Genomic DNA, 113,670 nt, shown 5'->3' on the forward strand with positions numbered 1-113,670 from the left:
TTGCGGTCGAGCACTTGTTCCTCCTGATTGCCGTTGAATCAGGCCTTAGGGTACTCAAGCGTTCGCCAGTCATCCACGGAATTCAGCGATGAACCTTTTTTTGTGACTGCTCGCCGCCCAGCTCTGGGCTAAGATGCATCGATCCAACAACCAGGAGACATAGCGATGCAAATCGCCAACAAGGTATTTATCGTCACAGGCGGCGCTTCGGGCCTGGGAGAAGGCTCGGCACGCATGCTGACCCGCGAGGGCGCGACCGTCGTCATCGCCGATATGCAGGCAGAAAAAGGCAAGGCACTGGCCCAGGAACTGGGCGGCGCCTTTGTGCAATGCGATGTGTCCAATGCAGAACAGGCCCAGGCCGTGGTCGCCAAGGCGGTATCGCTGGGCAAGCTGTTTGGCCTGGTCAACTGCGCCGGCATCGCACCGGCTGAAAAGACCGTGGGCAAAAAAGGCGCCCACTCGCTGGAGGTGTTCAGCAAGACCATCACGGTCAACCTGATCGGCAGCTTCAACATGATCCGCCTCTGCGCCGAAGCCATGGGCCAGAACGAGCCCGAAGCCACTGGCGAGCGCGGCGTGCTGATCTCGACGGCCAGCGTTGCCGCCTACGACGGCCAGATCGGCCAGGCCGCCTATGCAGCCTCCAAGGGCGGCGTGGTCGGCATGACCTTGCCCATCGCCCGCGATCTGGCGCGCAGCGGCATCCGCAACATGACGATTGCTCCCGGCATTTTCGGCACCCCCATGCTGTTTGGCATGCCCCAGGAGGTGCAGGATGCCCTCGCCGCCGGCGTGCCCTTCCCCAGCCGCCTGGGCACCCCTGAGGACTATGCCAAGCTGGTCAAACACATTGTCGAGAACGACATGCTCAATGGCGAAGTGATTCGCCTCGACGGCGCCATCCGACTGGCACCGAAGTAAGACTGCAGGCCTGCGGGCCTTGCCAAGCAAAAAAGCCGATCTGCAGGGGCCACCCGGCGATCGGCTTTTTCTTGGGCGCTGCACGCCGGCAGCGGCCATGAAAAAAGCCTTCTTGCCGCATGACAAGAAGGCTTTTGGAATCTGGCGGAGTGGACGGGACTCGAACCCGCGACCCCCGGCGTGACAGGCCGGTATTCTAACCAACTGAACTACCACTCCTGGCAGAAAGCTTTGCTAGCCGTGACGGCTACAAGTGCTTCAAACTTGGCGACCCTACGGGGATTCGAACCCCGGTACTCACCGTGAAAGGGTGATGTCCTAGGCCTCTAGACGATAGGGTCAATCCTAGAACTTTGTCTGCGCTGCATTGCTGGTGCAATGCCTCAGACAAGTTTTAATTGGTGGAGGTAAACGGGATCGAACCGATGACCTCTTGCATGCCATGCAAGCGCTCTCCCAGCTGAGCTATACCCCCCAATTTGCTGATATCAAGCCATGACTTTGTCGGTCTCACTCGCTGTACCTTAGTACAGCTTCGCGAGCCCTTCGCGTCCTGACATGATCTCAACAAATTTCTAAACTGTGGCGGAGTGGACGGGACTCGAACCCGCGACCCCCGGCGTGACAGGCCGGTATTCTAACCAACTGAACTACCACTCCTGGCAGAAAGCTTTGCTAGCTATTATATAGCATCAAGTGCTTCAAACTTGGCGACCCTACGGGGATTCGAACCCCGGTACTCACCGTGAAAGGGTGATGTCCTAGGCCTCTAGACGATAGGGTCAATCCTAGAACTTTGTCTGCGCTGCATTGCTGGTGCAATGCCTCAGACAAGTTTAATTGGTGGAGGTAAACGGGATCGAACCGATGACCTCTTGCATGCCATGCAAGCGCTCTCCCAGCTGAGCTATACCCCCCAATATTTTTATATCAACCCAATACTTTGTCGGAGTCACTCGCTGTACCTGAGTACAGCTTCGCGGCTCCTTCGCGCCTTGGCTCGATCTAAAAACATTTAACAACTGTGGCGGAGTGGACGGGACTCGAACCCGCGACCCCCGGCGTGACAGGCCGGTATTCTAACCAACTGAACTACCACTCCTGGCAGGAAGCTTTGCTAGCTATTATATAGCATCAAGTGCTTCAAACTTGGCGACCCTACGGGGATTCGAACCCCGGTACTCACCGTGAAAGGGTGATGTCCTAGGCCTCTAGACGATAGGGTCAAAACCTGGACTTGCCTTGCGGCTGTCGATTAAAAAAGCGCCCTCTTACTCAAAGGCGCTTCTCATCGAGCGACTAACCAAACTGGCGGAGTGGACGGGACTCGAACCCGCGACCCCCGGCGTGACAGGCCGGTATTCTAACCAACTGAACTACCACTCCTGGCAGGAAGCTTTGCTAGCTATTATATAGCATCAAGCGCTTCAAACTTGGCGACCCTACGGGGATTCGAACCCCGGTACTCACCGTGAAAGGGTGATGTCCTAGGCCTCTAGACGATAGGGTCAAAACCTAAGAACCGATTTCTCGTTTCCGATAATCTTTGGTGGAGGTAAACGGGATCGAACCGATGACCTCTTGCATGCCATGCAAGCGCTCTCCCAGCTGAGCTATACCCCCGTATCGGCAAGTTTTACAATTTACTTGTTGCTGCTCACCGAAGACTCGAATTATAGGGTGTATTTCAGCGCTTTTGCAGTCTTTCGATAATTTTTTCACGACCGAGTAATGCAAGCACTGCGTCTACCGAAGGCGTATGGGCTGTACCCACGGCCAAAACACGCACCGGCATCGCCAGTTGCGGCATCTTCATGCCGTGTGCCTTGAGCACTTGCTTGAAGCCAGCGCTGATCGCTTCCTTGCTCCAATCACCCTCTTGCAGCACCTGCAGCAGCTCGTCGATCACCGGAATGATCTCGGGCGTTACATGGGTGCTCAGGTCTTCTGCGCTGGGCTGCACGTCCTTGTAGAACACCTGGGCCCATTGCGCCAGATCCACCAGGGTATCGCAGCGGTCTTTGAACAGCGCACAGATGCGTGGCAGGCGGCCATCGCCCACGGTGATGCTGTCCAGGCCCAGGTTCTTCAGGAACGGGGTCAGCATGGCGGCCAGTTCGTCATCGGGCGTCAGCTTCATGTGCTGGGCATTGACCCAGCGCAGCTTGGCCTCGTCGAACTGGCCCGCGCTGCGGCCCAGGTGGTCCAGGTTGAACCACTCCAGGAACTGCTGGCGCGAGAAGATTTCGTCATCGCCGTGGCTCCAGCCCAGGCGTGCCAGGTAGTTCACCATGGCATCGGCCAGGTAGCCTTCGTCGCGGTATTGGGTCACGGCCTTGGCGCCATTGCGCTTGCTCATCTTCTCGCCCTGCTCGTTGAGCACGGTGGGCAGGTGGGCAAACACGGGCACATCGGCACCCAGCGCTTCAAAAATGTGGATCTGGCGCGGCGTGTTGTTCACATGGTCGTCACCACGGATCACGTGGGTGATGGCCATGTCCATGTCATCGACGCAGACGCAGAAGTTGTAGGTCGGCGTGCCATCAGGGCGGGCAATGACCAGGTCATCCAGTTCCGAATTCTGGAACTCGATGCGGCCCTTGCACTTGTCTTCCCAGGCCACCACGCCGGTCAGCGGCGTCTTGAAACGCAGCACGGGCTTGACGCCTTCGGGCACAGGCGGCAGCACCTTGCCTTCTTCGGGGCGCCAAGTGCCGTCATAGCGTGGCTTTTCCTTGTTGGCCATCTGCTTTTCACGCAGCGCGTCCAGCTCTTCCATGCTCATGTAGCAGGGGTAGACAGCACCCTTTTCTTGCAGCGTGGCCAGCACTTCCTTGTATCGGTCCATGCGCTGCATCTGGTAGAACGGGCCCTCATTGGGGTCCAGTTGCAGCCAGGCCATGCCTTCCAGAATCACATCGACGGAGGCCTGGTTGGAGCGCTCCAGATCGGTGTCTTCGATGCGCAGGATGAAATCGCCCTGGTTGGCGCGTGCAAAGGCCCAGGGGTAGAGGGCCGAGCGGATGTTGCCCAGGTGGATAAAGCCGGTAGGCGATGGGGCAAAACGGGTACGTACTTTGGTGCTCATGTCAGGGTATCCAGGCCGCGCAACAGGTCGGCTTTCAAATCATCCAGGTGTTCCAGGCCGACGGAAATGCGGATCAGGCCCTGGCCCACGCCAGCGGACTGGCGCTGCTCTTCGGTCAGGCGGCCATGCGAGGTACTGGCCGGGTGGGTGATCGTGGTCTTCACATCACCCAGGTTGGCCGTGATCGAGCACAGCAAGGTGCTGTCGACCACATGGAAGGCATTGGCGCGCAGCTGTTCCGCGCCCTCACCCACCACATCAAAGGCCAGCACGGCGCCGCCCATGCCATTTTGCTGGCGCATCGCCAGCGCATGCTGCGGGTGGCTTTCCAGACCAGGGTAGTACACCCGTGCCACCTTGGGATGCGCCTCCAGCCAGCGTGCCAGCTCCAGCGCCGCAGCGCTTTCGGCCTTCACACGCAGGGACAGGGTCTCCATACCCTTCATCACCACCCAGGCGTTAAAAGGCGAGAGGTTCAGACCCCCACTGCGCAGGAAGGTACCCATGACCTTGTCGACCAGCGCGACGGTGCCGCAGACGGCGCCGGCCATCACACGGCCCTGGCCATCGAGGAACTTGGTGCCCGAATGCACCACCAGATCAGCGCCCAGCTTGGCCGGTTGCTGCAGCACGGGGGTGGCAAAGCTGTTGTCCACCGCCAGCAGGGCGCCATGCGCATGGGCGATGTCGGCCAGCGCGGCAATGTCGCACAGATCGGTCAGCGGGTTGGTCGGCGTCTCGGCAAACAGCATGCGCGTGTTGGGCCGGATGGCGGCCTTCCAGGCTTCCACATCGGTTTGCGACACAAAGCTGGTTTCCACGCCAAAGCGGGCCATCTCGGTGCCCAGCAGCTTGATCGTCGAGCCGAACATGGACTGCGAGCAGATCACATGGTCACCGGTCTTCAGCACGGTCAGGGCCACCAGCAAGATGGCGGACATGCCGGTCGAGGTGGCGATGGCGCACTCGGTGCCTTCCATCGCGGCCAGGCGGCGCTCAAAGCTGGTCACCGTGGGGTTGCCAGTGCGGGTGTAGGTGTAGCCCTCTTCCAGCGCGGCAAAGCGGCGCGCGGCCGTCTCGGCATTGGGTTGCACAAAGCTGCTGGCCAGGTACAGGGCTTCGCTGTGCTCGCCCCATTGGCTGCGCTCCACCGCCTCACGGACCGCCAAGGTATCGGGATGCAGGCCCGGCGGCAATTTCTTATCAGTCATTCTTCTTCCCAAACAGTACGCAGACCGCTATCAAGCCGCATCCGTCACATCTGCATTGCGCAGCGACAGACGCGAGGTATCGAGATCATCCTCTTCGATGGACACGCGGCCTTCGTTGACCTGCGAGATGCCCTCGGGCGTGATGCCGGTGACATAGACGCCGTCAAAGCAAGAAGCCTCGAAACCATGCACGCCCGTGTTGAGCTTGCCCACGGCATTCTTCATGCCATCGACATCCTGGTAGATCAGCGCATCGCAGCCGATGTACTGGCGAATCTCTTCCAGGCTGCGGCCATGGGCCACCAGTTCCTTGGCGGTGGGCATGTCGATACCGTAGACATTGGGGAAACGCACCGGTGGCGCAGCGCTGGCCAGGTAAACCTTGTTGGCGCCGGCGTCGCGGGCCATCTGCACGATTTCCTTGGAGGTGGTGCCGCGCACGATGGAGTCATCGACCAGCAGCACATTGCGGCCCTGGAACTCGCTGCCAATGGCGTTGAGCTTCTGGCGCACCGACTTCTTGCGCGCGCCTTGGCCCGGCATGATGAAGGTACGGCCCACATAGCGGTTCTTGACGAAGCCTTCGCGGTAGGGCTTGCCCAGCAGTTGGGCCAGTTGCATCGCGCTGGGGCGGCTCGATTCGGGGATCGGGATCACCGCATCGATCTCGTTGGGCGGCACCATCGAGATCACGCGCTTGGCCAGGGTCTCGCCCAGGTTCAGACGTGCCTGGTAGACCGACATGCCATCGAGCACAGAATCCGGACGTGCCAGGTAGACAAACTCGAAAATGCAGGGGTGCAGGCTGGGGTTCTCCGCGCATTGCTCGAAGGTCAGCGAGCCATCGTCGCCGATGAACACGGCTTCGCCCGGGGCAATATCGCGCTCCAGCTGCTGCATCGTGCCTTCCAGCGCCACCGATTCGCTGGCCACCATCACGGTGCCATCGGCGCCACGGCCAATGCACAGCGGGCGGATGCCGTTGGGATCGCGGAAAGCGACCACACCGTGGCCGGCGATCAGCGCGATCACCGCGTAGGAGCCCTGCACGCGCTTGTGCACCGCGCGGATGGCGTTGAACACATCCTGCTTTTGCAGCGGGATGCCATGGGTGGCGCGCTCCAGCTCATGGGCGAACACGTTGAGCAGCACTTCCGAATCGCTCTCGGTGTTGGTGTGGCGGTGGTCGGTGGAGAACAGCTCCTTGCGCAGCTCAACCGCATTGGTCAGGTTGCCGTTGTGCACCAGCACAATGCCGAAGGGCGCATTCACGTAGAAAGGCTGGGCTTCCTCTTCGCTGTAGGCATTGCCTGCCGTGGGGTAGCGCACCTGGCCCAGGCCCACATTGCCGGGCAAGGCCCGCATATTGCGGGTACGGAAGACATCCTTGACCATGCCCTTGGCCTTGTGCATGAAGAATTTGCGACCCTGCTGGGTTGCAATGCCTGCCGCATCCTGTCCACGGTGTTGCAGCAGCAACAGCGCGTCATAGATCAATTGATTGACCGGCGTGCTACTGACGACTCCGACGATTCCACACATATTGAGCGTTCCAAAAACGTTAACGCGGCTCTGCCGCGATGCGTGAACCAGCTTCGGTGAGCTGATCCACCAGCGAAGACCAATGTCTTCCCAATTCTTGCGGCATCCATGGCCGCAACACTGACACTGCCGACACCAGATGCGGTGCGAAGACTGAAGTGTTCCAGATTTGCGATTCCCGCATCGATGTCAGCATAAAAACCAGAGCGATCAACACAAGTAGTAACACCCCACGCAGGGCGCCAAACAGCGCGCCCAGCGTGCGGTCAAAGGGCCGCAAACCCACGATCTGAACCAGCTTGCCGATGATGCGAATCACCAGGCCCAAAGCAAAGATGGCGACAACAAAGACGATCACAAGGCCTGCGGCGATCCGCACGCCCTCGTCCATCTCCTGCATCGGCAACCACAGGCCGACCTGTGCGCCCCACAGGCGAGCGGCAAAAAAGGCCAGCACCCAGCTGATCAGCGACAGCACCTCGAACACCAGACCGCGCAGGGCGCCGATTAGCACCGATCCCAGCAGGATCAAGATAAATACCCAGTCCAGTGCCGACATGTCAATGCTCCGTCCACAAGGACCAGGGAGCGCCTGCCAGGGCCCGCACCCGGCATGGGGTGCATGGCAATGACGAGGCGCGGTAGAAAGGTGTCACAACAACAGGTGGTGGGGTCGGCAGTGGGCAGCGGCGCCAGTCTTACATCGGCAGCAGCGCAGCGGGCAGGCCCTGGGCGCGCACCTTGGCTGCGGCGCTGTCAGCCTCTTCCTTGCTGTTGAACGGCCCGACCCGCACACGGATGCGGTTGCCCGATGCCGTCTTGACCGACTGCGTATACGCAGGCACACCGGCCATCTGCAGCTTGGCGCGCACTTCGGCGGCCTTGCTCTCTTCGGCAAAGGCACCCACCTGGATCGCATAGCGGCTGGCTGCCGCCGCCGGCTTGGCAGCGGGCGCAGCAGCTGGTGCTGCCGCAGGCGCGCTGGCCGTGCGGCCTTCCATCATCGCGCGGACCCGGTCGGCTTCGTCATCGCGCTTGGGCTTGGCGGGTTCTGCCGGCTTGGGCTTGGGCTCTTCCTTGGGCTTGGCCTCAGGTTTGGGCTCGGGCTTGGGTTCGGGTTTAGGTGCCGGCTTGGGCTCAGGTTTGGGTTCTGGCTTGGCAGCAGGCTCTGGTTTGGCCGCTGGCTCGGGCTTGCTGGTCGTGGTGGCCGGCTTGTCGGCGGGTTTGCTGGTGGCAGCCGTTGCTGCGGCGGCGGTCGCGGCGGCTGCGGCAGTGGCGCCAGCCGCTGCAGAGGCCGCGGGGGCCGTAGCAGCAGGGCTGGCCGCATTGTTTCTCGCGCCGACGATCTCTTCGCCCGCATCCAGGCCATTGTCATTGCCCGAATGGCTGCCGTGCGGCGCTGCGGCATTGGACGATGGCGGCACGGCCAGGGCGGCCACGCGCTCGCGGTCCGGGATCTCGATCGAGGCATTGACCGGCACGGGGCGTGGCTGGGTGTCGAACAGCATCGGAAAGCCGATGATAGCCGCCAGCACCAGCACCGTGGCACCGATCAGGCGGTGGCGCGCACGGCGGCGCATGGCATCCACACTTTCGGCGGGATTGCTGCGCGGCGCGCGAATCACGCGCGGGCTCTCCGCTTCCTGTTGCTTTTTACCGGGCCATCGAAGATTGAAAATTGCCATGGACGATTGGAGGTGGAGCTTGAAAACAGGTCGCTGGACAAGCCCTATGGAGGGCTGCTTTTAGTTCAGATGCTTGGCATCGAGCCGTGGCACGCCATGCTTCAACACCCCGCCCACCGTAAAGAACGAGCCGAAAACGACGATTCTATCAGCGGGCCCCGCCGCTTCGACGGCCGCCTGGAATGCGGCCATCGGGTCTGGGTAACAAGCTGTAGCCACATCACGGCGCTGGTCGGACAGCAGGTGCACCGCATTCCATTTGGACTGCAGGTCCGCCGCCTTCTCGGCGCGCTCGGTCGGCAGGTCGCAGAAATACCAGCGATCCACCAGGGGGCCGACCTTGCGCAGCATCGGCGTCAGGTCCTTGTCATGCATGGCGCCAAAGATCGCGTGGGTGACGGGGAAGTAGCCCATCGCATCCAGGTTGGCCGTCAAGGCCGCAATGGCGTGCGGGTTGTGCGCCACATCCAGCACCAGGGCCGGCTGGCCGGGCACGATCTGGAAGCGGCCTGGCAGCTCGACCATGGCCAGGCCATTGCGCACAGCCTGGGCCGTGACGGGCAGCACCTGGCGCAGCGCCTCGTAAGCGGCCAGCACGCCGGAGGCATTGACCAGCTGGTTGGCACCGCGCAGCGCCGGGTAGGCCATGCCGGCATAGCGGCGGCCGCGCCCTGCCCAGCTCCACTGCTGCTTGTCGCCCTCATAGTTGAAATCGCGGCCGAAGCGCCACAGGTCGGCGCCAATGCTTTGCGCGTAGTCAATCACGCTTTGCGGCGGCACCGGGTCGCTGACGATGGCCGGTTTGCCCGGGCGCATGATGCCGGCCTTCTCGCGGCCGATCGATTCGCGGTCGGGGCCCAGCAGGTCCATATGGTCCAGATCGATGCTGGTGATGATGGCGCAGTCCGTGTCGATCATATTGGTGGCATCGAGCCGGCCGCCCAGGCCCACTTCCAGAATCGCCACATCCAGCTTGGCCTGGCTCAGCAGGCGCAGGATCGCCAGGGTGGTGAACTCGAAATAGCTCAGCGATATCTCGGGCGCCTGCAGGCGAGCCGCTTCCACCGCTTCGAAATGCGGCAGCAGATCGGCGGCCGAGACGATCTCGCCGTGCACGCGGCAGCGCTCTTCAAAATGCACCAGGTGGGGCGAGGTGAACACCCCGGGGCGGTAGCCGGCTTCCAGCGCCACGGCCTCCAGCATGGCGCAGGTCGAACCCTTGCCATTGGTGCCCGCCACCGTGATCACCGGGCAGGGAAAGCGCAGCGCCAGGCGCTCGGCCACGGCCTTGACGCGGGTCAGCCCCATGTCAATGGTTTTGGGATGAATCTGCTCGCAGTGGCTCAGCCACTGGTCCAAGGTATCGAAACGGGTTTGCATGGGGCCAGATTGTCGCGTAATTGCGGCTGTGTCATCATTGTTCCCCATGAGTAACCACACCATCGCCGTCTACGGCATCCCCAACTGCAGCACCGTCAAAAAAGCCCGTACCTGGCTCGATGCGCAGGGCGTTCAGCACCAGTTCCACGATTTCAAGAAAGCCGGCGTGCCCGCCAGCCATCTGCCCGACTGGATCGCCAAGGCGAGCTGGGAAAAACTGGTCAACCGCCAAGGCACTACCTGGCGCAAGCTGGATCCCGCCGTGCAGCAGGCCGTGGCCGATGCAGAAAGCGCCAGCGCGCTGATGATTGCCAACCCCAGCGTCATCAAGCGTCCGGTGGTGGAATGGGCCGATGGCTCCGTCACCGTGGGCTTTGATGAGGCGCTCTGGAGCAGCAAGATCGCCTGAGCCGATACGGCTGGTCCGTGTTGACCGGCGCTTTACGCGGCGACATGGCACAGATACATGCCAGGAGCAGCATGTGTGCATGCTGAACTTAATGCCTGCAGCCCAGTCTTAGATATTTGTGCAGGCGGTGTAAAGCGTGTCGCCCAGACTGGGTACTGGCGCGTTGAGCACCCAGCAACTTATCGCTTTTTTGGAGGCATTCATGCCACATCTGCTCTCAGCCCGCCTGATCGTGTTGGCTGCGCTGTCCACCTTGGCGGCAGCCAGCCCCTCGGTCTGGGCCCAAAATTACTCGCCCTCGTCTGATCCCTTCTTGCCACAGCAGGCGCCTGGCGCGCAGCCACCGCTACCAGCGGGCGAGCAGCCTTATGGCCGCGTGCTGTCGGTCACGCCAGCCTACCGCCAGGTCAACACCCCGCAAACCGTCTGCAATGACCAGCAGGTCTATACCGGCCAGCGCACCTCCGGCGTGGGCGCCATTACCGGCGCCGTGGTTGGCGGCCTGCTGGGCAATGGCATTGGCCATGGTTTTGGCCGGGCTGCGGCCACCGGCGCGGGCGTGATCGCCGGCTCGGCGATTGGCAACCAGCTTGAAGGCGGTACGCCCAGCTACCAAACGGTACGGCAATGTGCCAACCAGTACACCACGCAAAACCAGCCCGATGGCTACAACGTGGAGTATGAATACGCAGGCCGCCGCTACAGCACGCGCACGGCCACCGCCCCCGGCGAATGGCTGCCGCTGAGCGTGCAGCCTGCCGCAGCGGCCTACGACAACCCGCCGCCCCAGGACTATGCCAACACGGCACCCGAGCCCGGCGTTGTCGTCAGCAGCCAGCCGGTCTACCAGCAGCCGGTGTACATGGCACCGCCCCCCGTCTATGTCGCGCCGGCGCCTGTGTACTATGCGCCGCCGCCCGTCATGCTGCAGCCCTCGGTGCAGATTGGAGTGGGCGGTTACTGGGGCGGCCATCGCGGCCACTGGCGTTAAATCGGAGCGCCAGCACCTCCCCATGCCACGCATCCTGGCATGACAACCCGCAGCAGTGCAGACGCACTGCTGCTTTTTTATGCCTGCCATGCCGCTCAACTGCCCCACCATGTTCCAGAGACGGGCAAAGGCCTCGCCTACAATGGCGGTTTTCCTCCATTTACCTGTTGTCTTCCATGATCACTGAGAGCATCGACGGCGTACGCCTCACCACCAAGGCCAATGTTTATTTTGATGGCAAGTGCGTCAGCCACAGCTACCAGCTGGCGGACGGCACCAAGCAATCGGTTGGTGTGGTGCTTGCAGCCACCTTGACCTTTGGCACGGCCGCCGCCGAGATCATGGAGTGCGTTGCCGGCGCTTGCGAGTACAAGCTCGACGGCAGCGACGAATGGAAAAAGTCCGGCCCTGGCGACAAGTTCAGCGTACCGGCCAACAGCAAGTTCGATATCCGCGTGGCTGAGGCCTACCACTACATCTGCCACTACGCCTGATTTTTGGGGTCTGCGCCGGGCTAGCTGGCGCATACCTCCCGCTGCACAACGCTGCTCGGGCCCATCGCTGAACCAGCCCGCACCCGACAGCACCGCAGCAGCGCCTGTTTTTTGAGAAAAGCCACACCATGGAAACCATCCTGCAACATGTTCCCGTCGGCCAGAAGGTCGGCATCGCCTTCTCCGGCGGCCTCGACACCAGCGCAGCCCTGCGTTGGATGAAGAACAAGGGCGCCCTGCCCTACGCCTACACGGCCAACCTGGGCCAGCCCGATGAGTCCGACTACGACGAGATCCCGCGCAAGGCCATGGAATACGGTGCCGAGAAGGCCCGCCTGATCGACTGCCGCAGCCAGCTGGCCAACGAAGGTATCGCTGCCATCCAGGCCGGCGCCTTCCACATCTCCACCGGTGGCATCACCTACTTCAACACCACGCCGCTGGGCCGCGCCGTGACCGGCACCATGCTGGTGGCCGCGATGAAGGAAGACGACGTCAACATCTGGGGCGATGGCTCGACCTTCAAGGGCAATGACATCGAGCGCTTCTACCGCTACGGCCTGCTCACCAACCCTGCGCTGAAGATCTACAAGCCCTGGCTGGACCAGACCTTTATCGACGAGCTGGGCGGTCGCGCCGAGATGTCGGCCTTCATGACCAAGGAAGGTTTTGGCTACAAGATGAGCGCGGAGAAGGCCTACTCGACCGACTCCAACATGCTGGGCGCCACCCACGAAGCCAAGGACCTGGAGTTCTTGAACAGCGGCATCCGCATCGTCAACCCCATCATGGGCGTGGCGTTCTGGAAGCCCGAGGTCGAAGTCAAGGCCGAGGAAGTCTCCGTCACCTTCGAAGAAGGCCGCCCTGTGGCCCTGAACGGCCAGCGCATCGAAGACCCTGTGGCCTTCTTCCTGGAAGCCAACCGCATCGGTGGCCGCCACGGCCTGGGCATGAGCGACCAGATCGAGAACCGCATCATCGAAGCCAAGAGCCGCGGCATTTATGAAGCCCCCGGCATGGCCCTGCTGCACATCGCCTACGAGCGCCTGGTGACCGGCATCCACAACGAAGACACCATCGAGCAGTACCGCATCAACGGCCTGCGCCTGGGCCGTCTGCTGTACCAAGGCCGCTGGTTCGACCCACAGGCCATCATGCTGCGCGAAACCGCCCAGCGCTGGGTGGCCCGCGCCATCACCGGCACCGTGACCCTGGAGCTGCGCCGTGGCAATGACTACTCGCTGCTGAACACCGAATCATCCAACCTGACCTACAAGCCCGAGCGCCTGTCGATGGAAAAGGTGGAAGACGCGCCATTCAGCCCTGCCGACCGCATTGGCCAGCTGACCATGCGCAATCTGGACCTGATGGACACCCGCGACAAGCTGGCCATCTACACCCAGACCGGTCTGTTGACCGCCAGCGGCAGCCACGCGCTGCCCCAGTTGGGCAACGACAAGAAGTAATTCCGCCAGCGGAATCCCTTTACTCAGCAAAACCGCTGTGTGCCTGCCAAGGCCACGGCGGTTTTTTTATCGTCTGGATGCGCTGGGGAAGAACGGTGCTCAGGCCTCAGCTACCAGGTAGACCTTCTTCACAAAGCTGTCCACTTCCCAGTGGCCGGTCCAGCCCTCGGGCATGATGAAATGGTCGCCCACGCCAAAGCGGTGCACAGTGCCATCAGGGTCGACCAGGCGGCAGTCGCCTTCGACAATCACGCAAAACTCGATATAGCCCTGCACATTGGAGCTGAAGTGGCCGGCGCTGGACTGCCAGGTGCCCGAGCTCACCTTGCCGCCCAGGCCCTCGAACACATTCATGGTCTGGTACTCGGTATCGCCGCTGATCGGGCGGCTGGGCTTGCCGATGACAGGATTGACCAGGGTCTTGGCGGGCCAATGGATGATGGAGATCTTGGAATCGGCGGAGCTGGGATGGGACATGGCGGGGATCAAGGAGCTTGTGCAAATGCGCAAGCAGGCATTATCTGACAGCGCTGCTGCGCGGCGCCTGGCCCCTTTGCGAAAAGCCCAAGAAAAGGCGGCTCCGATGGAGCCGCCTGTTTGCATCTGCCACGCCTGCTGGCGTAGCAGCTTGAAGATCAGTGGAACTGCTCTTCTTCGGTCGAGCCGGTCAGCGCCTTGACGCTGGACGAGCCGCCCTGGATCACCGTGGTCACATCGTCGAAGTAGCCTGCGCCCACTTCCTGCTGGTGCGACACAAAGGTGTAGCCTTGCTCACGGGCAGCGAATTCGGGCTCCTGGATCATTTCCACATAGTGCTTCATGCCTTCGCCACGGGCATAGGCGTGGGCAAACTTGAAGGTGTTGTACCAGTTGCTGTGGATGCCAGCCAAGGTGATGAACTGGTACTTGTAGCCCAGCGCAGCCAGCTCGTCCTGGAATTTGGCAATCGTGGCATCGTCGAGGTTCTTCTTCCAGTTGAAGGACGGCGAGCAGTTGTAGCTCAGCAGCTTGCCAGGGCTGGTGGCATGCACCGCCTGGGCGAACTCACGGGCAAAGCCCAGGTCCGGCGTGCCGGTCTCGCACCACACCAGATCGGCATAGGGTGCGTAGGCCACGCCACGGCTGATCGCCTGCTCCAGACCGTTCTTGACACGGTAGAAGCCTTCTTGCGTACGCTCGCCCACCAGGAAGGGCTTGTCATTGGCATCATGGTCGCTGGTGATCAGGTTGGCCGCTTCGGCATCGGTGCGGGCCAGCACGATGGTGGGCACGCCCATCACATCGGCGGCAAAGCGCGCAGCGATCAGCTTCTCGCAGGCTTCATGCGTGGGCACCAGCACCTTGCCACCCATGTGGCCGCACTTCTTGACGGCCGCCAGCTGGTCTTCAAAGTGCACGCCGGCAGCGCCCGAGGCAATCATGTTCTTCATCAGCTCGAAGGCATTGAGCACGCCGCCAAATCCCGCTTCTGCATCGGCCACGATGGGCAGGAAGTAGTCGATGAACTCCTTGTCGCCCGGGTTCACGCCCTTGGCCCATTGGATCTCGTCAGCGCGCTTGAAGGTGTTGTTGATGCGGCGCACCATGGTGGGCACCGAGTCATAGGCGTAGAGCGACTGGTCGGGGTACATGGTCTCCGAGGTGTTGCCGTCCGCCGCCACCTGCCAGCCCGACAGGTAAACCGCTTCCAGACCCGCCTTGGCCTGCTGCATGGCCTGGCCGGCAGTGATCGCACCGAAGGCATTCACATAGCCTTTCTTGGCGCCGCCATTGATCTTGTCCCACAGCACCTGGGCACCGCGCTGGGCCAGGGTGTACTCAGGCTGCACGCTGCCACGCAGACGCACCACATCGGCGGCCGAGTAACCGCGCTTGACGCCCTTCCAACGGGGGTTTTGTGCCCAATCCAATTCAAGGGCGGCAATTTGCTGTTCGCGGCTGAGTTGCTGGTTCAGTTTCTGAGACATGGGGGACTCCTGTGGTCAAGTTGGATGAACTAACGGATCGAAAACCGGTGGACAGATACCGTCTGTCCATGGCTTTAACTGTACGCCTGCCCCACCGAATATTTTTGTCTTATGTCTTATATAAGACTAATTTTTAATCATTCAAAATCAACAAACTACTAACTATATTTCGCATTAAGAAATGCCATTTCTCGTATTGAGAAATATTGACGCACTGCAATATCGGCATATTTCACAATATGAGAATCCGTTTTCAGAACCGCTGCTGTCCAGGCTGCAGTAGCGCTGCCTGCCCGAGGCTGGCCAATTGCGGCATGATGCGGATGGCCCATTGTGCAAAGCGGATGTGACAGGTTTCTTGCGCTGGCGCCCTCTGCCCTGATCGCCTTGCACTCCCTTACCGTCTTTGCACCCATGCGCATCCATAGCAAGCCCCTGGCTTATTTCTACCTGGCACTCAGCATGTCGCTGGTGGGCGCCTATGTGGCGCTCTCCAAGCCGCTGGCCGCCACCTTTCCAGTCCTGTTACTGGCTTGGCTGCGTTTTGGCATTGGCGGGGTCGCCATGCTGGGTTGGCTCAAACGCCCGGTCACCGAGGCGCCCTTGCCCGCCAAGGCCAAGGGGCTGCTGTTCCTGGAATCCTTTTTCGGCAACTTTCTCTTCACGCTGTGCATGATCACCGGCGTGTCGATGACCAGCGCCGTCACCGCCAGTGTCACGATGGCGACCATCCCGGCCGCCATTGCGCTGCTCAGCTGGTTGGTGCTCAAGGAGCGCATCAGCCTGCGCGTGATGATTGCCATCAGCCTGGCCGTGCTGGGCATCGTGCTGCTGGCCTTTGCCAAGCCCAGCGCCAGTGCCCATGCGGGCGCGGTGGTGGAGACGGACACCAGCAAGCACTGGCTGGGCCAGCTGCTCTTGGTGGGCGCGGTGTTCTGCGAGGCCTGCTACGCCGTCATCGGCAAAAAGCTCACCAGCAGCCTGAGCCCCAAGCGCATTGCGGCGCTGATCAACCTCTGGGGCTTTGTGCTGACCCTGCCCTTTGGCCTGTACCTGGCCTGGCAGTTTGACTTTGGCCAGGTGGGCATGGCCACCTGGTTGCTGCTGCTGGGCTATGCCTTGGCGGCCTGCATGGTCACGGTATGGCTCTGGATGACCGGGCTGCAGGTGGTGCCCGCCTCGCAAAGCGCGGTGTTCACGGTGATGCTGCCACTGTCCACCGCGCTGGTCGGCGTGGTGTTTCTGGGCGAAACACTTAATGGCCTGCAGATGTTGGCCTTTGCGATTGCCGTCTCCAGCCTGGCACTGACCACCTTGCCAATGCCCCTACGTGGCAGAGGGCAGACAGATTTGCAACGTGAGCCGGATTGACACCGCCTTGGGAGCCAGTACCATGCTTCGAGGGGAACAGGCCCCAATCTGACCAGAATCAACGCCCTAAGCTGCTTGTTGATAGCTTTGATCCATCAACAAAGGTTAGCAAAGCTAAAACAAGCAACATTTCGAGGCAAAAAAATGCGGCGCTCCCTTGGAAAGCGGTTTTTTTGCCGTTAGCATGGCCGTAACCAGCGGAGGGAAACTCTGGCTGGCGATAGAGATATTGACACAAGGAAACCAAAACATGGCAACCGCATCCAAGACCGCAGCGCCTGCAAAGAAGCGCACCCCCAACGCAGCTTTCATGAAGCCGCTGACCCCTAGCGCCGAACTTGGCGCCGTTGTGGGCACCGCTCCGCTGCCACGCACGGAAATCATCAGCAAGCTGTGGGTCTACATCAAGGCCCACAACCTGCAAGACGCCGCCAACAAGCGCATGATCAACGCCGATGACAAGCTCAAGAAGGTGTTTGGCAAGCCCCAGGTGTCGATGTTCGAGATGGCTGGCCTGATCGGCAAGCACGTCAAGTAAGTCATAGCGACGCAGCGCAGCGCAAGCTTTGGCACTGCCTCCCAGAAACCAGCATCCACCATGCTGGTTTTTTTACGTCTGTACGCTCCAGGCAGACGCGTTGCCCAGCGCAGCGCCATAAGGGCTGCACTGTTGGTTGCGCGATGGCACGAGGCGCCCGTTTCAGCAGCCGCTCCATCCTCATTTCAGCGCTTTCTGCCCTCTTTCATTCAGCAATCAGCCACTCATTCCCGGCTTCCGAGGGCTAGCAGACCCCTCTGAAACCACCAAGTCAGCAGATTTTTTCTGAAACCAGGCTTCAAGCAAGGCATTTGACACACTATTGATTCATAACAATAAATATGATCAATCCTGTCTGAATACAGAGGCTATCGCGTACATATCCACCACAGCAGCCCTATTGCGGTCAGGAGATTATTGCGAATGCGACAAATTCTTATTTATAATTCGCTTCAGTTATTCACTAGCCAGCCACCACGCTGTTCATCTGACCATGATCGTTTGTGTATGCCGCAGAGTCTCGGACAAAGAGATCGCTCGCCACGCGCATGCGGGGATGTCGTTCGATGAGATCCAGTTCGAACTGGGTGTTGGACTGCAATGCGGCTGCTGCGAAGGTTGCGCCCGCGATGTGGTCGAACAGTGCAGCGCGTCGCGTCCGGTTGCCGCCTTGCGCAATGAGGCAGCAGTGCACCCGGTCCAGCTTGCCACCACCATCATGGAAAGCAAAGCATGGAACTCTTCGCCGCTGTCCTCGGTAGCCTGATTCTGGTCGCTGCCTCTCTCTGGTGGGTCTTTCAGAAGTAAGCCACCAACGCATTGATATGCCGTGCTGCGGCTTGAGGCTGCAGCATTTTTTATTGCCCTTATGCTTTCACCAGACCCTTACAGCCCCTCCAAAAAAATGGGGCGCAATATCGTGGTTACGGGTTCGGTGCTGGCAGCGCACGTTGCAGGTCTTTGGGCCTTGCAGGCGGGCCTGCTCAAAAGTGCAGCTGTCGAGATGCCCAAGCCAGAACCGGTCATGGTGCAGCTGATTGCGCCCGAGCCTATGCCCGTGGTTGCGCCGCCCCCTCCCCCGACTCCCAAGCCACCACCGCCCGCACCAACGCCGCCTCCCAAGCCGACGCCCAAGCCAGTCCCCAAACCTGCGCCCAAGCCCCAGGCTATCAAGGATCCGACGCCTGCGCCTAACGCAGTGACCGGCACCACCGAGGCCCAGCCACCGGCACCGCCCATCGAGGCACCGCCGCCCGCCCCGCCATCGCCACCACCGGCTCCGCCCGCACCGCCAGCACCTCCACCGCCACCGGTGATCCAGCTACCGTCGAGCAATGCCGCCTACCTGAACAATCCTGCTCCGCAGTACCCGGCCATCAGCCGCCGTATGGGCGAGACCGGGACCACGATCGTGCGTGCCTTCATCGACGAAGAAGGCAAGCCTCAGGAGTTGCAGCTCAAAAAGTCCAGCGGCTATGACCGCCTGGACCAGGCCGCCATGGATACGGTGCGCAAATGGCGCTTCAAGGCAGGCACCTCCAACGGAACTCCCCGGCCCATGTGGGTCAACGTGCCCATCAAGTGGGAACTCAATTAAATCGAACGGAAATAGGATCAGTTATGGACTCGCAATTCGGCATCGCCCACGTCTGGGCTCAGGGAGATTTCGTGACCAAGACGGTCGCAGTCATTCTGGTGGCCATGTCTCTCGCTTCCTGGATCGTGATCGTCATCAAGGCGCTCGACATCATGCGTTTCAAGAAGTACGCCCGCAGTGCCCAGGACTTCTGGCACAGCGCTGACTTCGCAGCCGGCCTGAGCAAGCTGGGCGAGCAAGGCGACAACCCCTTCCGCCAACTGGCCATCGAAGGCCGCGAAGCTACCGCCCACCACCGCAAGACCGCCGAGCACCTGCATGACTCGCTGGACGTCAGCGACTGGATCACGCGTTGCCTGCGCAATGGCATCGACGAATTCACCGCCCGTGCCCAATCCGGCCTGGCCGTGCTCGCATCGGTGGGCTCCACCGCTCCCTTCATCGGTCTGTTCGGTACCGTCTGGGGCATCTACCACGCACTGGTGGCCATCGGCATGTCGGGCCAGTCGTCCATCGACAAGGTCGCCGGCCCCATCGGTGAAGCGCTGATCATGACCGCCCTGGGTCTGGCCGTTGCGATTCCCGCCGTGCTGGGTTACAACGCCCTGGTGCGTGGCAACAAGTCGGTGCTCAACCGCCTCAACAGCTTTGCCCATGACCTGCACGCCTTCTTCGTGACCGGCACCCGTCTGAACGTGGATTCCAGCAAGCCAGGCGCCGTGGTCACGCCGCTCAAGAAAGGTGCCTGATCATGGCTTTTGGAACGCAAGACGATGCCGATGAGGTCATGAACGAGATCAACATGACGCCGCTGGTGGACGTCATGTTGGTGCTGCTCATCATCTTCATCATCACCGTGCCGGTGATGAAGCACTCGGTCAACATCGACCTGCCACGCGCCGTCAACACGCCGGAAGATGCCAAGCCGGATACCATCCAGCTGGCCATCCTGCCCGACGGCAGCTACAACTGGAATGGCAAGGCCGTGACCGACGCCGAACTGGAATCCAATATGCAGGCCGAAGCCAGCAAGGAACCCCAGCCCGAGCTGCACATCCGCGGTGCCCGCGATGTGAAGTACGAAAAAGTGGCCCAGGCCATGGCCGCTGCCCAGCGCAGCAACCTCAAGAAGATCGGTTTCATCACCGACCAGGTGGGCGAGTAAAGCGCTCCCCTCCCAGCAAGGGCTCCAGCAGGAGCCCTTTTTTCTTGCCGGCTGCAGACCAGATCAGGTTTACCCGCAGTGACGCCCAAGCGACGCCGACAGCCCGCCTGCCCTGCCTAAACTGGGCCGCAGGACAAGCGCCATGGCGACCTGTACTGGCCGAAGCAGCGGCGGGCAAACCGACCATCACCAGCGCCTCCCCCAACTATCACTAGATTGAGGAGACACCGATTGATGAAGACGTCCCGCACCCAGCCATCCCCCACCCCCTTGCGCAGGCGCCAGATGCTGCGCTTGGCTGTGGCCAGTGCCGCTGCCGCCAGTGGCCTGCCGCTGGCCACCGTCGCGCGTGCAGCCAGCGACAAGGCCAGCTTCCCCACCAAGCCTTTGCGCGTGATCGTGCCCTTCGCCCCCGGGGGCGCTACTGATGTGCTGGCGCGCGGCGTCAGTGACCGGCTAGGCCAGCAGCTGAGCCAGCCGGCCATCGTCGACAACCGCCCCGGCGCAGCGGGCCTGCTGGCCTGCGATGCAGTGGCCAAGGCCGCTGCCGATGGCCATACGCTGACTTTGGGGACGACCAGTACCATGCTGTCCAACCAGTTCATGTTCAAGAAAATGGCCTATGACCCGCAAAAGGACATTGTGCCCGTGGTGCGTATCTGCTGGTCGCCCATCGTGCTGGTCACCAACAGCCAGGTACCGGCACGCAATCTGCAGGAGCTGATTGCCTATATCGTCGCCAACAAGGGCAAGCTCTCCTACGGCAGCTACGGCATTGGCTCGCAAGGCCATCTGGTGCTGGCCAGCCTGAGCAACCTGACGAATGCCGACATGAGCCATATCGCCTACAAGGGCGAGGCACCGATGGTGCAGGATCTGGTCGGTGGCCAACTGATGATGGGCATCGGCAGCATCCTCTCGCTCAAGCAGCATATCGACACCGGCAAGCTGCGTGCCATCAGCTTCACCGGCCCCAGCCGCGTGCCCGCGCTGCCCGATGTGCCCACCTTTTCCGAGCAGGGCCACAAGGAAGATGCCTTCACCATCTCCGGCTGGCTGGGCATCGCCGCCACCGGGGGCACGCCCGCGCCCGTGGTGGAACAGCTGGGTGCCGAAGTGCGCAAGGCCCTGCAGACGCGCGAGGTGAATGCCCGGGTGCTGATGGCTGGCTTTGTGCCCTTTACCGATGACAGCCCGGCACGCTTTCAGGACGACTGGAAGCGCGATCTGCCGATCTGGAAAAAGCTGCTGGTCGATGCCGGCGTGCAGCCCACCTGAGCCCTCGCATCCCGTTTAGCGCCTCTGCCAGCGCCCCAAAAGGCAGCCAGCCACGGTCGGCCATGCCTGCACCGTGGCTTTTTGACTTTTACCAAGGCAAATTTCAAATAAACACTGGACTTCACGAATACGAATCGTTATCATTTGCTTCAGTTTTATCCCTGTGAGTACTGCCATGCAAACCATCGCCCTACCCGCCACCCCGCTTGCCGCTGCCAGCAAGAGTGCCAGCGTGTCCCAAGGCCATGCCACGCAATCGGCCGCCCTGGAAAGCAGCGAGCTGCTCCAAGGCGCCAAAGCGGTATCCATCGTGCACAACGGTGCCATCTACCGTTTGCAAACCACCAAGCTCGGCAAGCTGATCCTGACCAAGTAAGCCTGCATCGCCCGCCAATGGCTGCCGCCCTCCCCATCAGGGACTCGGCGGCAACAAACGCAGCCAGCAAAAAGCCAACTCCTTGCAGTTGGCTTTTTTATGCGCGCCTGACATGCCAGGGGCAAGGCCGGCTACACACCCAACTACACACCCAATGGCAAATCTGCATGCTTGAGGGTGCGCAGCACAAAGCTCGACTGGCTGTGCCGTATGCCCTTGATCTTGTAGAGCTTCTCGCGCAGCAGGCGCTCGTAGTCGCGGGTGTCTTTGACGACCACGCGCAGCAGGTAGTCGTATTCACCCGAGACCAGGTGCGCCTCCACCACCTCAGGGATCGTGGCCAGCAGCTCGCCAAACTTTTCCAGGGTGTTGTCGCTGTGGCTGTCGAGGGTGACCATCACCAGGACCGTATCGCCCAAGCCCAGCGCCTGCGGCGACAGCCGCACCGAATAGCCCTGGATGACACCGGCCTCTTCCATCTTCTTGATGCGGCCCCAGCAGGGCGAGGCGCTCAAGCCCACCGCCTGGCCAATCTCCTGCAGGCTGGCCCGGCTGTTGTGCTGCAGCTGGCGGAGTATTTTGCGGTCCAACGTGTCGAGAAGCATGATTTTCTGCACCAGCCTTAAATTTAGAATATTTTTCTATATTAATGCGATGCATCCAGAAAAACAAAATATTTTTTGCCAACCAAGCCGGCATACTTTCTGCATCGAAACACTTTTACCGAAGCCTCTTTCTGGCAGAGCCTGCTTACCGGCAGCCCCTCTCTCCACCAGCCCCCAGGCGGTTTCCGCTGCCATGGGGGCTGTTGCATTGCGGCGCAGCGTCTGCGCTGGTTATGTAACAAAACTATTGCATTTGCGCATCCGTTTCCCTGTGCGGCCTGCGCCTGCTCCGTGGCATAGTGGCGCCCTGGAACAACGACAACAGACCGCCCTCTATGCGTTGAAGGGTTTGGAGATCAGCGCATACGACCGGTCAATAAACAGCTATGTTTAAGCGACTCAACGAACTGTCTGAAAGCCATGGCGCCTTGCGCGCGGGCCAGGGCATGGTGGCCGGCGTCATCGCGCTGATCCTGGCGGCCCTGTGCTTCCTGGGCGTGCTGGCCTTTCACTTCCCGCAGTACCTCACCACGCCGGAGCTGCGCCGCAGCTACAACGTCGATGTGATGCGCCAGCTGCTGTTCTGGAGCATGGTGATCGCCGGAGGTCTGTCGGTAGCGCTGATCGTGCTGGGCCGCGTCCGCTGGCTGGCCGCCTCGGCCTTTGGCCTGGTGGTGCTGTCGGCGCTGCTGGGCGGCCACAAAGTGCCGGTGGGCAGCTTTGCCACCAATACGCCCTACATCGGCCTGGACTGGTTCATTCTGGATCTGATGGGCAGCGCACTGATCTTCATCTTCATCGAAAAGCTGTTTGCGCTGCGCAAGGACCAGCCGGTCTTCCGCCCCGAGTGGCAAACCGACTTCCACCACTTCCTCGTCAACCACATGGTGGTGGGCTTTGTGCTGCTGGCCACCAACCTGATGGTGCACCAGTTCTTTGGCTGGGCCGCCAATGACGGCATTCGGGGCTGGGTGGCCAACCTGAACTTCTGGGTCGCGCTGTTCCTGATCATCCTGGTGGCCGATCTGGTCCAGTACTGGACGCACCGCGCCTACCATGAGGTGCCCTTGCTCTGGCGCATCCACGCGGTGCACCACAGCGTCAAAAGCATGGATTGGCTGGCCGGCTCGCGCCAGCACATTCTGGAGCTGCTGATCACCCGCACCCTGGTGCTCGCCCCCATCTATGTGCTGGGCTTCAGCAAGGAAGTGATCGATGCCTACATCATCATCGTCGGCTTCCAGGCGGTGTTCAACCACGCCAATGTCAGCGTGCGGCTCGGCCCGCTGCGCTATATCATCGTCACGCCCAACTTCCACCACTGGCACCACAGCCAGGATGCCGAGGCGCTGGACAAGAACTACGCCGCCCATTTCGCCTTTTTGGATTACCTGTTCGGCACCGCCGTCAAGAGCGATAAAGTCTGGCCTACCGATTACGGTGTGCTCGGCGACTATGTGCCCAACGGCTTTTTCAAGCAGCTGAAGTTTCCCTTCACCTGGAAGGGCTGAGCACACACCCGCTCATCTCCATTGCTTCCACCACCAATGTCATTTCCTCCCGATTTTCGCGCCCAGGCCATGGTGCTGGCCGCCGGCCGGGGCGAGCGCATGCGCCCGCTGACCGACCACACACCCAAGCCCCTGCTCCCCGTGCAGGGCAAGCCGCTGATGCAGTACAGCATGGAGCAGCTCGCCCGCGCCGGCGTGCAGCGCCTGGTCATCAACACCGGCTGGCTGGGCCAGCAGGTGGCCGATGCCTGGCCGGCAGCGCCCGCCCTGGCCCAGTTGGGCAGCGAGCAGCTGCAGATTGCCTATTCCCGCGAGGACCTGGATTTTGGCGGTGGTATCGAGACCAGCGGCGGCATCAGCCGCGCGCTGCCGGCGCTGGACGATGCCTTCTGGCTGGTCTCGGGCGATGTCTTCATCCCCGGCTTTCCGTTTGATGAGGCCCTGCGCCAGCGCTTTGCGCAGAGCGATGACCTGGCCCATCTCTGGCTGGTGCCCAATGCCCCCCACCACCCCAAGGGCGACTTTGTGCTGACCGCCGAAGGCCGGGCCGAGAACCCCGCTGCCGACGACCCGCGCCCGCGCCTGACCTACTGCTCCGTCGCCCTGCTGAAAAAAGACTTGTTCAGCGCGCCCTACTGCGATATTTCTGCGGGCAACCCGCAAGGTACCAAGATGCCGCTGGTGCAGCAGTTGCGCGCCGCGATGCAGGCGGGCCGCTGCAGCGCCAGCCGCTATGACGGCCCCTGGGTGGATGTGGGCACTGTCGAGCGCCTGCAGGCCATTGGCGGCTGAGAGCCTGCACTAAAAACCCTGCAAACCACTGCCGCAATTGGGTAATTTGCGACGGCAGCAGCTTTGTTGCCATCGCAGCTATATGTAATTTTTATTTATATATCAGTCATTTAAATAAATAACCCAGTATCGGTGCAGAAAATCGGCAGAACGACAGCATAAAAACCCCAATACCGGATGGTTTGACCTTGCCCACAATGCAAAACGCAGGCGGGCTTCCGCAGGCGCCTATAAAACCATTCGGCACAGCCGGGGAGACACGTCATGCAGATGAAGACATTGGCCTGGGGGATTGGACTTGCAATGGGCCTGATGGCCGCAGGACCCGCATTGGCGCAGACCACGATGCGCATCAGCATCTCCGTCGCCCAGAATTCGCACCAGGGCATTGCCATTGACACCTTTGCCAAGGAAGTGGAACAACGCACCGGCGGCCGCTACAAGGTGCAGACCTTCTACAACGGCTCCCTGGGGGGCGAGCGCGAGTCGATCGAGGCCGTGCAGCTGGGCACCCAGGAGCTGGCCTTCAGCTCCAGCGGCCCGGTGCCCAATTTCGTGCCCGAGACCAAGATCCTCGATGTGCCCTTCCTGTTCCGCGACAAGGCCCATGCCCGTGCTGTGCTGGACGGCCCCATCGGCAACGAGCTGCTGGCCAAGTTCGACAGCAAGGGCTTCAAGGCCCTGGCCTGGGCGGAGAACGGCTTTCGCCACATGACCAATTCCAAGCGCGCCATCAACAGCCCGGACGACACCAAGGGCCTGAAGATCCGCACCATGGAGAACCCGGTCCACATCCAGGCCTACAAGGCCCTGGGCATCATCACCACGCCGATGGCCTTCCCCGAGGTGTTCACCGCGCTGCAGCAGGGCACGGTCGATGGCCAGGAGAACCCGCTGCCCGTCATCACCTCGGCCAAGTTTGACCAGGTGCAAAAGCACCTGAGCCTCACAGGCCATGTCTACTCGCCCTGCATTCTGGTGATGAACAAGGCCGCCTACGACAAGCTCAGCGCCGACGACAAGACCGCCTTTGTCCAAGCCGCCCAGGCCGCCACCAAGGCCAACCGCGCCCGTGTGGACCTGGACGACGCCAACGGCGTGGCCGAGCTGCGCGCCAAGGGCATGCAGGTGGTCGAGAACGTCGACAAGGCCAAGTTTGTTGCCACCTTGACGAAGACCAATGCCGACTTCGAGAAGCAGTTCGGCAAGGCCAACCTCGACCGCATCCGCAACTTCCAATAAGCCCTGCGCTGGGACAGGTGGCTGCACCTCTCCATCGCAGCGCCTCCCTTGATTCCCCCCACCGCTGCTGACGCCTGCCCGGCGCCAGCAGTTGCCGTGTCAACTCTCGCAAGGAGGATGGCGCCAGGCGGCTTTGCATGCGCCTGGCCACCCCGGTCACCATGAAAAAAGCTTTTCTCAACTTTGAGCGCTGGACATCGGGCATCGCCATGGCCGGCGCCTGCCTGATGCTGGCCATCGCATCCGTGCTGGGCATGTTCCAGATCCTCACCCGCTTTGTGCTGGAGCAGCCCGCCGAATGGACGGAGGTCCTGATCCGCTTCAGCATCATCTGGATGGTCTTCCTTGCCATTCCGATGGCCTTCCGCCAGGGAGCCATGGTCAGCGTCGATGTGCTGAAGCGCTGGGCACCACCGGCGATGCGCCGGCTGCTCAGCGGCCTGGTCTGCATCGCCACCCTGGTGCTGCTGGCCGTGCTCATCTGGTGGGGCTGGGACTATGCCCGCCGTGGCGGCGTGCAGACCATGGCCGGGCTGGAATCGCTGTCCATGTTCTGGGCCTACCTGGCCGTGCCGGTCGGCGCGCTGTTCGCTGTATTTGGCGTCATTGGCAACCTGCTCGAACCCCAAAACACCGAACTGGAGAACGCGCAATGACCGCCGTGATGCTCACCACCATGGTGCTGTGCTTTGCGCTCACCGTCTCCGTGGCCGTGTCCATCGGCCTGGCCGCTGTCCTGGGCATCCAGGTCAGCAATGCCAACATGCTCATCTCCGTCAAGGAGATGTTTGGCGCGATCAACAAATTCCCGCTCGCCGCCATCCCGTTCTTCATTCTGGCCGGCAACCTGATGGAGACCGGCGGCATCTCGCGCCGGCTGGTGGAGTTTGCCAAGAGCATTGTGGGCGGCATCCAGGGCGGCCTGCCGATGACCTGCGTGCTCACCTGCATGATCTTTGCTGCGGTCTCGGGCTCCTCGGTCGCCACCACCTTTGCGATCGGCGCCATCCTGATCCCCGCGCTGATCAAGCACGGCTACCCCAAGACCTATGCGGCCGCGCTGCAGGCCACCAGTGCCGAGCTGGGGGTGATCATCCCGCCATCGATTCCGATGATTCTCTATGGCGTCAGCGCCGAGGTGTCGATTGGCGAGCTATTCATCGCCGGCGTTGGCCCGGGCTTGTTCATCAGTGCGGTGCTGATGTTTTTCGTCTGGGCCTACTGCAAATACAAGGGCTGGGGCAAGAACGATGGCGAGGGCCGGCTGGGCTTTGGCAAGGCCGCGCTGCAGGCGGGTTGGGCGCTGTTGATGCCGGTGATCATCCTGGGCGGTATCTATGGCGGGGTCTTCACCCCCACCGAGGCCTCGGCCGTGGCCGTGTTCTATGCGCTGGTCGTCGGCATGCTGATCTACCGGGAGATCAAGATCCGCGACCTGTATGCGATCTTCCGCAAATCGGCGATCTCCTCGTCGATCATCATGTTCATCATCGCCAATGCCGGGCTGTTCGCGTTCCTGATCACCCGCGCCGGTGTGCCCGATGCGATTGGCCGCTGGCTTGAAGAGGTGCTGCAAAGCCCGGCCATGTTCCTGCTTGGCGTGAACGCAGCGCTGTTCATCATCGGCATGTTCATCGAGACCAGTGCCGCCATCATCGTGCTGGCCCCGATCCTGGCACCGGTGGCCATGCACTTTGGCATCGACCCGGTGCATTTCGGCCTGATCATGGTGGTGAACCTGGCGCTGGGCATGATCACGCCGCCGTTTGGCGTCAACCTGTTTGCCGCCTGTACGGTGGCCCGAATATCACTGGACCAGATCATGAAACACCTGCTGCCCTTTGTCGGGGTGATCTTGCTGTGCCTGATGGTGATCACCTATGTGCCGGGCATCTCGCTGGCCTTGCGCGACTTGGTCTACCGCTGATCTGGCCCACCTGCATCGCTGAGCCACCGCCCGCCGGTGGCTTTTTTGTATGTTGACCGACCCTTTTGCAGGCGCAAGCGACCAGTTGCCGCTAAAATCGCCGCAGTCAGGAGAGAGTCGCCCCCGTTGGACCCCAACGCGCAGCGCGGCCGCCGAAGGCGCAGGCTACTGCATATGCAGCTGCTGAACGCTCAGGCAAAAGGACTGGCCCCGCCGCGCAGCTTATGCCTGCCGGCGTTCCCAGCTGGAGAGAGGTGGCGCCTGGACGCCATCCACCGAAGGAGCAAGCCCCCAGGCCTCAAAGCGGCGGGTGAATCTCTCAGGTAAAGCGGACAGCAGGGCAAACAGCGTGCAACCGGCAACGGCTGCATGCCTTGATATTTGCCCTGGAGAGTCCATGTCCGCCAACGCATCCGCCCTGCTGTCCACCCCTTTGAACGCCCTGCACATCGAGCTGGGCGCCCGCATGGTGCCCTTTGCCGGCTATTCCATGCCCGTGCAGTACCCGCAAGGCCTGATCGCCGAACACAAGCACACCCGCACGGCAGCAGGCCTGTTTGATGTTTCCCACATGGGCCAGCTGCGCCTGATCGGCCCCGACGCCGCCGCTGCCTTTGAAACCCTGGTGCCCGTCGATATGGTCGACCTGGCCATTGGCAAGCAGCGCTACGGCCTGCTGCTCAATGACGAGGGCGGCATCGTCGATGACCTGATGTTCTTCCGCGTCTCGGAGCAAGAGCTGTTCGTCATCGTCAACGGCGCCTGCAAGGTGGCCGACATTGCGCTGATCCGCGAACGCATCGGCCAGCGCTGCCAGGTGCTGCCCCTGCCCGACCAGGGCCTGCTGGCCTTGCAAGGCCCCCAGGCTGCGACCGCGCTGGCGCGCCTGGCACCCGGCGTTGACCAGCTGGTGTTCATGACTGGTGGCGATTTTGATGTCGACGGCATCGCCTGCTTCATCACCCGCAGCGGCTACACCGGCGAAGACGGATTCGAGATTTCGGTGGCCGGCCATGAGGCTGAGGCACTGGCCCGCAAGCTGCTGGCCCAGCCCGAGGTGCAACCCATTGGCCTGGGCGCACGTAACTCGCTGCGCCTGGAAGCGGGTCTCTGCCTCTACGGCAGCGACCTTGATGCCACCACCACCCCACCCGAAGCCGGCCTGAACTGGGCCATCCAGAAGGTGCGCCGCACCGGCGGTGCGCGCGCAGGCGGCTTCCCCGGTGCCGACAAGGTGCTCGCGCAGATCGACACCCCCGCCAGCCTGACCCGCAAGCGCGTCGGCCTGGTGGCGCAAGAGCGCATTCCGGTGCGCGAGCAGGTCGAGATCCGCAACCTCGATGGCCAGGTCGTCGGCGTGACCACCAGCGGCCTGCTGGCCCCAACCATCGACAAGCCGATTGCCATGGCCTATGTGGAGCCCGCTTTGGCGGCCATCGGAACGCAGCTGCATGCGATGGTGCGCGGCAAAGCGGTGCCCGTCGAGGTGGTAGCCATGCCTTTTGTCCCTCCCCGCTATTTCCGCGGCTAAAGTAGCTGCTGGGTGCGGCTGTCCGCACCCGCCTGAGCACAATTCAAGCCTACAAAACTGGAGTATTCCTATGACGATCAAGTTCTCCCGCGACCACGAATGGATCAACAGCGCCGACACCAATGCCGCCATCGTCGGCATCACCGTCCATGCGCAAGACGCGCTGGGCGATGTGGTGTTTGTCGATCTGCCTGAAGTCGGCGCCTCCTTCAACCAGGGCGATGTCGCCGGCGTGGTGGAGTCCGTCAAGGCTGCCGCTGACGTCTTCATGCCCGTGACCGGCGAGATCGTCGAAGTCAACGAAGCGCTGCGCAACGACCCGTCGCTGGCCAACTCCGACCCACTGAACACCGGCTGGTTCTTCAAGGTCAAGCTGAGCGATGTGGCCCAGCTCGACGCGCTGCTGGACGAAACCGCCTACAACGACTTCGCCGCCAACGCCTGATGGCCCAGCCCTGCTGCTGGCCTGCCACTGCTGATTGAGCAGGCCGCCAGCAGGATTGACAGGCCCAGGAGGCCCCAGGCCTCCTCCCCTTTTTTCCTTTTCCTCGCTGCCAGCGCTCTTTGATACCGCGCCAGCCCAAACCATCCATTTATACCGATTCGGACCATGCTGATGCCCTCCAAAGAGCCCCTTGCCGCGCTGGAAAATGCCAGTGAATTCATCGCCCGCCACATTGGCCCGGACAACGCTGACGAAGCCAGCATGCTGGCCGCGCTGGGCCTGCCCTCGCTCGACGCGCTGATCGACAAGGTACTGCCCGCCTCCATCGTGCGCAGCAAGCCGATGGACCTGCCCGAGCCCGTGACCGAAGCGGCCGCACTGGCCGAGCTTAAGGCCCTGGCCAGCAAGAACCAGGTGCTCAAGAGCTTTATCGGCCAGGGCTACTACGGCACCCTGACGCCCGGCGTGATCCTGCGCAATATCCTGGAGAACCCCGCCTGGTACACCGCCTACACGCCCTACCAGGCCGAAATCTCGCAAGGCCGTATGGAGGCGCTGGTCAACTTCCAGACCATGGTCTGCGACCTGACCGGCATGCCCATCGCCAACGCCTCGATGCTGGACGAAGCCACCGCCGCTGCCGAGGCCATGACCCTGGCCAAGCGCTCGGTCAAGTCCAAGAGCAACCGCATTGTGCTGGCAGGCGATCTGCACCCCCAGACCATCGAAGTCATCCAGACCCGTGCCGCGCCGCTGGGCCTGGAAGTGCTGGTGGCCAACAGCAAGGATGAATGGGAGTCGGCACTGGCCGGCGAGCTGTTTGCCGCCGTCATCCAGTACCCCGCCTCCAGCGGCTGGATTGTGGACTGGAAGGCCGACGTCGACGCCATCCATGCCAAGCAGGCCGCCGCGATTGTGGCCACCGATCTGCTGGCCCTGACCCTGCTCACGCCCCCCGGCGAATGGGGTGCCGACATCGTCGTGGGCAACAGCCAGCGCTTTGGCATGCCCATGGGCGCCGGCGGCCCGCATGCCGCCTTCATGGCCTGCCGCGATGACTACAAGCGCTCCTTGCCAGGCCGTCTGGTCGGCGTCAGCGTTGATGTGCATGGCAACCCCGCCTACCGCCTGGCGCTGCAAACGCGCGAGCAACACATCCGCCGCGAAAAAGCCACCTCCAATATCTGTACCGCCCAGGTGCTGCCGGCCGTGATCGCCAGCATGTACGCGGTCTACCATGGCCCGGCCGGCCTCAAGCGCATTGCTCAGCGCGTGGCACGCCTCACTGCCATCCTGAGCCGTGGCCTGGCGGAACTGGGCTTTAGCGCCCGCCACCATGACAGTGCCTTCGACACCCTGTCGCTGCACACCAAGGACGCCACCGATGCGATCCTGGCCCGTGCGCTGGCCCAGGGCGTCAACCTGCGCAAAGCCTGGAACGAGTACCTCTGCATCAGCCTGGACGAAACCTCCAGCCGCGCCGATGTGGAACTGCTGTGGAGCATCTTCGCCCAGCCCGGCCAGTCGCTGCCCAATATCGAGGCGATGGACGAAGGCAGCACCTCGCTGATCCCCGAAGGCCTGCAGCGCAGCAGCGCCTACCTGACCCACCCGGTGTTCAACACCCACCATTCCGAAACCGCGATGCTGCGCTACATCCGCAGCCTGTCGGACAAGGACCTGGCATTGGACCGCAGCATGATCCCGCTGGGCAGCTGCACGATGAAGCTCAACGCGACCAGCGAGATGATCCCCATCACCTGGCCCGAGTTTGCCAACATGCACCCCTTTGCCCCGGCCGACCAGCTGCAGGGCTATGCGCTGCTTGATGCGCAGCTGCGCGAATGGCTGTGCCAGGCCACCGGCTACGCCGGCATCAGCCTGCAGCCCAATGCCGGCTCGCAAGGCGAATACGCCGGCCTGCTGGCCATCAAGGCCTACCACGCCTCCAAGGGCGAGTCGCACCGCAATATCTGCCTGATCCCCAGCAGCGCCCACGGCACCAACCCGGCCAGCGCGCAGATGGTGGGCCTGCAGGTGGTCGTCACCAAGTGCGATGAGAACGGCAATGTGGACATGGCCGACCTGAAGCTGGCCTGCGAAAAGCACAGCGCCAACCTGGCCTGCATCATGATCACCTACCCCAGCACGCATGGCGTGTTCGAGACCCAGGTGAAGGAGCTGTGCCAGCTGGTGCACAGCCATGGCGGCCGCGTCTATGTGGACGGCGCCAACATGAACGCCCAGGTCGGCCTGGCCGCACCGGGCGAGTTCGGCGGCGATGTCAGCCACCTGAACCTGCACAAGACCTTCTGCATCCCCCACGGCGGTGGCGGCCCGGGCGTGGGTCCCGTCTGCGTGGTCGAAGACCTGGTGCCCTTCCTGCCCGGCCATGCCACGGCAGGGGTCCCTGGCAAGGTGGGCGCCGTCAGCGCCGCGCCGCTGGGCAATGCCGCCGTGCTGCCGATCAGCTGGATGTACATCCGCATGATGGGCGAGCCCGGCCTCAAGCGCGCCACCGAGACCGCGATCCTGAACGCCAACTACATCAGCAAGCGCCTGGAAGCCCACTTCCCGACCCTGTACGCCGGTGAGCACGGCCATGTGGCCCACGAGTGCATTCTGGATCTGCGCCACTTCAAGGACAGCTGCGGCGTGATGGCCGAGGACGTGGCCAAGCGCCTGATCGACTACGGCTTCCATGCGCCAACCTTGTCGTTCCCGGTGCCCAATACCTTGATGGTGGAGCCCACCGAGAGCGAGAGCCTGTATGAGCTGGACCGCTTCATCGATGCGATGATCGCCATCCGTGGCGAGATCGCCGAGATCGAAGCAGGCCGTGCCGCGCAGGACGACAACCTGCTCAAGAACGCACCCCACACTGCCGAGACCCTGCTGGCCAGCGAGTGGAACCATGGCTACAGCCGTGAAGCCGCCGCCTACCCCGTGCCTGCGCTGCGCCGCGCCAAGTACTGGAGCCCCGTGGGCCGTGTCGACAACGTCTATGGCGACCGCAACCTGTTTTGCAGCTGCGTGCCGCTGGACAGCTACGGCACCTCGGCTTAAGTCTTAAGATAGCCTTCGGGCTTCTTCCGAAGCGACCCCAGCGGGTCGCTTTTTTACGGCCCTGCCCCATCAGCAAAAATCAGCCCGGGACTGCACCCGAGCCCGGAGACTTCTCGGCATGGACACCCTTCTCATCATCGTCATTGGCGCGGCCCTGGCCGGCTTTGTGCAGGGCCTCTCGGGCTTTGGCTACAGCATGACCGCCATGGCCCTCTGGGCCTGGACCCTGGAGCCCTCGCTGGCAGCGGTGCTGGCGGTGTTTGGTGGTTTGTGCGGGCAGATCATCCAGGCACTCAAGGTGCGGCGCGGCTTTGACTGGCGCATGCTCTGGCCCTTCTTGCTGGGCGGCCTCTGTGGCCTGCCGCTGGGCCTGCGGCTGCTGCCCATGCTCGATGCCCAGTTGTTCAAGACCGTGCTGGGCGCGCTGCTGGTCATCTTCTGCCCGCTGATGGCCTTCTCCCACCGGCTGGGTGGCATCGCATCGGGCCCGCTCGGCCAGGGCCCTGGGCGCTCGCTGGCCAATGGCCTGGCCGGGCTGGCCGGGGGCGCCATGGCGGCGCTGGGTGGCTTCTCGGGCGTCGTGCCAACCTTGTGGTGCCAGATCACCGGCATGGCGCGCGATACCCAGCGCCAGGTGATCCAGAACTTCAACCTCACGATGCTGGCCGTCACCTTTGCCAGCTATGTGGGCACGGGCCTGGTCAGCCAGCGCATGCTGCCGCAGCTGGCGGTGGCGCTGCCGGCCATGGTGCTGCCCTCGCTGTGGGGCGCGCGGCTCTATGAGCGCATCAGCGATGTGGCCTTCAAGCGCGTGGTGCTGGGCCTGCTGACCTTGGCCGGCCTGGCCATGCTGGCCTCCAACTGGGCTTAAGCTGTTGCGCATAACCGACAAGCGCCCAACAGGCGCTCCCCCTGCTGCAGCTGCGATGCTGGCCCAATCGTATAACAATTGTCAGAGCGGCTGCCTGCCGCAGAAATAGCGCCGCCTGCGCTGGATAATCCTATCGGCCTTCTTCAGCCCAGGCTGCCCGTGTCCCCGCGCATCTCGCTCTGCGCCAGCGGACCGGCCCCGCCCCAGCCAATGCCCTCACGACGCCCCCTGACCCTTTTGACCGCAGCCACCATGCCGTCCAATGGCCATGCCATGGACGGCGCAGCTGCGGGCGGGCGCAGCCTGAGCACCTACCTGGTGCTGCTGATGCTGGCGGCTGCGCTGCCCATTCTGGCCGCCGGCATCTACACGGTGCAGCATGTGGCGCAGTCCTACCGCGACAGCAGCCTCAACCGCATGCTCGACATCACCAGCAACCTGGGCCATGCGGCCGAGGCGGACCTGCTCAGCCGCGCCAGCATGCTGCAGTCCTTTGCGGCGGATGGCAACTTTTCATCGCCCCGCGCCTTGGACCGCTGGCTGCGCTTGACCGGCCTGCATGCGCCCAGCAGCTTGGTGCTGATGCGGCCCGGCCAGCCGCAGGCTGACATGGCGTCGTCCACCGCGCCCAGCCTGCTGCCCATTCAGCGCGCGCTGGCAGATCAGGCGCTGCGCAGCAATGCGCCGGCTTTCTCGCAGCTTTTCTTCCAGGATGGCCAGGCGGCGGTGGCCATGGCCGTGCGCGTGGCCCCAACATCGCCGCAGGTGCTAGTGCTGACCACGCCGCCGGCCGAGGCGCTGAGCATTGCGCCTAACCAGACCAGTGACGGCGTGCTGATTGCCATCACCGATGGCGAGGGCCGGATTCTGGCGCGCTCGGCCCAGGCAGAGCGCTTTATCGGCAGCACCGTGCCTGACTGGGCCCGGCTGCAGGCCGTGGGCGACAGCCGGGGCAGCTTTGAGGCCCTGCGTGCCGATGGCGGCCAGGTGATCTTCAGCTTCTACCAACTGCCCAAGACGCCTGGCTGGGTGGTGGTGGCCGGCGAGCCGCTGGAGGCCTTCAATGCCCGCTGGCAAACGCCCGTCACCCGCATCGTTCTCGCCAGCCTGTTGGCGCTGGCGATTGCAGGCCTGCTGTGCGCCTGGGTCTCGCGCCAGCTGCTGCGGCCGATTCGGCAGTTGACGGTCAGCGCGCGCACCGGTGCGTCCTACGTCAGCAACAGCGACGACGGCCCGGTCGTCAGGGTGCGGGAGTTCGACATGCTGCGCCAGAGCCTGGCGCAGTCACGCGCGCAACTCGAATCGACCCTGGCAGCACTGGCCGCCAGCGAGCAGCGCGCCCGCACCCTGGCGCATGCCGGCGCCTCGGTGCAATGGAGCCTGGATGCCCGGGGCCGCGCGCTGGCCATTGTGGGCTGGCAGGCACTGGGCGGCACCCCCGATGCGCAAGCGCTGCAGCTGGGCTGGCTGCGCCATGTGCACCCCGAGGATGCCGCGCAGTTGCAAACCCAGGCCCAGCAGCTTTTGGCCGAGCAGAACCACACCTTGGATGTGGAGCTGCGCCTGCGCACCCAGGACGGCAGCTGGCGCTGGATGCGCGCCCGGGGCGCTGCCATCCTGGATGCGCAGCAACGCATTGCCGAATGGCTGGGCGTGCTCGAAGACGTGGACGACCGCAAGCGCGCCCAGGCCGAGGTAGCCTACCTGGCGCTGCACGATCCCCTGACCGGCCTGCCCAACCGCAGCCTGCTGCAAAAGCCGATCTGCACCCCGGGCGGCACCGCTGGCGCCTTGCTCTACCTGGATCTGGACCGTTTCAAGCAGGTCAACGACACCCTGGGCCATGCCACCGGGGACGCCCTGCTCTGCGCAGTGGCCGAGCGCCTGCGGGAGCTGCTGCGCGACACCGACCTGGTGGTGCGCATGGGCGGCGATGAGTTCTGCATTGTGCAAAACGCCTCATCGGCGCAAGCGGCCGCCGGCCTGGCCCAGCGGGTGATCGACCGGCTCAGCGCCGACTATGAGATCGAGGGCCAGCGGGTCAGCATTGGCGTGTCGGTGGGCATTGCGCTGCTGACCCAGCCCTCCGACACGCAAGACCCGGACAGCCTGCTGCGCAAGGCCGATATGGCGCTCTACCAGGCCAAGCAGCAAGGCCGGGGGCGCTATGCCTTCTATACCGAGGCACTGGCCAACGCCAGCCCATAACGCTCCTGCCTGCTGCGCGCGCAGAAACAAAAAAAGCCAGCGCTGCGGCTGGCTTCCTTCTGCTATTCCCTCGGACTACTTGCCACGGATATAGGTGTTCACCGCGCGGTTGTGCTCGTCCAGGCTCTGGCTGAAATGGCTGCTGCCATCGCCCTTGGCCACAAAGTACAGCGCCTTGGTGTTTTCCGGCTGGATGGCGGCCATCAGCGAAGCCTTGCCCGGCATCGCAATCGGTGTGGGCGGCAGGCCGGCGCGGGTATAGGTGTTCCAGGGCGTATCGGTCTGCAGATCGCGCTTGCGCAGATTGCCGTCAAATTTCTCGCCCAGGCCGTAGATCACAGTTGGGTCGGTCTGCAGCAGCATGCCAATGCGCAGGCGGTTGATGAACACGCCCGCCACCATCGCGCGGTCCTCGGCCTTGCCGGTTTCCTTCTCGACAATGCTGGCCAGGGTCAGCAGGTCCTGGGGGGTCTTGAGCGGGCTGTCTGAGGGGTTCAGCGACCAGACCGCTTCGAGCCGCTTGTCCATTGCCAGCATCGCGCGGCGCATCAAGGCCAGATCGCTGCTGCCCTTGGAGAAGGCATAGGTGTCGGGGAAAAAGCGTCCTTCCGCCGGCACATCAGGGCGGCCCAGCGCCGCCATGATTTCTTCCGGTGTCATCGCGGCGCTGTCGTGGCGCAGATGCTCTTCCTTGGCCATGGCCGCACGCATCTGGCGCAGGTTCCAGCCCTCGACAATGGTCAGCACGCGCTGGCTGTCTTCACCGCGCACCAGGCGCGCCAGCAGACTGCGCGGCGAGGTGCCTGCGGGTATCTCGTAGTTGCCGGCGCGGATCTTGCGGTCCTGCCCTGACAAGCGGAACCACCAGTACAGCAGATCCGGGTTCACCTCGATGCCCACGGCCTGCACAGCCTGTGCCACCGCACGGGGCGAGGTGCCGGGCTCGATCTCCAGCTCCACCGTCGTGCCGCCCTTGCCCAGCACCAGCGGCTGGTTCAACCAGAAATAGCCAGCACCGGCTGCAGCCAGCATCACCACCACGATCAATTTCAATAAACGCTTCACAACCCTACCGCCTCAGTGCAATGGAGCGAGCATCATAATTCACCCCATGACTCAAGCATTCCAGGGACACCTTTCGCTCCAGCATTTGGGCGTTATCCGCGCCGAGGGCGCCGATGCGGCCAGCTTTTTGCAGGGCCAGCTCAGCCATGATGTGCAGTTGCTGCCCGTCGGCCAGGCCAGGCTGGCCGCCTTTTTGTCGGCCAAGGGCCGCATGCAGGCCAGCTTTATCGTCATCAAGCGCAGCGCAGAGGAGTTCTGGCTGCTCACCAGCCGCGATGTGCTGCCCGCCACGCTCAAGCGCCTGTCGATGTTTGTGCTGCGCGCCAAGTGCAAGCTGAGCGATGCCACCGAGGCCGTGCAACTGCTGGGCCTAGCCGGTGATGCCGTGCCCGCCGAAGCGCGCAACCTGGCGCCCTGGCAAGTAGTTGCACTGGAGGATGCCTCCGTCGTGCGCCTCTATGCCGTCGAGGGCGAAAGCCGTGCCCTGCTCGCCGCCCCTGCCGGCAGCGCGCTGCCCGCGCAGATCACGGGCAGCCCCGCGATCAGCGCTGAGGCCTGGCAGCTGTCCATGGTGCAAGCCGGTGTGCCGCTGATCACCACACCGGTGGTCGATGCCTTTGTGCCGCAGATGCTGAACTTTGAATCGGTTGATGGCGTGAGCTTCAAAAAAGGCTGCTACCCCGGCCAGGAAGTGGTGGCTCGCAGCCAGTTCCGAGGCACGCTCAAGCGCCGCATGTACCGTCTGGCCTCGGCCACCCAGCCCCAGCCCGGCCAGGAAGTCTTTGCCGCCAGCGACGACAGCCAGCCCGTGGGCACCGTGGTGCAGTCGGCCGCCAGCGCATCGGGCTTTGAAGCGCTGGTTTCGATGCAGATTGCAGCGGCCAGCGAGCCTTTGCACCTGGGAAGCAGCACTGGCGCGGCTTTGCAGCTGCTCAGCCTGCCTTATGCACTGAAGGAAGACATCTGATTTGTGATCGGCTATGACAGCAGTAACTGTCTGCTTCATCACAAATACGACAATTTCTCAGGTAAAAAGACTACCTCTGCGGCCGTTACAGAATTTTTATGGCATTTGCGCTGCAATTTGCTAAAATTGCGGGACTTTGCAAGCAGGAGCCGCCCAGGCAGCCCCTGCGGGCACGACGGAACAACTACTCAAGCGCATCTTGACCATCACACTTGCCGGGTCTGGGAAACCAGACCCGGCTTTTTATTGGCCAAGTTATCGGGCCGCTGCATAGCGCCATTGATGGCTGCTTGCGGCCCCCGTTGATCAGCGCAGGGTTTTCTGCATCGAGATGTGGGCGATGCCCGCTTCCTCATAGGGCTCGCCCACCACCGTGAAGCCGGCGCGGCGGTAGAAGTTCTCTGCCGTGCGCTGCGCATGCAGCTCCACCTGCCGCTTGCCCTGGCGTGCAGCGGCATCGACCAAGGCATCGAGCACCTGGCGGCCAAGGTTGCCGCCGCGCAGCGGCTTGGCCACGGCCATGCGGCCAATGCGCATCACATCGGCGCGGTGCTCTTCCTGCGCGCTGGGCAGCATGCGGCCGGTGGCCACGCACATGCCCAGGCCATTGAGCGCCACCGCATGCAGCGAGCTCACATCAAAGGCATCGGCCTCGATCTCGGCAGGAATGCCCTGCTCGCGCACAAAGACCTGCATGCGCAGGCGCATCGCCTCCTGGCCCAGCACATTCCAGCTGCCGGTCTTCAACGCCACCATCTCTTCGCCCGCTTCAAAGCGCTGCACCATGCTGCGGTAGGCCTCGGGCAATGGCTGGGGCTGCTGCGCGCTGTCGGCAAACACATAGACCATGGTGGCCGTGGCCAGCAAGGTGCCCGCACAGTAGATGGCCGCCTCGTACTGCACCGAGGTGTTGCCCAGCTTGGCCACGCGCAGGCCGATATCAATCACATCGTCAAGGCGCGCCGAGGCATGGAACTCCAGCTGCGAGGCGCGCAGAAACAGCTCGCCGCCCAGGCGCTGCATGCCCTCTTCATAAGGCACGGCCAGTTGGCGCCAGTACTCGGACATCGCAATATCCACATAGCTCAGGTAGTGGGCGTTGAAGACCACCTTCTGCAGATCGACCTCGGACCAGCGCACACGCTGGCGGCTGCGGCAGCGGAAATCAGCCAGGCTTTGGGCGGGGGTGGCAAACAGGGTCTGGGAGGTGCTCATGGTGTTGTCGCTGTTCTAAAAATTGGCAATCAAGAAAGGGGCTGGCTGCAGGGCCGCACTCAGTCAAACGCGGCGCGCAGCGCCTGGGCCATCTGCGCATGGCAGGCCCGCGCTTCCTTGAGCGCACGGCCCATTTTCACAAACTCATGGGCCACGCCGGCATAGGTGTGCAGCTCTACATCGATGCCGGCAGCGCGCAAGCGTTCGGCATACATGACGCCCTCGTCCACCAGCGAATCGCATTGCGCCAGGTGGATGCTGGCAGGGGCCAGGCCGCGCAGATCCCGCGCCAGCAAGGGCGCAAAACGCCAGTCTTCGCGGTCGGCCAGCGAGCGCAGGTAGTTGCTGAACATCCAGCTGATCATCGGCTTGGTGAGGATCGGGCCCTCGCTGTAGCGGGCATGCGAAGGCGTGTCCTGGTGGGCCGCGCAACCGGGGTAGATCAGCAGCTGCAGGGCCAGGTCGATACCGGCATCGCGCGCCAGGATGGCGTTGACCGCCGCCAAGGTGCCGCCGGCGCTGTCGCCACCTACAGCCACACGGCCGGTATCGGCACCGAGTGACATGCCTTCGGCCACCAGCCACTGCAAGGCATCCCAGGCATCGTTGCTGGCGGTGGGAAAGCGGTGCTCGGGCGCCAGCCGGTAGTCCACCGAGACAACCATGCATCCCGCTTGGTGGGCCAGCTCGCGGCACAGCGTGTCATGCGTGTCCACACTGCCGATCGTGAAGCCGCCGCCATGGGTGAACAGCAAGACCGGTTGCAGCGGATCCCAGCTGGCCGCATAGAGGCGTGCTGATATCTGAAAACCATCGCGCGCAGGGATGTGCAAATCCTCAACGCGCGCCAGCTCGGGCTTGGCAATCTCCAGCACCCCGGCGCCGATGCCATAGGCCTGGCGCGCCTGCTCCACCGTCATCTCCCACATGGGGGTGTGCTGGGCGCGAGCCATGCGCTCGACCACGCTGCGCATCGTGGGGGTCAGCTCGGCGATCACATCGGCAGGCATGGGCAGTTCGGCGGGGAGATGGGCTTTGGAGCGGGCTGGGACGTCAGACATAGATCGTGGCCCCGCAGGCATGCAGGGGCGCAGTTCAGGGAAAGGGCCGGCTGATTATCAGCCATTGGCCAATCACAATGGGGCGCGTCGGTCACCTAGGGATCCTCTGCAAAACTCCCTGCCGTAGTCTGAACGCAGTCTCGGGCGATCCGCTGCGTTGTCTTCCTTGTCAATAGCTCGCTATTGACTGCAAAAGACGCCTTGCGACTCATCCCGATCTGCGTCCATCCCGCTGGGCGAGGGTTTTGCAGAGCATCCCTTGTAAAAAAGGCCCTGCCGATTGGCAGAGCCCCTCATCAAAGCCTGCTGCAGGCTAGTTATTCGAAGCGCAGCTCCACCGGCTGCGCACCATCCAGTCCCTTGTAGTCCACCCGGATCTGCTGGCCTGGCTGGGGCGGCATCAGCGCCGAGTACGAGCCCAGGCTGATCCAGTCGCCCACCTTGAGCCGCTGCCCTTCGGCCTTGAGGGCCTGGGCCAGCCAGACCACGGCATTGAGCGGCTGGCCCATCAGATCACCGCCGCGCCCACCGCCCAGCCGCGCGCCGCTCTGGTCGGTGACATCGACCTGCATGCTCTGCAGCGCATTCAGGAGCGCATAGCGCTCGGCCCGGAACTGCGGCACGGCCATCGCATTGCCCATCACGCCCATGCGGGCGCCGACATTCATCGCTTCCACGGCCGCGCCATCAAGCTGCGCCGGGTTCGCCACCACCAGGTCGGGCAGCTCGACAAAGGGAACGATGCGGTCGATGTTGTTGAGCACCTGCAGCGGCGTGGTGGCGCGGTTGATCGCACTGCTGGAGACGCGCACCAGCATGTCCGCCTCAAACATGGGCCGCGCGCCAAAGGCGGCAGGCACCGTGCTGCGGTTGGGCAGCAAGGCACCTTCGTACAGCACGCCCCATACCGGCTTGTCAGTCTGAAAGCGCTTTTGCATGGCCGCGCTGGTCAGCCCGGCCTTGTAGCCAATGGGCTTCTTGCCCTGGGCCAGCCAGGCGGCATTGAGCTTGTTGCGGCTGCACTTGCCATCGGCCTCGGTCATCGCAGCGGCTGCGGGCACGGGCTGCTTGGCCTCATAGGCCTGCAGCCACTGCGCGACCTGGGCATCATCCAGGCAAGCGGCCTGGGCCAAGCCACTGCCGGCAGCCAGACCAGCGGCCAGCCAGAGCGGGGAGAGACGAAAACGCAAAGCGGGGTGCATCATCCAAAGTCTCCTGTTCCAAGAACCTGTTCTGAATGCGGTTGTGTAGACCGCCCCGGGCACCAACATACCACCCGCGCTGCAGGGCCTGACTAGGGAAAGCGCGCAGCTTGCGCGGAGCATCGACCACGGACCCCGTTTTGCTTGATGCAGGTCATGCCGCCATAGCCACAAAGCAACAGACGCTATAGTATTTGCATGATCCACCTGCAATAGGAGACCCAACATGCGCACTGTTTATGAGCCGGCCAGCGCCGTGCAAGCCCATGTTCTGCAGGACGTGCTGCGCCAGCACGGCATCAGCAGCTTTGTCAGCGGCGAGCACCTGCAAGGGGCCATTGGCGAACTGCCCGCTGGCAGCCTGGTGCGGCTGCTGGTCGACGACGCCGATTGGGCGCCGGCCCGCCGCGCGCTGGAAGAATGGGAGCGCGCGCCGCTGATCGACGATGCCGAACTGGCCCTGGCCGACCCCAGCCTGGCCGAGCAGGCGCCGGCTGAGCCCCGCCATGACCCGCGCTTTGACCTGGCCTGCGACCCGCGCGAGCGCGCCAGCGCTGATCGAGACGGCGAACAGGAAGCCTACAGCGATGCCCGGCGCTGGTACCCCTGCTGGTGGGCTGGGGCTGCGGCATTGCTGGCCTTGTGCCTGCACTATCTGCTGGGTGGCGTGCCGCAGCCGGATGCCGCTGCGAGCGCGGGTGCAGCCGAGCAGGCACAGCAGGCCTCGGATGCCGCATCAGACAACGGTGAACGCCAGCGCGCGGAACCATCCGGCAGCCGCTGAAAGACCGCCTCGTCCGGCATCAGGCCTCCAGATAAAGTATCAAATATTGATACCTACCCGGTATAAAAATCACACAAGCATTCAAATTTCAGCACCTGCCACAGCGTGCTGCAGACAATCGCCTCGTTGCAAATCGCAGCAACCCCGCACGCAGTCTGGCCCCTAAATGGCCGCCACCGCGCCGCGCCAATGCGATGATGACACCCGAGGAGAATCTGAGAGATATGAACGCCCAACTTCCAGCGCCCCTGGCCCCTGCGCTCAGCGCCCTGACCACCCTGCCGGCACTGTTTGCCTACCGTTGCACCCACACGCCAGAGCGCGAAGCCTACCGCTGGTTTGATACAGCGACGAATGCCTGGCAATCGTTCAGCTGGGCAGAGATGCAGACCCAGGTCAACCGCTGGGGCCGGGCGCTGCAGGGCCTGCAGTTGGCGCGCGGCGCACGCATTGCCACCTTGCTGACCCACAGCGTGCATGCCATCTGCATCGACCAGGCGGGCATGGCCCAGGCCTGCGCCACCGTGCCGCTGCATGCCAATGACAACCCCGGCAATATCGCCTTTATCCTGGCCGATGCGGGGGCATCGCTGCTGCTCATCAACCGCCTGGAAACCTGGGAGCAGATTGTGGCCACCGGCACAGCACTGCCCGCGCTGCGCTGTGTGGTGATCGATGACCCGCAGCAGGCGCCCATCCCGCTACTGGCCGGCAGCGAAGGCCTGCCGCGCCTGGTCCGTTTGCAGGATTGGCTGGCCGAGGCCGATGGAAGCACCCCAGCGCAAGCACACCAAGCGCCAGAAGCGCAGGACATGGCCGCCATCGTCTACACCAGCGGCACCACCGGCAAGCCCAAGGGTGTGATGCTCAGCCACCAGAATGTGCTGAGCGATGTCAAAGCCGTGCTGGGCCGGGTCGTGCCGACGCAGGACGATGTCTTTCTGTCCTTTCTGCCGGTGTCGCACACCTTTGAGCGCAGCTGCGGCTACTACCTGCCGATGGCAGTCGCCAGCACCGTGGTCTATGCCCGCTCGGTCGCCCTGCTGGCCGAGGACATGCTCAGCATCCGCCCGACCATCCTGGTGTCCGTGCCCCGCATCTACGAACGTATCTACGCCAAGATCCAGGAAAAGCTGGCCAAGTCGGCCTTCAAGCGCGCGCTGTTTGCGGCCGCCGTCTCCAAAGGCTGGGCCCGCCACTGCCAGGCCCATGGCCTGGCCAATACCGATGCACCGCAAGGCGGCTGGGCGCGCTGGCTGCCCTGGTCGCTGCTGCAAAAGAAGGTGGCCCAGCCGATTCTGGATTTGTTTGGCGGCCGGCTGCGCATTGCCGTGACAGGCGGCGCGGCCATTCCCTCGGTGGTATCGCACAGCTTCTTGGGCCTGGGCCTGAATGTGCTGCAGGGCTTTGGCATGACCGAGACCTCGCCGGTGCTGACCGCCAACTCGCTGCAGCACAACGACCCCTCCACCGTGGGCAAGCCGCTCGATGGCATGGAAGTGCGCATTGGCGAGAACAAGGAGCTGCAGGCGCGCGGCCCCAACATCATGATGGGCTACTGGGGCCGTCCGGAAGACACGCGCCTGGCCTTTACCGATGACGGCTGGCTGCGCACCGGTGACCAGGCCGAGCTGGTCGATGGCGAGGTGCGCATTGTGGGCCGCATCAAGGAGATCATCGTCACCGCCACCGGCGAGAAGGTACCGCCCTCGGACATCGAGCAGGCGCTCTGCGCCGATCCGCTGTTCGAGCAAAGCTTTGTCGTTGGCGAGCACCAGCCCTTTATCGCCTGTATGGCCGTGGTCAACCGCGAAGAATGGAAGCAACTGGCCAGCAGCCTGGGCCTGGACCCGGACAACAGCGTCAGCCTGCAGGCCAGCGCCGTGCGCAAGATCACGCTGGAGCGCATTGCCGCGCAATGCCAGGGCTTGGCCAAGTATGCGGTGCCGCGCGCGGTCTATCTGGTCAGCGAGCCCTGGACCATTGACAACGGCCTGATGACCCCGACCCTGAAACTGCGCCGCCCGCAGCTGATGCAGAAGTTCGCCAGCGAAATCGCGAACATCTACGCCAAGTAATCGCCGCACCAGCATGCAAAAACCGCCGATGCCCTCTGCAGGCATCGGCGGTTTTTTGGGGTCTCTGCTGCACAGCGGCCTGGGGTACAGGCCCGCTGGCAAGTTCCGGGGGCTTACTTCTTGGGGAAGTAGTAGTTCAGCAAGGCGGCTGCACCGTCCACACCGGCCTTGGACGACCATTCACGGGCAAACTTCTCGCCCATCAGGTCCAGCGCGCGGCGCAGTTCGTAGGACGGCTGGCTGATCTTGGTGCCATGCTCGACCAGCACCTTCTGTGCCGCATCGTCGGCATCCTTGGCCAGTTGCCAGCCGCGTGCCTCGGCCTGTTTGGCGGCGGTGTCCAGCGCGGTCTTGGCGCTGTCGGACAGGCCCGACCAGCTCTTCTCGCTCATCAGGATCAGGTTCTTCGGAATCCAGGCGCGCATGTCGATGAAGATGCCCATGGCATTCCAGGACTGGCTGTCCACACCGGTGGTACTCGATGTCAGCATGACATCGACCTTGCCTGCCTGGATGGCCTTGGCCAGGTCGTTGGCAGGCGTGTCGACCGGGGTCGCACCAGCCACTTCGGCGATGTACTTGGAGGCGATGTTGTTGACGCGGAATTTCTGGCCCTTGACGTCTTCAAGCTTGTTCACCGGCGTGCGCGAGAACAGGCCCTGGCCTGGCCATGGCGCGGTGTAGAGCAGGCGAATGCCCTGCTTCTTCAGCAGTGCTTCAATGGGCTCGCGCGTGGCGACCCAGAGGCGCTTGGCGTCGTCAAAACTGCGCACGATAAAGGGCAGCGAGTCGATGGCGAACGCGGGGTACTGGTCGCTGAAGTTCGACATGAAAATCTCGCCGATCGCCAGATCGCCCTTGCTGAGCGCAGGCATCACCTGGTTCATCGGCATCAGCTTGGCATTGGTGACCACCTCGATTTGCATGCTGCCCTGGCTCAGGCCATTGGCCTCGCGGGCAAATTGCGTCAGGTTGCGGGTGTGGAACAGCGCGTCGGTATAGGCGCCAGCGCATTTGAGCGGGGTGGCAGCCGCTCTGGCGATGTTCGGCAGCGACCAGACCAGACCCGAGCCAGCGGCCAGGCCCATGCTGGCCAGTGCCTTGCGCCGGGACGGACTGGCAAGCGTTTTGTTGGTGTTGTGATCTGCCATATGACGATTCCTTGGTATCTGAGCCAGGCATTCCCATTCCCAAGGATGCTGCAGGCCGCATGTGTACTGAAAAGCCCCACAAAGAGCAAAACGCTGCCCGCAGCGCAGGGCGAGCCATGCGATGCATTCAGCAACCGTGCCATTCGATTTATTTGGTCACTAACGTCACCACTTGTGTGAGGCGCCGACGCAATCTATCTTGGCTTGCGCAACAATGCAATCGCTATCGATCACCGCTGAGACATTGCTTGATACAAGTCAGCTGTTGCGGGCCTCAGAAGTTGGTGATGACTAGCATTTAGTCACAGCACATACTTTCTGAAACTACAAAAATAATAGCTGCTTTCCTCCCCTGTCCGGGACGAAAGCAGCCATTTTTTAGCGGATAGATGTATGCGCCCCACAGCCTTGCCAGCCGCTGGGGATCACCACATCCCGCCCCCTGGGAGCGGAGTTGGCGCCCGCTCGCTGGGCAGGCTGCGAGCGGCGCGGCTCTGCCCTCAGGCGGCCAGCGATGCGTTCAGATCCTGCGCGCGGTAGTACTGGCCAAAGCGGTTGGCCATGAAGTCGCCCAGCTGGATCGACTCTTGCGCAATAAAGCCCTTTTGCGGCAGCACGCCGCTGGCCACCAGGTCCAGCGCGCAGCAGATGCCGGCAGCGGTGGTCAGCTGGATGGCGGTGAGGGCATGGCCGGCCACTGTGGTGCCCACGATACGGGCCGAGTAGGACTCCTGCATCAGACGCTCCCCCTTGTAGCCGGTGGCGCTGGCAAAGATCACGATCACATCCTGGCGCGTGGCGGCAATGGCGTTGTCGAAAATCTCGTTGAGCAGCTCGCGCTTGTCGCGCAGCTTGAGCTCGTTGAGCAGGATCTTCAGGATCGCGCAGTGGCCGGGATAGCGGATGGACTTGTAGTCCACATTGCGCGCCTTGCCGGCCCAGGTTTCTGTCAGGGTGCCCAGGCCACCGCTGGTGTTGAAGGCTTCGTACTCGATGCCATCGAGCGCAAAGGTCTCCAGGCCTTCAAGGGCATGCACGGTCAGCGGCTGGCCATCGACCAAGGCCTCGCAGGGGTTGATGTACTCGTTGATCAGGCCCTCGGTGCTCCAGGTCAGGTTGTAGCGCAGGCTGCCTTGCGGGTAACGGGGCAGCGCACCGACGCGCATCTTCAGGTCGTGCAGGCTGTCGAAATGCTTGGCCACGTCATTGCCGACAATGCCGATAAAGCCTGGCGCCAGGCCGCACTGGGGCATCAGCACGCTGCCGGCCTTGGCGGCGATCTTGCGGATCGCATGGGTGGACTGCACGTCTTCGGTCAGGTCAAAGTAGTGCACGCCATGCGCAGCGGCAACACCAGCCACCTCGATCGCCATATGGAAGGGCAGCGCATTGAGCACCGCGAACTGGCCTTGCACCGCCGGCAGCAGATCACCGCCCTTGCCGATGTGCACTGTCTCCAGGCCCAGCGCCGCAGCCGCCTTGAGCTGTGCCTTGGACTGGTCGGCAATGCGCAGCTGGTAGCCGCCCGCAGCCTGCAGCAGCACCGCCATCGCAAAGCCGATTTTGCCGGCGCCCAGGATGGTCACTTTCTTGTCTGCGGCGATGGCCTTGGCGGAAGTGGCTGGGGCAGCTTGTGCCGACTTTTTGCTGGTTTTGTCGTTCATGGTTGGCTCTCTGATCAGGGTGAATGATGGAGAAATGTTACAGCCAGCACATGTCAAAATGAACATATTAAACCGTCATATTATTTATTTTATCTAGCCATTACGGCAATATTTAACGACATATCAACCAAAATCATGGTTAACCCGTAGATTAATGTGTCAAAAATCAGGGGCTTAGCGCTCGCGGGCACAATGGGCGGCTCGCACTTCCTCCATCCCCTTTTTCCGTTATCCGTATCCAAGCCATGGCCGACTCCGCATCCAACAAAGTTCTTCGTTTTCTGCTGGCACGCGACATCCTCAAAGGCAAGTCGCGCGAAGAGTTGTTGGCCAAGCTGGAGGCCTCGGGGTTCAGCGGCGAGCATGCCGAGCTGTTCATCGCCCAGGCGGAAAAGCGCGTGCTGGCACGCAACCGGCGTTGCGCCGTCATTTCGGCGGTGGTCGTAGCCGTGTTGCTGGGCCGCGTGATCTGGGGGCCCTATGCCAACAACCCCGACATGCAGCTGCTGCTGGGCGTGATGGCCGCCATCTTTGCCGCGGCCGGTTTTTACTTCTGGTTTGTTGCGCGCTGGCAGGCGCCGCTGCCCAAGGCCAGCGCCTCCTGATCACTGAGTCCAGGTTCCGTCGTTTACGGCATCTGCTTAACCGGCTTGCCGTCCACGACTGATCGTCCGCGACTGCCCTGCCCCGCAGCGATGACAAGCGCCTGCAGCAGCGCATCGGGTGCTGCGCGGCGGTGTTGGCGTGTGCTCGCTTGCCGCCAAAAATTGCACCCACCGTCTTCCCCGGCATTGTTCCGCGCCGATAATGCGCTGTCGCGGACATGACATAGATCAAGCCGCGCCTCTCTCCAGCCCATGCGATGGGTCTGCCGGGCTTTGCGGCCCCAGGCCCGCCATCCGCCCGCCCACGGCGATGCAGCGATTCGCATAACTTAATAGTGACAATGGATAAACATAACACGCGACCCGGCTTGGCTTCCAAGGCCTGGCTGCTTCTTCTGGGCCTGTGCCTGCTGGCCTCGGGCCTGTTCTTTGCTGTCTATGGCTACCAGCTGGTGGCGCTGCAGGGCAGTTGGTACTTTCTGATCAGCGGTATTGCGCTGGTCCTCTCCGGCCTGCTGATTGCCGCCGCGCGCCCCGGTGGCGCCTGGCTGTATGCCCTGACCTTGCTGGCAACGGCAGTCTGGGCCCTGGCCGATGTGGGCCTGGATTTCTGGCCCCTGGTCTCGCGCCTGCTGCTGCTGGCCGGCATCGGCATTCTGGTGGCGCTGTCCTTCCCGCTGCTGCGCCGTGCACGCGGCCAGGCCGCTGGCAAAAGCGGCTCCATCGCCATCGCCGGCTTGCTGCTGCTGGGTTGCCTGGCAACCGTGGGCGGCATGTTCCTGCCCCATGCCTCGGTGTCGGCCAAGTCGGATGCGACCGTGCTGCAACCGGTGGCCAAGGGCCAGGCGCCTGCTGACTGGGCGCACTATGGCAGCACGCCAGGCGGCACCCGCTTTGCGGCGCTGGACCAGATCACGCGCAGCAATGTCAAGGATCTGCAGGTGGCCTGGAGCTACCAGACCGGTGATGTGCCAGTGAGCCCTGGCGGCGGCGGTGCCGAAGACCAGCTGACCCCGCTGCAGATTGGCAACCAGGTCTTTGTCTGCACCCCCCACAACAATGTGATCGCGTTGGACGCGACCACCGGCAAGGAACTCTGGAAGACCGAGATCAATGCCAAGCAGAAAAAATGGATGCGCTGCCGTGGCCTGGCCTATTTTGATGCCGCCCAGCCGCTGAGCCAGCCCACGGTGGCCGGCGCAACGCCGGTGCAGGCCGTGAGCGTAGCGCCTGGCGCTGCCTGCCAACGCCGCATTCTGATGAACAGCGTGGCACCTGAGCTGATCGCCCTGGACGCCGACACCGGCGCCTTCTGCGAAGACTTTGGCACCCACGGCCGCGTGGACCTGCGCAACGGCATGGGCAAGGGCGCCGACAAGGGCGAGTACTACCCCACCTCCGCCCCCACCCTGGCCGGCACCACCATCGTGATTGGTGGCCGCGTGGCCGACAACGTCAGCACCGACATGCCTGGTGGCGTGGTGCGTGGCTTTGATGTGGTGAGCGGCGCGCTGCGCTGGGCCTTTGACCCGGGCAACCCCGAGGACCAGGCCGCCCCCGCTGACGGCAAGACCTATGTGCGCTCGACCCCCAACGTCTGGGCACCGATGTCCTACGACCCGCAGTCCAACACCGTGTTCATGCCTGTCGGCAGCGCGGCGGTGGATCTTTGGGGTGTGAAGCACACTGCGCTGGACCGCAAGTACGGTGCCTCGATGCTGGCCGTGGATGCCAGCACCGGTAAGGAAAAATGGGTCTACCAGACCGTGCACGATGACCTCTGGGACTTCGATGTGCCGATGCAGCCTTCGTTTGTGGACTTCCCCGGCGCTGGTGGCAAGACCACGCCTGCGCTGGTGTTCGGCACCAAGGCCGGCCAGATCTTTGTGCTGGACCGCGCGACCGGCCAGCCCCTGACCCAGGTGGAAGAGCGCCGCGTGCCTGCCGGCAAGATCGAGGGCGAGACCTACTCGCCCACCCAGCCCTTCTCGGTCGGCATGCCCAATATCGGCGCTGACGACATGCGCGAATCCGACATGTGGGGTGCAACGCCGTTTGACCAGCTGCTCTGCCGCCTGAAGTTCAAGTCCAAGCGCTACACCGGCCTGTTCACGCCGCCGGGCACCGATGCATCCTTGAACCTGCCCGGCTCGCTGGGTGGCATGAACTGGGGTGGCATCTCGGTCGACCCGACCAACAACTACCTGTTCATCAACGACATGCGCGTGGGCCTGGAAGTGCAGCTGATCAAGGCCGACCCGGCCGATGCCGGCGCCAAGTCCGATGGCAACGAAGCCGCTGCGATCACCAAGCCCGTGCCGCTGGATGGCACGCCTTATGCGATCAACGCCAAGGTGCGTTTCATGTCGCCGCTGGAGATCCCTTGCCAGAAGCCGCCTTTTGGCACACTGACCGCCGTGGACCTGAAGACCCAGCAGATCGCCTGGCAAGTGCCGGTCGGCACCGTCAAGGACACGGGCCCCTTCGGCATCAAGATGGGCCTGCCCATCCCCATTGGCATGCCCACCATTGGTGGCACGATGGCCACGCAAGGCGGCCTGGTCTTTATCGCCGCCACGCAGGATTACTACCTGCGCGCCTATGAAACCGGCACCGGCCAGGAAGTGTGGAAAGCACGTCTGCCCGTGGGCAGCCAGGGCACGCCCATCAGCTACCAGTCGCCGGTGACGGGCCAGCAGTTTGTGCTGGTCTCGGCAGGCGGTGCACGCAACTCGCCTGACCGTGGCGACTATGTGATCGCCTACGCGCTGCCACGCCGCTGATCCGCTTCGGCCTCAGCCGCCCGGTGCAAGACTTCCCGCCAGGGAAGGCCTTCACCGGGCTTTTTCATGCCTGCGCGGGATGCAGGGCATGCGGCCCGAGCGCCGACCAACCCCAAAACTGCCACAGATTTTGATTTGCTATACATTGCATAGCAACAATGCATCGCAAAATTGCATAGTAAATCAGCCAACCGCAGCAGAATCCGGTGTTATCAGCCTTCCACCATGCCACGCATCCAGTCGGGCAGATCCACCGCCTTCTGGCGCGCAAAATCCACCCACAGCACGGTAGCGCCACCGCTGGCGTAGACCTCGCCGGGCGCACCCTGCTTTTCGATGTGGTACCAGGTCTCGAAGGCCGTGCGTGCCGCATCGCTGACATACATCTTGACGACCAGCTGGGCCGGGTACTCGATCTGCCGCAGGTAGTTGCAAAAGCAGTTCACCACCACCGGGCCTTGGCCCGCGCCATGGGGCGTGTCGCGCGTCGAGCGCAACCACTCCACCCGCGCGCTTTCCATGTAGCGAAAATAGACGGTGTTGTTGACATGGCCCAGACTGTCCATATCCCCCCAGCGAACATCCATCAGCGAGTCATGAACCCAGCGTTTGTGGTCAGGCAGCAAGATTTTCATAGACTCGCATCTTACGGTGCGCCCATGAACGCCGGCGACAGCCCCTTGTCGCCGACTTTCACAGGCACAAAGCCCCTGTCTCAGAAATCAGAGCGGAGAAGCACCTAAATCTAGGGCTAACCCTAGGATCAGGGCGGTTACCGCACTGCAACATCCTCATAAAATCCATGGCACTGCATGCAACCCAGACACAGATCTGCCACATGCCTGCCAATCGCTTGAAAAGAATTTGTACGGAGCCCCGATGACCAACGAAGAAATACTGGCCCAATATGGCCCCCGCGAGTCGATGGAGTACGACGTTGTCATCGTCGGCGGCGGCCCAGGCGGGCTGGCCACGGCCATCCGTTTGAAGCAGCTGGCTGCGGAAAAAGGCAGCGATGTCTCCGTCGTCGTGCTGGAAAAAGGCTCTGAGCCCGGTGCGCACACCTTGTCCGGCGCCATCATGGATCCCCGCGCGCTGACCGAGCTGATCCCTGACTGGAAAGCCAAGGGTGCACCGCTGACCCAGCCGGTGACCGAAGACGCGATGGTCTTCCTGAGCGAAAAATCCGGTCTGCGCACCCCCAACTGGCTGCTGCCGCCCTGCTTTCACAACGAAGGCAACTACATCGTGCAGCTGGGCTTTGTCGTCAAATGGCTGGCCGAGCAGGCCGAGGCCCTGGGCGTCGAGATTTTCCCCGGCTTTGCCGCCGCTGAAGTGGTCTACAACGAAGACGGCTCCGTCAAGGGCGTGGCCACCGGCAACATGGGCGTCGGCAAGAACGGCGAGCCCACCGGCGAGTTCCAGCTGGGCATGGAACTGCATGGCAAATACACCATCTTTGCCGAAGGCTCGCGTGGCAACCTGGGCAAGCAGCTGATCGCCAAGTTCAAGCTCGACGAAGGCAAGGACCCGCAGACCTATGGCCTGGGTGTGAAGGAGTTGTGGGAGATCGATCCCCAGCGCCACCAGCCCGGCTTTGTGATGCACACCGCCGGCTGGCCGATGAACAACGACACCTACGGTGGCGCCTTCCTCTACCACCTGGACGACAACAAGGTCACCCTGGGCTTCATCACCGGTCTGGATTATTCCAACCCCTACCTGTCTCCGTTTGAGGAGATGCAGCGCTGGAAGACCCACCCCAACATCCGCTACTACCTGGAAGGCGACGAGTCCAAGGGCATCAAGCCGGCCAAGCGCATTGGCTATGGCGCCCGCGCCATTACCGCCGGCGGCCTGATGAGCCTGCCCAAGACCGTGTTCCCTGGTGGCGCGCTGGTCGGTTGCGATGCCGGTTTCCTGAACGTCAGCCGCATCAAGGGCAGCCACGCCGCCATCAAGACCGGCATGCTGGCCGCAGAAGCCGCCTTTGAAGCCATTGCCGCTGGCCGCCAGGGCGATGAGCTGAGCGCCTACCCGGCTGCGTTTGAGAAGAGCTGGCTCTACGAAGAGCTCAACAAGAGCCGCAACTTCAAGAGCTGGTTCAAGAAGGGCCTGGTCACCGCCTCCATCATGAACGGCCTGGAGCAGTTTGTGCTGCGCGGCAACATGCCCTGGACCCTGCACCGCGACAAGCCCGACCACGCCTACCTCAAGCCCGCGTCGCAATGCAAACCCATCCAGTACCCCAAGCCCGATGGCAAGCTGACCTTTGACCGCCTCTCCAGCGTCTTCATCAGCGGCACCAACCATGCCGAAGACCAGCCCGCCCACCTGACCTTGAAAGATGCCAGCGTGCCGGTGCAGATCAACCTGGCCAAGTACGCAGGCCCCGAGCAGCGCTACTGCCCGGCGGGGGTCTATGAGTTCGTGGCGGACGAAAGCCAGGGCGGCGATGCCCAGCGCCTGCAGATCAATGCGCAAAACTGCGTGCACTGCAAGACCTGCGACATCAAGGACCCGACCCAGAACATCGTCTGGGTAACGCCCGAAGGCGGTGGCGGCCCGAACTACACGGGCATGTAAGCACGGTTCCTAGAACCAACTCCTCGGGTTTCCATGGCAGGGCAAACACGGGCCGGCCCGCCATGGATTGCCGAACTTGGCCGACAAGCACGCCACAGCTGGCGTGCCGACAATGGCCCCATGTTTGTCTGGTTACGCTCCCCACGCTGTTCAGCCCGACACAGGCCCTGCCAGGCCCAGGGCCCGGTGGGGACTGTTCGGTCCCGCCCGTTACTTACAGTGGCCTCTGCACTGTTGGCCAGTCTGCTCTGGGCCCAGGCCAGCATCGCAGCCCCAGCCGCTGCCAGCACAACGCCTGCTGCGCCCAGCAAACGCGCCAAGCGTCCCCCTCCGCCTGTACCACCCAAGGCTGCAGCGCCATCCCCGCCCGCAGCAGCGCCTGCCCCTGCGCCTTTGGTATCGGCCACCGAACTGGATCTGGAGCGTTTTATGGGCCTTTGGTACAAGGCCGCCAAGGTCGAGGAGCCGCAGGATGCCCTGCGCACCCGCGAACGCTATGAGTTTTTGCAGCGCTATGACGGCGGCGTGCGGGTGATCGCCACCTCCTACGATCCGCTCTCCAACCGCTGGGACCGCCGCCAGGACTATATGGCGCCGGTCGATGCCAAGGGCGCGGCACTGAGCAGCCACTACCAGATGCCCATGCCAGTGCATTTCAGCATCAGCCGCTTCGGGCCCTTTGGCGTCAGCTACTACGTGGTGGCGCTGGATCCCAACTACCAATGGGCGATGGTGTCGGGGCCGGGGCCCAAGTCCTTTTCCATCCTGAGCCGCCGCAGCGAGCTGGAACCCGAGCTGCGCGCACCGCTGGAGCAGCTGGCCACGCGCCAGAACCTGCTGAAGGCGCCGCTGCAATGGGCCGTTCCGGACCAGGAAACCGCGCCTCGGTGAATACCCTGGGTGCGCGACAGCGGCGCCTCCAGGGCTTGCGGCAGGCAAAATTCCACGCACAGTTTTATTGCCAGAGCGCTGCATATTTCTCCACCAAACACAGTTTTATTGATCCAGGAAACTATTCCAGGAAATATTTATGCAAGCATACGCCAACTTGCGCAAGCCAGCACAGCTTTTCAGGCAGGGCTGCAACTAGGGCAATCCCATAGATCACAAATGTGTCATCCCATGGGTGGCGGGGTGTAGACTGCTGCTACCTGTTTGCCACCTGTTGTAACAGGGGGCGGATCAAGCAGCAGTGCTGCGGATGCAATTCAACAAATTTGGCGGAGATATACGCATGAAGAAATTGGCTTGGGCCCCTCTGGGCGCCGTGGCACTGGCAATCGCGGCCATCGCGCCCGCACAGGCAGCAGACCAGAAATCGGTGGCCGTGACGGCCATCGTGGAACACCCTGCGCTGGACGCAGTGCGCGACGGCGTCAAGGCGGCACTCAAGGCCGAAGGCTTTGAAGAAGGCAAGAACCTCAAGTGGCAGTACCAAAGCGCCCAGGGCAACCCTGGCACCGCTGCCCAGATCGCCCGCAAGTTTGTCGGTGACAAGCCCGATGCCATCGTCGCGATCGCCACACCATCGGCCCAAGCCGTGGTCGCCGCCACCAAGACCGTGCCCGTGGTCTTCTCCGCAGTGACCGATCCCGTGGCCGCCAAGCTGGTGCCCAGCTGGGAGCCATCGAAGAACAACGTGACCGGCGTGTCCGACCTGCTGGCCCTGGACAAGCAGATGGAACTGCTGAAGAAGGTCGTGCCCAACGCCAAGCGCGTCGGCATGGTCTACAACCCCGGCGAGGCCAACTCTGCCGTGGTGGTCAAAGAGCTGAAGGAACTGCTGCCCAAGCTGGGCATGACCCTGGTGGAAGCAGCGGCTCCCCGCTCGGTGGACGTCTCGAGCGCAGCGCGCTCGCTGGTCGGCAAGGCCGATGTGATCTACACCAACACCGACAACAATGTGGTGTCCTCCTATGAAGCCCTGGTCAAGGTTGGCCAGGATTCCAAGCTGCCGCTGGTGGCATCGGACACCGACTCGGTGGCCCGTGGCGCCGTGGCTGCCCTGGGTATCAACTACCGCGATCTGGGCGATCAGACCGGCCGCATGGTGGCACGTATCCTCAAGGGTGAAAAGCCCGGCGACATCAAGACCGAAGTCTCGACCAAGATGGAGCTGTACGTGAACCCCGGTGCCGCTGAAAAGCAAGGCATCAAGCTGTCCGACGAGCTGGTCAAGTCGGCTGCCAAAGTAATTCAGTGATGGATGCCGCCTCGCCTGTGGCTGTGCAACCCGCGCAGCCCAGGGGGTGACAAGACGCAGCCCCGCCAGAAGCGGGGCTTGTTCGTTATCCAGACCCCATCAGATAAGAAAACTCCATGACCTTATTTTCATTTTTGGGAGCCATCGAGATCGGCCTGATCTTCGCGCTGGTCGCGCTCGGTGTGTTCATCTCCTTCCGCCTGCTGCGCTTTCCTGACCTGACGGTCGATGGCAGCTTCCCCTTGGGCGCTGCTGTCTGCGCCGTGATGATCACCGGTGGCTACAGCCCGTTTCTGGCCACCATCGGTGCCACGCTGGCCGGCGCGATTGCCGGCCTGATCACCGGCTGGCTGAACGTCAAGCTCAAGATCATGGACCTGCTCGCGTCGATCCTGATGATGATCGCGCTGTACTCCATCAACCTGCGCATCATGGGTGGCCCCAATGTGCCGCTGATCAACGACCCGACCTTGTTCAACCAGCTGCAACCCGCCGGCATCGAAGACTATGTGTTCCGCCCGCTGCTGATGTGCGTGATCGTGGTTCTGGCCAAGCTGGCGATGGACTGGTTCTTCCTGACCGAGCGAGGCCTGGCCATTCGCGCCACCGGCACCAATGCCCGCATGGCGCGCGCACAGGGCGTCAACACCGGCGGCATGATCCTGCTGGGCATGGCCGTCTCCAACGGCCTGGTGGGCCTGGCGGGCGCACTGTTTGCCCAGACCCAGGGCGGCGCCGACAGCTCCATGGGCATCGGCACCATCGTGATCGGTCTGGCGGCGGTGATCGTTGGTGAGTCCATCCTGCCTTCGCGCAAGCTGATTCTGGCCACCCTGGCCGTGGTGATTGGCGCCATCGTCTACCGCTTCTTCATTGCGCTGGCGCTGAACAGCGACTTCATCGGCCTCAAGGCCCAGGATCTGAACCTGGTGACGGCCTTGCTGGTCACGATCGCGCTGGTCATCCCCCAGCTCAAACGTCGTTTTGCGAAAAAGCACTGACAAGGAGAGAGACATGCTGAGCGCAAAAGACCTCAAGATCACCTTCAACCCCGGCACCCCGATCGAAACCCGCGCGCTGCGCGGCATGGCGCTGGACATTCCAGCCGGCCAGTTCGTCACCGTCATCGGCTCCAATGGCGCGGGTAAATCGACCTTTTTGAACGCCATCTCCGGCGACCTGATGGTCGACTCGGGCAGCATCGTCATCGACGGTGAAGACATGACCCGCAAGCCCGTCTGGGACCGCGCCCACAGGGTGGCCCGCGTGTTCCAGGACCCGATGGCCGGCACCTGCGAAGACCTGTCGATCGAAGAGAACATGGCCCTGGCGCATGAGCGCGGCAACTTTCGCGGCCTGTCCAAGGCCGTCAAGCAAGCCAACCGTGCGCTCTACCGCGAAAAGCTCGCCACCCTGGGCCTGGGCCTGGAAAACCGTCTGACCGACCGCATCGGCCTGCTCTCGGGCGGCCAGCGCCAGGCCGTCAGCCTGCTGATGGCCGCACTGCAGCCTTCGCGCATTCTGCTGCTGGACGAGCACACCGCTGCGCTCGATCCGCGCACGGCCGACTTTGTGCTCAAGCTCACCGCCCGCATCGTCGATGAAGGCAAGCTGACCACGATGATGGTGACCCACAGCATGCGCCAGGCACTCGATGTGGGCGACCGCACCGTGATGCTGCACCAGGGCCAGGTGGTGCTCGATGTCAGCGGCGAAGAGCGCGCCAAGATGGACGTGCCCGATCTGCTGCAGATGTTCGAGAAGGTGCGTGGTGAAAAGCTCGCCGATGATGCCTTGTTGTTGAGCTGAGCAACACCCGCCTCCTCCCCCAAAACAGCGGAGCCACCCAGGTGGCATCCGCTGTTTTTTTATGCCTGCTGCCAGGCGACTAGCCGCGCAAAAAGCGCCGCAGCGACCAGGCTGCCAGCGCAGGGAACAGCGCAAACACCGCAAACAGCCAGAGCGCCGAGCGGCCCAGCGCTGCCGGGTCGGCCAGCGCAGTCAGCCCCAGCGCATTGGCCACCAGGCCCACCAGCGCAGCACCGACGGCCATGCCATAGAGCTGCACCGTGGTGATACCCGAGGCAGCGCTGTCGGCCTCCTGCGCACTGGCGCTGTGCATGATGGCATTGAGCACATGCGGCCAGGCCATGCCTACGCCCAGACCCAGCAGCGCCAGCGCAATGCCGCAGACCACCAAGGCCGCCATCCCCTGCCAGGGCATGGCCAGCGCCAGCGCCACCAGGCCCAAGGTGCACAGCAGCGGGCCGATCAGCATCAGCGCCCTGCCCGCCCGGCCGCTTTTGCCCGAGAACAGCACCGAGGCCACCGACCAGCCGCCGGCGAGCAAGGCCGTCACATAGCCGGCCGTCAAGGGCTGCAGGCCATGCAGATGCTGCAGCAGATAGGGTACAAACACCTCGGTCATCGTCCCCATCAGCAGCAAGGCGACGGCGGCATAGAGCATGCCCAGCGGCTGGCCCAAGGCCGTGCCACCCTGGGGCAGCAAGCGGCGGCTGGCGCGGCGCTCATGCCAGATCGCAGCAGCACCAGCCAGCAAACCGGCCGCCGCCAGCAGCCATTGCCAAAGCGGCGCCGTGACCACGCTGGCCGCCGCCACCAAGAGCACGGACAGCGCCAGCAGCGCGATCTGCAGGCCGGCAATGCCGCCATCCTGCGCGGGTGTGCTGCGCAGCAGGCGCTGCGGTGCCAGCTGGCGCTGCACCAGCAACATTTGCAGCAGCAGCAAAGGCAGCAAGGCGCCAAAGGCCAGCCGCCAATGGCCGGCCTGGGCAAACAGGCCGCCTACCGCTGGGCCGCTGAGCGTGGCCACACCCCACATGGCTGAGATCAGCCCAATCGCACGTGGCCACAGCGCGGGTGGAAACACCAGCCGGATCAAGGTATAGCTCAGCGCCCCCACCGCGCCACCGCCCAGGCCCTGCACCGCGCGGCCCAGCAGCAGCATGGGCATGGACGGCGCCGTCGCGCACAGCAGGCTGCCCAGGCTGAACACCAGCAAGCCCGCCAGCATGGCACCCCGTGCGCCCCAGCCGGCCAGCATGCGCACCGCCAGTGCGGCGCCGATGATGGAGGCCACGACAAACAAGGTGGTGCTCCAGGCATACCAGGCCAGGCCGCCAATCTCCTGCACCACCGAGGGCAGGATGGTGGTGACGATATGCACATTGATCGCATGCATGGCGACCGCGCCGGTCAGCGCCAGCGCCTTGAGGCCATGGGGCCGGCCCAGCAGCTGGGCCCAGCCAGCCGGCGCTTCGGGCACCGGCACAGCGGCCGGGTTGAGTGACGATGAAGGGGACGATGCCATGCCATTCCTTGTTGTGAAATAATGCAAGCATTGTCTTTGATAATTCCCCAGCCCCAGAAATAAAACAAGCTATTGCTTGTATTAATAAATGCCATCGCTCCCCATCGATCCCTCAGCCACCATGCGCATGCTGGAGGCGCTCAAGCGCCAGGCCCCCGCCAGCACGGCAGACTTGGCGCGCGCACTGCAGATGACGGCCGAGGCCGCCCGCCAGCAGATCAACAAGCTGGCCGACCAGGGCTTGGTGCAGGCCGATCTGCAAAAGCCAGCCGGCGCAGGCCGGCCGCGCCAGTTGTGGACCTTGACCGCTGCGGGCCAGCGTTATTTCCCCGACGCCCATGCCCAGCTCACGGTGCAGCTGATTGGCGCGATCGAAAAGCTGTTTGGCCAGCAAGGCATGGACGGCCTGATCAGCGAGCGCGAAGCGCAATCACGCAGCCGCTACCGCCAGGCCTGCACCGCCCCCGGCCTGCCCGAGCGCCTGGCCCAGCTGGCCGAGGTCCGTACCCAGGAGGGCTATATGGCCCATGTCGAGCCCCACCCGCAAGGCTGGCTGCTGGTGGAGCACCACTGCCCTATCTGTGCAGCTGCGCAAAGCTGCCGGGGCTTTTGCCGTTCGGAGCAGGCGCTGTTCCAGGAAGTGGTCGAAGGCCTGGCTACGCTGGAGCGCAGCGAATACCTGCTCGAAGGCGGCCAGCGCTGCGTTTACCTGGTGCAGCCGCTGTAGCCGCTCAGGCGCAAGCGCTACTGCTGTCGCCCACCGCCTGGGCATCGGTGAGTGGCAGCGCCTGCGGCTTGGCCATGCGCAGGCAGACCAGCCAGGCCAGCAAGGCCAGGCCCGCTGCGCCCCATTGCGCATGCTGCAAGCCCTGGGCATTGGCCTGGCGCAGGGTCTCGGCGCTGGCCCCCTCCAGGCCAGCCAACGGCGCGGCTGCCAGCATCACCAGCAAGGCCAGGCCCAGCGCCGCACCCACCTGCTGCGCAGTAGCCGCCACCCCCGATGCCACGCCTTGGCGCGCCGGCGCAATACCCTGGCCTACCATGACCCACATGCCGGTCCAACTCGCGCCCTGCCCCAGGCTCATCACCACAAAGCCCGGCACCAGCCAGGCATAGTTGCCGGCCAGCGGCAGCACGGCTGCAATCCAGACCATGCCCAGCACACCGGCCGCCCAGCCCCGCAGCAGCACGCTGCGTGTACCCTGCTGCGCCAGGCCGCGCTCGGCCAGGCGTATGCCCCAGGTGCAGACCGCCGTTGGCAGCACAAAGGCCAGGCCGGCCTGCAGCGGGCTCCAGCCCAGCACCTGCTGGAAATACAGACCCAGAAAGTAGTACTGCACGCCATAGCTGCTCATAAACAACATGGCCAGCAGCATGCTGGTCTGCAGGCTGCCCACCCGCAGCATGGCCAGCGGCATCAGGGGGGCGGCCACGCGCGCCTCGGTGCGCCAGAACAGGCCCAGCACGGCCAGCGCCAGCACCAGCAGGCTGGCCGTGCGCAGATCGCCCCAACCCCATTGCGGGCCCTGCACCAGCACGGCCACCAAGGCACTGGCACCCACGGTCACGCTGATGCAGCCCAGCAGGTCAAAACGGCGCTGCGCAGCGGGCACGGCAGGCATCGCCGGCAGGTAGCGGCCTGCGGCCATCGCGCAAGGCCAGGCAATCGGCACCAGCACCCAGAGCACCCAGTTCCAGCCCAAGGTCTGGGTCAGCAAGCCCCCCAGCAAGGCCCCGGCCGCCAGCCCGCCGGCACTGGCCATGCTCCACACCGCCAGCGCGCGGTTGCGCTCAGCGCCAGCGGCATACAAGGTATTGATCATCGACAGGGTGGCCGGGAACAGCAGCGCCGCTGCCACACCCTGCCCGGCACGCGCTGCCACCAGTTGCCAGGGCAGATGCGCAAAGCCGCCAGCGAAGGAGGCCAGGCCAAACAGCGCCATGGCCGCCACATACATGCGGCGCTGGCCCAGCAGGTCCGCACAGCGCCCGGCCAGCAGCAGGCAGCCGCCAAAGGCCACGCTGTAGCCGCTGATGACCCATTGCAGGTGGCGGGCATCGAGCTGCAGCTGCTGGCCCATGGCATCCAGCGCGACAAAGACAATCGTGGCATCAAGCGCAATCAGCAGCTGCGCAAACGACAGCAGGGCCAGCGCGGCGCGCGGATGGCGCAGCACCCCAGCGGGGTGCACAGGTTTTTCAAGGGTCACTTCATCACTCCAAAACATACGAACCTGCAGTGCTGGGGCAGCGCCTGCAGGCGGGTGATGACCGGTCATGGCGACATGGTATTTAAATCAATAACGAAGATAAACAGCAATCTCATCTTTTACTTATGCAAAAATGAATCAATAGTTTGGCAGGAGCAGCCCCATGGATTTGAACGCGGTACAGATGCTGATCAAGGTGGCCGAGCACAAGAGCTTTACCCAGGCCGCCCACTGCCTGGGCACCACGCAGTCACGCATCTCCCGCGCCATTGCCCAGCTGGAGGCCGACCTGGGCACGCGCTTGCTGCACCGCAATACCCGCAATGTGTCCTTGACCCCCGATGGCTGCCTGCTGGTGGACCGCAGTGCCGAGCTGATCGCCGGGCTGGACGATGCCAGGCAGCAGCTGCTGGACCGGCGCTGCGAGCCCACTGGCGTGCTGCGCATGACGGCGCCCTCGGTGCTGGGCCGGGTGGTGCTGACACCCCTGCTCGGCCAGCTGCTGCAGCAGTACCCGGGCCTGCAGATCGAGGCCAGCTTTACCGACCGCCTGGTGGACATGGTGGACGAGGGCTATGACGCCGCGGTGCGCATTGGCCCCCTGCTGGACAGCCGCATGATCGGCCGGCCGCTGCCGCCGCTGCACTGGGTGACGGTGGCATCGCCCGCCTACACGGCCCGCCATGGCCGGCCGCAGAATCTGGACGAGCTGGCCACGCACCGCTGCCTGTCGGTCTACAACCACTACCGGGGTTTTGCCGTGCCCTGGCAGTTTCGCCTGCCCGATGGCAGCACCATCGACTGGCCCGCGCCCCATGCCATCCGCTTTGACAGTGGCGACCCCTTGATCGAAGGCGCGATTGCCGGTCTGGGCGTGGCCCAGGTGATGGGCTTTGCGGTGCGCGATGCGCTGGCCGATGGTCGGCTGGAACGGCTGCTGCCCGCGCTGGAAGGCCGCAGCCGCGAGCTCTCCCTGGTCTACCCGCGCACACGCCATGCCTCGCCTAAGGTGCAGGCGCTGTGCAAGCTGCTGCTGGGGCGCAGCGCCTGGTGATGGCCGCTGGCCGGCGGTCGGCTGGCAGCGATTGTTCAAATCCATGCAACGCTGCGTTCAAACCAGCGGCACCCCAAACCGGCAGCCAAGCCCTACAGTGGATACAGGCGCCAACAACCAATGGCAAGCAGGCGCTCTTCACCGCGGTTGCGGTCCGTATTCAACGATTGAGGAAATATTCACCATGGCTAAAGTTCTGGTTCTCTACCATTCCATGTACGGTCACATCGAGACCATGGCCGGCAAGATCGCCGAAGGCGCAGGCAGCGTGGCAGGCACCGAGGTCGTCATCAAGCGCGTGCCCGAGACCATGCCCCAGGAAGCCTTCCAGGCCGCCGGCGGCAAGGTCGACCAGGCCGCTGCGGTGGCCACGCCCGCCGAGCTGGCCGAGTACGACGCCATCATCTTTGGCACCCCCACCCGTTTTGGCAATATGAGCGGCCAGATGCGCAGCTTCCTCGACCAGACCGGCGGCCTCTGGGCCAAGGGCGCGCTGTCGGGCAAGGTGGGCAGCGTGTTCACCTCCACCGGCACCCTGGGCGGCCAGGAAACCACGGTCACCTCGTTCTGGAACACCCTGGCCCACCACGGCATGGTGATCGTGCCCGCCGGCTTTGGCCTGCCTTCGCAGTTTGACCTGTCGCAGGCCAAGGGCGGCTCGCCCTACGGCGCCGCCACGCTGGCCGGTGCCGATGGCTCGCGCCAGCCTTCCGCCCCCGAGCTGGAACTGGCCTTTGCCCAGGGCGCCAAGGTCGCCGCACTGGCCGCCAAGCTGAGCGCCTGAGCCTCTAGCCGGCCCGGCCGGCTGCAGCCGTCTTGGAACGTAAAAAAGCCAGTCAGAGGTTCTGACTGGCTTTTTGGTTTTGGCGCCTTGTGAGGCGCCTGCCACCGCGCTGGTGGCAGAGCAGTACCGCTTACTTGGCGGCCAGGCGCTGCCAGGTGTCGATCACGCTGTCGGGGTTCAGCGAGATCGAGGCAATACCCTTGTCCGCCAGCCACTGCGCAAAGTCAGGGTGGTCCGAAGGTCCCTGGCCGCAGATACCGACGTACTTGTTCTGTGCCAGGCAGGCGCTGATGGCGCGCTCGAGCATCTTTTTGACGGCAGGGTCGCGCTCGTCAAAGTCGGCGGCCAGCAGTTCCAGACCGGAGTCGCGGTCCAGGCCCAGGGTCAGCTGGGTCAGGTCGTTCGAACCGATCGAGAAACCGTCGAAGTACTCCAGGAACTCATCGGCCAGGATGGCGTTCGAGGGCACTTCGCACATCATGATGACTTCCAGGCCGTTCTCGCCGCGCTTGAGGCCATTGGCCGCCAGCAGCTCGGTCACGCGCTTGGCCTGGTCCAGGGTACGCACGAAGGGGATCATGATCTTGACATTGGTCAGGCCCATCTCGTTGCGCACGCGCTTGAGCGCCTCGCATTCCATCTTGAAGGCTTCGCCGAAGTCCTTGGAGATGTAGCGCGCTGCACCACGGAAGCCCAGCATCGGGTTTTCTTCATCGGGCTCGTAACGGCTGCCACCGATCAGCTTGCGGTATTCGTTGGACTTGAAGTCCGACATGCGCACGATGACGGGCTTGGGGTAGAACGCCGCAGCGATCGTTGCCACACCTTCGGTGATCTTGTCCACGTAGAAAGCGCGCGGCGAGGCATGGCCACGGGCCACGGATTCGACGGCCTTCTTCAGGTCGGCATCCACAGCCGGGTAGTCCAGGATGGCCTTGGGGTGCACACCGATGTTGTTGTTGATGATGAATTCCAGACGTGCCAGACCCACGCCGTCGTTGGGCAGCTGGGCAAAGTCAAAGGCCAGTTGGGGGTTGCCCACGTTCATCATGATCTTGGTCTTGATCGGAGGCATCTCGCCACGCTTGACCTCGGTCACTTCGGTTTCGAGCAGGCCGTCATAGATGCGGCCGGTGTCGCCTTCTGCGCAGCTGACCGTCACCAGGGTGCCGTTCTTCAGCAGCTCGGTGGCATTGCCGCAGCCCACGACGGCGGGGATGCCCAGCTCGCGCGCAATGATCGCGGCGTGGCAGGTACGGCCACCGCGGTTGGTGACGATGGCCGCCGCCTTCTTCATCACCGGCTCCCAGTTCGGGTCGGTCATGTCGGTCACCAGCACATCGCCGGCTTCGACCTGGTCCATTTGCGAGATGTCGGAGACCAGGCGCACACGGCCGGTGCCGATCTTCTGGCCAATCGCGCGGCCTTCGGCCAGCACGGTGCCGCTGCCCTTGAGCTTGTAGCGCTGCTCGGCCTGGCCCTTGGACTGGCTCTTCACCGTCTCAGGGCGTGCCTGCAGGATGTAGAGCTTGCCGTCGGTGCCGTCCTTGCCCCATTCGATGTCCATCGGGCGGGCATAGTGCTTCTCGATCACCAGCGCGTACTGCGCCAGCTCATGCACTTCGGCATCGGTCAGCGAATAGCGGTTGCGCAGTTCGGGGCTCACATCGGTGGTGCTCACCAGCTTGCCGGAGGCGGCCTTTTCTTCAGGCGTTGCAAACACCATCTGCAGCAGCTTGGAGCCCAGGTTGCGGCGGATCAGCGCCTGCTTGCCGGCTTCCAGCATGGGCTTGTGCACATAGAACTCGTCCGGGTTCACGGCGCCCTGCACCACGGTCTCACCCAGGCCATAGCTGGAGGTGATGAAGACCACCTGGTCAAAGCCCGACTCGGTATCAATCGTGAACATCACGCCGGCGGCACCCTTGTCCGAGCGCACCATGCGCTGCACACCGGCCGACAGGGCCACCACATCGTGCTCAAAGCCCTTGTGCACGCGGTAGGAGATGGCGCGGTCGTTGTAGAGCGAGGCAAACACTTCCTTCATCTTGTGCAGCACATCGTCGATGCCCACCACGTTCAGGAAGGTTTCTTGCTGGCCGGCGAACGAAGCGTCAGGCAGGTCTTCTGCGGTGGCCGAGGAGCGCACGGCAAAGGAGGCCTCGGTATTGCCCGCTTGCAAGGTCACAAAAGCCTCGGCAATGGCTTTTTGCAGATCGAGCGGGAAAGGCTGGGCCTCGACCATGGCACGGATCTCGGCGCCGACCTGCGCCAGCGCGCGCACATCGTCCACATCCAGCGCCGCGAGCTTGGCGCTGATCTTGCCAGCCAGGCCTTCGTGGGCCAGGAACTCACGGAATGCGTGGGCCGTCGTGGCAAAGCCAGTGGGCACGCGCACGCCTTGCGGCAGTTGCGAGATCATTTCGCCGAGCGAGGCGTTCTTGCCGCCTACGACCTCGACGTCGGTCATTCTCAGGTTCTCAAACGGTACGACCAGGGCGGTCGCGCTGTAGAGGTTGGACATGGTGAAGCTCCGGAAGTTAAAAACTGGCTCGGGCGCCCATGGCCGCAGTGGGGGCAATGGCACGCACGCATAGACTCCTGTCCGGCCGCTGCGGGCTCGGACATCTGGCTTTGTATTTGTACTGGTAGGCCGGAGTACATGCGGGAAATGTGAATAATGGGCGTCATTGTAGGCGTGCCGCCGCCGTTTTGCTTGCGACTTGCTGAACACCGTGGTCAACAATGACAAACCCCGCAGGCAGCTGTGCGCCGCCTGCGACAGAATTCGCCCGTTACCGCCGATGTAGCATTAGGCCCAACATGCACCAACGCACCATTTTCTTTATCTCTGATGGCACCGGCGTGACAGCCGAGACCTTTGGCCGCGCCATCATGAAGCAGTTCGACATCACCACCCGTGCGGTGCGCCTGCCCTTTGTGGACACGGTCGACAAGGCCCACCAGGCCGTGCACCAGATCAACCACACGGCCGACAAGGAAGGCAAAAAGCCCATTGTTTTCACGACCTTGGTGGAGCCAGAGACGGTCAAGGTGGTGCATGAGCACTGCAAGGGCCTGGTGATGGACATGTTTGCCACCTTTGTCCAGCCGCTGGAAGACGAGCTGGGCGCCAAGTCGCACCACCGCATCGGCCGCTTTACCGATATCAGCGAGAGCAAGGAATACTTTGACCGCATGGAGGCGATCAACTTCAGCCTGGCGCACGATGACGGCCAGACCAACCACGACCTGGCCGGTGCCGATGTGATCCTGGTGGGGGTGAGCCGCAGCGGCAAGACACCTACCAGCCTCTACCTGGCGATGCAGTTTGGCCTGAAGGTGGCCAATTACCCGCTGATCCCCGAGGATTTTGACCGCCAGCAGCTGCCCCCGGCCCTGCTTCCTTATAAGAAGAAGATCTTTGGCCTGACCATTGCGCCCGAGCGCCTGTCCCAGATCCGCAATGAGCGCCGCCCCGACTCACGCTACGCCAGCCTGCAGAACTGCCGCATGGAAGTGGCCGAAGCCGAATCGATGATGCGCCGCGCCGGCATCCAGTGGCTGTCGACCACGCACAAGTCCATCGAAGAGATTGCCGCCGTGGTGCTGCAGGACCTCAAGCAGGACGAGTGAGCGGCCCGCTGCCAATCGTTGCTAGTTGCTGCTGATGGCTGCACATCGCGGCCACTGGCTATTCCGTAACGCTGCGCGGTATTGATGCGCAGCGTTACCCTTGCTTCGCACAGCTTTACAGCAGGCCGCATGCCCGCCTGCTATAACCAAGCGATCACGGCCCCGTGTGGATGGGCCGCCGCTCAGGAGTTCAAGCATGAACACAATATTTACCTGGATCGCCAGCGCCGGCCTCTGTGCCGCGCTGCTGACCGCCCTGCCCGCCCAAGCTGCCCAGCCGGGCGCTTTTTCCGTAACCGAGACCAAATCGGCCATCGGCAACAAACCCGCCAAGGCCCCGCGCACCAAGGACCGCTGCATCGGCCCCGAACTGGTGGACAAGGACGGCTTTCTCTACCCGGATCTGATCCTGTCCAAGCACTTCAGCCAGTGCCGTATCAAGGACAGCCAGCTGCTGGACAAGAACAACAAGAGCTGGACGATGACCTGCGGCAAGATGCTGACCGCCCAGGCCAAGCAGACCAATACCGGTGACAACTTTCATCTGCACATCGACGCAGCCCTGCTGGGCGGCGCGATGAAGCAGACGCTGGACTATGAAGCCCAGAGCTTGAAGCGCCAGTGCAAGCCTGAAGACGAGCCGCTGGAATAAGCAAGCACGTCACCAAGCAACGCAGCGGGCTTCAGGCCCGCTTAGTTTTGCGCGAAAAGATACTGGGCCGTGCCGTCCGGCGCCTGGGTGGCAAAGCAGCCCACGCCCCAGACCTGGGCAATGGTCTCGGGTGTCAGCACCTCGTGTGCGGGGCCATGCAGGCAGCCGCCGCCATGCACCAGCAGCACATCGTCGGCATAGCGCAATGCCAGGTTCATGTCGTGCACCACGGCAATCACCCCCACTCCGGCAGACGGCCCCGCATGCGCCCAGTCGCGCAGCAAGGCCATGGTCTGGTGCTGCCAGGCCAGGTCCATCGCAGCGGTGGGCTCATCGAGCAGCAGCCAGCGCGCGCCGCCGCAGGCAGCCGGCTCCCACAACTGGGCCAGCACCCGAGCCAGGTGGGTGCGCGCCCGCTCCCCGCCTGACAGGGTGCGCACGCTGCGCTGGGCAAAGGCACTGACCTGGGTCAGCGCCATCGCACGGGCCACAATGCCGGCCTCGTCGGTACTGGGGTGGAGACGGTGCGTATAGCGCCCCAGCTCCACCACCTCTTGCACCGTGAAGTCAAAGGCCACGCCGCCGTCCTGCATCATCATGGCGCGGCGCAGCGCCAGCTGCTCGGACGACCAGCGGGACAGCGGCTGCCCATCAAAAAACAGCTGGCCGCCATGGGGCTGCCACTGGCCCGTCAAGGTGCTCAGCAGGCTGGATTTGCCAGCGCCATTGGGCCCGACGATGGCGGTCACCCGGCCCGCCTCGATGCGGGTGTGCAGGCTCACCAGGGTATCGCCGCCGGGCACACCGACAGCCAGGTGCTCCAGGTGCCAGCTGCTGGCAGGCCCGCCCAAGGCGCTTGGCTGTGCGGGCCGGGTGGCAGCGCCCCAGGTCTTGAAGGGATTGAACATCTGCAGCCTCGCTCAGAGCTGGCGCCGGAACTGGCGCAGCATGGCCAAAAACAGCGGCACGCCGACCAAGGCGGTCAGCACACCCAGCGGCAGCTCGGCCGGCGCAACCACCGTGCGCGCAAAGGCATCGGCAAACACCACCATTGCAGCGCCCAGCAGAGCCGATGCCGGCAGCACCACGCGGTGGTCCGGCCCGGCCAGCATGCGCACCCAGTGCGGGGCCACCAGACCGATAAAACCAATCATGCCGCAGCCTGCGGTGATACAACCCACCACCAGGGCGGCCAGCACCACGGCTAGGCGTTTGGTGCGCTCCACCCCCACGCCCATCAGGCTGGCCTGGGCCTCGCCCAGGGCAATGGCATTGAGGGGCTGGGCCAGGCGCTGGGCGATCAGCATGGCCACGGCCACCACGGCGCATGTCGTCAAGGCCACTGGCCAGCGCGTGCTGCCCAGGCTGCCCATCAGCCACAGCTGCAGGTTGCGCAGCTGCTCATCGGTTGACAGAAAACTCAGCAGGCCCAGGCCGGCCATCGCCAGCGCATTGATAGCCACGCCTGCCAGCAGCATCACACCAATGCGCGTGCCGCCACCGGTTTGGGACAGGCCATAGATCAGAAAGGTGGTGAACAGGCCGCCGCCAAACGCGGTCAGCATCAGCGGCCAGCTGCCCAGGCTGCGCGGCAGCGCCGGAAACCACAGCGCGCCCATCACAATCAGCGCTGCAGCCGCCAAGGCCGCGCCGCTGCTGACCCCAATCAGGCCCGGGTCGGCCAGGGGATTGCGAAACAACCCCTGCATCAGCGCCCCGGCCATGCCCAGGCCCGCACCCGCCGCCAGGCCCAGAATGAGGCGCGGCAGGCGAATGGTGGCAAATACCAGCTGCTCGGTGCTGGCCCCCGGGCTGGCAGCGCCTGCGCCCTGCCACCAGTGCAGCCAGGCGTTCCAGGTGATACCCGGCAGGCGCGCCGCATCGATCGCAAAAGCGCCCTGACCGGCCGCAAACACAAAGGCCGCCAGCACCAGCAAGGCCATCAGGCCCAGGGTGCTGGATTTGCCCAGGCGCCGGTGTGCCCGGCCCTGGCTGGGCCGCCGCAGCACCGGCGTTGCCGCTGCAGCAGCAGCGGGGGTTGGCGCCACCGCATGCAAACCTGCTGTTGGTGCCGGCGTGCTGTGCGGGGCGTCCGCGCGGATGCGCACACGCGCCGCTTCGCTCATGGCTGGATGGCCAGCAAGCCCTGGTGCAGTGCCTGTACGGCCTGCGGCAAGCGCGGGCCATAGCCCAGCAGCTGGCTTGCCTCCAGCGCAACCATGGTCTTGTTCTTGAACGCAGGGGTCAGCGCCAGCTCGGGCCGTGCCCAGAACTTCTCCGCCCCGCCCACCGCCTCCAGGCCCTGGGTGGTGGTCACGATCACCTGCGGCGCCGCCTGCGCCATGGCTTCGGCCGTCAACGGCCGGTAGCCTTGGAAGCCCTGCATCACATTGCTGGCACCGCCCAGGCGCAGCAGCGCATCGGCCGCCGTGGCCTGGCCTGCCACCTGGGGCGATCCAGTGTGCGACAGCACAAACAGCGCACGCGGCGCGCGCCCGGCTGCCACACTGGCACGCACCTGGGCCTGGGTCTGGTCCCAGTCGGCCTGCAAGCGCTGCGCCAGCTGCTCGGCCTGGGCCTGCTTGCCGGTGGCCTGGCCCACCAGGCGGATCTTGCGCAGCACCTCGTCCCAGCTGTGGTCGGACTGCACCAGGGCCACGGTCACGCCGGCCTGCGCAATCTGCTGCAGCACCACGGGCGGGCCGGCCTCGGTCGTGCCGATCACCGTATCGGGCTTGAGCGAGAGCACACCCTCGGCGGCCAGCTGGCGCACATAGCCCACCTTGGGCGTTTTGTCGGCCGCCTCCGGGTAGTTGCTGGTGGTGTCGCTGCCCACCAGCAGTTGCTCGGCGCCCAGCAGGTAGATGATTTCGGTCAGCGCGCCACTCAAACTGATCAGGCGCTTGGCCGCCACCTGGGGCTGCACGCCGACAAAGGGCTGCAGCACCGATTTGGCACCTGCATCGGCCACCGGCCGGGCGGGCTGTGCCCAGAGCGGGCCCGCCATGGCTGCAGCGGCAGCACCAGCAGCCCAGGCGAGGCAATCACGGCGATTCAATAAAGCCATCTTGCACTCCTCAAGCACTTACCGGCTCGGCGTTCAGGCGCGGCAGGCCGGTCGCCAGCGCGCGCCAGCCCGCCAGCTCCGGCTTGCCGGGCTTGCGCGCACCAAAGAACATGGCCATCAGGTCGCCATAGGCGTCGAACAGCTCGACCGAGGTGACGGTGCCATCGCTGGTCGGCTTCTCCACCAGCCAGGCATGGGCAATCAGATCGGTGCGCAGATGCAGGTTGAAGCCCTGGTCCAGCACATTGATCCATTCGGCATTCGGGCTGCTCATCGGCTCGATTCGCTGCACCGGGCCGCTGTGGATCTGGATGCAGCCGCCGCTGCTGACAAACACCATGATGGGTGTGGCCGAGAAGCTGGCCTCGTTGAGCAAGGCGGTCACGCTGTCTTTGGCCAGGGGCCAGGCAAACTGGCCCTGCACCAGGCGGAAGGACTGCTGGCGCTCGGCCCCGGCCTTCTTGATAATGCTGAAGAACTCATGCGTGTCCTTCATGCCGGCCCAGGCTGCCTGCAGGGCGGGCACATCGACGCTGCTGTCGGCCGGCACGCTGACGGGCTTGCGTGCCTCTGGCGCATCAAAGCCGGGTACGCTGCCGCCAGCAGCCACCGCAAAGCGCTCCACCAGCGCCTGCCAGGCCTGCAGATCGCTGGCATCGCGGGCATACACCTTGTGCACCGCCCGGCCTGCCCGGTTGTAGAACTGCAGGCTGCGCAGCACCGTGCTGCCGCCATGGGCGGAGGTCTCGGTCACCGCAAAGCCGGCATGCCAGCTGGCAAAAAACAGGCGCAGGTCAATGTCTTCGTTCAGCGCAATACCCACCTGGGAACCCAACTCGCCGCCGGCGCTGAGGTTGGCGTAGACGCCGGTCTTCTCATGCACAGTGCTGGCATTGCGGGTCAAGGCCATCACCGGGCCGCAGGCTTCCAGTGCCTTGAGCACCTCCACCCAAGCACCCTCGGGTGCCGCCAGCACCTGCACCTGCAGGCTGCTGCCCTCGGGCTGCCACTGCTGGGCATGGGCGGCAATCGCCTCGCCTTCGCTGGTGCCGGCGGCTTCGGCCGCTTCCTTGGCGCGCAGGCCCTTGGCACGTTCTGCGGCAAAGGCGCGGCGGATGTCGGCGGCACGGGCCGCGCTCAAGGCGGCTGGCGCAGCGGCGGGAGAAAGAGACGGATTCATGGGGGACTCCTTAGGGAAAAGCCGGCAGCGTGCAGAGCGCGCACGCTGCCCACAGAGGCAGATTCAGAACTCGGCGACCAGGCTGACCTTGAGCGATCGGCCGGGCTGGGTGTAGCCGTCGATAAAGGTGGCATTCGATGCCACGCCGCGCACATCGGACCAGCGCCAGTACTTCTTGTCGGTCAGGTTGTAGAGACCGACATTCAAGCGCAGATCCTTGCGGATGCGCCACTGCGTGGTCAGGTCCACCACCGTGGCCGAGGGGCTGAGGAACTGCGGGCCCGTGCTGGGGTTGGTCGTGTCCTTGGCCTTCTTGCCCTGGGTGTAGTTCAGGCCCAACTGCGCTGTCCAGACGGCGGCCTCGGCACGCAGGCCCACGGTAAAGCGCTGCGGATCGATGGACGACAGCGGCTCGGCGCTGGTGCGGTCACGGCCCTGGGTACGGCCCCAGGAAAACGGCGTGCTCCAGCCGATGCCGGCGTAGCGGCCCCAGTCGGCATGGCCCTTGACCTCAAAACCGCTGATGTTGACCCGGCCCCGGTTGACCGACTGGAACACCAGCGGATCGCTGGGCGAGCCCACACCGCCCACCTGCACCAGGTCGTCGATAAAGTCCTTGTAGCGGCCGGTGAATGCCGCCACATCCAGCGCCACATTGCCCAGGCGCCCACGCACACCCAGCTCCAGGTTCTGGCTGGTTTCCGGCTTCAGGTCAGGATTGGGAATGGTCTTGTAGTTGCCCACCGGGTTTTCAAAAAAGGCATTGACCTGGCCGGCGTTGGGCGCGCGGAAGCCCTTGGCGTAGTTACCGAACACACTCCACGCCGGATTGACCCGGTACATCACACCCAGCTTGGGCGAGGTGGCATTGCCCGACAGCGACACCGCATTGGCGCCAAAGCCGGCCTGGTCGGCCTTGATGCTGAAGTGGTCGTAACGCAGGCCAGGCGTGAAGGTCCAGTTGCCCAGCACCAGCTCATCTTGCGCATACAGTGCCCAGCTCGATTCGGTGGTATCGGGGAAGCGTTTGAGCGGAAAGGTTTCGCCCACCGGCGGCGTGATACCCGTCTGCAGGTTCTCGACATCGCTGCGCACATAGTCGATGCCGTAGGTGATCTTCTGCGCCAGGCCCGCATCGCCACGCAGTACCTTGCTGGCCTGCACGTTCGCCTGCCAGGTCTTTTCCTGGTAGGTCACATCGCGGGTGCGGTCGGCAGCGGTCAGGCGGTCTTCGTAGATGAACTCGCGCGAATCTGCATTCTGGTAGCTCAGGCTGGCCTTGATGTCATCCCACGCGGGCGTGCTCAGGTTGCGCCACTCGCCCGCCCAGCTGCCGCGCGTGCGCTTCATGTCCGTGGTCGCCCCCGAATCGATGACGGCCGTAGCGGCGCTGACCGGCGGCGCCGTGCGTGCGGTGTAGAGCTGGTAGTCGGCCTTCTTGTCGACATGCTCCACGGTGAAGGTGTGCTTCTGGTCTGCATTGGGTCGCACCACCACCTTGCCCAGCACCGAGGTATCCTTGTCGTGCTGCGGGTTGGGGACGGTGCGGCGCGTATCGAGCGTGTCGATATCGCCCATGTTCTTGAGCTCGCGGCTGCGGCCCAGGTTCACGCCCAGCAGCCATTCGACCGTCTCATTGGGCTTGCCAGCCAGGGTCAGGCCCAGGTTCTTGCCGGTGTTCTCACTGTCATAGCCCACGCTGGCACGGCCGCCAAAGGTCTGGCCGTCTTTGAGCAGATTGCTGGGCTCGTTGGTGATGAAGTTGACCAGGCCCGCCATGCCGTCGGAACCATAGAGCGCCGAGGTGGCTCCCCGCACCACTTCCACCCGCTGGATCATGCCGACATCGAGGTAGTCACGGCCAAAGGCATTGGCGCTGAACACATAGCTGCGTGGCAGGCGGATGCCATCGACCAGCATCAGCACGCGGTTGCCGTCCAGCCCGCGGATATTGAAGCCGGCATTCTGGTCACGGCCGGTCGGGCTGGACGCCAGGGTAAAACGTGCCGGTGCGCGCTTGACCGAGACATTGGGCATGTCGCGGGCGATATCGCGGATATCGCGGATCTGCTGCTCTTCCATCTGCCGGGCATTGATGACATCAATGCTCATCGGCAGCTCGTCGGGGTCTTGCTCGTAGCGCGAGCCGCTGACCACCATTTCCTTCAGCAAGGGCGCATCGGCCGCAGCCACCTGCACGGCGCCAGTCGCCTGAGCGCTGCTGGCCGCTGCAGGGCTTTGGGCCTGTGCTGCCTGGGCCATGCAGAGCAAGGCCGCCAGCGCCAGCGGTTGCAAGGCCAGCGGCTGGCGTGCGCCAGTGGCTACACGCGAAACGGATGGGGTGGAAGACACGCGATGCGCGTCGCAAAGGGGATGAGCAGCCACGGGCCGAGCTTTCAGACAACAGGGTTGAACAAAGAAGCTGGCAATGACGGCCCGGTGCTAGGCAGGGGCGGCCGCACGGCTGGCGTGCGGGTCACAGGCTGGCGAAGCAACAAGTATATGAGAATAGTTCTTATTTATTGATGCAATAGCCCTGCAAAGGCTGGTGCTGCAGCGAAATCGCGACAGTTGCAGCGGAATGGGCCAGATCCGCTGCTATTGGCCCTTTGTATCGCTCATCTGATCGAGGGTTTGCAGCGGGTTCGCGCCAACAAAAAGCCGCCTGGTCCGCAAGGCCTGCGTGGTTGGAGCTCCCGATGGGCGCCCTCCTTCGCAATGGCATGCAGACCAGGCGGCTTGCGCGCTGGCCTTGTTGGCGGCTCAGCCGATCACTTCAGCCACTTCTGCGCCTCTTGCTGCAGCACGCCGCGCAGCGCCAGCACATCCCAGGTGAACTGCATCACGCGCTGGTAGTCGGCATCGTCCACCGGCAGCATGAAGCCCAGCTGGTTGACGGGAGTCAACGGCTTGTCCAGGTAGGCGGCGTAGAGGCGCGGGTCGGCCTTGCTGTAGTGCAGTGCCTCATAGGTCTCGGTGATCATCGCATCGCCCTTGCCTTCGGCGATCAGGCCCGGAATCTCGGCGTTCTTGTCATGCGTGCTGACCTGGGCGTTCTTCAGGTTCTGCAGCACATAGGCCTCGTTGGTGCCGCCGGGGTTCTTGATCACGCGCACGCTGGCCTGGTTCAGGCTTTCGGGTGTGGTGAACTTGTCCTTGTCGGCCGCACGCACCAGAGCCACCTTGCCGAACGGTGCATAGCCCGGCAGCATCTGCACCTTGCTCAGACGCGCCACATTGCGGGTGATGCCGCCCACAGCCACATCGAACTTGTTGTCCTGCAGGTCCTGCATCAGCTTGGGCCAGGTGGTGTCCACATACTCGACCTTGACACCCAGCTCCTTGGCCATGGCTTCGACCACCTCGATGTCATGGCCGGCGTACTTGCCATCGGCCTTCATCGCAAAGGGGCGGTAGTCGCCCGGCGTGCCCACGCGCAGCACCTTGGCCTGCATGATGGCGTCAAGCCGGGGGCCCGCCTGGGCAGGCAGCGACAGCGCTGCAAGCGCCGTCGCGCTGACGGCCATGGCGGCGAGGGTCTTGGTTTTCTTCAGGAACATGTTGGCACCTTGGTGTTTCGACAATCGGGAGGGACATCACGCAAAAAAAGCGTGCACACCGTTGCGGTGTACACGCTTTTTGAGACACGCGGCGCCATTGTGTCCCAGCGCCAGCCGCCTGCCCATCGGGGTTCACCCAAGCGCGGCAGGCGCTGCGACGATCTCAATAACGCGAGATCTGGCCCTGGTTGATCTGCACGCGGTCGCCCGGGCGCAGATCGCCGGGGTTGGGCACATCAAAAATGCGCTGGCCGCCGTTTTGCAGGTTGATATGGATGCGGTAGCCGCTGACGGTGCTGCGGCCGCTGTTGGACGACTGCTCCAGCGCATTGCCAGCCGCTGCGCCGCCGGCCACACCGGCAGCGGTGGCGGCCATGCGGCCAAAGCCGCCGCCGACCTGGTTGCCCAGCACGCCGCCGACCACGGCACCCAAAATGGCGCCTACGCCGGAGGTGCTGCGCGACTGCGAGCGCAGCTCTTCAATATTGCCCACGGTGCCGTATTCCATACCGTAAGGCGCCTGCTGCTGCGGGTAGCTGCCCTGCTGCTGGGGCGCCGGGCCTTGCGGGTAGCGGTTGTCATAACGGGGAGGTGCCTGCACACAGGCTGCCAGTACCGAGGTGGCCGCCAGGGCCAGACCCAGCTTGCCTGCACGTTGCAGCAGGCTGCGCGAGCTTGGATTCGTTTGAGACATTGCGCTCTCCTTTCAGATCACAAAAATGACTAGGGGGTCAGGGCCATCTGGGGCCCGCCAGTTTCAATAGCTTGGGGCACTGCCTTACTTGGTGCCGGTGGAGCCATAGCCCCCGGCGCCGCGTTCAGACACATCGCCAAAATCTTCCACCACCTGAAAACTCGCCTGCACCACCGGCACGATCACCATCTGTGCCAGGCGCTCCATCGGCTGCAGCACAAAGGGTTGCGTGCTGCGGTTCCAGGCGCTGACCATCAGCTGGCCTTGGTAGTCGCTGTCGATCAGGCCGACCAGGTTGCCCAGCACGATGCCATGCTTGTGGCCCAGGCCCGAGCGCGGCAGGATCATCGCGGCATAGCCGGGGTCGCGCAGGTGGATGGCCAGACCGGTGGGCACCAGCTGCCAGGCATTGGGCTCCAAGGTCAGGGGGGCATCCAGGCAGGCGCGCAAATCCAGGCCGGCGCTACCGGGCGTGGCGTACTGGGGCAGCTGCTCTTGCATGCGGGGGTCGAGAATCTTCAGGTCAACGATCATGGTGGTGGTTCAAAAACAATGCAGCGAAGGCTAGCATATACACAACGCCTGCCAGCGCAGTTGGTGCACCGGCCTACAGGCATTTACCGTATGCATACAAATGCAAGCATCTGCAGCGGCAGCGCCCCACCCCCGGCAGCCCCGGCTGCGACTGCCTTTTGACCCACCTGATAGCTCGCAACTAGTCCTTCTGGGACCAGCCTTTTTTGAAGGCCGCGATCAGCATCACAATGCCCAGCGGCGGGAACATGATGCCCAGGATCGCGGCAATCAGTATCCCGATGAGCTTGAAGCCGCTGAAGGATTTTTTGGTGTCGGTGCTGTTGCCGGCGGAGGTAAAGATCGATGTGGTGGCTGCGCCTGAACCGCTGCGCGTGGTGGTGGTCAGCGTCTGCGCCGCGCCTTGGCGCTTGTCCTTGCGCGTCTGGTCCATCTGGCGGATGCGGTCGAGCAGCTCCTGGGCCTGGTCGGCAATCGGGTTGCTGCCGGCACCATGGCCGGAGGCGCCCGGCGTTGCCTGCGCCTGACCATTGCGCGGCCGCGCCGGCCGCGCCGGCCGCTGCGTGCTGCCCACGGTATGGGCGGCGCCAGGGTTCTGCCGGGCGATGAGCTGCTCTACATAGCGCACAAAGTCGCCATGTGGCGGGGTGTCATAGACAGAAGCCGTGTCCCTGTTCAGCAGTGCCAATTGCATCTCCTCCTGGCGCCGTCGCCTGCAAGTGGCGGCAGCGATTGATAGTTTCAAACTCCGGCATAGCAAGCCTGCATGCCCGGACCCTCTTATCCCTCTGAGAGCGCATTGTGCTTGACATCCAGCGCCCCTACAACGCGTCAGATGCGGCGCCCGCTGCCTGCACCCGGCCTTGCTTTCTGTCACAATGGCCTCAACTTTTGTCCATGGCGCAACCCCTGGCGCCAAAAACCCAAAATTTAACGAGGAACCTGCCATGTCGGAATCCCTGATCAAGCACACCAACGAAGCCAGCTTTGACGGCGATGTTCTGCAACCCAACACCAATGTTCTGGTGGACTTCTGGGCCGAATGGTGCGGCCCTTGCAAGCAGATCGCCCCCGTGCTGGAAGAAGTTTCGGTCAGCTACAAGGACAAGCTGCAGATCGCCAAGGTCAATGTCGATGAGAACCGCGCTATCTCGGCCAAGTTCGGCATCCGTGGCATCCCCACGCTGATGCTGTTCAAGAACGGCCAGCTGGCCGCTACCAAGGTTGGCGCCCTGAACAAGGCCCAACTGACGGCCTTCCTGGACGAGCAACTGGCTTAAATCCAGCCCCGGTGCATGCGCGGTCACCGCGTCTGCACCCAAGCATGGCCGCCCAACTTGGCGGCCATCGCCAACAAAGCACGGTTTTCGCCGTGCTTTTTGCATTTTTCAAGCATTTGATTTTTCTATATTTTTATAAAAAAATCAAAACCCCTAGCGGCTTGCTGTCCCGCTTGATACATATAGTTGATAATTCAGGCGGGATGTTCTTGCAGCAACCTGTCTATAATCCGCATTCAGATCACCGATCGTATTCCGACCAAGAATAGATCAAGCATGGTCTCCGGCTTCGCGGTCTCCCGCTAATTGCACCGGCTCTGCATTCCCCCTACCTCTAACAGTTACTCCGTTCTGGAGTCTATCCATGCACTTAAATGAGCTCAAGGCACTGCATGTGTCTGAAGTCCTCAAGCTGGCAGAAGAGCTTGAAATTGAAAATACCGGCCGCATGCGCAAACAGGAGTTGATGTTTGCGATCATCAAGAAGCGCGCCAAAGCGGGTGAACAGGTTTTCGCCGATGGCGTCCTGGAAATCCTGCCCGACGGATTCGGCTTTCTGCGCAGCCTCGACACGAGCTTCACGGCCAGCACCGACGATATCTACATCTCCCCCAGCCAGGTGCGCCGCTTCAATCTGCACACCGGCGACATGATTGAAGGCGAAGTGCGCACACCCAAGGATGGCGAGCGCTACTTTGCCTTGACCAAGCTCGACCAGGTCAACGGTCTGCCGCCCGAGCAAAACAAGCACAAGATGATGTTCGAGAATCTGACGCCGCTGTTCCCCAAGGAACAGATGCGTCTGGAGCGCGACATCAAGGCAGAAGAGAACATCACCGGCCGCCTGATCGACATCATTGCCCCCATTGGCCGTGGCCAGCGCGCACTGATCGTTGCCCCCCCCAAGAGTGGCAAGACGATGATGATGCAGAGCATTGCACACGCCATCACCGCCAACTACCCTGATGTGCACATGATGGTGTTGCTCATCGACGAGCGCCCAGAAGAAGTGACGGAGATGCAGCGCTCGGTCAAGGGTGAGATCATTGCATCGACCTTTGACGAACCCGCTGCCCGCCACGTGCACGTGGCCGAAATGGTCATCGAGCGCGCCAAGCGCCTGGTGGAAATGGGTCAGGATGTCGTCATCATGCTCGACTCCATCACCCGTCTGGCCCGCGCCTACAACAACGTAGTGCCCTCGTCGGGCAAGGTGCTCTCCGGTGGTGTGGATGCCAACGCGCTGCAGCGCCCCAAGCGCTTCTTTGGCGCGGCCCGCAACGTCGAAGAAGGTGGCTCGCTCACCATCATCGCCACCGCACTGGTCGACACCGGCAGCCGCATGGACGAAGTGATCTTTGAAGAATTCAAGGGCACCGGCAACAGCGAACTGCACCTGAGCCGCCGTCTGTACGAAAAGCGCGTCTTCCCCGCCATCGAGCTCAACAAGAGCGGTACGCGCCGCGAAGAAATGCTGCTGGCTCCCGAGATCCTGCAAAAGACCCGCATCCTGCGCCAGTTCATGTACAACATGGACGAGATCGAGTCCATGGAGCTGATGATCAAGAACATGAAGCAGACCAAGAGCAATGTCGAGTTCTTCGACATGATGCGCCGCGGCGGCTAAACCCCGCTCAGCACCCACCGGCCTGCCAACCCTCCGCTCAACACGGAGGGTTTTTTCATGTCCCCTTGCGCCAGCGCTCCCCCGCCACCGTTTTTGGCGTCCGGCCAAAGTGGCGTTCAAAGGCGGTGCTGAAGCTGGAGACATGCTGGTAGCCCACCTGGTAGGCCACCGTCGATACCCGCTGGCCGCTGTCCAGCAGCTCCCAGGCCCGCTCCATGCGGATGCGGGTCAGCAGGCGGTGCGGGCTGGTGCCCAATAGCAGGCGAAAGCCGGTTTTCAATGCGAAGGCATTGGTCCCCACCGCTGCACACAGGTAGGCCACCGTCAAGGGTTGGGCATAGTCGCGCAGCAGGATGTCGCGCGCCTGGAGGATCTTGTCCTGCTCTGCTGGGCGCAAGGGGCCCGCTGTATTGGGCGGTGGGCGCAGCTGGCGGGTCTGTTCGGACAGCAGGCTGAGTGCGGCGATTTGAATGCCCAGCAGAGCACCTCGCTCATCCTGCCCTTCTTGCACATGCCTGGGCAGCAAGGCAGCAGCCCATTGCGCGGTGCTCGCACCATAGGCGCCAAAATGCAGCGCGCGCGCAGATTGGTCAAAGCGCACGCCGTCCAGCAGATCTGCCAAGCCATAGCGCTGCAGCAGCGCCTCATCGGCCACCAGCCGCAGTTGGCGCACGGCCTGACCCGCTGGAAAGCAGCGCTCGCCCCGTACCGAGGCAAAGGCCGCCAAGGTGCTGTGGCCGGCGACAAAGTCAAAGCGCTGGCCGTCCACACCGGTGGTGCTGGACTGCCCTTGCAGCGCCACCGTCAGGGTCAGGCAGCGGTTCTCGCGCTCCAGCAGGCTGGTTTGTTGCAGGGGCTGCCGGGCCTGGTAGTCCATATAGACAAGGGCCAGGCCGGGCTCGATCTGCAGCCGGTCGGTCACGCAATGGCCCAGCTGCGCGGGCAGGCTGGAGCGCCACCAGGCCGAGGAGCCCAGGCGCTGGGCTGCGCTGGCGTCTGCGCTGCTGATTCGGTAGACCAAGTTTGCCTTTCTTGCCGTAGCACGCGGCAGCATCGCGAATGACTCCGCCGTGCCAAAGCAATGCTCCGTTTTGCCTAAATTTCAAATGATACCTATTTGCATTTGAGTTTTACAGTGAACGCTCTGTATCCACTTCCGAGCACAGCAACATGGCACACCTTCCCCCATCCATCGATATCGCCCTGGCCCACCCATCCAACGCGGAGGCCTGAGCATGCGCATGGATTTCCAGACCGAACACCCGCTGCAAGCGCTCTGGCGCCTGACCGCCATCCCGCTGCAAAGCCAGGCACTGGCGCAAGCGCTGGCGCACCAGCTCTTTGCGCATTTGGCCCAGCCCGCCAGCGCCAGCACCGTCGCAGAACGCCTGGGCCTGCACCCAGGCGCCTGCGCCATCTGGCTGGAGCTGCTGTGGAGCATGGACCTGCTCAGCCGCCAGCAAGCTTCTGATGCGGCTGACGGCAGCGCAGGCGAGGCACTGTTCTGCAGCTCCGCGCTGGCCCAGCGCTATTTTCTGGAAGCCGCACCCGACTATTGCGGTCAGGCCTGGCAGTACCGCCAGCAGGCCTTGTCCGGCCTGGCTGCGCAGTGGCCGCAGTGGCTGGCCCAGGGCCAGGTGGCAATGACGGCGCCACCCGGCAGCTGGGCCCAGGCGGCCAGGGTGCAGATTGCGCAAGAGCAGCGCGCGATAACGGTGCCGGCCATCCAGCATCTGCTGGCACAGCTCGGCCCATTGCCGGCCACCGGGCGCTTGCTGGATCTGGGCGGCGGCCCTGGCCACATAGGCATCGCGCTGGCCCAACAACTGCCGCAATGGCAGGGCATGGTCTGCGATGAGCCCGCCACGGCAGCCGTAGCGGCCGAGAACATTGCCCAGGCTGGCTTGGCGGCGCGCATGGGCGCACAGGGCTGCGATGTGCAGCAGCAGGACTACGGCCAGGGCTATGACCTGATCTGGTGCTCTTCGGTGCTGCACTTTCTGCCGGACCCGGCCCAGGCTGTGCGCGGCATGTGGGAGGCCTTGAACGCCGGCGGCCTGCTGCTGCTGGCCCATGCCGAGCGGCCCGATGACCCGGCGATGGCCGCCTGCGTCTTGCCCTTTTATGCCGGCCTGGTGCTGCGCGGCCATTACCTGCCCCGCCCGGGCGACATGGCCCGGCATATGGCGGCCGGCGGTTTTGGGCAGATCCGCGCGCTGGGGCGGCTGGATTTCCCGATGGCACCGGTCTGGCTGCATGCGGGGCGCAAGTCGGCGTAAGGCTCGCTAAATCAAAGCCTTGCAATGTTTCAGGCTCAGGCCGCCAAGGCCATCAGCCGACTGAAACCAGAGGTTTTGCAGAAAAGAAAGCCATCCTATGCAATAATGGAGGGCTTTTATTGCGGAAAGTACGCCCAGTTTACTGGGATGCAGAGGTTGCATCCGGCTTGGCACGGCTCCCGCACTTGACCTAAGGAAGAATCATGAAAGAAGGCATTCACCCAGACTACCGCGAAGTGTTGTTCGTGGACCTGTCCAACGGCTTCAAGTTTGTGACCCGCTCCTGCGTGAACACCAAGGAAACCGAAACCTTCGAAGGCAAGGAATACCCGCTGTTCAAGCTGGATACCTCGTCTGAGTCGCACCCTTTCTACACCGGCACCCAAAAGTCGGTGGACAACATGGGCGGCCGTGTGGAGCGTTTCCGCAACCGTTTCGGCAAGAAGTAATTTGCTTTTGGCAAAAGGGCTTCGGGCTGCAAGGCCTGTTGCCCTTTTTGTCTTGGCAATCCAAAGGCAGTGCGACACCGTACTGCCTTTTTTTATTGACCCGCTTGTTGGACCGGCAGAGAATGCGCGGTTCTCCTACATTTCTGGTTCAGGGCCTGCTAAGCTGCTGAGCCTTGCCTCCTCTGGTAACCCCGTGTGAATTTTCCGACCCCAGCCATCGTCTCCCAAGCCGCTGTACGCCCCCTGCCGCGTGCGCTCCTGCTGCTGCTCTGCCTGGCCTATGTGGTGCCCGGCTTTGTGGCCCGCGCGCCCTGGAAGACCTTGGACATCACCAGCTATGGCTACGCCCTGGCGCTGGCAGAAGGCCGGACTCCCTGGTTGGCACCGGAGATTCTGGGCCTGAGCCCGGACACCGAGGGCCTGATTCCCTACTGGCTGGGCGCCTGGGCGATCCAGGCCTTTGGCGACGTCATCTCACCCGAGCTGGCCAGCCGCCTGCCCTTTGCCGCCCTGCTCTGGCTGGCCCTGATGGCCACCTGGTATGCCGTCTACTACCTCGCCCGCAGCCCGGGCGCAGGCCCGGTGGCCTTTGCCTTTGGTGGTGAGGCCAACGAGATTGACTATGCCCGCGCGATGGCCGATGGCGGCCTGCTCGCACTGATTGCCTGCTTGGGCCTGGCCCAGCCCTCGCACGAGGCCAGCAGCTATGTGGTGCAGCTGTCGGGTGTCTGCTTTGTGTTCTATGCAGCCGCCTGCATCCCCATCCGCTTTGGCACACCGCTGTGCGTGGGGGCCATCGGCCTGGTGATGCTGGCACTGAGCGGCGCGCCCACCTATGCGGTCTGCCTGGGCCTGGGCGTGGCCCTGATCTTGGCGCTTACCCCTGTCGATGCCAAGCTGCGCGCACGCAGCCTGCAGGCCGCCGGTGCCTTTGCGATCCTGGGCGTGGCCGCCTTGCTGCTGGCCGTCTACCTGCACCAGTGGCAATGGCGCATCCTGCCGGCCGAGCACTTCCGCCAGCTGCGCCCGCTGTTTGAGCTGGTGGTCTGGTATGTCTGGCCGGCCTGGCCCTTGGCGCTGTGGTCGCTGTGGATCTGGCGCCGCCAGGTCGCCGACTGGCGCTTTGTGCACCGACATCTCTGGCTGCCCATCCTGCTGGGAGCCCTGGCCCTGGTCAACACCATCATCACCACCCCGTCTGATCGCGCACTGCTGCTGGGCCTGCCCGCGTTTGCGGCGCTGGCCGCCTTTGCGCTGCCCACCTTCCGCCGCGCCATGGCGGCGCTGATCGACTGGTTCACCTTGCTGTTTTTCAGCGCGGCGGCTATCACCATCTGGGTGATCTGGCTGGCGGTCTACACCGGCACGCCAGCCAAGCCAGCGGCCAATGTGGCCCGCATTGCCCCCGAGTTTGTCGCGCAGTTCTCGCTGCCGCAGTTTGTTATCGCTGCGCTGGCCACCTTGGCCTGGTGCGCGCTGGCCTTTTGGCGTGCCCGCCGCAACCGACCCGAGATCTGGCGCAGCCTGGTGCTGCCCGCTGGCGGCACCGTGCTCAGTTGGATCTTGCTGATGAGCATCTGGATGCCCATGCTGGACTACGGCCGCAGCTACACCGCCCAGGTGCAGGCGCTGGCCAAGGTGCTGCCGCCACCGGCATCGGCCGGCTGTGTGGCCACCTGGGGCCTGAGCCGCTCGCAGATCGTGGCCATGCAGGCCCAGGGCGGCTGGCAGCTCAAGACCTTGAACGACCCGAGCAGCGACGGCTGCAACTGGCTGGCCATGCCGCTGGAATCGCAGCGCACCCCGAGCAACGAGGTGCTGGGCCCTGAGTGGAAGCGCCTGGCTGCCGTGGCCCGCCCGACCGACAAGAACGCGGAGATCGTCATCTACCGTCGTCAAGCGAATTGACGGTGCCTATGCGGGAGAGCTTGACGCGCCTGCTGGCAGGCCGCGATATGCGGGTGCTGGCCAAACATGCGGGCACCGTGTTTGTCGGCCAGATCGCCGTGATGGGCTTTGGCGTGGTCGACACCATCGTCGCCGGCCGCCATGCCGAGGCCTCGCTGGCGGCGCTGTCGGTGGGCTCGGCCATCTTTGTGACGGTCTATGTCTCGCTGATGGGCCTGCTGCAGGCGCTGATGCCGATCTGGTCGGAGATGCACGGCGCGCGCCGCCATGCCGACATTGGCGCCTCGCTGCGCCAGTCCCTCTACATCTGCCTGGCAGCCACCTTGCTGGGCTGGGCCGTGCTGTTCAACCCCGCGCCCATCCTGCGCTGGACCGAGGTGCCGCAAGAGCTGCAAGCGCTGGTCAAAAGCTACCTGGCCATCATCGGCTGGAGCCTGCCGGCCGCGCTGCTGTTCCGTATTTTCAGCACCCTGAGCCAGTCGCTGGGCAAGCCCAAGATGGTCACCTGGCTGCAGGCCATGTCCTTGCTGGTCAAGCTGCCGCTGTCGGTCTGGTTCACCTTTGGCGGCCTGGGCCTGGCACCGATGGGCGTGCTGGGCTGCGCCTGGGCCACCTTTCTGGTCAATTTCCTGCTCTGCGGCCTGGGCTGGTGGCTGCTGCGCAGCCAGTCCGTCTATGCGCCGGCAGCTATCTGGCGCCGCCTGGAGCGACCGCACTGGCCCACCTTGGCACAGTTTGCGCAGATGGGTGTGCCGGCCAGCCTGTCGATCCTGGTCGAGATCACCTCCTTCACCTTGATGGCGCTCTATGTGGCGCGCATGGGCACAGCCTCGTCGGCGGCGCACCAGATTGCCGCCAATGTCACCGCGCTGATGTACATGGTGCCGCTGTCCTTGGCCATTGCAACCAGCGCCCGCGCCAGCTACTGGCGCGGCGCGGGCGATGAGGCGCGGGCACGCCAGGTGGTGTTTCTGGGCCTGTTCAGCGCCATGGGCTTGGCAGCCAGCTTGGCGCTGCTGGTCTGGCTGAGCAAGGGCTGGATTGTGCCGATCTACACCAGCACGCCGGAGGTGGCAGCCATTGCGCTGGGCCTGCTGGGCTGGGTCAGCCTCTACCACCTGGCCGATGCGAGCCAGACCGTGTCCATCTTTGTGCTGCGCAGCTACCGCATCACCGTCACGCCTTTGCTGGTGTACTGCAGCCTGCTCTGGGGTGTGGGCCTGTGGGGCGGCTTCCAGCTGGCCTACCACGGCCTGGCGGGCCGCCCGGCGATGGCATCGCCGGTCGCCTTCTGGATGTGCGCCGCCTATGCGCTGATGCTGGCGGCCGCCTGCTTCCTGGTCTTGCTGCACCGGGTGACCGCTCGCGCGGTACGCCAGAGCCGTTAAACGAGTTCTTCGGTCAGCTGCTTGCGCACCCGCGACGGCGGGAACACCACGCTGAATTCCGACCCCTTGCCGATCGTGCTGCGGATCTGCAGCTGCGCGCCATGGCGCTGCAGCACATGCTTGACGATGGCCAGGCCCAGGCCGGTGCCGCCGGTATCGCGCGAGCGGCTGCGGTCAAGGCGGTAGAAGCGCTCGGTCAGGCGCGGGATGTGCTCGGGCGCAATGCCCGGGCCGGTGTCGGTGACGCTGACACGCCCCGAGCCATCGGGCTGGCGCATGAACTGCACGCGGATCTCGCCGCCTGCCGGCGTGTAGCGCACGGCATTGTTGACCAGATTGGACAGCGCGCTTTGCAGCTCATTGCCGGCACCGGCCAGCTCGTAGCTGCCTGCATCGGCTTCCGCATCCGGAAAGAACAGCTGCAGGGGCTTGTCGCCCTCCTTGGCGATCATGCGTGCCAGGCCGCGTGCATCCTCTTCGCAGCGCTTGAGCAAGCCTTCCACGCTGACCCATTCATTGAGGCTGGGCGGTGGATTGCCTTCCAGGCGCGACAAGGTCAACAGGTCAACCACCAGGCCTTGCATGCGGTGGGCCTGGTTGGACATCAGGCCCAGGTACTGGGTGCGCTCTTCGGCGCTCAGCGGCAGGGTCTGCAGGGTTTCGATAAAGCCGGCCAGCACCGTCAGCGGCGTGCGGATCTCGTGCGAGACATTGGCCACAAAGTCGCGCCGCATCGCGTCCGCCAACTCCATCGAGGTCACATCGCGCGACAGCAGCAGCTTGCGGTTGCCGCCGTAGGGAAACATCTGTACCGACATGCGCATCGGGCTGGCCGCGCGCATCACCGGGCTGATCATCACCACATCCTTGCTGAAGTTGTTGGCGTTGAAATAGCCGATGAACTCCGGCGCGCGCACCAGGTTGGTGATGACCTGCATGTGGTCGCGCTCGAGATTGAAGCCGAAGTGGTCGCAGGCGGTCTGGTTGCACCACTCGATGTGGCTGTGCTCATCGAGCAGCACCACGCCATTGGGCGAGGCCTGGATGGCCGTCAGCACCTGGTGCAGCCGGTCATCGGACTGCGCCTCGTTCTTTTGCAGCTGGCGCACCAGGCGCCGCGCCCGATCGGCTGCCTCGCCCCACATGCCCATCAGCTGCGGGGCGCTGTCCGCGTCGCCGTACCGCAGCCATGCCACGACCTTGTTACCCCGCCACAAATCCGTGACAAACCAGCACCAGGCACCGATGACAGCCGCTATCAAAGCGCCATGCCACTGCCCCAGCCACCAACCCAGGGCCGCGCCCAGGGCCTGAAAAACCAAAAAACTGACGATGCGAAACAGCATGCAGGCCTAACGCTCAAAAACAAAAAAAGCTGCGACCAGCGCAGCCTACAAAACCGAAGGTGCCCGAATGCGGCAGTATCTCCGCATCCGGGGCACGGTGCAAGGCTAAGCGCGCTGCAAAGCCTGGGGCTGACCGGTGATGCGGTAGCCGGCACCACGCACGGTCTCCACCATCACATTGGCAGCACCCAAGGCCTCGCGCAGACGCTTGACATGGACGTCCACGGTGCGCTCTTCGATGAACACATGGTCACCCCAGACCTTGTCCAGCAGTTGCGAGCGCGAGTGGACACGCTCGGCATGCTTCATCAAAAAGTGCAGCAGCTTGAACTCGGTGGGACCGAGCTTGAGCAACTCACCCTGGAAGGTCACGCGGTGCGTGGCCGCGTCCAGAACCAACTCGCCAATTGTCACACTGTCGTTGACCTGCTCGGGAATGCGCCGACGCAGCACCGCACGGATGCGGGCCAGCAGTTCCTGGGTGGAGAAAGGCTTGGTGATGTAGTCATCGGCACCGGCATCCAAACCGGCGATCTTGTCGGGCTCGTCGCCGCGGGCCGTCAGCATGATGATGGGAATGCCCTTGACGCGGGCATCGGCACGCCATTTGCGCGCCAGCGACAGGCCGCTTTGGCCCGGCAGCATCCAGTCCAGCAAGATCACATCCGGCAGCACGGCGTCCAATTCACGCTGTGCGGCATCACCATCCTCTGCCCAGATCGGCAGGCAGCCGTTGTGTCGCAGGTTCACCGCGATCAGCTCGGCAATCGCGGGCTCGTCTTCGACAATGAGAACGCGTGGCAGTTTTTTCATAACTCAGGCTTTACAAAACACTCGATTCAATTTCTTGCATGGTGGTGTGGCGCACATCGATACCCTTGACCAGGTAAATGATGAGTTCGGCAACGTTCTTGGAGTGGTCACCAATGCGCTCGATGGCCTTGGCCAGGAACAGCAGGTCCAGGCTGGGCGAGATCTTGCGGGGATCTTCCATCATGTAGGTGATCAGCTTGCGCACAAAACCGTCGAACTCGGCATCGATCAGGTCGTCTTCCTTGAGGATCGACACGGCAGCCGTGGTGTCCAGGCGGGCAAAGGCGTCCAGGGTCTTGCGCAGCAGGCCCGAGGCCAGCTCGGCGGCCACACGCAGGTCAGAGGTAGGCAGCGAGCGCGCTGCGCCGCTGTCGATGATGGAGCCGACCATGCGGGCCATCTTGTGGGCCTCGTCACCCATGCGCTCCAGATTGGCCGTGGCCTTGGAGAATGCGATCAACAGGCGCAGATCGCGGGCCGTGGGCTGGCGACGGGCAATGATGGTCGACAGTTCGTAGTCGATGTCCACTTCCAGCTGGTTGACGCGCTTTTCCTGCTCCTCGACACGCTCGACGGCCTCGGTGCTGAACTGCGACAGCGCGTAGATGGCCTGCTGGATCTGGGACTCGACCAGACCGCCCAGTTCCATCACCCGCGAGGAGATGCTGTTGAGCTCGCTGTCGAACTGCGATGAGAGATGTTTTTCTGTCATATCAGGCTCTTTTCGTTGTAGTGATTGGCGTGACCGCGCGGCTTAGCCGAAACGACCGGTGATGTAGTCTTCGGTCTCTTTGCGCTGGGGCTTGAAGAACATCTGCTCGGTGGCACCGAACTCCATCAGGCTGCCCAGGTACATGTAGGCGGTGAAGTCGCTGCAGCGGGCGGCCTGCTGCATGTTGTGGGTCACGATCACCACGGTGTAGTCGTCCTTCAGCTCGGCGATCAGCTCTTCGATCTTGGCCGTGGAGATAGGGTCCAGCGCCGAGCATGGCTCGTCGAGCAGCAGCACTTCGGGCTTGATCGCGATACCGCGGGCAATGCACAGACGTTGCTGCTGACCGCCGGAGAGGCCCGAGCCGCTCTGGCCCAGCTTGTCCTTGACTTCGGTCCACAGCGCAGCCTTGCGCAGCGCCCATTCCACGCGCTCTTCCATGTCGCTCTTGCTCAGGTCTTCGAACAGCTTCACGCCAAAGGCGATGTTGTCGTAGATGGACATCGGGAACGGCGTGGGCTTTTGGAAGACCATGCCGACCTTGGCACGGATCAGCGCCACGTCTTGCTTGCTGGTCAGCAGGTTTTCACCGTCCAGACCGATATGGCCTTCAGCGCGCTGCTCGGGATAGAGCTCGTACATGCGGTTGAAGGTGCGCAGCAGGGTCGACTTGCCGCAGCCCGAGGGGCCGATGAAGGCGGTGACCTTGTTTTCCGGGATTTCCAGGTTGATGTTCTTGAGCGCGTGGAACTTGCCGTAGTAGAAGTTCAGGTCACGCACCGAGATCTTGGAGTTCAGTGCACTGGCGTTAGCCGCATTGGTTTTTGTCAACATAGGGTTCACCTGTGAATACTTATTTTTGGCGCGCCATGCTGCGCGCAAGAATGTTCAGACCCAGCACGGCCAGCGTGATCAGGAAGACACCTGCCCAGGCCAGTTGCTGCCAGTTTTCATAAGGGCTCATCGCAAACTTGAAGATGGTGACCGGCAGGCTCGCCATCGGCTTGGACAAGTCGGTGTTCCAGAACTGGTTGTTCAGTGCGGTGAACAGCAGAGGAGCGGTTTCGCCAGCGATACGGGCCACAGCCAGCAGCACACCGGTCACCACACCCGCACGGGCGGCACGCAGGGTCACCATGCTGATGACCTTCCACTTGGGCGTACCCAGCGCGTAGGCAGCTTCACGCAGGCTCGATGGCACCAGGATCAGCATGTTCTCGGTGGTACGGATGACCACGGGAATCACGATCAGCGCCAGCGCAATCACACCGGCATAGCCCGAGAAGCTCTTGAAGCGGATCACGATCATCGAGTAGACGAACAGACCGATCACGATCGACGGGGCCGACAGCAGAATGTCGTTGACGAAGCGGGTCACCGAAGCGAGCCAGCCGGTCTTGTTGTACTCAGCCAGGTAGATACCGGCCATCACACCAATGGGCGTGCCCACGAAGGTGGCCAGGGTCACCATCACCAGCGAGCCCCAGATGGCGTTGGCGATACCGCCGATTTCATTGGGTGCCGGGGTCATCTGGGTGACCAGGGCCACGCTCAGACCGCCCACGCCCAGGCGCAGGGTTTCCCACAGAATCCAGATCAGCCAGAACACGCCGAAGGCCATGGCTCCGAGGGACAGGGCAATCGCGACCTGGTTGACGCGGTTGCGTGCACGGTACTTGGCAGCACGCTGGCTGGCCAGATTGGATGCTTGGATCAAGCTTTCTCCCGTGGTCATGAACGGGCTCCTTCATTCTTTTGCAGGCGGCTCAGCATAAATTTGGAGCAGGCCAGGACGATGAACGTGATGAAAAACAGCGCCAGACCCAGGTAGATCAGCGATGCCTGGTGCAGGCCTTCGCCGGCTTCGGCGAACTCATTGGCCAGCGCCGAGGTAATGCTGTTGGCGGCTTCAAAGATGGACAGCGAGTTGAGCTGGTTCATGTTACCGATCACGAAGGTGACGGCCATGGTCTCGCCCAGTGCGCGGCCCAGGCCCAGCATCACGCCACCGAAGACACCAGTCTTGGTGTAAGGCAGCACCACTTTCCACATCACTTCCCAGGTGGTGGAACCCAGGCCATAGGCCGATTCCTTGAGCAGCGCGGGGGTGACTTCAAACACATCACGCATCACCGATGCGATGAAGGGGATCACCATGATGGCCAGGATCACGCCGGCCGAGAAAATACCGATACCGACGGGAGGGCCGGAGAAGAAGGCTTCCATGTAAGGAACGCCTTGAAACAGGTTCTGCAGCGGTTGCTGCACATAGGTGGCCAGCAAGGGGCCAAAGACCATCAAACCCCACATACCGTAAACGATGGACGGCACGGCAGCGAGCAGTTCCACGGCGGTACCCAGCGGGCGCTTGAGCCAGACGGGCGAGAGTTCGGTCAGGAACAGCGCGATGCCAAAGCTGACAGGCACTGCAATCAACATGGCGATGAACGAGGTGGCCAAGGTGCCATAAATCATCACCAGACCGCCGTAACGGTTCTGGACGGGATCCCATTCGCTGTTGAAGAAAAATCCGATGCCGTATTCACGGATGGCGGGCCAGGCGCCGACGATCAGCGAGCCCATGATGGCCAACAGCAGGGCCAGCGTCAGCACCGCAGCACCGCGGGCCAGGAACGCAAAAAAGCCGTCAGCGACGGAGTTGGAGAGCCAAGGCTTGCGCGTTGGCGGTTGGCTGGATTGCATCTGCGCTTTGCCGGCGGCAACCGTTTTGTTTTGAACAGGAAAGGATGTCGACACGTTTGATTCCATTCAGTGTGGAAAAGGGCCGCTACCCGAGCGGCCCATCATTTTTCGACTTACTTGGCGAACACAGCCTTGCCGCTGCCGTCCTTGATCTCGCCCCAGGACTTGTAGATGATGTCCTTGACGCTGGCAGGCATTGGCACGTAGTCCAGGCCGTCAGCAGTGCCGTCACCGGAGGTGTAAGCCCACTCGAAGAACTTCAGCGAGGTGGTGCCTTGGGCTGGCTTTTCCTGCAGCTTGCGCATCAGGATGAAGGTAGCCGAGGTGATTGGCCATGCATCCTTGCCAGGCTGGTTGTTCAGGATCTGGTAGAAGCTCTTGTTCCAGTCGGCACCGGCAGCAGCAGCCTTGAAGTTGGCGCTTTCTGGGCTGACAAAGTTGCCATCGGCGTTTTGCAGCTGGGCGAACACCATCTTGTTTTGCTTGACGTAGGCGTATTCCACGTAGCCGATGGAGTTAGGCAGGCGACCCACATAAGCGGCCACGCCTTCGTTGCCCTTGCCACCTGCACCGGTAGGCCAGTTCACAGCAGCGCCTTCACCCACTTTGTCCTTCCACTCGGTGTTGACCTTGGACAGGTAGTTGGTGAAGCCGAAGGTCGTGCCCGAGCCGTCAGCGCGGCGCACGGGAGCGATGGTGGCGTCTGGCAGAGCCACGCCTGGGTTCAGCTTGGTGATGGCTGGGTCATTCCACTTGGTGATCTTGCCCAGGTAGATGTCGCCCAGCACTTGGCCGTTGAGCTTGAGTTGACCGGGGGTGATGCCCTTGATGTTGACCACGGGCACAATGCCGCCGATCACGGTGGGGAACTGCACCAGACCCTTTTGTGCCAGCTCTTCGTCCTTCAAAGGCATGTCGGAGGCACCGAAGTCCACGGTCTTGGCATCGATTTGCTTGATACCGGCGCTGGAACCCACGGATTGGTAGTTGATCTTGACGCCAGTCGCCTTGTTGTAGTCAGCAGCCCACTTGGAATACAGTGGAGCTGGGAAGCTTGCACCGGCACCGGTAGCCTCTTCGGCGTGAACCTGGGCAAACGCACCGGCGGCAACCAGACCAGCAACCAGCACTCGAATCGCGGACACTTTCATGAAAACTCCTGTTGGTGATGAAACGCAATGGAGTGAACTGTAAAAAATGTATATGACATTGATATGACATTTTTCATCATATTTGCCTCGTACGGGGGTCGATGTCACACAACAACACCGCACAATATTGTCATATTAGATTCATGCGAAAGACTTACTTTTAAAGTTTTGTCAGCATGCCGCTGTATAGCGGGATCACCTGGAGAGTCAGGTGCTATGCTGCCTGCCTAGACTGCAGAACCGATAGATGACGACACTTATGCTTGATGGCACCTTGCTTGCCGCGGTGGATCTGGGATCCAATAGTTTCCGCCTGGAAGTTGGCCGCTATGCCGCTGGCCATATTGAACGCGTGCAATATTTCAAGGAGATGGTGCGCCAGGGCGCCGGCCTCGATGAGCAAGGCCTGCTGACCACCGAGGCCATGCAGCGCGGCTGGGACTGCCTGGCACGCTTTGCTGAGCGCCTGAAGGGCTTTCCTGCCGCCCATGTGCGTGCTGTTGCCACCCAAACCCTGCGCGAGGCGCGCAACAGCGATGTCTTCATCCAGCGCGCCAACCAGATTTTGGGCTACCCGATCAGCATCATCTCCGGCCCCGAAGAAGCGCGCCTGATCTACCAGGGCGCCGCCCACTCGCTGCCCCCATCGGACGAACGCCGTCTGGTGGTCGATATCGGCGGCCGCTCCACCGAACTGATCCTGGGCCAGCGCTACACCTCGCAGCGCGTGGCCTCCTTCCCGGTCGGCAGCGTGGCATGGTCCTTGCGCTATTTTCCCCAGGGTGAATTCAGCAAATCCGCGCTGAAAACGGCCCAGATCGCCGCCCAGGCGGTGATCGAAGAAGCGGCCCACCATTTTGTGCCCGGCAGCTGGGATTATGCCTATGGCACCTCGGGCACGGCCAACGCGATTGCCGATGTGCTGGCCTTGCATGGCGGCCAGCCCGATGTGGTGACCCGCGAACAGCTCTACTGGCTCTGCGACCAATTGCTGGCCGCTGGCAACGCCAGCCAGCTGCGGCTTGAAGGCCTGAAGGAAGAGCGCCGCGCGGTGATTGGTGGCGGCGTGACCGTGCTCTGCGCGGTGTTTGACCTGCTGCAGATCAAGGAGCTGCGCATTGCCAGCGGTGCGCTACGCCAAGGCCTGCTGCGCGACATGGTGCAGCACGAGGAATTCAGCGATATCCGCCACCGCACGATTGCCGCCCTCAAGGAACGCTACCAGGTAGACCGCACGCAGGCAGGCCGCGTGCAGCGCACGGCGGCCACCCTGTACGAGCAGGCACGCCGCTATGCGGGTGTCACCGAGCCTGCCGCGCTGCAGTCCTCGATGCTGGACTGGGCCAGCCAGCTCCATGAGATTGGCTGCCTCATCTCCCACACCGACCACCACCACCACGGTGCCTATGTGCTGGGCCACAGCGATGTGCCAGGCTTTACCCAAACGGAGCTGTCCCACCTGGCGGCCCTGGTGCTGGCGCAGCGCGGCAAGCTGCGCAAGGTGGAAGACTTCTTGCAGGACCGTGACTTTGCGCTGGAGCTGCTCTGCCTGCGCCTGGCCAACCTGCTCTGCCATGCGCGTCGCGATCCTGCACTGGACCAGATCTGCCTGCGCGACAAGACCGAGAAATGGTCGCTCAAGGTCGCACCGGGCTGGGCCGAGCAGTTTCCGCAATCGGCCTACCTGCTGGAAGAGGAAATGCTGGCCTGGCAGAAGACGCCCTGGCCCTTCCAGTTCAAGCAGGCGCTGAGCATCGCCGCCAAATAAAGGCACTACACACCCAGACCGCTGACGGCCTGGGTGTTTCTTTCTGCGCCTTTAAGCGCCCAGATCCACCGGCGCCACGGCACCCTTGCCGGAGAACACGCCCGTCAGGTTGCCAATGAACTGCGCCAGGCTCGCCTCGGTCGCTTCTGGCGACCAGCCAGCCACATGGGGCGTGATGAGAATGTTGGGCAGGTCGATCAGCGGTTCAGGGCGATGCGGCTCGCTCTCATACACATCGATGCCGGCGCCAGCGATGCTGCCGTCCTTCAAGGCAGCAGCCAGCGCCAGCGTATCCACCACCGAGCCACGTGCGATATTGATCAGGTAGCCCTGGGGGCCCAGCGCCTGCAGAATCTCGGCATTGACCAGGTGCTTGGTGCCCGGACCGCCTGGCGTCGCGCAGACGAGGATATCCGCCCAGCTGGCCAGCGCATGCAGCGAATCGAAGTAGCGGTGGGCCACACCCGCCTTGGGCTGGCGGTTGTGGTAGCCCACGGACATGTCAAAACCTTCGGCACGCTTGGCGATCTTCAGGCCGATATGGCCCATGCCCAGAATCCCGAGCTTCTTGCCCGACACGCTAGGCGGATGGGCCAGGCTGTAGCGGTCCACACCGGCACGGGCCTGCTGGTCCAGGGTGCGGAAGTTGCGCATGGACGCCAGGATCAGGCCAAAGCTGTGGTCGGCCACGCTGGTGTCATTGGTGCCCGCGCCGGTCGCCAGCACAATGCCACGCGCGCGCAGGGCATCCAGCGCCAGCCCTTCGTAGCCGGCACCCAAGGTGCAAGCCAGGCGCAGCTGTGGCATCTGGGCGATTTCCTCGGCCGTGAGGCCGATCGAGCCAATGGTCAACACGGCCTGCGCCTGGGCGCCGTGCGAGGCCACGGCAGCGGCACGCAGCTCGGGCGTTGGCGCATACACCAGCTGCGCATGCGCACGAATCTGGTCGAGCAGCGGCTCGGCCATCGGGTTGAACACCAGCAGGGTAATCGGCGGTTGTGGGGATTGCGAGAGAGAGCTCACCATAAGTCCTTTGGATAGCAAAAAACACTGCCTGTAGCACAAGCAGTGTTTTGATTATGAGGACTTTCCACTAGGCCTATATGAATCGATTCTGTATGCCTACGTTGCCGCCTTGGAATGGGCCCGAGAGGTGAACCGTCACTTGCGCCGAGCGTCCTTTGGTGGGGACGCTGGGCGCCCGCAAGCGGCTTGCGCCATCAACCCAGAAAATGCTTGCGGTAGCGTGGCGGCAGGCGGTCCAGCTGCATCAGCATCGGCAGATCGGCGGTGTTGAAGTCCGGATCCCAGGCCGGTGCACCGATCACTTCGGTGCCGACGCGCAGATAGCCCTTGATCAGCGCCGGTGGCTCCACATCCACCTGGTCATTCAGCTGCTCCAGCGGCAGCGGCAGGTGCGGCACCACGCTGTACTCCTTGGAGATCTGGCCCTTGGCCAGCAGCTGGCGCCAGATGCTGGCAGCGGCATCGCCACTGACAATGCCGTTGTGCCACATGGGGATGCTGGCGCAGCCCATCATCACATCGAGCTTGTTGCGCAGCATGAAGCTGGCCAGCGCGCCCCACAGCGCCATGATCACGCCGCCCTGGCGGTAGTCCGGATGCACGCAGCTGCGGCCCAGCTCAACCATGCGCGGGCGCAATGCATCAATGGCGCTCAGGTCAAACTCTCCGTCAGAATAGGTGCGGCCGGCGCGCAGCGCCTGGGCGGGGGTCAGCAGGCGGTAGGTACCGATCACCTGCTTGCTCTGGCCCTGGCGCACCAGCAGGTGCTCGCAGTAGTCATCAAAGCCGTCGACATCATGGCCTTCCAGGCTGGTTTGCAGCTGGGCGCCCATTTCACCGGCAAAAATCTGGTGGCGCAGGCGCTGGGCTTCGCGCACCTCGTCGAGGTGGCAGGCCCAGGAGACCTCGATGTCCAGCGGGTTGACCGCTGCGGCGGGTGCAGGCAGGCTGGCCTGCGGTTTCGGCGCCGAGGGCGTGACAATGGCGGTCTCGGATGCGCTGAAAAAGCTGTGTTTGTTGTGCATGGCAGAGCTCCTGTAGCGCCCTGCCGCCCTTGTGTGGAGCCAGACCGCCGTGCGGCCCCGGCTGCTCGACGGGCTGATACAGAGCGCTTTCAGTGTCCTGTCCGCAGATGACAGTGCCATGTGCAAAACATGACAGTTACATGAAGGTGCACTCCTACAACAACAGCGACTAAGCTCCTGCTTACACTCGGCTACACACTAGGACTGGCGAGCCACCTCGGCCAATTGCTCGGCACAGCGGCTGGCCTGGGCAGCATCAAAGGCCTCGACCATCACCCGCAGCAGCGGCTCGGTGCCACTGGCGCGGATCAGCACCCGGCCCTGGCCGGCAAAGTCTTCGGTGATGCTGCGCTCCAGCTCGAACAGCTGGCTGTTGTTGCGCCAGTCCTGGCCGGGCTGCAGCCGCACATTGAGCAGCACCTGCGGGCAGAGCTCCACACCATCGAGCTGCTCGGCCACACTCTGGTTGCGGCTCACGCAGGCCTGCAGCACCTGCAGGGCGCTCACCAGCCCATCGCCCGTCGTGTGCTTGTCCAGCGCCAGCAGGTGGCCTGAGCTTTCTCCACCCAGCACCCAGTTGCGGCGCTGCAGCTCTTCGAGCACATAGCGGTCACCCACCTTGGCACGCACCAGCTCCACGCCCTGCTTTTGCAGGGCGGTTTCCACCGCCAGGTTGGTCATCAAGGTGCCCACGACACCCGGCACTTTCTTGCCCCGGCGCAGGCGGTCCATGGCCATCAGGTAGAGCAGCTCATCACCGTTGTAGAGCCGGCCCTTGGCATCGACCAGCTGCAGCCGATCGGCATCGCCATCAAGCGCCACACCCAGATCGGCGCCATTGGAGCGTACCGAGCGCACCAGCGCATCGGGGTGGGTGGCACCCACATCCTGGTTGATGTTGAGGCCATCGGGGTTGCAGCCAATGGTGATGACCTCGGCGCCCAGCTCATGGAACACCTTGGGCGCAATATGGTAGGCCGCGCCATGCGCCGCATCGACGACGATCTTGAGGCCGCGCAGGGTCAGCCGATGGTCAAAGGTGCTCTTGCAGAACTCGATATAGCGGCCAGGCGCATCATCCAAGCGGCGGGCCTTGCCCAGGGCATCGGATGGCACCCAGTCAAAGCCCTCCATCAGCGCCGCTTCCACCGACTCTTCCCAACTGTCGGGCAGCTTGGCGCCCTCGGCGCTGAAGAACTTGATGCCGTTGTCGTCAAAGGGGTTGTGGCTGGCACTGATGACCACACCCAGGCTGGCACGCTGGGCGCGCGTCAGGTAGGCCACGCCCGGGGTCGGCAAGGGGCCCAGCAGCACCACATCGACGCCGGCAGAGTTGAGGCCCGACTCCAGCGCGCTTTCAAGCATATAGCCCGAGATGCGCGTGTCCTTGCCGATCAGCACCGTCGGGCTTTCCTGCTCGCGGCGCAGCACCCGGCCCACGGCATGGCCCAGGCGCAGCACAAAGTCAGGGGTGATCGGTGGCTTGCCTACCGTGCCACGGATGCCATCGGTTCCAAAATACTGTCGTGCCATAGTGTTCTTTGTTGTTAGGGGCCAGGGAGAGAGCCAAAACGCGCCATCGGCGGTGCCTGGCGCCATAGCAGTGTAGCGCCAGACCCACTATGCCAGCCGCAAACCGCGTCAGCCCTGCGTATCCAAAGTTTGCGGTGCGCGCATGGCCTGCAGCACGGCCAGTGCATCGCAGGTTTCGCGCACATCATGCACGCGCACAATGGCCGCACCATGCTCGACCGACAGCAGCGCCGCTGCAATGCTGGCGGGCATGCGCTCGCCCACCACGCGCCCCGTCACCTTGCCCAGCGATCCCTTGCGCGACCAGCCCGCCAGCAGCGGGTAGCCGGCCGCTGCCAGGCGCGGTTGCTGCTGCAGTAGCGCAAAGTTCTGGCACAGGCTTTTGCCAAAGCCGGTGCCGGCATCCCAGACGATGCGCTCGGTCTGCACGCCCAGCGTCTCCAGGCTTCGCGTCTGGGTCTGCAAAAAGTCCAGCACCTCGGCCGCCACATCGCCCTCTGCCACCATGTGCTGCTGGTGCATGGTCTGGGGGTTGGCATGCATGTGCATCAGGCAGACGCCGCATTGCGGGTGGCCGGCCACCACGGCCTGCGCGCCGGGCTGGCGCAGCGCCCAGATGTCGTTTATGATGTCGGCGCCCAAATCCAGCACGGCCTGCATCACCTCGGGCTTGTAGGTATCGACGGAGATGGGCACCTGCAGGGCCACGGCCGCCTTGACCACCGGCAGCACGCGGCGCAGTTCCTCATCCAAGGGCACGGCCGGGCTGCCCGGGCGGGTGGATTCGCCACCAATATCCAGGATATGCGCGCCATCGCTCAGCAGCTTTTCCGCATGGATCATCGCGGCCGAGACGCCCTCATGGCTGCCGCCGTCCGAGAACGAATCCGGCGTGACATTGACGATGCCCATCACCTGCGGCTGGGTCAGGTCAATACGAAAGCGGGTGGTTTGCCAGGGGCGCATCAGAGGGGTCCTTGTCCAAATAAAAAAAGCGCTCGGCAAGAGCGCTTTTCGGTGCTGTCTATCGCGATCAGACGGCGTTGTGTGCAGGCTCCGTCACCACGGTGGGGCTGCCGCCTGCGCCGCCGTCATTGCTGCTCGACGGTGGGTTGCGTGGCGTCCAGTCCTTCGGAGGACGGGGTGCCTTGCCAGCCATGATGTCGTCCAGCTGCTCGGCATCGATGGTTTCCCATTCCAGCATGGCCTTGGCCATCGCATGCATCTTGTCGCTGTGCTCTTCGATCAGGCGACGCGCCAGGCTGTACTGCTCGTCGATGATGCGGCGCACTTCGGCGTCGACCTTCTGCATGGTCTCTTCGCTGATATTGCTGGGCTTGCTCATCGAGCGGCCCAGGAAGGGCTCGCCCTCTTGCTCAGCGTAGACCATTGGGCCCAGCGCATCGGTCATGCCGTAGCGGGTCACCATGTCACGCGCCAGCTGGGTCGCCTTGTTGAAGTCGTCCGATGCGCCGGTGGTCATCTGGTTCATGAAGACCTCTTCGGCAATCCGGCCACCAAACAGCATGGCGATACGGCTCAGCGCCCATTCCTTGTCGTAACCATAGCGGTCCTTCTCAGGCAGGGTGAAAGTCACACCCAGCGCACGGCCACGCGGCACGATGGTGACCTTGTGCACCGGATCGCACTTGGGCAGCAGCTTGCCGATCAGCGCATGGCCGGCTTCGTGGTAGGCGGTGTTCTTCAGCTCTTCGGGGTCCATCACCGCAGACTTGCGCTCTGGGCCCATGAAGATCTTGTCCTTGGCCTTTTCAAAGTCCTGCATCTCCACGGTGCGTGCGTTGCGGCGGGCAGCCATCAGCGCAGCCTCGTTGCAGAGGTTGGCCAGATCGGCACCGGACATGCCGGGCGTGCCACGGGCGATGATGTTGGGGTTCACATCCTGGCCCACGGGGATCTTGCGCATGTGCACGTTCAGGATCTGTTCGCGGCCACGCACATCAGGCAGGGTCACATACACCTGGCGGTCAAAACGGCCGGGACGCAGCAAGGCGGCATCGAGAATGTCGGGACGGTTGGTGGCAGCCACCACGATCACGCCCATATTGGTCTCAAAACCATCCATCTCGACCAGCATCTGGTTCAGGGTCTGCTCGCGCTCATCGTTGCCACCGCCCATGCCGGCGCCACGCTGGCGGCCGACGGCGTCGATTTCGTCGATGAAGATGATGCAAGGCGCATTCTTCTTGGCGTTCTCGAACATGTCGCGCACACGGGCAGCGCCCACGCCAACGAACATTTCGACGAAGTCGGAGCCGGAGATCGAGAAGAAAGGCACCTTGGCTTCGCCCGCAATGGACTTGGCCAGCAGGGTCTTACCAGTGCCAGGAGGGCCGACCAGCAGCAGACCACGGGGGATACGGCCGCCCAGCTTTTGGAACTTGTTGGGGTCCTTCAGGAAGTCGACGACTTCCTTGACTTCTTCCTTGGCCTCGTCGCAACCGGCCACATCGGCAAAGGTGACGCTGTTGTTGTTTTCGTCGAGCATGCGCGCCTTGGACTTGCCAAAGCTGAACGCACCGCCCTTGCCACCGCCTTGCATCTGGCGCATGAAGTAGACCCAGACGCCGATCAGCAGCAGCATCGGGCCCCAGCTGATCAGCAGGCTCATCAGCAGGGAGCCTTCTTCGCGCTCCTTCACGTCAAACTTGACGTTGTTGTTGATCAGGTCGCCAATCAGGCCACGGTCCATGTAGGTCGCCGTGGTCTGGAGCTTGCGATCATCGCCCGTGGTCGCCGTGATCACCGTGCCGGCAGGGCTTTCCTGCAGGGTCGCGGTCTTGATGCGGCCATTGCGGACGTCTTGCAAAAACTCGGAATACGGGATCTTGTTCGCGCTGGCGCCTGAACGGTTGTCCAATTGCTTGAACACGGTGAACAGCACCATGGCAATGACAAGCCATACGGCGATCTTAGAAAACCACTGATTGTTCAAGGGGGCTCCAGTAGTAGGAAATCAGGAAAGACACAGAATCTGCTATGTCAGATATGCACTATTTTAGGACTTTCAAGGGTAATGGCTTGCGCTTTCCCCTTGGTGGCACGCAGGATTGCTCAGTAAGCCTATTGTCTCAGTGTTTAAGCGGCTTCAAAACATCCCTGCTCCCGGTCAGGGCGTTTTTGCTCAGCGCTGCGCCTCTGGTTTGAGGCGGATGCCGATCAAATAGGTTTCCGAGGATTTGTCGCGCGAGGCCTTGGGCTTGTAAGGCTTGACCACCTGGAAGGTCTGCTTGAACAAATCCACCAGCTGCGAGTAACCACTGCCATGGAACAGCTTGACCACCAAGGTGCCCTCGGGCTTCATGTGCTGGCAGGTAAATTCCACCGCCAGCTCGATCAGGTGGGCGATGCGGGCAGCATCCACATTCTCCACGCCTGACAGATTGGGGGCCATGTCCGAGATCACCACATCGACGCGGCGCTTGGCCAAGGTGCTCTCCAGCTGGTCCAGCACTTCCTGCTCGCGAAAATCGCCCAGGATGAAGTCCACGCCCTCGATCGGCTCCATCGGCAGCATGTCCAGCCCGATGATGGCCCCGTTGAGTTCGCCCACCGCAGCGCCATCGGGCGAGAGGCGGCGGCGCACATACTGGCTCCAGGCACCCGGCGTGGAGCCCAGATCGACCACCACATCTCCCGGCCGGATCAGCTTGAAGTGCTCATCGATTTCCTTGAGCTTGTAGACCGCACGGGCGCGGTAACCGTCTTTTTGCGCTGCCCGCACATAGGGGTCATTGATGTGCTGATTGAGCCAAGTCTTGTTGACCTTCTTGGTTTTAGTACTTACTTTCATGTTTTCTCCCGGGAGCCCCGATAATACGGGCTATGCCCCAAATACAACTTACTCCCGCCCAACGTCGCGAGCACCGCGCCGAAGCCCACCACCTTGACCCCGTGGTTCTGATTGGCGGTGACGGCTTGACCGAAGCCGTCGAAAAAGAGGTCGACCTGGCCCTGAATGCCCATGGCCTGATCAAAATCCGTGTTTTCTCCGATGACCGCGCCAACCGCGAAGCCATCTTCCTGAAGCTGACCGACTCGCTCAATGCCGCGCCTATCCAGCACATCGGCAAGCTGCTGGTCCTGTGGCGCCCGATGCCCGAGAAGGAAAAGCAGCTCGACGAAGACCGCAAGGCCGGTCCGCGCGAAGTCAAGGTGCTCAAGTTCAGCAAGAACGTCTGGCAAAAGCCCGAGGTCAAGCAGATCCGCATCCTGGGCAACCAGCGCCTGACGGCCGGCGGCCAGGTCAAGCGCGCCAAGCCCAAGCAAAAGTCGATCAAAAAGCAGCAGGGCAGCTAGTGTGACCGATCGCCACATCCTTTGCATGAAATGGGGTACCAAATATGGCCCCGACTATGTCAATCGGCTGTACGCCATGGTTCGCCGCCATCTGAGTGGCGATTTTCGCTTTGTCTGCCTGACCGATGACACGCAAGGGATTCGCAGCGAAGTGGAATGCCACCCGATTCCGGACCTGAACATCCAGCTGGCCCCCGGCCAGCGCGATGGCGCCTGGAAAAAGCTCACCACCTTCGAGCAGGATCTGTATGGCCTCCAAGGCCAGGCGCTGTTCCTGGACCTGGATGTGGTGATCGTCGGCAGCCTGGATGAGTTCTTCACCCTGCCGGGTGAATTTCGCATCATCCATGACTACCCGCGCTTTTGGCGCTTTGGCAAACGCATTGTCGGCAACTCCTCGGTCTACCGCTTTACCTTGGGTGCCCATGCCGATGTGCTGGTCAACTTCCGAGCCAACACCGAGCAACTGCGCGCCCAGTACCGCAATGAGCAGGAATACCTGTCGCACTTCCTGCACCAGCAGGGCAAGCTCGATTACTGGCCTGCCGCCTGGTGCCCAAGCTTCAAGTACTACTGCATCCCTGCCTGGCCGAGCAACTACTGGAAAGAGCCGCTGCCGCCCGCGGATGCGCGCATCGTCATCTTCCACGGCGAGGTCAACCCGCCCGATGCCTTGCAAGGTTTGCGCAATAAGCGCTTCCACCATATCCAGCCCGCCCGCTGGATCGAAAAGGCCTGGGGCTGAACCAGGCTACGCATAAAAACCAAAGGCGTTGATCTCTCAGATCAACGCCTTTTTTGTGGCCTGCCGTAGGCTTTGGTTCAGCAGGCTTAGCGCTGGTCCGCCGCCACCAGCGCATGGCCTTGCATGCGCGTCAAGATCGCCAGCGGGCTCGCTTCCGGGTTGTACTCCTTGCCCGGCGGCAAGAAGAACGTCTGCTCCAGCATGTACTGGCCCGACATGACGGCATGCACCGCCTGGTCCGAAAAGCAGACCCAGCTGGAGCCGGCGGCAAAGGGCACGGTCTCCTGCGGCGCATTGCGCTGGTAGTCCATGTCGCCCTTCATGCCATCGTGCAGCTGCAGCATCAGGTGGTCGTATTCGCTGCGAAGTGATTTGGTCACATGCAGCATGGCCAGCGCCTTGGCCTGCCAAGCCACATAGGGCTTGGCGCGTGGCAAGAACTTGCGCGCCACATCCTCGAAAGGCTCACCCACGCGCCAGACCCGGGGCTGGCCATCGGGGTTCACATTGCTGAACACACGCAGAATGCGCTCGCCGTAATTGGGCCGCGATGGAAAGGCGTCCACATGCATGCGCTTGTCATCGGCACGCCAGGATTGGGCGCGGGTCTCCACCTGCGACGGCCGGTAGCTCGTGGGCGCCATGCGCACCAGCGGCATGTAGTCGGGGAACAGGCCGGCGATCAGCGCCGTAGCCTGCTCCCGAAAACGCGTGACCATGGCTGCAACGGCCGCCTGCGTGGCAGCATCGCCGGCCACGCCCTTCATGCTGCCGTCCACATTCAGGCTGATGTTGCGCGACTTGGGATCGCGCACATCGGGGCGCAGCAGCGTCTTCTCCTGGTCGGAGAGCGCAAACGCAAGTTGGGGGAAATACAGCACCTTGCCGGATTCAACGGCGGCCGTCCATTCCGGACGGCCCGGTGTGTTGCGCCAGTCAGTGGCGTCGATGGGAACGATGGGAGATTGCATGGCCCGCCCAGTGTAGCGCGGCGGCGGGCAATCGCCTTGGGCCAGATCAAGCCCGCGATGCGGGTGCGGATGTCCGCCACAGCACAAGAGCAGCGCACAGCCATTGCAGTGCATACAGCAAGGTGCCCAGGCCATGCCAGAACTTGAGGTTCTCGCGCTGCACAATCTTGGGCGATACGCCGTATTGCACCACCAGTGCCATCAGCATGCCGGCCAGCACAAAGCCCAGCGCCGCGCGGGCCCAGGGCTGAATGGTGTTGCTGGCCTTGTCCTTGGCCAGCACCAGCAGCAGCAGGCCGCAGGCCAGCGAGACCCAGGTCTGCGCCGCAAACAGCTTGGCAGCCATGAAGCCGGCCATCGATGCCTGCGGCAGGTTGGCAAACAGCATGGGCACGGCCATGAAGCCAATGGCCGACAGACTGCCCCACCACAGGGCAGCGGCGAAAACGGGCAGGCGGTTTTTCATGGCGGGCTCGGTGCGCGACAGCGGTAGGTTTTTAGAGGTAGCGTACGGCTACGACTTCGTAGCGGCGCTCGCCACCGGGGGCCTGGACGACGGCGGTATCGCCCTCTTCCTTGCCGATCAGTGCGCGGGCAATCGGGCTGGAGACATTGATCAAGCCTTGCTTGAGGTCGGCCTCGTCTTCGCCCACGATCTGGTAGGTCACCGGATCGCCACTGTCCTCATCGGCCAGGTCCACCGTTGCACCAAACACCACCTTGCCACCCGCGTCGAGCTGCGAGGGGTCAATGATCTGGGCGGCCGACAGCTTGGCCTCCACTTCCTGAATACGGCCTTCAATAAAGCCTTGGCGGTCTTTGGCCGCATCGTATTCGGCGTTTTCGCTCAAATCGCCATGCGAGCGGGCTTCCGCAATGGCCGCAATAACGCCTGGGCGATCCACGGTCTTGAGGCGTTGCAGCTCTTCTTTGAGCTTTTCTGCACCGCGCTTGGTAATTGGGATAGTGGCCATCTCGGTCTCCACAAACAGTCGCGATGCCAGCACTGTGGCTGGCACCTGGTAGGCATCCGCCTGCTAAGCGGCGGGGGTTCAAAAGCAAACCGCCGCGCTGGGGAGCGCGGCGGTTGCGAGGCAGTCTCTATTATGCCGATTTTTGAGCCTTGCAACAAAAATCGGCAAACGGCGATGCGATCAGTGCTGCAGGCTGGCGTGCAGCTCCTGCACCGAGTGCACATCCAGATCATCCATGTTGCGCAGGCCTTCTACCGCAGCCTCGGCACCAAAGATGGTTGTGAACGTGGTCACGCGGGCCAGCAGCGCGCTGGTACGGATGGCACGCGAGTCGGCAATGGCGTTGCGGCGCTCTTCCACGGTGTTGATGACCATCGCAATTTCATTGTTCTTGATCATGTCCACGATGTGGGGGCGGCCCTCGGTCACCTTGTTGACCGTCTGCACTTCAATGCCGGCATCGGCAATCGCAGCAGCGGTACCTCGGGTGGCGCAGAGCTGGAAGCCCATGCTGGCCAGCTCCTTGGCCACTTGCACAGCGCGTGGCTTGTCGGCGTTCTTCACGGTCAGGAACACCTTGCCCGAGCGTGGCAGCTTGGTGCCTGCGCCCAATTGGCTCTTCACATAGGCTTCGCCAAAGGTCTTGCCCACGCCCATCACTTCACCGGTGGACTTCATCTCGGGGCCGAGGATGGTGTCCACACCGGGGAACTTGACGAAGGGGAACACGGCTTCCTTGACGCTGAAGTACGGTGGCGTCACTTCCTTGGTGATGCCCTGCTCTTCGAGCGTATCGCCCACCATGCAGCGTGCTGCCACCTTAGCCAGCTGGATGCCAGTGGCCTTGGAGACAAACGGCACGGTACGCGAAGCGCGAGGATTCACTTCCAGCACATAGATGATGTCCTTGCCGTCGCGCTCCTGGATCGCGAACTGCACGTTCATCAGGCCCACCACGTTCAGGCCTTCGGCCATGGCTGCGGTCTGGCGCTTGATCTCGTCCACCGTCGCCTTGCTCAGGTAGTAAGGAGGCAGCGAGCAGGCCGAGTCACCGGAGTGCACGCCCGCTTGCTCGATATGCTCCATCACGCCGCCGATGAAGACCTTGCCGGTGCGGTCACGCACGCAGTCCACATCGCATTCGATGGCGTTGGACAGGAAATGGTCCAGCAGCACGGGCGAGTCGTTGGAGACCTTGACCGCTTCACGCATGTAGCGCTCCAGGTCGCGCTCTTCGTGCACGATTTCCATCGCGCGGCCACCCAGCACATAGCTGGGGCGCACCACCAGTGGGTAGCCCAGCTCGCGGGCATGTTCCATCGCCTGCGTTTCGGTACGTGCGGTGGCGTTGGGCGGTTGGCGCAGGTTCAGGGTCTGCAGCATCTGCTGGAAACGCTCACGGTCTTCAGCCGCATCGATCATGTCCGGCGTAGTGCCGACGATAGGCACACCGGCTTCTTCCAGCGCCAGGGCCAGCTTCAGCGGGGTCTGGCCACCGTACTGCACGATCACGCCCACGGGCTTTTCAACGGCCACGATTTCCAGCACGTCTTCCAGAGTCACGGGCTCGAAGTACAGGCGGTCCGAGGTGTCGTAGTCGGTCGACACGGTTTCAGGGTTGCAGTTGACCATGATGGTTTCATAACCATCTTCGCGCATCGCGAGCGCTGCGTGCACGCAGCAGTAGTCGAACTCGATGCCCTGGCCGATGCGGTTGGGGCCGCCACCAAGCACCATGATCTTCTTCTTGTCGCTGGGCTGGGCTTCGCACTCTTCGTCGTAGGTCGAGTACATGTAGGCCGTGTTGGTCGAAAACTCGGCCGCGCAGGTGTCGACGCGCTTGAACACGGGGCGCACATTCAGCGCATGGCGTGCTTCGCGCACGGCCTTGTCGCTGGTGTGCAGCAGCTTGGCCAGGCGGCGGTCCGAGAAGCCCTTTTGCTTGAGGCTGCGCAGATCGTCGGCCGACAGTGCGGCCAGCGCCTTGTCATCGCCCTGGGCTTCGGTGTGCTTGTCCAGTGCCAGTTCCAGCTTGATGATCTCTTCGATCTGCACCAGGAACCACTTGTCGATCTTGGTGATATTGTGCACTTCGTCCAGCGACCAGCCGGCGGCAAAGGCATCGCCCACATACCAGATACGGTCGGGACCGGGCTCGCCCAGTTCCTTTTCCAGAATCTCGCGGTCCTGGGTTTTTTCGTTCATGCCGTCCACGCCCACTTCCAGTCCGCGCAGGGCTTTCTGGAAGGATTCCTGGAAGGTACGGCCCATGGCCATCACTTCGCCCACGGACTTCATCTGCGTGGTCAGGCGGTTGTCGGCCGTCGGGAATTTCTCGAAGGCGAAACGCGGGATCTTGGTGACCACGTAGTCGATGGTCGGCTCGAACGACGCGGGGGTCTTGCCACCGGTGATGTCGTTCTTCAGTTCGTCGAGGGTGAAGCCCACGGCCAGCTTGGCGGCGATCTTGGCAATCGGGAAACCCGTGGCCTTGGAGGCCAGTGCCGACGAACGCGAAACGCGCGGGTTCATCTCAATGACGACCATGCGGCCATCCTTGGGGTTGATCGAGAACTGCACGTTGGAGCCGCCGGTGTCCACACCGATCTCGCGCAGCACAGCCAGCGAGGCATTGCGCAGGATCTGGTATTCCTTGTCAGTCAGGGTCTGCGCAGGGGCCACGGTGATCGAGTCACCGGTGTGCACGCCCATGGGATCCAGGTTTTCGATCGAGCAGACGATGATGCAGTTGTCGGCGGTGTCGCGCACCACTTCCATCTCGTACTCTTTCCAGCCCAGCAGCGATTCTTCGATCAGCAGCTCGTTGGTAGGCGACGCCTCCAGACCGCGCTTGCAGATGACTTCGAATTCTTCAGGGTTGTAGGCAATACCGCCGCCGGTGCCGCCCAGGGTGAAGCTGGGGCGGATCACGGTGGGGAAGCCCACCTGGCGTTGCACATCCCAGGCCTCGTCCATGCTGTGCGCGATACCCGAGCGGGCCGAGCCCAGCCCGATCTTGGTCATCGCGTCCTTGAACTTGAGGCGGTCTTCGGCCTTGTCGATGGCTTCGGGCTTGGCGCCGATCAGCTCGACCTTGTACTTGTCGAGCACGCCGTTCTTCCACAAGTCCAGCGCGCAGTTCAGCGCGGTCTGGCCACCCATGGTGGGCAGGATCGCATCGGGGCGCTCCTTGGCGATGATCTTCTCGACCGTCTGCCAGGTGATGGGCTCGATATAGGTGACATCGGCTGTGGCCGGGTCGGTCATGATCGTCGCAGGGTTGCTGTTGATCAGGATGACCTTGTAGCCCTCCTCGCGCAGCGCCTTGCAGGCTTGCACGCCGGAGTAGTCGAATTCGCAGGCCTGGCCGATGATGATCGGGCCAGCGCCAATGATGAGAATGCTTTTGAGATCGGTGCGTTTAGACATGAGGCTCGCCTTGCAGTCGCGCGCGCTGGCTGGCTGTCTGTTGGGCAGCCGCCGAGCGCTGGGTTTATACGCGGTCGGTATCTAATTTGTTCAAAATGGCCAGGACACGGGCCTCGGGCAGGTTCTTCTGCATCAGCTGCAGCAGACCATCCCCTTGCACCATGGGGCGCAGTACCTGCGCCTCAGCTTCGTAGAACTTGGCGTCCCACTCGGCCATCACCTGGTCGAAGTCCTCGTCCGACATGGACTTGCACTTGGACACGATGGTCACCAGGGGCAAGGCCTTGTTGTCGAGGAAAGATTTTTTATAGGGCTTTTGCTGCCAGCGCGCCATGAACCACTCCTTGTGCTCAGGCGACAAGGTCATGATGCGCTTGCTGATCGCTTTCTCGAGGGTGGCGACAGGAAAAGAAAACAGTTTCACGGCAGCATATTCCTTGGGTTCATCGTGCGCGGGCTTGCGCGGTGGCGAAAGGCGCCTGGCATCAGGCCTTCTTGTGCTCGCGCATCAGCTTCACAAAACGGTCGAACAGGTACGACACATCATGCGGGCCTGGCGAGGCTTCAGGGTGACCCTGGAAGCAGAAGGCCGGACGGTCGGTGCGCTCCATGCCCTGCAAGGTGCCATCGAACAGGCTCACATGCGTGGCGCGGGTGTTGGCCGGCAGGGTGTCCAGGTCCACGGCAAAGCCATGGTTCTGGCTGGTGATGCAGACACGGCCCGAGTCCAGATCCTTGACCGGATGGTTGGCACCGTGGTGGCTGTTTTGCATCTTGAAGGTCTTGGCACCGCAGGCCAGCGCCATGATCTGGTGGCCCAGGCAGATGCCGAAGGTCGGCACGCCGCTGTCCATGATCGTGCGCGCAGCGTCGATCGCGTAGTCGCAAGGCTCTGGATCGCCAGGGCCATTGGACAGGAAGACGCCATCGGGCTGGTACTTCAGCACTTCGGCCGCAGGCGTCTGGGCGGGCACCACGGTCACGCGGCAGCCGCGCTCGGCCAACATGCGCAGGATGTTCTTCTTGACGCCGTAGTCATAGGCGACCACATGGAAGGCATGGTCCTGCAGCTTGCCGTAGCCGGGCGTGCCATCGGCGCGCGCCAGTTGCCACTCGGTCTGCACCCATTCATAGGACTGCGACACGCTGACCACCTTGGCCAGGTCCAGACCCTTCATGCTGGGCGCGGCCTGGGCGGCGGCGATGGCCTCATCGATGCGCGCTTGCGAGACTTGCTCGCCAGCAGCCAGACCGACAATGGCGCCGTTTAGCGCACCCTTGTCGCGCAGCAGGCGGGTGAGCTTGCGGGTATCGATGTTAGCGATGGAGACCGTCTTGCTACGGACCAGGTATTCCGACAAGGTTTCCGTGCTTCGGAAATTGCTGGCCAGCAGTGGCAGATTCTTGATGATCAGGCCAGCAGCAAAGACTTTGTCGGACTCAATATCTTCCGCATTGATCCCGTAGTTGCCGATGTGCGGATACGTGAGTGTCACGATCTGCTGGCAGTAGCTGGGGTCCGTGAGGATTTCCTGGTAACCGGTCATCGCGGTGTTGAACACCACTTCGCCGGTCGTGGTGCCTTGCGCACCGATTGAGTTGCCAATAAAGACCGTGCCGTCTGCGAGCGCCAGGATGGCGGGAGGAAACGCGCTCTGTTGAGACAAAAACACTGGGTTCTCCGGATGGTTACGGGTCGCCCGGAGTCTGTGGTGTCCCTGAGGATCACCGCGAAGACTGTGCTTATGAGAGATTGCTTTGAGTGCAGCCGGGCGACGTGATTACTTGAAAGCCACCCATTGTAGCGTGCAAGCTGCAATCTGAGTGGACGCAGGGGATGATTTGAGGGTCAAATCGCTAAAAATTACACACTCTGCGCAGCAGCACACCAACACAGAGCGTAGTAGCAACGGAGAAAATACGCAAAGCGCATACTCGTTATCACTGAATTACCTGCGCCTCAGCAGCAGCCTATCGCCGCATCAATCCGCACGCGCCGCCGCACTGGCATGCAGGCAAATGGCCGCGGCCGCACCCACGTTGAGCGACTCCTCGCCCCCAGGCTGGGTGATGCGGATGTGCTGGTGGGCTGCAGCCTGCAGGGGCTCAGACACGCCCTGCCCCTCATGCCCCATGACCCAGGTGCAGGGCCAGGGCAAGGCGGCGCGGTGCAACCAATCGCCCTGGTGTGAGCTGGTGACCAGCAGCGGCTGCTGCAGGGCCAGCACGTCTTCCTGCGAGGCATTCTCGACCAGGTGCAGCGCAAAATGCGCGCCCATGCCGGCACGCAGCACCTTGCCGCTCCACAGCGCCGCCGATCCCTTGAGCGCAATCACCTGGCCAAAACCAAAGGCCGAGGCACTGCGCAAGATGGAACCCACATTGCCAGCATCCTGTACGCGATCCAGCACCACCGCGGCCACACCGGGCTGGATACCCGTTTGCTGCGTGGGCAGGTCCATCAAAAAGCCGAAGGGTGCCGGCGACGGCAGCGGGCTGAGGCTGACGAACAAGGCAGTGTCGATGACGATGTTGCGGGCGGCCGCACGGGCATAGACGTTCTCGGGCGACTGCCAGAATTTCTCGGAGAACACGGCCACCGCTGGCTTGACGCCACGCGTCAGCGCTGCACGGCAGAGGTGGTCGCCTTCGATCCAGTAACGCCCCTGCTTGCGGTAGGCCGCGCCCTCTTCCATCAAACGGCGCAGGTCCTTGACCAAGGCATTGTCACGCGACTGGATAAAAACGGGTGGGTGCTCAGCAGGGGACACAGATGATTCCTTTGCACAGGCATCGCGCCTGCAACAGCGTTGACGGAGGTTCAGGCGCCGGTCTTGACGACGGCCATCACCTGGGCCACCGGCGAGAAGGAGCGCCGGTGCTCCGGACAGGCACCAAAGCTCTGCAGCGCCGCCAAGTGCACAGCGGTGCCGTAGCCCTTGTGTGCGGCAAAGCCGTACTGCGGGTAGAGCCGGTCGATATCCTGGCACCAGCGATCGCGGTGCACCTTGGCCAGGATCGATGCGGCCGAGATGGCTTGCACCAGCGCATCACCCTTGACGATGGCCTCGGCCGGCATATCCAGGCGCGGAATGCGGTTGCCGTCGACCAGCACCCGCACCGGCTTGAGGCGCAGACCGTTGACTGCGCGCTGCATGGCCAGCATCGTCGCTTGCAGGATATTGAGGCCATCGACCTCTTCGACCGTGGCCTGCGCAATCGAGCAGCACAGCGCCTTGCCACAGATCTCGTCGTAGAGACGCTCGCGGGCACGCGCCGTGAGCTTCTTCGAATCAGCCAGTCCGGCAATGGGGGAGCGCTCATCCAGAATGACGGCCGCAGCCACCACCGGGCCCGCCAACGGCCCCCGCCCTGCCTCGTCCACACCCGCAACCAAGCCCGGCGGATGCCAGGGCAAGGAGGCCTGGTCAGGCAGAGAGAATTTTTTGGATGGCATCGGCAGCAAGCTTTGGGGTATCCCTGCGCAGTTCCAGGTGCAGGTCATGAAAACGCTGCTCCAACTGGGCCAGGCGTGCTGGATCAAGGCGTGGCGCGTCCAACCATTGCGCCACCGCATCGGCCAAGGCTTCGGGCGTCGCCGCCTCTTGCAGCAGCTCGGGCACGACAAAGTCTTGGCACAGGATATTGGGCAAGCCCACCCAGGGCTGCAGCTGCTTGCGGCGCATCAAACGCCAGCTGATGGCATGCATGTGGTAGCTGATGACCATGGGCCGCTTGAACAGCGCCGCCTCCAAGGTGGCGGTACCGCTGGCGATCAAGGTGCAGTCACAGGCCTCCAGCGCCAGATGCGACTGGCCATCGAGCACGCGGATGCGATCCAATATCCCGCATTCAGCAGCCAGCGCATCAATGCGTGCGCGCAAAGCCGGAACGGCAGGGACGACGATTGTAAGCGAAGGTCGCGCCTGCAAAAGGCGCGCAGCGGCCAGAAAGAATGGCTTGGCGATGTAGCTGACCTCCGAGGCGCGGCTGCCGGGCAGCACGGCCAGCACTTCGCCCTGCAACGGCAAGCCGAGCTGCTGGCGTGCCGCGGCGCGATTGGGCTGCAGCGGAATCACATTGGCCAGCGGATGACCGACATAGGTGCCGGCAATACCGTGCTGGGCCAGCAAGGCCGGCTCAAACGGAAAAATGCAGAGCACGTGATCAGCCGAGCGGCGGATCTTCTCGACCCGCTCAGGGCGCCAGGCCCAGATCGAGGGGCAGACAAAGTGCACCGTCTTGATGCCCTGGGCGCGCAAGCGCTCTTCGACACCCAGGTTGAAATCGGGCGCATCGACGCCGACAAACAGCCGGGGCGGTTCCGCCGTCAGACGCTGCACCAACTGCTTGCGGATGCGCAAAATACCCCAGATGCGGCGCAGCAGCTCGGCACTGTAGCCATGCACGGCCAGGCGCTCGCTGGGCCACCAGGCATCAAAGCCGGCCTGGGCCATGCGCGGGCCGCCAATACCGGCCGAGCGCATGCCGGGAAAATCCGCAGCCAGGCCCTGCAGCACCAAGCCGGCGAGCAGGTCGCCGGAGGTCTCGCCGGCCACCATGGCCAAAAACAGGTCGTGGTGCGGGTTCATATCGGCAGGCGCGGGCATCAGCGCACGATGCCGCGTTTGGATTGCTGCAGGAAGTCGAGCATCAGCTGGACATCGGCCTGGGCTTCAGCCTCGCAGCTGCCCTGCAGGTTGTCCAGCGCTTCAACCGCCGCCTGCAAGGTCAGGCCGCTGCGGTACAGCAACCGGTAGGCCTGCTTGATGACCGCCAGCCGCTCGGCGCTGAAGCCGCGCCGGCGCAGGCCTTCCAGGTTCAGGCCGCGCACGGCCAGCGGGTGGCCGTCGACCATGCAGAACGGGGGCACATCCTGGCTGATATGGCTGGCAAAACCGGCCATCACATGGGCACCGACCTTGGTGAACTGGTGCACGCCCGACAGGCCGCCAATGATGGCCCAGTCGGCCACATGCACGTGACCGGCCAGGGTGGCATTGTTGGCAAGAATAGTCTGGTTGCCGACCTGGCAGTCATGCGCAATATGCACATAGGCCATGATCCAGTTGTCGTCGCCGACACGGGTCACGCCGCCATCCTGGGCGGTACCGGTGTTGAAGGTGCAGAACTCGCGGATGGTGTTGCGGTCGCCGATCTCCAAGCGGGTCGGCTCGCCAGCGTACTTCTTGTCCTGCGGCATGCCGCCGAGCGCGGCATGCGAATGGATCACATTGGATTCACCGATCGTGGTGATGCCCTCGATCACAGTGTGCGCACCCACCTTGGTGTGGGCGCCAATGCAAACCTGGGGGCCAATAACTGCGTACGGCCCAACTGACACCGTAGGGTGCAACTGGGCCGCAGGGTCAACGATCGCCGTGGGGTGGATAGGACTGACCGCCGTCATCTACCGTTATTCCACGTGGCGCATGGTGCACATCAGCTGTGCTTCTGCGGCGACTTCGCCTTCCACGCTGGCCACGGCATTGAACTTCCAGATACCGCCGCGCACGCGGTCAATGGTGATCTCCAGCACCAGCTGGTCTCCTGGCACCACCGGGCGCTTGAAGCGCGCCGAGTCGATACCGACGAAGTAGTAGATATTGTTCTCATCGGGCACCTGGCCCATGGCATCAAAGGCCAGCAGGCCGGCCGCCTGGGCCAGCGCTTCCAGGATCAGCACGCCCGGCATGACAGGGCGGCCCGGGAAGTGACCGGTGAAGAACGGCTCGTTGAACGTGACGTTCTTGATCGCCTTGATGCGAGTGTTGCGCTCAAGCTCTTGCACGCGATCCACCAGCAAGAAGGGGTAGCGGTGAGGCAGCTGCTTGAGAATTGCTTGAATATCCATCATTGTGAACTCGGCTTAGCCGTTTTTCTGAGTTTGCTCCAAGGCCTTGATTCGGTCCCTCAACGCATGGAGATGTTTTAGGGTAGCGGCGTTCTTTTCCCAGCTGCCATTGTCGTCGATGGGGAAGAAGCCGGTGTACTGACCCGGCTGCCTGATCGAACGACTGACCACGGTGGCCGCCGAGATATGTACATTGTCGGCGATTTCCAGGTGGCCCAGAATCATTCCTGCGCCTCCAATCGTGCATTGGCGCCCGATTTTGGCGCTTCCGGCGATGCCGACGCAGCCGGCCATGGCCGAATGCTCGCCAATCTCGACGTTATGGCCGATTTGCACCTGGTTATCGATCTTCACGCCATTGGCAATGATGGTGTCCCGCAGTGCTCCGCGATCGATGCAGGTGTTGGAGCCGATTTCGACATCGTCACCGATCTGCACACCGCCGAGTTGCTCAATCTTGATCCAGCGCCCACGCTCGTTGGCAAAGCCAAAGCCGTCACCACCAATGACCGCGCCTGGCTGCACCAGCACACGTTCACCCAGCACACAGTCCGCCCCTACGGTCACGCGCGAGGTCAGTACCGAATCGGCACCGATGACGGCTCCGCTGGCCACGTGGCACA

At 63.2% G+C, this 113,670-nt stretch carries 103 protein-coding genes, 11 tRNA genes and 2 riboswitches (1 of these 116 only partly in view); of the genes, 49 read left to right on the forward strand and 65 right to left on the reverse strand.

Annotated elements, in window-relative coordinates; genetic code table 11:
- Positions 1-165: 165 nt before the first annotated feature.
- Complete coding sequence (locus tag EDF71_RS04910) at positions 166-924, forward strand: 3-hydroxyacyl-CoA dehydrogenase (RefSeq protein WP_133855512.1); 759 nt, start codon at positions 166-168, stop codon at positions 922-924.
- A gap of 142 nt (positions 925-1,066) precedes the next feature.
- Here EDF71_RS04910 and EDF71_RS04915 read toward each other — a convergent pair.
- From EDF71_RS04915 to folC, 17 genes are all read right to left on the reverse strand, one after another.
- Positions 1,067-1,143, reverse strand: a tRNA-Asp gene (locus EDF71_RS04915).
- A gap of 46 nt (positions 1,144-1,189) precedes the next feature.
- A tRNA-Glu gene (locus EDF71_RS04920) sits at positions 1,190-1,265 on the reverse strand.
- A 58-nt stretch (positions 1,266-1,323) separates the two neighbouring features.
- Positions 1,324-1,399, reverse strand: a tRNA-Ala gene (locus tag EDF71_RS04925).
- A gap of 108 nt (positions 1,400-1,507) precedes the next feature.
- Positions 1,508-1,584, reverse strand: a tRNA-Asp gene (locus tag EDF71_RS04930).
- A 48-nt stretch (positions 1,585-1,632) separates the two neighbouring features.
- Positions 1,633-1,708, reverse strand: a tRNA-Glu gene (locus EDF71_RS04935).
- Positions 1,709-1,765: 57 nt separating this feature from the next.
- Positions 1,766-1,841 (reverse strand) — tRNA-Ala (locus EDF71_RS04940).
- Between the two features lie 108 nt (positions 1,842-1,949).
- Positions 1,950-2,026, reverse strand: a tRNA-Asp gene (locus EDF71_RS04945).
- Positions 2,027-2,074: 48 nt separating this feature from the next.
- Positions 2,075-2,150 (reverse strand) — tRNA-Glu (locus EDF71_RS04950).
- Between the two features lie 83 nt (positions 2,151-2,233).
- Positions 2,234-2,310 (reverse strand) — tRNA-Asp (locus EDF71_RS04955).
- A 48-nt stretch (positions 2,311-2,358) separates the two neighbouring features.
- A tRNA-Glu gene (locus tag EDF71_RS04960) sits at positions 2,359-2,434 on the reverse strand.
- A gap of 37 nt (positions 2,435-2,471) precedes the next feature.
- Positions 2,472-2,547 (reverse strand) — tRNA-Ala (locus EDF71_RS04965).
- Positions 2,548-2,611: 64 nt separating this feature from the next.
- The gene (gene gltX, locus EDF71_RS04970) at positions 2,612-4,012 is read right to left on the reverse strand and encodes a glutamate--tRNA ligase (protein WP_133855513.1); all 1,401 of its coding nucleotides are present in this window, start codon (positions 4,010-4,012) and stop codon (positions 2,612-2,614) included.
- Entirely contained in the window at positions 4,009-5,223 is a 1,215-nt protein-coding gene (locus tag EDF71_RS04975) for an O-succinylhomoserine sulfhydrylase (RefSeq protein WP_133855514.1), read from the reverse strand. The genes gltX and EDF71_RS04975 overlap by 4 nt, the downstream gene beginning before the upstream one ends.
- Before the next feature lie 30 nt (positions 5,224-5,253).
- The gene (gene purF, locus EDF71_RS04980) at positions 5,254-6,765 is read right to left on the reverse strand and encodes an amidophosphoribosyltransferase (protein ID WP_133855515.1); all 1,512 of its coding nucleotides are present in this window, start codon (positions 6,763-6,765) and stop codon (positions 5,254-5,256) included.
- A gap of 19 nt (positions 6,766-6,784) precedes the next feature.
- Complete coding sequence (locus EDF71_RS04985) at positions 6,785-7,324, reverse strand: CvpA family protein (RefSeq protein WP_133855516.1); 540 nt, start codon at positions 7,322-7,324, stop codon at positions 6,785-6,787.
- Positions 7,325-7,463: 139 nt separating this feature from the next.
- Positions 7,464-8,450: an SPOR domain-containing protein gene (locus tag EDF71_RS04990; RefSeq protein ID WP_133855517.1), complete on the reverse strand. Its 987-nt coding sequence runs from the start codon at positions 8,448-8,450 to the stop codon at positions 7,464-7,466.
- A gap of 60 nt (positions 8,451-8,510) precedes the next feature.
- Positions 8,511-9,830 (reverse strand): bifunctional tetrahydrofolate synthase/dihydrofolate synthase, encoded by a 1,320-nt coding sequence (folC, locus tag EDF71_RS04995; RefSeq protein ID WP_133855518.1) that lies wholly within the window; start codon positions 9,828-9,830, stop codon positions 8,511-8,513.
- Between the two features lie 46 nt (positions 9,831-9,876).
- On the opposite strand from folC, the gene EDF71_RS05000 reads away from it, so the two are divergent.
- The 4 genes from EDF71_RS05000 to argG all read left to right on the forward strand — a co-directional run bounded on the left by EDF71_RS05000 (position 9,877) and on the right by argG (position 13,190).
- Positions 9,877-10,239: an ArsC family reductase gene (locus EDF71_RS05000; protein ID WP_133855519.1), complete on the forward strand. Its 363-nt coding sequence runs from the start codon at positions 9,877-9,879 to the stop codon at positions 10,237-10,239.
- A gap of 202 nt (positions 10,240-10,441) precedes the next feature.
- Positions 10,442-11,230, forward strand: a complete 789-nt coding sequence (locus EDF71_RS05005) for a glycine zipper 2TM domain-containing protein (protein ID WP_133855520.1) — start codon at positions 10,442-10,444, stop codon at positions 11,228-11,230.
- A 176-nt stretch (positions 11,231-11,406) separates the two neighbouring features.
- Positions 11,407-11,724, forward strand: coding sequence for a pyrimidine/purine nucleoside phosphorylase (locus EDF71_RS05010; RefSeq protein WP_021028618.1), 318 nt, complete (start codon positions 11,407-11,409; stop codon positions 11,722-11,724).
- A 128-nt stretch (positions 11,725-11,852) separates the two neighbouring features.
- Positions 11,853-13,190 carry an argininosuccinate synthase gene (gene argG, locus EDF71_RS05015; RefSeq protein ID WP_133855521.1) on the forward strand — a complete coding sequence of 446 codons (1,338 nt, stop codon included), beginning with the start codon at positions 11,853-11,855 and terminating at the stop codon, positions 13,188-13,190.
- Positions 13,191-13,289: 99 nt separating this feature from the next.
- Here the strand turns inward: argG and EDF71_RS05020 are convergent, their stop codons facing one another.
- Positions 13,290-13,667: a cupin domain-containing protein gene (locus EDF71_RS05020; RefSeq protein WP_133855522.1), complete on the reverse strand. Its 378-nt coding sequence runs from the start codon at positions 13,665-13,667 to the stop codon at positions 13,290-13,292.
- A gap of 158 nt (positions 13,668-13,825) precedes the next feature.
- Positions 13,826-15,157, reverse strand: coding sequence for an isocitrate lyase (aceA, locus tag EDF71_RS05025; RefSeq protein WP_133855523.1), 1,332 nt, complete (start codon positions 15,155-15,157; stop codon positions 13,826-13,828).
- Positions 15,158-15,571: 414 nt separating this feature from the next.
- On the opposite strand from aceA, the gene EDF71_RS05030 reads away from it, so the two are divergent.
- From EDF71_RS05030 to EDF71_RS05065, 8 genes are all read left to right on the forward strand, one after another.
- Positions 15,572-16,528, forward strand: a complete 957-nt coding sequence (locus EDF71_RS05030; protein ID WP_133855524.1) for a DMT family transporter — start codon at positions 15,572-15,574, stop codon at positions 16,526-16,528.
- A gap of 250 nt (positions 16,529-16,778) precedes the next feature.
- Positions 16,779-17,066, forward strand: a complete 288-nt coding sequence (locus tag EDF71_RS05035) for an SWIB/MDM2 domain-containing protein (protein ID WP_133855525.1) — start codon at positions 16,779-16,781, stop codon at positions 17,064-17,066.
- A gap of 493 nt (positions 17,067-17,559) precedes the next feature.
- Positions 17,560-17,832, forward strand: a complete 273-nt coding sequence (locus EDF71_RS05040; protein WP_021028611.1) for a (2Fe-2S)-binding protein — start codon at positions 17,560-17,562, stop codon at positions 17,830-17,832.
- A gap of 102 nt (positions 17,833-17,934) precedes the next feature.
- Positions 17,935-18,663: an energy transducer TonB gene (locus tag EDF71_RS05045; RefSeq protein ID WP_133855526.1), complete on the forward strand. Its 729-nt coding sequence runs from the start codon at positions 17,935-17,937 to the stop codon at positions 18,661-18,663.
- Between the two features lie 23 nt (positions 18,664-18,686).
- Positions 18,687-19,412, forward strand: coding sequence for a MotA/TolQ/ExbB proton channel family protein (locus EDF71_RS05050; RefSeq protein ID WP_133855527.1), 726 nt, complete (start codon positions 18,687-18,689; stop codon positions 19,410-19,412).
- A gap of 2 nt (positions 19,413-19,414) precedes the next feature.
- Positions 19,415-19,828 (forward strand): biopolymer transporter ExbD, encoded by a 414-nt coding sequence (locus tag EDF71_RS05055; RefSeq protein WP_133855528.1) that lies wholly within the window; start codon positions 19,415-19,417, stop codon positions 19,826-19,828.
- A gap of 234 nt (positions 19,829-20,062) precedes the next feature.
- Positions 20,063-21,106, forward strand: coding sequence for a tripartite tricarboxylate transporter substrate binding protein (locus EDF71_RS05060; protein ID WP_133855529.1), 1,044 nt, complete (start codon positions 20,063-20,065; stop codon positions 21,104-21,106).
- Between the two features lie 175 nt (positions 21,107-21,281).
- Complete coding sequence (locus EDF71_RS05065; RefSeq protein WP_133855530.1) at positions 21,282-21,482, forward strand: hemin uptake protein HemP; 201 nt, start codon at positions 21,282-21,284, stop codon at positions 21,480-21,482.
- Positions 21,483-21,625: 143 nt separating this feature from the next.
- Here EDF71_RS05065 and EDF71_RS05070 read toward each other — a convergent pair whose 3' ends face one another.
- Positions 21,626-22,087 carry an Lrp/AsnC family transcriptional regulator gene (locus EDF71_RS05070; RefSeq protein WP_043341700.1) on the reverse strand — a complete coding sequence of 154 codons (462 nt, stop codon included), beginning with the start codon at positions 22,085-22,087 and terminating at the stop codon, positions 21,626-21,628.
- On the opposite strand from EDF71_RS05070, the gene EDF71_RS05075 reads away from it, so the two are divergent.
- The 11 genes from EDF71_RS05075 to EDF71_RS05125 all read left to right on the forward strand — a co-directional run bounded on the left by EDF71_RS05075 (position 22,086) and on the right by EDF71_RS05125 (position 35,680).
- On the forward strand, positions 22,086-22,481 hold the full coding sequence (locus tag EDF71_RS05075; RefSeq protein ID WP_133855531.1) for a hypothetical protein: 396 nt from the start codon (positions 22,086-22,088) through the stop codon (positions 22,479-22,481). The two genes, EDF71_RS05070 and EDF71_RS05075, sit on opposite strands and share 2 nt — an antisense overlap.
- Entirely contained in the window at positions 22,474-23,598 is a 1,125-nt protein-coding gene (locus EDF71_RS05080; RefSeq protein ID WP_133855532.1) for a sterol desaturase family protein, read from the forward strand. The genes EDF71_RS05075 and EDF71_RS05080 overlap by 8 nt, the downstream gene beginning before the upstream one ends.
- Positions 23,599-23,634: 36 nt before the next feature.
- The gene (locus EDF71_RS05085; RefSeq protein ID WP_133855533.1) at positions 23,635-24,390 is read left to right on the forward strand and encodes a nucleotidyltransferase family protein; all 756 of its coding nucleotides are present in this window, start codon (positions 23,635-23,637) and stop codon (positions 24,388-24,390) included.
- Between the two features lie 264 nt (positions 24,391-24,654).
- Positions 24,655-25,632 (forward strand): TRAP transporter substrate-binding protein, encoded by a 978-nt coding sequence (locus EDF71_RS05090; protein WP_133855534.1) that lies wholly within the window; start codon positions 24,655-24,657, stop codon positions 25,630-25,632.
- Positions 25,633-25,793: 161 nt separating this feature from the next.
- Positions 25,794-26,288: a TRAP transporter small permease gene (locus tag EDF71_RS05095; RefSeq protein WP_133855535.1), complete on the forward strand. Its 495-nt coding sequence runs from the start codon at positions 25,794-25,796 to the stop codon at positions 26,286-26,288.
- Positions 26,285-27,559, forward strand: a complete 1,275-nt coding sequence (locus tag EDF71_RS05100) for a TRAP transporter large permease (RefSeq protein WP_133855536.1) — start codon at positions 26,285-26,287, stop codon at positions 27,557-27,559. The genes EDF71_RS05095 and EDF71_RS05100 overlap by 4 nt, the downstream gene beginning before the upstream one ends.
- 97 nt (positions 27,560-27,656) lie before the next feature.
- Positions 27,657-27,776, forward strand: a riboswitch (glycine riboswitch).
- 17 nt (positions 27,777-27,793) lie between these two features.
- Positions 27,794-27,905, forward strand: a riboswitch (glycine riboswitch).
- A gap of 51 nt (positions 27,906-27,956) precedes the next feature.
- A complete protein-coding gene (gcvT, locus tag EDF71_RS05105; protein WP_133855537.1) occupies positions 27,957-29,090 on the forward strand; it encodes a glycine cleavage system aminomethyltransferase GcvT in 1,134 nt (377 codons plus the stop codon).
- Positions 29,091-29,160: 70 nt separating this feature from the next.
- Positions 29,161-29,535 (forward strand): glycine cleavage system protein GcvH, encoded by a 375-nt coding sequence (gcvH, locus tag EDF71_RS05110; RefSeq protein ID WP_133855538.1) that lies wholly within the window; start codon positions 29,161-29,163, stop codon positions 29,533-29,535.
- A gap of 165 nt (positions 29,536-29,700) precedes the next feature.
- Positions 29,701-32,601, forward strand: a complete 2,901-nt coding sequence (gcvP, locus tag EDF71_RS05115; RefSeq protein WP_133855539.1) for an aminomethyl-transferring glycine dehydrogenase — start codon at positions 29,701-29,703, stop codon at positions 32,599-32,601.
- Positions 32,602-32,719: 118 nt separating this feature from the next.
- Positions 32,720-33,472 (forward strand): sulfite exporter TauE/SafE family protein, encoded by a 753-nt coding sequence (locus tag EDF71_RS05120; RefSeq protein ID WP_133855540.1) that lies wholly within the window; start codon positions 32,720-32,722, stop codon positions 33,470-33,472.
- Between the two features lie 237 nt (positions 33,473-33,709).
- A complete protein-coding gene (locus tag EDF71_RS05125; protein WP_166656451.1) occupies positions 33,710-35,680 on the forward strand; it encodes a diguanylate cyclase in 1,971 nt (656 codons plus the stop codon).
- A gap of 75 nt (positions 35,681-35,755) precedes the next feature.
- Here EDF71_RS05125 and mltG read toward each other — a convergent pair whose 3' ends face one another.
- Positions 35,756-36,745: an endolytic transglycosylase MltG gene (mltG, locus tag EDF71_RS05130; protein ID WP_279586276.1), complete on the reverse strand. Its 990-nt coding sequence runs from the start codon at positions 36,743-36,745 to the stop codon at positions 35,756-35,758.
- A 46-nt stretch (positions 36,746-36,791) separates the two neighbouring features.
- Between mltG and EDF71_RS05135 the strand changes: the two genes are divergently transcribed.
- Positions 36,792-37,712, forward strand: coding sequence for a folate-binding protein YgfZ (locus tag EDF71_RS05135; RefSeq protein ID WP_133855542.1), 921 nt, complete (start codon positions 36,792-36,794; stop codon positions 37,710-37,712).
- Positions 37,713-38,018: 306 nt separating this feature from the next.
- Here the strand turns inward: EDF71_RS05135 and EDF71_RS05140 are convergent, their stop codons facing one another.
- The 3 genes from EDF71_RS05140 to EDF71_RS05150 form a co-directional block, all read right to left on the reverse strand.
- A complete protein-coding gene (locus EDF71_RS05140; protein WP_133855543.1) occupies positions 38,019-38,927 on the reverse strand; it encodes a YbgC/FadM family acyl-CoA thioesterase in 909 nt (302 codons plus the stop codon).
- A gap of 59 nt (positions 38,928-38,986) precedes the next feature.
- Entirely contained in the window at positions 38,987-39,901 is a 915-nt protein-coding gene (locus tag EDF71_RS05145) for an alpha/beta hydrolase (protein ID WP_133855723.1), read from the reverse strand.
- 404 nt (positions 39,902-40,305) lie between these two features.
- Positions 40,306-41,190 (reverse strand): fumarylacetoacetate hydrolase, encoded by an 885-nt coding sequence (locus EDF71_RS05150; RefSeq protein ID WP_133855544.1) that lies wholly within the window; start codon positions 41,188-41,190, stop codon positions 40,306-40,308.
- Positions 41,191-41,416: 226 nt separating this feature from the next.
- Here EDF71_RS05150 and EDF71_RS05155 point away from each other — a divergent pair, with 226 nt between their 5' ends.
- Positions 41,417-41,974 (forward strand): DUF2007 domain-containing protein, encoded by a 558-nt coding sequence (locus EDF71_RS05155; RefSeq protein WP_133855545.1) that lies wholly within the window; start codon positions 41,417-41,419, stop codon positions 41,972-41,974.
- 224 nt (positions 41,975-42,198) lie between these two features.
- Positions 42,199-44,052 carry a long-chain fatty acid--CoA ligase gene (locus tag EDF71_RS05160; protein ID WP_133855546.1) on the forward strand — a complete coding sequence of 618 codons (1,854 nt, stop codon included), beginning with the start codon at positions 42,199-42,201 and terminating at the stop codon, positions 44,050-44,052.
- Between the two features lie 113 nt (positions 44,053-44,165).
- On the opposite strand, the gene EDF71_RS05165 is transcribed toward EDF71_RS05160, so the two are convergent.
- Together EDF71_RS05165 and EDF71_RS05170 are read right to left on the reverse strand one after the other, a co-directional pair.
- Entirely contained in the window at positions 44,166-45,203 is a 1,038-nt protein-coding gene (locus EDF71_RS05165; protein ID WP_133855547.1) for a TRAP transporter substrate-binding protein, read from the reverse strand.
- Positions 45,204-45,703: 500 nt separating this feature from the next.
- Complete coding sequence (locus EDF71_RS05170; protein WP_133855548.1) at positions 45,704-46,867, reverse strand: saccharopine dehydrogenase C-terminal domain-containing protein; 1,164 nt, start codon at positions 46,865-46,867, stop codon at positions 45,704-45,706.
- 245 nt (positions 46,868-47,112) lie between these two features.
- Between EDF71_RS05170 and EDF71_RS05175 the strand changes: the two genes are divergently transcribed.
- Together EDF71_RS05175 and EDF71_RS05180 are read left to right on the forward strand one after the other, a co-directional pair.
- Positions 47,113-47,472, forward strand: coding sequence for a hypothetical protein (locus EDF71_RS05175; protein WP_133855549.1), 360 nt, complete (start codon positions 47,113-47,115; stop codon positions 47,470-47,472).
- Between the two features lie 341 nt (positions 47,473-47,813).
- Positions 47,814-50,255 (forward strand): membrane-bound PQQ-dependent dehydrogenase, glucose/quinate/shikimate family, encoded by a 2,442-nt coding sequence (locus EDF71_RS05180; RefSeq protein ID WP_133855550.1) that lies wholly within the window; start codon positions 47,814-47,816, stop codon positions 50,253-50,255.
- Between the two features lie 212 nt (positions 50,256-50,467).
- On the opposite strand, the gene EDF71_RS05185 is transcribed toward EDF71_RS05180, so the two are convergent.
- Complete coding sequence (locus tag EDF71_RS05185; RefSeq protein ID WP_133855551.1) at positions 50,468-50,890, reverse strand: thioesterase family protein; 423 nt, start codon at positions 50,888-50,890, stop codon at positions 50,468-50,470.
- 244 nt (positions 50,891-51,134) lie between these two features.
- On the opposite strand from EDF71_RS05185, the gene EDF71_RS05190 reads away from it, so the two are divergent.
- From EDF71_RS05190 to EDF71_RS05210, 5 genes are all read left to right on the forward strand, one after another.
- Positions 51,135-52,841 carry an electron transfer flavoprotein-ubiquinone oxidoreductase gene (locus tag EDF71_RS05190; RefSeq protein WP_133855552.1) on the forward strand — a complete coding sequence of 569 codons (1,707 nt, stop codon included), beginning with the start codon at positions 51,135-51,137 and terminating at the stop codon, positions 52,839-52,841.
- A 120-nt stretch (positions 52,842-52,961) separates the two neighbouring features.
- Entirely contained in the window at positions 52,962-53,732 is a 771-nt protein-coding gene (locus EDF71_RS25535; RefSeq protein ID WP_279586277.1) for a lipocalin family protein, read from the forward strand.
- A gap of 343 nt (positions 53,733-54,075) precedes the next feature.
- Complete coding sequence (locus tag EDF71_RS05200) at positions 54,076-55,044, forward strand: ABC transporter substrate-binding protein (RefSeq protein WP_133855554.1); 969 nt, start codon at positions 54,076-54,078, stop codon at positions 55,042-55,044.
- Positions 55,045-55,160: 116 nt separating this feature from the next.
- A complete protein-coding gene (locus EDF71_RS05205; RefSeq protein WP_133855555.1) occupies positions 55,161-56,045 on the forward strand; it encodes an ABC transporter permease in 885 nt (294 codons plus the stop codon).
- Between the two features lie 13 nt (positions 56,046-56,058).
- Positions 56,059-56,853: an ABC transporter ATP-binding protein gene (locus EDF71_RS05210; protein ID WP_133855556.1), complete on the forward strand. Its 795-nt coding sequence runs from the start codon at positions 56,059-56,061 to the stop codon at positions 56,851-56,853.
- Positions 56,854-56,932: 79 nt separating this feature from the next.
- On the opposite strand, the gene EDF71_RS05215 is transcribed toward EDF71_RS05210, so the two are convergent.
- Positions 56,933-58,375, reverse strand: coding sequence for an MFS transporter (locus EDF71_RS05215; protein ID WP_133855557.1), 1,443 nt, complete (start codon positions 58,373-58,375; stop codon positions 56,933-56,935).
- Between the two features lie 88 nt (positions 58,376-58,463).
- Between EDF71_RS05215 and EDF71_RS05220 the strand changes: the two genes are divergently transcribed.
- Entirely contained in the window at positions 58,464-59,102 is a 639-nt protein-coding gene (locus tag EDF71_RS05220) for a MarR family transcriptional regulator (protein WP_133855558.1), read from the forward strand.
- Between the two features lie 4 nt (positions 59,103-59,106).
- Here the strand turns inward: EDF71_RS05220 and EDF71_RS05225 are convergent, their stop codons facing one another.
- Positions 59,107-60,585, reverse strand: a complete 1,479-nt coding sequence (locus tag EDF71_RS05225) for an MFS transporter (RefSeq protein WP_243854180.1) — start codon at positions 60,583-60,585, stop codon at positions 59,107-59,109.
- A gap of 163 nt (positions 60,586-60,748) precedes the next feature.
- On the opposite strand from EDF71_RS05225, the gene EDF71_RS05230 reads away from it, so the two are divergent.
- Complete coding sequence (locus tag EDF71_RS05230) at positions 60,749-61,639, forward strand: LysR family transcriptional regulator (RefSeq protein ID WP_133855560.1); 891 nt, start codon at positions 60,749-60,751, stop codon at positions 61,637-61,639.
- A 184-nt stretch (positions 61,640-61,823) separates the two neighbouring features.
- Positions 61,824-62,423, forward strand: a complete 600-nt coding sequence (gene wrbA / locus EDF71_RS05235; RefSeq protein ID WP_133855561.1) for an NAD(P)H:quinone oxidoreductase — start codon at positions 61,824-61,826, stop codon at positions 62,421-62,423.
- Positions 62,424-62,553: 130 nt separating this feature from the next.
- Here wrbA and ppsA read toward each other — a convergent pair whose 3' ends face one another.
- Positions 62,554-64,947 carry a phosphoenolpyruvate synthase gene (ppsA, locus tag EDF71_RS05240; protein ID WP_133855562.1) on the reverse strand — a complete coding sequence of 798 codons (2,394 nt, stop codon included), beginning with the start codon at positions 64,945-64,947 and terminating at the stop codon, positions 62,554-62,556.
- A 299-nt stretch (positions 64,948-65,246) separates the two neighbouring features.
- Here ppsA and EDF71_RS05245 point away from each other — a divergent pair, with 299 nt between their 5' ends.
- Complete coding sequence (locus EDF71_RS05245; RefSeq protein WP_021026838.1) at positions 65,247-66,059, forward strand: pyruvate, water dikinase regulatory protein; 813 nt, start codon at positions 65,247-65,249, stop codon at positions 66,057-66,059.
- Between the two features lie 196 nt (positions 66,060-66,255).
- Entirely contained in the window at positions 66,256-66,711 is a 456-nt protein-coding gene (locus EDF71_RS05250) for a DUF3617 family protein (protein WP_133855563.1), read from the forward strand.
- A 41-nt stretch (positions 66,712-66,752) separates the two neighbouring features.
- On the opposite strand, the gene EDF71_RS05255 is transcribed toward EDF71_RS05250, so the two are convergent.
- From EDF71_RS05255 to EDF71_RS05295, 9 genes are all read right to left on the reverse strand, one after another.
- The gene (locus EDF71_RS05255; RefSeq protein ID WP_133855564.1) at positions 66,753-67,619 is read right to left on the reverse strand and encodes an ATP-binding cassette domain-containing protein; all 867 of its coding nucleotides are present in this window, start codon (positions 67,617-67,619) and stop codon (positions 66,753-66,755) included.
- Positions 67,620-67,631: 12 nt separating this feature from the next.
- A complete protein-coding gene (locus EDF71_RS05260) occupies positions 67,632-68,654 on the reverse strand; it encodes an iron ABC transporter permease (protein WP_243854194.1) in 1,023 nt (340 codons plus the stop codon).
- Positions 68,655-68,833: 179 nt separating this feature from the next.
- On the reverse strand, positions 68,834-69,778 hold the full coding sequence (locus EDF71_RS05265) for an ABC transporter substrate-binding protein (protein ID WP_243854181.1): 945 nt from the start codon (positions 69,776-69,778) through the stop codon (positions 68,834-68,836).
- Positions 69,779-69,788: 10 nt separating this feature from the next.
- On the reverse strand, positions 69,789-70,958 hold the full coding sequence (locus EDF71_RS05270) for a ChuX/HutX family heme-like substrate-binding protein (protein ID WP_133855566.1): 1,170 nt from the start codon (positions 70,956-70,958) through the stop codon (positions 69,789-69,791).
- A 63-nt stretch (positions 70,959-71,021) separates the two neighbouring features.
- A complete protein-coding gene (locus EDF71_RS05275) occupies positions 71,022-73,310 on the reverse strand; it encodes a TonB-dependent hemoglobin/transferrin/lactoferrin family receptor (protein WP_347876661.1) in 2,289 nt (762 codons plus the stop codon).
- Positions 73,311-73,729: 419 nt separating this feature from the next.
- On the reverse strand, positions 73,730-74,485 hold the full coding sequence (locus tag EDF71_RS05280; RefSeq protein ID WP_243854195.1) for a transporter substrate-binding domain-containing protein: 756 nt from the start codon (positions 74,483-74,485) through the stop codon (positions 73,730-73,732).
- A gap of 196 nt (positions 74,486-74,681) precedes the next feature.
- Positions 74,682-75,212, reverse strand: a complete 531-nt coding sequence (locus EDF71_RS05285; RefSeq protein WP_133855568.1) for a glycine zipper 2TM domain-containing protein — start codon at positions 75,210-75,212, stop codon at positions 74,682-74,684.
- Between the two features lie 84 nt (positions 75,213-75,296).
- Positions 75,297-75,746 carry a dUTP diphosphatase gene (gene dut, locus EDF71_RS05290; protein ID WP_133855569.1) on the reverse strand — a complete coding sequence of 150 codons (450 nt, stop codon included), beginning with the start codon at positions 75,744-75,746 and terminating at the stop codon, positions 75,297-75,299.
- Positions 75,747-75,927: 181 nt separating this feature from the next.
- Positions 75,928-76,434 (reverse strand): hypothetical protein, encoded by a 507-nt coding sequence (locus EDF71_RS05295; protein WP_133855570.1) that lies wholly within the window; start codon positions 76,432-76,434, stop codon positions 75,928-75,930.
- Between the two features lie 259 nt (positions 76,435-76,693).
- On the opposite strand from EDF71_RS05295, the gene trxA reads away from it, so the two are divergent.
- The 3 genes from trxA to rho all read left to right on the forward strand — a co-directional run bounded on the left by trxA (position 76,694) and on the right by rho (position 78,653).
- On the forward strand, positions 76,694-77,026 hold the full coding sequence (trxA, locus tag EDF71_RS05300; protein ID WP_133855571.1) for a thioredoxin TrxA: 333 nt from the start codon (positions 76,694-76,696) through the stop codon (positions 77,024-77,026).
- A 44-nt stretch (positions 77,027-77,070) separates the two neighbouring features.
- Positions 77,071-77,295: a hypothetical protein gene (locus EDF71_RS05305; protein WP_133855572.1), complete on the forward strand. Its 225-nt coding sequence runs from the start codon at positions 77,071-77,073 to the stop codon at positions 77,293-77,295.
- 95 nt (positions 77,296-77,390) lie between these two features.
- Complete coding sequence (gene rho, locus EDF71_RS05310) at positions 77,391-78,653, forward strand: transcription termination factor Rho (protein ID WP_133855573.1); 1,263 nt, start codon at positions 77,391-77,393, stop codon at positions 78,651-78,653.
- Positions 78,654-78,708: 55 nt separating this feature from the next.
- Here the strand turns inward: rho and EDF71_RS05315 are convergent, their stop codons facing one another.
- Positions 78,709-79,674, reverse strand: a complete 966-nt coding sequence (locus EDF71_RS05315; RefSeq protein ID WP_166656453.1) for an AraC family transcriptional regulator — start codon at positions 79,672-79,674, stop codon at positions 78,709-78,711.
- 214 nt (positions 79,675-79,888) lie between these two features.
- On the opposite strand from EDF71_RS05315, the gene EDF71_RS05320 reads away from it, so the two are divergent.
- The 4 genes from EDF71_RS05320 (at position 79,889) to EDF71_RS05335 (ending at position 84,677) form a co-directional block, all read left to right on the forward strand.
- Positions 79,889-80,932, forward strand: coding sequence for a class I SAM-dependent methyltransferase (locus EDF71_RS05320; protein WP_133855575.1), 1,044 nt, complete (start codon positions 79,889-79,891; stop codon positions 80,930-80,932).
- A 203-nt stretch (positions 80,933-81,135) separates the two neighbouring features.
- Positions 81,136-81,381 (forward strand): type B 50S ribosomal protein L31, encoded by a 246-nt coding sequence (locus tag EDF71_RS05325; RefSeq protein WP_021026595.1) that lies wholly within the window; start codon positions 81,136-81,138, stop codon positions 81,379-81,381.
- 195 nt (positions 81,382-81,576) lie between these two features.
- Complete coding sequence (locus EDF71_RS05330) at positions 81,577-83,289, forward strand: hypothetical protein (protein WP_133855576.1); 1,713 nt, start codon at positions 81,577-81,579, stop codon at positions 83,287-83,289.
- Positions 83,290-83,297: 8 nt separating this feature from the next.
- A complete protein-coding gene (locus tag EDF71_RS05335) occupies positions 83,298-84,677 on the forward strand; it encodes an MATE family efflux transporter (RefSeq protein ID WP_133855577.1) in 1,380 nt (459 codons plus the stop codon).
- Here the strand turns inward: EDF71_RS05335 and phoR are convergent.
- From phoR to pstS, 7 genes are all read right to left on the reverse strand, one after another.
- On the reverse strand, positions 84,674-86,023 hold the full coding sequence (gene phoR / locus EDF71_RS05340) for a phosphate regulon sensor histidine kinase PhoR (protein ID WP_133855578.1): 1,350 nt from the start codon (positions 86,021-86,023) through the stop codon (positions 84,674-84,676). The two genes, EDF71_RS05335 and phoR, sit on opposite strands and share 4 nt — an antisense overlap.
- A gap of 105 nt (positions 86,024-86,128) precedes the next feature.
- Positions 86,129-86,836: a phosphate regulon transcriptional regulator PhoB gene (gene phoB / locus EDF71_RS05345; RefSeq protein WP_021026591.1), complete on the reverse strand. Its 708-nt coding sequence runs from the start codon at positions 86,834-86,836 to the stop codon at positions 86,129-86,131.
- 10 nt (positions 86,837-86,846) lie between these two features.
- Positions 86,847-87,548, reverse strand: a complete 702-nt coding sequence (gene phoU / locus EDF71_RS05350; RefSeq protein WP_021026590.1) for a phosphate signaling complex protein PhoU — start codon at positions 87,546-87,548, stop codon at positions 86,847-86,849.
- A 42-nt stretch (positions 87,549-87,590) separates the two neighbouring features.
- Positions 87,591-88,382: a phosphate ABC transporter ATP-binding protein PstB gene (gene pstB, locus EDF71_RS05355; RefSeq protein ID WP_116924179.1), complete on the reverse strand. Its 792-nt coding sequence runs from the start codon at positions 88,380-88,382 to the stop codon at positions 87,591-87,593.
- 19 nt (positions 88,383-88,401) lie between these two features.
- Positions 88,402-89,283, reverse strand: coding sequence for a phosphate ABC transporter permease PstA (pstA, locus tag EDF71_RS05360; protein ID WP_133855579.1), 882 nt, complete (start codon positions 89,281-89,283; stop codon positions 88,402-88,404).
- A complete protein-coding gene (gene pstC, locus EDF71_RS05365; RefSeq protein ID WP_043339725.1) occupies positions 89,280-90,251 on the reverse strand; it encodes a phosphate ABC transporter permease subunit PstC in 972 nt (323 codons plus the stop codon). Before pstC ends, pstA begins: the two co-directional genes overlap by 4 nt.
- Before the next feature lie 113 nt (positions 90,252-90,364).
- Positions 90,365-91,402 (reverse strand): phosphate ABC transporter substrate-binding protein PstS, encoded by a 1,038-nt coding sequence (gene pstS, locus EDF71_RS05370; RefSeq protein WP_133855580.1) that lies wholly within the window; start codon positions 91,400-91,402, stop codon positions 90,365-90,367.
- A 259-nt stretch (positions 91,403-91,661) separates the two neighbouring features.
- Here pstS and EDF71_RS05375 point away from each other — a divergent pair, with 259 nt between their 5' ends.
- Positions 91,662-93,170 carry a Ppx/GppA phosphatase family protein gene (locus EDF71_RS05375; RefSeq protein WP_133855726.1) on the forward strand — a complete coding sequence of 503 codons (1,509 nt, stop codon included), beginning with the start codon at positions 91,662-91,664 and terminating at the stop codon, positions 93,168-93,170.
- Positions 93,171-93,221: 51 nt separating this feature from the next.
- On the opposite strand, the gene EDF71_RS05380 is transcribed toward EDF71_RS05375, so the two are convergent.
- The 6 genes from EDF71_RS05380 to EDF71_RS05405 all read right to left on the reverse strand — a co-directional run bounded on the left by EDF71_RS05380 (position 93,222) and on the right by EDF71_RS05405 (position 100,568).
- Positions 93,222-94,196 carry a 2-hydroxyacid dehydrogenase gene (locus tag EDF71_RS05380; protein ID WP_133855581.1) on the reverse strand — a complete coding sequence of 325 codons (975 nt, stop codon included), beginning with the start codon at positions 94,194-94,196 and terminating at the stop codon, positions 93,222-93,224.
- A 194-nt stretch (positions 94,197-94,390) separates the two neighbouring features.
- A complete protein-coding gene (locus EDF71_RS05385) occupies positions 94,391-95,221 on the reverse strand; it encodes a GNAT family N-acyltransferase (RefSeq protein WP_133855582.1) in 831 nt (276 codons plus the stop codon).
- 198 nt (positions 95,222-95,419) lie between these two features.
- Positions 95,420-96,754, reverse strand: a complete 1,335-nt coding sequence (glmM, locus tag EDF71_RS05390; protein WP_133855583.1) for a phosphoglucosamine mutase — start codon at positions 96,752-96,754, stop codon at positions 95,420-95,422.
- A 108-nt stretch (positions 96,755-96,862) separates the two neighbouring features.
- On the reverse strand, positions 96,863-97,720 hold the full coding sequence (gene folP, locus EDF71_RS05395; RefSeq protein ID WP_133855584.1) for a dihydropteroate synthase: 858 nt from the start codon (positions 97,718-97,720) through the stop codon (positions 96,863-96,865).
- Positions 97,721-97,787: 67 nt separating this feature from the next.
- Positions 97,788-99,710 (reverse strand): ATP-dependent zinc metalloprotease FtsH, encoded by a 1,923-nt coding sequence (ftsH, locus tag EDF71_RS05400; protein ID WP_133855585.1) that lies wholly within the window; start codon positions 99,708-99,710, stop codon positions 97,788-97,790.
- 189 nt (positions 99,711-99,899) lie between these two features.
- Positions 99,900-100,568, reverse strand: coding sequence for an RlmE family RNA methyltransferase (locus EDF71_RS05405; RefSeq protein ID WP_133855586.1), 669 nt, complete (start codon positions 100,566-100,568; stop codon positions 99,900-99,902).
- Between the two features lie 32 nt (positions 100,569-100,600).
- Here EDF71_RS05405 and EDF71_RS05410 point away from each other — a divergent pair, with 32 nt between their 5' ends.
- On the forward strand, positions 100,601-101,074 hold the full coding sequence (locus tag EDF71_RS05410; protein ID WP_021026578.1) for a YhbY family RNA-binding protein: 474 nt from the start codon (positions 100,601-100,603) through the stop codon (positions 101,072-101,074).
- A gap of 25 nt (positions 101,075-101,099) precedes the next feature.
- Complete coding sequence (locus tag EDF71_RS05415; RefSeq protein ID WP_133855587.1) at positions 101,100-101,819, forward strand: glycosyltransferase; 720 nt, start codon at positions 101,100-101,102, stop codon at positions 101,817-101,819.
- Between the two features lie 86 nt (positions 101,820-101,905).
- Here EDF71_RS05415 and EDF71_RS05420 read toward each other — a convergent pair whose 3' ends face one another.
- From EDF71_RS05420 to lpxD, 12 genes are all read right to left on the reverse strand, one after another.
- The gene (locus EDF71_RS05420; RefSeq protein ID WP_133855588.1) at positions 101,906-102,790 is read right to left on the reverse strand and encodes a Kdo hydroxylase family protein; all 885 of its coding nucleotides are present in this window, start codon (positions 102,788-102,790) and stop codon (positions 101,906-101,908) included.
- A 46-nt stretch (positions 102,791-102,836) separates the two neighbouring features.
- Positions 102,837-103,256, reverse strand: a complete 420-nt coding sequence (locus EDF71_RS05425) for a DUF4149 domain-containing protein (RefSeq protein WP_133855589.1) — start codon at positions 103,254-103,256, stop codon at positions 102,837-102,839.
- 31 nt (positions 103,257-103,287) lie between these two features.
- The gene (gene greA, locus EDF71_RS05430; RefSeq protein WP_027010824.1) at positions 103,288-103,764 is read right to left on the reverse strand and encodes a transcription elongation factor GreA; all 477 of its coding nucleotides are present in this window, start codon (positions 103,762-103,764) and stop codon (positions 103,288-103,290) included.
- Positions 103,765-103,944: 180 nt separating this feature from the next.
- Complete coding sequence (gene carB, locus EDF71_RS05435; protein WP_133855590.1) at positions 103,945-107,193, reverse strand: carbamoyl-phosphate synthase large subunit; 3,249 nt, start codon at positions 107,191-107,193, stop codon at positions 103,945-103,947.
- A gap of 64 nt (positions 107,194-107,257) precedes the next feature.
- Positions 107,258-107,617, reverse strand: coding sequence for a hypothetical protein (locus EDF71_RS05440; protein ID WP_133855591.1), 360 nt, complete (start codon positions 107,615-107,617; stop codon positions 107,258-107,260).
- 61 nt (positions 107,618-107,678) lie between these two features.
- Entirely contained in the window at positions 107,679-108,866 is a 1,188-nt protein-coding gene (gene carA / locus EDF71_RS05445) for a glutamine-hydrolyzing carbamoyl-phosphate synthase small subunit (RefSeq protein WP_166656454.1), read from the reverse strand.
- Between the two features lie 309 nt (positions 108,867-109,175).
- On the reverse strand, positions 109,176-109,964 hold the full coding sequence (locus EDF71_RS05450) for an RNA methyltransferase (RefSeq protein ID WP_243854182.1): 789 nt from the start codon (positions 109,962-109,964) through the stop codon (positions 109,176-109,178).
- 50 nt (positions 109,965-110,014) lie between these two features.
- On the reverse strand, positions 110,015-110,650 hold the full coding sequence (rnhB, locus tag EDF71_RS05455) for a ribonuclease HII (RefSeq protein ID WP_133855592.1): 636 nt from the start codon (positions 110,648-110,650) through the stop codon (positions 110,015-110,017).
- A complete protein-coding gene (lpxB, locus tag EDF71_RS05460) occupies positions 110,622-111,785 on the reverse strand; it encodes a lipid-A-disaccharide synthase (RefSeq protein ID WP_243854183.1) in 1,164 nt (387 codons plus the stop codon). The genes rnhB and lpxB overlap by 29 nt, the downstream gene beginning before the upstream one ends.
- Positions 111,786-111,802: 17 nt before the next feature.
- Positions 111,803-112,603, reverse strand: coding sequence for an acyl-ACP--UDP-N-acetylglucosamine O-acyltransferase (lpxA, locus tag EDF71_RS05465; protein WP_133855593.1), 801 nt, complete (start codon positions 112,601-112,603; stop codon positions 111,803-111,805).
- Positions 112,604-112,609: 6 nt separating this feature from the next.
- Positions 112,610-113,050, reverse strand: a complete 441-nt coding sequence (gene fabZ, locus EDF71_RS05470) for a 3-hydroxyacyl-ACP dehydratase FabZ (protein ID WP_021026566.1) — start codon at positions 113,048-113,050, stop codon at positions 112,610-112,612.
- A 12-nt stretch (positions 113,051-113,062) separates the two neighbouring features.
- Positions 113,063-113,670, reverse strand: the 3' portion of a protein-coding gene (gene lpxD / locus EDF71_RS05475; protein ID WP_133855594.1) for a UDP-3-O-(3-hydroxymyristoyl)glucosamine N-acyltransferase. Its footprint extends 379 nt past the window's final position; the window shows 608 of its 987 coding nt (coding positions 380-987); its start codon lies off the right edge, out of view; it ends in the stop codon at positions 113,063-113,065.

Origin of the sequence: Comamonas sp. JUb58 (assembly GCF_004364775.1) — a bacterium.
Classification (GTDB): Bacteria; Pseudomonadota; Gammaproteobacteria; order Burkholderiales; family Burkholderiaceae_C; genus Comamonas.

Excerpts from the sequence above, each read along its gene's own strand:
- EDF71_RS04910 (WP_133855512.1), top strand. The coding sequence starts at position 166 with ATGCAAATCGCCAACAAGGTATTTATCGTCACAGGCGGCGCTTCGGGC.
- gltX (WP_133855513.1), bottom strand. The coding sequence starts at position 4,012 with ATGAGCACCAAAGTACGTACCCGTTTTGCCCCATCGCCTACCGGCTTT.
- EDF71_RS04975 (WP_133855514.1), bottom strand. The coding sequence starts at position 5,223 with ATGACTGATAAGAAATTGCCGCCGGGCCTGCATCCCGATACCTTGGCG.
- purF (WP_133855515.1), bottom strand. The coding sequence starts at position 6,765 with ATGTGTGGAATCGTCGGAGTCGTCAGTAGCACGCCGGTCAATCAATTG.
- EDF71_RS04985 (WP_133855516.1), bottom strand. The coding sequence starts at position 7,324 with ATGTCGGCACTGGACTGGGTATTTATCTTGATCCTGCTGGGATCGGTG.
- EDF71_RS04990 (WP_133855517.1), bottom strand. The coding sequence starts at position 8,450 with ATGGCAATTTTCAATCTTCGATGGCCCGGTAAAAAGCAACAGGAAGCG.
- folC (WP_133855518.1), bottom strand. The coding sequence starts at position 9,830 with ATGCAAACCCGTTTCGATACCTTGGACCAGTGGCTGAGCCACTGCGAG.
- EDF71_RS05000 (WP_133855519.1), top strand. The coding sequence starts at position 9,877 with ATGAGTAACCACACCATCGCCGTCTACGGCATCCCCAACTGCAGCACC.
- EDF71_RS05005 (WP_133855520.1), top strand. The coding sequence starts at position 10,442 with ATGCCACATCTGCTCTCAGCCCGCCTGATCGTGTTGGCTGCGCTGTCC.
- EDF71_RS05010 (WP_021028618.1), top strand. The coding sequence starts at position 11,407 with ATGATCACTGAGAGCATCGACGGCGTACGCCTCACCACCAAGGCCAAT.
- argG (WP_133855521.1), top strand. The coding sequence starts at position 11,853 with ATGGAAACCATCCTGCAACATGTTCCCGTCGGCCAGAAGGTCGGCATC.
- EDF71_RS05020 (WP_133855522.1), bottom strand. The coding sequence starts at position 13,667 with ATGTCCCATCCCAGCTCCGCCGATTCCAAGATCTCCATCATCCATTGG.
- aceA (WP_133855523.1), bottom strand. The coding sequence starts at position 15,157 with ATGTCTCAGAAACTGAACCAGCAACTCAGCCGCGAACAGCAAATTGCC.
- EDF71_RS05030 (WP_133855524.1), top strand. The coding sequence starts at position 15,572 with ATGCGCATCCATAGCAAGCCCCTGGCTTATTTCTACCTGGCACTCAGC.
- EDF71_RS05035 (WP_133855525.1), top strand. The coding sequence starts at position 16,779 with ATGGCAACCGCATCCAAGACCGCAGCGCCTGCAAAGAAGCGCACCCCC.
- EDF71_RS05040 (WP_021028611.1), top strand. The coding sequence starts at position 17,560 with ATGATCGTTTGTGTATGCCGCAGAGTCTCGGACAAAGAGATCGCTCGC.
- EDF71_RS05045 (WP_133855526.1), top strand. The coding sequence starts at position 17,935 with ATGCTTTCACCAGACCCTTACAGCCCCTCCAAAAAAATGGGGCGCAAT.
- EDF71_RS05050 (WP_133855527.1), top strand. The coding sequence starts at position 18,687 with ATGGACTCGCAATTCGGCATCGCCCACGTCTGGGCTCAGGGAGATTTC.
- EDF71_RS05055 (WP_133855528.1), top strand. The coding sequence starts at position 19,415 with ATGGCTTTTGGAACGCAAGACGATGCCGATGAGGTCATGAACGAGATC.
- EDF71_RS05060 (WP_133855529.1), top strand. The coding sequence starts at position 20,063 with ATGAAGACGTCCCGCACCCAGCCATCCCCCACCCCCTTGCGCAGGCGC.
- EDF71_RS05065 (WP_133855530.1), top strand. The coding sequence starts at position 21,282 with ATGCAAACCATCGCCCTACCCGCCACCCCGCTTGCCGCTGCCAGCAAG.
- EDF71_RS05075 (WP_133855531.1), top strand. The coding sequence starts at position 22,086 with ATGATTTTCTGCACCAGCCTTAAATTTAGAATATTTTTCTATATTAAT.
- EDF71_RS05070 (WP_043341700.1), bottom strand. The coding sequence starts at position 22,087 with ATGCTTCTCGACACGTTGGACCGCAAAATACTCCGCCAGCTGCAGCAC.
- EDF71_RS05080 (WP_133855532.1), top strand. The coding sequence starts at position 22,474 with ATGTTTAAGCGACTCAACGAACTGTCTGAAAGCCATGGCGCCTTGCGC.
- EDF71_RS05085 (WP_133855533.1), top strand. The coding sequence starts at position 23,635 with ATGTCATTTCCTCCCGATTTTCGCGCCCAGGCCATGGTGCTGGCCGCC.
- EDF71_RS05090 (WP_133855534.1), top strand. The coding sequence starts at position 24,655 with ATGCAGATGAAGACATTGGCCTGGGGGATTGGACTTGCAATGGGCCTG.
- EDF71_RS05095 (WP_133855535.1), top strand. The coding sequence starts at position 25,794 with ATGAAAAAAGCTTTTCTCAACTTTGAGCGCTGGACATCGGGCATCGCC.
- EDF71_RS05100 (WP_133855536.1), top strand. The coding sequence starts at position 26,285 with ATGACCGCCGTGATGCTCACCACCATGGTGCTGTGCTTTGCGCTCACC.
- gcvT (WP_133855537.1), top strand. The coding sequence starts at position 27,957 with ATGTCCGCCAACGCATCCGCCCTGCTGTCCACCCCTTTGAACGCCCTG.
- gcvH (WP_133855538.1), top strand. The coding sequence starts at position 29,161 with ATGACGATCAAGTTCTCCCGCGACCACGAATGGATCAACAGCGCCGAC.
- gcvP (WP_133855539.1), top strand. The coding sequence starts at position 29,701 with ATGCTGATGCCCTCCAAAGAGCCCCTTGCCGCGCTGGAAAATGCCAGT.
- EDF71_RS05120 (WP_133855540.1), top strand. The coding sequence starts at position 32,720 with ATGGACACCCTTCTCATCATCGTCATTGGCGCGGCCCTGGCCGGCTTT.
- EDF71_RS05135 (WP_133855542.1), top strand. The coding sequence starts at position 36,792 with ATGACTCAAGCATTCCAGGGACACCTTTCGCTCCAGCATTTGGGCGTT.
- EDF71_RS05140 (WP_133855543.1), bottom strand. The coding sequence starts at position 38,927 with ATGAGCACCTCCCAGACCCTGTTTGCCACCCCCGCCCAAAGCCTGGCT.
- EDF71_RS05145 (WP_133855723.1), bottom strand. The coding sequence starts at position 39,901 with ATGCGCAGCGTGGTCGAGCGCATGGCTCGCGCCCAGCACACCCCCATG.
- EDF71_RS05150 (WP_133855544.1), bottom strand. The coding sequence starts at position 41,190 with ATGCACCCCGCTTTGCGTTTTCGTCTCTCCCCGCTCTGGCTGGCCGCT.
- EDF71_RS05155 (WP_133855545.1), top strand. The coding sequence starts at position 41,417 with ATGCGCACTGTTTATGAGCCGGCCAGCGCCGTGCAAGCCCATGTTCTG.
- EDF71_RS05160 (WP_133855546.1), top strand. The coding sequence starts at position 42,199 with ATGAACGCCCAACTTCCAGCGCCCCTGGCCCCTGCGCTCAGCGCCCTG.
- EDF71_RS05165 (WP_133855547.1), bottom strand. The coding sequence starts at position 45,203 with ATGGCAGATCACAACACCAACAAAACGCTTGCCAGTCCGTCCCGGCGC.
- EDF71_RS05170 (WP_133855548.1), bottom strand. The coding sequence starts at position 46,867 with ATGAACGACAAAACCAGCAAAAAGTCGGCACAAGCTGCCCCAGCCACT.
- EDF71_RS05175 (WP_133855549.1), top strand. The coding sequence starts at position 47,113 with ATGGCCGACTCCGCATCCAACAAAGTTCTTCGTTTTCTGCTGGCACGC.
- EDF71_RS05180 (WP_133855550.1), top strand. The coding sequence starts at position 47,814 with ATGGATAAACATAACACGCGACCCGGCTTGGCTTCCAAGGCCTGGCTG.
- EDF71_RS05185 (WP_133855551.1), bottom strand. The coding sequence starts at position 50,890 with ATGAAAATCTTGCTGCCTGACCACAAACGCTGGGTTCATGACTCGCTG.
- EDF71_RS05190 (WP_133855552.1), top strand. The coding sequence starts at position 51,135 with ATGACCAACGAAGAAATACTGGCCCAATATGGCCCCCGCGAGTCGATG.
- EDF71_RS25535 (WP_279586277.1), top strand. The coding sequence starts at position 52,962 with ATGTTTGTCTGGTTACGCTCCCCACGCTGTTCAGCCCGACACAGGCCC.
- EDF71_RS05200 (WP_133855554.1), top strand. The coding sequence starts at position 54,076 with ATGAAGAAATTGGCTTGGGCCCCTCTGGGCGCCGTGGCACTGGCAATC.
- EDF71_RS05205 (WP_133855555.1), top strand. The coding sequence starts at position 55,161 with ATGACCTTATTTTCATTTTTGGGAGCCATCGAGATCGGCCTGATCTTC.
- EDF71_RS05210 (WP_133855556.1), top strand. The coding sequence starts at position 56,059 with ATGCTGAGCGCAAAAGACCTCAAGATCACCTTCAACCCCGGCACCCCG.
- EDF71_RS05215 (WP_133855557.1), bottom strand. The coding sequence starts at position 58,375 with ATGGCATCGTCCCCTTCATCGTCACTCAACCCGGCCGCTGTGCCGGTG.
- EDF71_RS05220 (WP_133855558.1), top strand. The coding sequence starts at position 58,464 with ATGCCATCGCTCCCCATCGATCCCTCAGCCACCATGCGCATGCTGGAG.
- EDF71_RS05230 (WP_133855560.1), top strand. The coding sequence starts at position 60,749 with ATGGATTTGAACGCGGTACAGATGCTGATCAAGGTGGCCGAGCACAAG.
- wrbA (WP_133855561.1), top strand. The coding sequence starts at position 61,824 with ATGGCTAAAGTTCTGGTTCTCTACCATTCCATGTACGGTCACATCGAG.
- ppsA (WP_133855562.1), bottom strand. The coding sequence starts at position 64,947 with ATGTCCAACCTCTACAGCGCGACCGCCCTGGTCGTACCGTTTGAGAAC.
- EDF71_RS05245 (WP_021026838.1), top strand. The coding sequence starts at position 65,247 with ATGCACCAACGCACCATTTTCTTTATCTCTGATGGCACCGGCGTGACA.
- EDF71_RS05250 (WP_133855563.1), top strand. The coding sequence starts at position 66,256 with ATGAACACAATATTTACCTGGATCGCCAGCGCCGGCCTCTGTGCCGCG.
- EDF71_RS05255 (WP_133855564.1), bottom strand. The coding sequence starts at position 67,619 with ATGTTCAATCCCTTCAAGACCTGGGGCGCTGCCACCCGGCCCGCACAG.
- EDF71_RS05260 (WP_243854194.1), bottom strand. The coding sequence starts at position 68,654 with ATGGCCTTGCTGGTGCTGGCGGCCTTTGTGTTTGCGGCCGGTCAGGGC.
- EDF71_RS05265 (WP_243854181.1), bottom strand. The coding sequence starts at position 69,778 with ATGGCTTTATTGAATCGCCGTGATTGCCTCGCCTGGGCTGCTGGTGCT.
- EDF71_RS05270 (WP_133855566.1), bottom strand. The coding sequence starts at position 70,958 with ATGAATCCGTCTCTTTCTCCCGCCGCTGCGCCAGCCGCCTTGAGCGCG.
- EDF71_RS05280 (WP_243854195.1), bottom strand. The coding sequence starts at position 74,485 with ATGGCCGTCAGCGCGACGGCGCTTGCAGCGCTGTCGCTGCCTGCCCAG.
- EDF71_RS05285 (WP_133855568.1), bottom strand. The coding sequence starts at position 75,212 with ATGTCTCAAACGAATCCAAGCTCGCGCAGCCTGCTGCAACGTGCAGGC.
- dut (WP_133855569.1), bottom strand. The coding sequence starts at position 75,746 with ATGATCGTTGACCTGAAGATTCTCGACCCCCGCATGCAAGAGCAGCTG.
- trxA (WP_133855571.1), top strand. The coding sequence starts at position 76,694 with ATGTCGGAATCCCTGATCAAGCACACCAACGAAGCCAGCTTTGACGGC.
- EDF71_RS05305 (WP_133855572.1), top strand. The coding sequence starts at position 77,071 with ATGGCCGCCCAACTTGGCGGCCATCGCCAACAAAGCACGGTTTTCGCC.
- rho (WP_133855573.1), top strand. The coding sequence starts at position 77,391 with ATGCACTTAAATGAGCTCAAGGCACTGCATGTGTCTGAAGTCCTCAAG.
- EDF71_RS05320 (WP_133855575.1), top strand. The coding sequence starts at position 79,889 with ATGCGCATGGATTTCCAGACCGAACACCCGCTGCAAGCGCTCTGGCGC.
- EDF71_RS05325 (WP_021026595.1), top strand. The coding sequence starts at position 81,136 with ATGAAAGAAGGCATTCACCCAGACTACCGCGAAGTGTTGTTCGTGGAC.
- EDF71_RS05335 (WP_133855577.1), top strand. The coding sequence starts at position 83,298 with ATGCGGGAGAGCTTGACGCGCCTGCTGGCAGGCCGCGATATGCGGGTG.
- phoR (WP_133855578.1), bottom strand. The coding sequence starts at position 86,023 with ATGCTGTTTCGCATCGTCAGTTTTTTGGTTTTTCAGGCCCTGGGCGCG.
- phoB (WP_021026591.1), bottom strand. The coding sequence starts at position 86,836 with ATGAAAAAACTGCCACGCGTTCTCATTGTCGAAGACGAGCCCGCGATT.
- phoU (WP_021026590.1), bottom strand. The coding sequence starts at position 87,548 with ATGACAGAAAAACATCTCTCATCGCAGTTCGACAGCGAGCTCAACAGC.
- pstB (WP_116924179.1), bottom strand. The coding sequence starts at position 88,382 with ATGTTGACAAAAACCAATGCGGCTAACGCCAGTGCACTGAACTCCAAG.
- pstA (WP_133855579.1), bottom strand. The coding sequence starts at position 89,283 with ATGACCACGGGAGAAAGCTTGATCCAAGCATCCAATCTGGCCAGCCAG.
- pstC (WP_043339725.1), bottom strand. The coding sequence starts at position 90,251 with ATGCAATCCAGCCAACCGCCAACGCGCAAGCCTTGGCTCTCCAACTCC.
- pstS (WP_133855580.1), bottom strand. The coding sequence starts at position 91,402 with ATGAAAGTGTCCGCGATTCGAGTGCTGGTTGCTGGTCTGGTTGCCGCC.
- EDF71_RS05375 (WP_133855726.1), top strand. The coding sequence starts at position 91,662 with ATGCTTGATGGCACCTTGCTTGCCGCGGTGGATCTGGGATCCAATAGT.
- EDF71_RS05380 (WP_133855581.1), bottom strand. The coding sequence starts at position 94,196 with ATGGTGAGCTCTCTCTCGCAATCCCCACAACCGCCGATTACCCTGCTG.
- EDF71_RS05385 (WP_133855582.1), bottom strand. The coding sequence starts at position 95,221 with ATGCACAACAAACACAGCTTTTTCAGCGCATCCGAGACCGCCATTGTC.
- glmM (WP_133855583.1), bottom strand. The coding sequence starts at position 96,754 with ATGGCACGACAGTATTTTGGAACCGATGGCATCCGTGGCACGGTAGGC.
- folP (WP_133855584.1), bottom strand. The coding sequence starts at position 97,720 with ATGCGCCCCTGGCAAACCACCCGCTTTCGTATTGACCTGACCCAGCCG.
- EDF71_RS05405 (WP_133855586.1), bottom strand. The coding sequence starts at position 100,568 with ATGAAAGTAAGTACTAAAACCAAGAAGGTCAACAAGACTTGGCTCAAT.
- EDF71_RS05410 (WP_021026578.1), top strand. The coding sequence starts at position 100,601 with ATGCCCCAAATACAACTTACTCCCGCCCAACGTCGCGAGCACCGCGCC.
- EDF71_RS05415 (WP_133855587.1), top strand. The coding sequence starts at position 101,100 with ATGAAATGGGGTACCAAATATGGCCCCGACTATGTCAATCGGCTGTAC.
- EDF71_RS05420 (WP_133855588.1), bottom strand. The coding sequence starts at position 102,790 with ATGCAATCTCCCATCGTTCCCATCGACGCCACTGACTGGCGCAACACA.
- EDF71_RS05425 (WP_133855589.1), bottom strand. The coding sequence starts at position 103,256 with ATGAAAAACCGCCTGCCCGTTTTCGCCGCTGCCCTGTGGTGGGGCAGT.
- greA (WP_027010824.1), bottom strand. The coding sequence starts at position 103,764 with ATGGCCACTATCCCAATTACCAAGCGCGGTGCAGAAAAGCTCAAAGAA.
- carB (WP_133855590.1), bottom strand. The coding sequence starts at position 107,193 with ATGTCTAAACGCACCGATCTCAAAAGCATTCTCATCATTGGCGCTGGC.
- rnhB (WP_133855592.1), bottom strand. The coding sequence starts at position 110,650 with ATGCCATCCAAAAAATTCTCTCTGCCTGACCAGGCCTCCTTGCCCTGG.
- lpxB (WP_243854183.1), bottom strand. The coding sequence starts at position 111,785 with ATGAACCCGCACCACGACCTGTTTTTGGCCATGGTGGCCGGCGAGACC.
- lpxA (WP_133855593.1), bottom strand. The coding sequence starts at position 112,603 with ATGACGGCGGTCAGTCCTATCCACCCCACGGCGATCGTTGACCCTGCG.
- fabZ (WP_021026566.1), bottom strand. The coding sequence starts at position 113,050 with ATGATGGATATTCAAGCAATTCTCAAGCAGCTGCCTCACCGCTACCCC.